The organism is Pseudomarimonas salicorniae, from assembly GCF_023156535.1.
GTDB classification, from domain to species: Bacteria; Pseudomonadota; Gammaproteobacteria; order Xanthomonadales; family Xanthomonadaceae; genus Pseudomarimonas; species Pseudomarimonas salicorniae.
In genome coordinates, this window is sequence record NZ_JALNMH010000001.1 from 1 (window position 1) to 113,834 (window position 113,834).

A 113,834-nucleotide genomic window follows, 5' to 3' on the forward strand; every position below is an offset into this window, starting at 1 on the left:
TCGGCGGCGTTGGCAATGCCGTCGCCGTCCGCCACCAGCTCGGCGGTGGTGGCGTTCTTCATGGTGAAGTCGTAGATGCGCTGCGGGAACGAGGCCGAACGCCGCGTCGGGTACACCGGCATCCTGTACTCGGGGTAGCGCTCGAACATCGCCTGCTGGCCGACGCTGAGCTTGTCGGCATGCTGCTTGTAGTTCGCTGCGGTGATCGTCAGCGTCGGCTTGTCCGCCGCGAACGGATCAGGATGATGCCCGCCCTTGGTGAACCCGGCGGGCGGCTTGGTGATGCCGCCCTCCCAGGCCGGGATCGTGCTGCCGTTCCCGGCTTTCTCGGCCCCGACCGGGGTCAGCTCCTTGCCCAGCTTGGCCGCCTCGGCCGCGCTGACCTTGGCCTCGGCGGCCAGGGGCAGGCAGAGGACGATGGCCATCGCCAGTCGCCCTGCGTGATCTCGCTTCATTGCTCGATATCTCCCATCTACAAGTTAAGTGCGGAGCCTGCGCGCCGGCTCAGAAGGCGTATTTCAGGGCCAGGCTGGCGAAGTCGCGGTCGGCGATCTGGTTGAGGGTGCCGGCGCCGGAGAACCGGGTGTAGGCAAGCTCCAGGCTCCAGCTGTCGAGGTAGACCGCTTCGACGCCGAGGGTCAGCGCCTTGCGGCCCTCGAGGAAATTGCCGCCCGGGCCCGGGGTGATGCCGCTGACGTCGTGGTTGAAGGCCAGCCGCGGCAGCAGGCTGACCGGCGAGCCGCCGACCGAGTTGTAGGTGGCGCGCAGCAGGGCGCGATAGCCCCAGCTGGTGGCATCGGGAAAGCCGTCGACCTGGGTCAGCGGATTGCGCAGCGCGCCGTCGAGGATGTCCGGCCCGCCGCCGGTGTCGGTGCCCTCGCCCTCGTAGCGCAGGGTGGCGGCATCCGGCAGGCCGCCGACGCGGGTCACCCCGGCCTCGATGGCGAAGGCCAGCTGGTCGGCGCCGGGCAGCAGGTCGGGCCCGAACAGCTTGCTGAGGGTGACCTGCAGCTGGCTGACCCGGTGACGACGCCAGCCGCGGATCTCCTCACCGAAGCCGAAGCTGCCAAGCTGGCTGTTGAAGCGCAGCGGCGGCGGCAGGCCGGCGTTGAGCGGGCTGAGCCCGGCGAACAGCAGCTCGACGTCGTCGACCTGCAGCGGCTGGTTGCGTCGGTGGCTGATCTCGCCCTGCATGGCCCAGCCGCCGGGCAGGGCGCTGTTCCAGCTCAGTCCGAACAGGTCGATATCCTCGGGGTACTCGAGGAAGTAGCGTCCGCTGGACAGCGCCGCCGAGGTCACCGCGCGGCCGGAGAGGACCGGCAGCCGGCTGTGATGGCGCAGGTAGTAGGCGCCCCACTCGGTGCTGAAGCGGTCGTCGCTGAAGTAGCGCGCGGCGAGCCCGAACTGCCCGTGGTCCGAGGCCGAGCGGGTCTCGGCGCGGGGGAAGGAGGCGCCACAGCCGGCGGCGATCAGCCCGGCCGCGGTGGCTTCGCCGAAACGGCTGGCGTAGTCGGCGAAGCGGTCGCTGGCCTGCGGCCGGGCCGCGGCGCCGAGGCAGGTGGCCGCGTACAGGCCGGGATCGATCACCGGCGAGGGCACGGTGCCGAAGCCGAGCATCACGTAGCGTCCGCCGGGCGTGCCGAAGTCATTGCTGCTGAAGTAGCTGCCGGCGGGCTCGGGCTCGACCTCCTCGAACTCCAGCAGCCAGGTCGCCTCCAGCGACCAGTGGTCGCCCCAGGACAGGCTGGCCCAGAGCGCATCCAGCGGCAGCAGGGCCTCCTTCACCTCGGAGCCGGCCACGCGCAGGGCGGCCAGGTCGAAGGCGTTGATCGCATTGATGCCGCCACGCAGGAAGCTGCTCTCGCCCCAGTTGATCACCTGCCGTCCAACGCGGAGCGAGCCCGACACCTGATCGCCCGCATCGAAGGACTGGTAGAGGAAGGCATCCAGCAGTCGGGCGCGCTCGCCGATCAGCCGGTCGGCCTCGCGGCTGGGCGCGCGGCGGCCCTGATTCTCGGCGTCGTGAAAGTAGCTGGCGCGCAGGAAGGCGCCGCCGCTGTCCCAGCGCAGCTGCGCCTCGCTGGTGATGCGGAAGGCGGTGGAGATCGGATCGCCACTGGCGAAGCGGCGGTTCCCGTCGTCGCGGTTGGCGGAGAAGGCCCCACGCGCGGCGACCTGCAGCGCCTGGGCGGCAGCGGGATCACGGGCCAGCAGTTCGCGTATGCGCAGCGAGAGCAGGGGATCGAACTCTGCCTTGCCGATCAGGCGATCGTCGGGGCTCTCGACGCGCCAGGCAGCGCCCAGCGACAGGCTGGTGTCGAGGCTGACGTCGAAGTCGCCCCAGCGCGTCTCGACGGCCTGGGCGGCAGACGCCGGCAGGCCGAGGGCCAGTGCGAGGGCGAGACTCAGACGGGCGGGCGAAGGCGGCGGCGCGCGCCGGGTCGGAGAGGCAGATCGGGGCATGGCTAAGGGTCCGGGGTCCAGTCAGGGGGAGGACCAGGCGGCCCGGGACGGAGGCAGCGTGCCCGCAGCCCTCCCGGCCGACGCGTTGGGAGCCGCGTCAGGACCGCCTGGTGGGGCCGACTGTGCCGCCCACCGGCGTCGCGCCTCAAGCTCGGGAGGCGCGCTATCTATCTGATTTGAAATGAAATGAAGAAACCTGAAAAGTGCTGAACCGGCGCCGCCGCGCTTCCACCCGGCGCGGAGCGGGAGAGGCTGTCGAAATCGGCCACGGCCGGCGTCGTTACCATGCCGCATCCCGCGGCGAGACGGAGAACGACATGAAGTACGCACTGCTGATCTATGGGGACGAGTCGACCTGGGCGGACATGGACGAGGCCGCCATGCGTGAGGTGTATGCCGCACACGAGGCCTACGGCAAGGCGATGACCGAGGCCGGGGTGCTGCGCGGCGGAGAGGAGTTGGCACCCAGCCACAGCGCCACCTCACTGCGCTTTGCCAACGGCAAGCCGACCCTGCACGACGGCCCCTTCGCCGAGGCCCGCGAGCAGCTCGGCGGCTTCTACCTGATCGAGGTCGATACGCTCGACGAGGCCCTCGACTGGGCGCGGAAGATGCCGGCCATGTCCTCCGGCACCGTCGAGGTCCGCCCGCTGGGCATGGCCTCGGCCGGCTGAACATGCTGCTGGGTCGGCTGCTCGAGCAGGTGCTGCGCCGCGAGGGCGCCGGCCTGCGGGCGGCCCTGATGCGCCTCGGCGGCGATCTCGACGCCGCCGAGGATGCGCTACAGGAGGCCTGCCTGCGCGCCCTGCAGCGCTGGCCCGACGAGGGCCTGCCCGAGCGCCCCGCGGCCTGGCTGCTGACCGTCGCCCGGCGCCTGCTGATCGACCGCATGCGCCGCCGTCGCGAGCTGCCGCTCGAGGACGACCACGCCGCGACCCTTCGTGACCCCGGGCCCTGCCCCGCCGGGGAGCTGGAGCAAGGGACCAGCCCCGGCGGCGCGGTCGATGACGATCGCCTGCGGCTGCTGTTCCAGGTCTGCCATCCGGCGCTGGCTCCTGAGGCCAGCATGGCGCTGGCGCTGAAGGTGGTCTGCGGGCTGAGCACGCGCGAGATCGGCCGCGCCTTCCTGCTCGGCGACACCGCCGCGGCGCAGCGCATCGTCCGCGCCAAGCAGAAGATCCGCCAGTCGGCGATTCCCTTCGCCCTGCCCAGGGCGGCCGACCTGCCGCTGCGGGTTGAGGCCGTCCTGAAAGTGATCTACCTGCTGTTCAACGAGGGCTACGCGGCGACCGAAGGCGAGGCGCTGATCCGCCCCGACCTCTGCCGCGAGGCGATCCGGCTTGCCGAGCTGGCCTGCGCCCTGCTGCCCGGCGTTGCCGAGGCCTGGGGGCTGCTGGCCCTGCTGCATCTGACCGACGCCCGCCGACCGGCGCGACTTGGCGCCGACGGCGCGCTGAAACTGCTGGATGAGCAGGATCGGAAGCAGTGGGACCGAGCGGCGATCACCGCAGGCGAGCAGGCGCTGCAGACCGCCCTCGCCCTGCACCAGCCCGGGCCCTACCAGGTGCAGGCCGCCATCGCCGCCCTGCACGCCGAGGCCGCCACGCCGGGCGACACCGACTGGGCACAGATCCTCGCCCTCTACCGCCGTCTGCTGCAGCTGCAGCCCGGTCCGGTGGTGGAACTCAATGCTGCGGTCGCCCTGGGCATGGCCCGGGGCCCGGCGGCCGGCCTTGCCTGGCTCGACCGGCTCGAGGCCGGCGGCCTGCTCGAGGGCTACCACCTGCTCCCCGCCAGCCGCTCCGCCCTGCTGCAGCGACTGGGCCGCGAGGACGAGGCACTCGCCGCCTGCGAAACCGCCCTCACCCAGGTCCGCAATGACGACGAGCGCCGCCTGCTGCAGGCACGCCGGGCGGAGCTGATGGCGAAGCGGCTGCAGACCGGATAGGGCGCGAAGTTCGTATTCGCCCCGATGCATCAATTGGGCCGATGTTCTGTGGGAGTGCCCTTGGGCGCGAACCGGACATTCATAGGGTGCGGCTGGCCGCACCGGGCGTACCGTCCGAACGCCCGTATCGGTGCGTCCAGGACGCACCCTATGGGGCTTCGCTGACGCCCAACGAAGCCCGACTGTAGGAGCGCACATGGGCGCGACCGCGGCGTGACGTGTTCTCCACAGACCGCGGCCAGAGCGAACCTCCGCGGTCGCGGCCATGTCCGCTTCTACGAAAAGCCCGCCGATCCGAAGCCCCGGCGAACGTCCGCTTCGCGCCCGATGCGGTCCCCGGCCCGGGCTTCAGAAGTCCTCGAAGCCGTTGGCGAACAGGCCCGGGTCGCCTTGAAGGCGCAGGAAGGCTGCGTCGTCGTCGCGGCCGGCGCCGGGGACGCGGTCGGCGTAGCCGGCCAGCAGCAGGCTGCCGTCACTCAGCACGGCCACCGCGCGGGCCTCGTCGGCGCCCTCGACCAGCGGATAGGTGGAGCGTCCGCTGCCGTCGCCATAACCGCTGTCGATGCGGCCATTGGCGAGCAGGCGAACGCTGGCGAAGTCGCTACCGGAGACGTTGCCGATGCGTCCGGTGGCGTAGCCCGCAGCCACCAGTTTGCCATCGCGCTGCAGGCGCAGCATCGCCGGTTCGTCGTGGTCGGTCGAACTGCTGAACTTCACCAGGGTGCGGCCATGGCTGCCGAAGTCGGTGTCCAGGCTGCCGTCGGCGTGCAGGCGCAGGAAGGCGAAGCCGCGGTCGCCGCCGCGGCCGAGCAGGACGATGCCGCCATCGGGCTGCAGCACGGCATCGTCGATGCGCGACAGGCCGCTGCGCACGCCGCCGCTGTTGGCATCGACCAACACCACCTGCCCCGCGCTGCCGAAGGACAGGTCCGGCTGACCGTCGGCCAGGTAGCGGCGGACGATCGCAGTGCTGCGGGCAAAGACGTAGCCGACCACGACGAAGCCGTCGTCGCCGGACAGCTGGCCGTCGGCATCGAGCGCGATGGCGGTGACGTACTCGCTGACCTGGGCCTGCGTCGGCGCTGCGATCACGCGACCGGCATTGCCGAAGCTGGCGTCCAGGCGACCGTCGGCGGTCAGCCGGGCGATGGCGAAGCGTGGGTAGGTGAAGTTGCCATCGACGGCAAAGCCGGTGCCGGCGACGATGATCCGGCCGTCAGACTGCAGGGCCACCGCGCGCGCCTCGTCGTTGCTGCTGTTGTTCGGTCCCATGTTGAAGTGGGTCAGGCCGCGGCGCAGGCCGGGGCGAGCCGGGTCGGCATCGCCGAAGGCCTCATCGAGGCGACCGGCCTCGTCGAAGCGGATCACTCCGAAGTCGGTGTTGGCAGAGGGCTCCAGGGCGCCGACCGCGACGATCCGCCCATCCGGCTGCCGGACCATGGCGGTGACATACTCGCTGTCGCCTCCCAGTCCTACCTGCAGCAGGCCGCCATTGGCGAAGGCCGGGTCGAGCTGGCCGTCGCCGAGCAGGCGCAGCACGCTCATGTCATCGCCGCTGCCGGCCCCGCCCGAGGGGATCTGCAGCGCGCCACCGGCGAACACCGCGCCATTCGCATCGGCCAGCAGGCTGTTGATCCGCTCGGCGGTTCCGCCGCGACCGACGTAGAGGATGCCGCCCTCACCGAAGCTGAGATCGAGATCGCCCGGAGCAGCCCCGGCATGCCCCACCGGCAGGCTGACCAGGGCGGCCAGCAAGCAGCCCAGCAGCGGGTAGCCACCGACCCGGCGCAGGCGGAAGCCGCGCCGCGGCCGTGGGCGCTCGGCCTCGGGCAGGCTCGGCGGCGCGGCATTGGCGGGTGACGCCGGCCTTGCGCGGTCCGGCTGGACCATCAAGGCAGCGGAGATCAGGGTCAGGCCCTGGGACAGGCCGGCCAGGGTCGGGGCGGAATCGCGGGTGGGGCGCATCGGAGAACCTTTCTCTTCCGGCACCGGGAAGGGCCGTTCCCCGCTGCTAACGCAGCTTTGCCGCGTCGCGTATCAGCACGCCTGAATCCGCCGTTCAGCGATGGCTTGGCCAGCAGCGACCAAGGCACCCGCCGGCGCCGTATTATCGCCGCCAGAGCGGGTGGAAGCAGGGTCATGACGGCAGAACAGGCGGTCGAGAAGCAACAGCTGACCCAGCTGCTGCGTGCCTGGAGCGCGGGCGATGGCAGCGCCGCGGACGCGGTGCTGTCGATGGTCTACCAGCGCATCCGCCAGCTCGCCGCGCAGCGCCTGCGCATGGATGGTCGCGGCGCCCTGCTGCAGCCCACCGAACTGGCCAACGAGCTGATCGTCAACCTGCTCGACGCGAGGGTCGGCTGGCAGGATCGCGTGCACTTCTTCCGCAGCGTCGCGGTGGCGCTGCGCAACCTGCTGCACGACGAGGGCCGGCGCCGGGCCAGTTTCAAGCGCGGCGGCGACCAGCTGCGAGTCAGCCTAGGCGCGGTCGAACATCTCGTTCCCGCGGAGGCCGACGACGCCGGCGCCCTGCACGAGGCGCTGGAGGCCCTGCGGGCGCAGGACCCGCGCAAGGCCGACGTGGTGGACCTGCACTGCCTGGTCGGACTCGAGCTGACCGAGGTCGCCGGGGTGCTGGGCATCTCGCTGGCCACGGTTAACCGCGACCTGCGTTTCGCCCGTGCCTGGCTGCGCCAGCGCCTCGACGCATGAACGCCGAGCGCTGGGCGCGCCTGCAGGCGCTGTTCGAGGAGGGCGTTGCCCTGCCCGCCGCCGGGCGCGCGGCCTGGATGGCGGCGCTGGACATCGATCCGGCGCTTCGCGAAGAACTGGCCGGGATGCTGGCTGCCGACCAGGAGGATGGCCAGCTGACCCGCAGGCTGCAGAGTGCCCTGGGCGCCGCCGGCGAGGTGCCGCCGCCCGGCACGCGGCTGGGCGCCTGGCGCCTGATCGAGCCACTGGGCAGCGGGGGCATGGGCCTTGTCTTCCTCGCCGAGCGCGCCGACGGCGACTTCCGGCAGCAGGTCGCGATCAAGCTGATCCACCGCTTCGGCACGCTCGATGCCGCACGCCAGCTGCGCCACGAGCGCCAGGTGCTGGCGGGGCTCGAACACCCGGGTATCGCGCGCCTCTACGATGGCGGCGAGACGCCGGGCGGCCAGCCCTATCTGGTGATGGAGTACATCCGCGGCGCGCCGATCACCGATGCCTGCGAGGCCCAGCGCCTGCCGCTGCGCCGGCGCATGGAACTGCTGCGCGACGTTGCCGAGGCGGTGCACTATGCCCACCAGCGGTTGATCGTCCACCGCGACATCAAGCCGGCGAATGTGCTGCTGCGCCAGGACGGTCGGCCGGTGCTGCTCGACTTCGGCATCGCCAAGCTGCTCGACGCCGACGCCGCACGCGGCGCCACCCAGCCCTGGTTCACGCCGGCCTATGCCAGCCCGGAGCAGCGCCACGGCCGCCCCGTGAGCACCGCGACCGATGTCCACGCACTGGGCCTGCTCGGCTACCAGCTGATGACCGGCCTCCCTCCCGAACCGGATGCCGAGGATCGCATCGCCCTGCCCAGCCGTCGCGCGCCGGCGGACCGCGCCCGCGCCCTGCGCGGTGACCTGGATACCCTGGTCCAGCGCGCCACCGCCGTTGAACCCGATCGGCGTTATCCCTCGGCCCAGGCCTTCGCCGACGACATCCGCCGCTGGCTGACCGGACGCCCCCTGCTGGCGGCCCCCGACCGAATCGGCTACCGCCTGAACAAGCTGCTTCGCCGACACCCGGTGGCGGCGGGCAGCCTGCTGGCGCTGGCGCTGGCCGTGACGCTGTTCGGCTGGCGCCTGGCCGATGAACGCAATCGCGCCCTGCGTGCCGAGGCGGTCGCAGAGCGCGAGGCCGCCAATGCGAGAAGCGTCTCCGACTTTCTGACCGCCCTGTTTCGGGAGGCCGACCCCGAGACCAGCGGCAGCGCCGCGCTCACCCCCGCGGAACTGCTGGCGCGCGGACGGGCGCAGCTGCGCGCCGATGCCTCGATGAGCGGCAGCCAACGCGCCCGTCTGAGCGCCGCCCTGGCTGCGCTCTATGTTCAGATCGGCCAGCCGGAGCAGGCCGTCGCCCTGGCCGACGAGGCACTGCGCCTGGGCAACCGGGCCTCGGCATCCGAGCGCGCCGACTGGCTGCGCACCCGCGCCCTGGCCCACGACCAGCGCCACCGGTTCGCCGACGCCGAGGCCGACTACCGCGCCGCGGTGGGCCTGCTGCGCATGGAATCCGACCCGGCTGCGCTGGCCGCTGCGCTGGCCAGCCACGGGCTGGTACTGACCCGCCTCGACCGCCACCGCGAGGCCGAGCCGGTGCTGCGCGAGGCGATCGCCCTGCAACGCGAGCTGGAGGGCTCGGAGTCCCTGGATGCCTGGCGCTACGAGGTCTACCTCGGCGAGATGCTCTACAACGCCAGCCGCGACGAGGAGGCGCTGAGCGTCACCCGGCGCGCCGTTGCCGGCCTCGGCACGGCACTTGGGGGCGACCATCCGGACTTCGTCTCCGCGCTCGGCTTCTACGGCAATCTGCTGCACAGCCTGGGCGACAACGCCGCCGCCGAGGAGGTCTTCCTGCGCATCCTCGCCCATCGCGAACGCCTGCTGCAGCGGGACAGCCAGAAGCTGGCCCTGATCCACAACGCCCTGGGCACCGTCTACTACAACACCGGTCGTTCGCTCGAAGCGATCGACCAGTTTCGCGCTGCGCTGGAGATCGGCGCACGCGAGGGCTCCCGCGACGACCCCTCGCACGCCATCGACCTGATGAACCTGGCCTCGCTCTACGAGCAGGTCGGCGACTATGCCCCGGCCCTGCCGTTGATGCGTCGCGCCAACGCAGTGTTCGAGACCGACCCGGACAACGCGCAGTCGCTGCTGCCGCAGTCAAGGCAGAACCTCGGGCGCCTGCTGATGCTGGCCGGCGAGGCCGAGGAGTCGCGGCGCTGGCTGGAGATGCCGATCGGGGAGCGCCCCGACCGCGGCTGGATCACCGAGCGCGGCCGCCAGCGCCTGCATCTGGCGGAGTGGGAACGCCGGTTCGGCACGCGGGACCAGGCGCTGCGCTGGATGCGCGAGGCCGAGGGACGGCTGGAGGACATCGGCGGAGCCGGGAGCCCGCGCGCAGCACAGCTGGCGCGTACGCGAGGACTGATCGCCTTTGCCGACGGCGAGGCCCAGCGGGCCCGCGCCGAGCTCGAGGGCGCACGGGCCCGGCTGCTGGCCGCCCGCGGCGAGCGCTTCGTCGGCCTTGGCGAGATCGATCTGGACCTCGCCGAAGTGGCCCTCTCGGAGGGCCGGCCGGTCGAGGCCCGTGAGCTGCTGGCCCGCGCCCGGCGGATCCTCGACCCGGTACTGGCGCCAGCCGCCCCGCAGCGCGTCCGCCTGCAGGCGCTTGAGGCCGCCGCGGCCACGTCGGGCACCCGGGCCTGACCCCCCACCGGCGGCGGGATGCCGTGGCCGGCTGGAGCGCAACCGCGGAAAGCCGGACAATAGGCGTTTTCCCGTTCCGGGCACCGTGCCCGATACAACCCGACAGGTGACCCCATGGGCCGAGGCCCCAGCATCGAAGGCCGCAAGAATGCCGAGGACGCCAAGCGCGCCAAGGTGTTCACCAAGCTGATCCGCGACATCACCCTGGCCGCCCGCAACGGCGCCGACCCGGCCGGCAATGCCAAGCTGCGCAGCGCGATGGACAAGGCGCTGTCGGCCAACATGCCCAAGGACAAGATCGAGAAGGCGATCCGCCGCGGCTCGGGCGCGGATGGCGGCGCCGACCTGCAGGAAATCCGCTATGAGGGCTACGGACCCGGCGGCGTCGCCATGCTCATCGACGCGCTGACCGACAACCCGGTGCGCACCGTCGCCGACGTGCGCCACGCGCTGTCCAAGCACGGCGGCAATCTGGGCACCTCGGGCTCGGTCGCCTTCCAATTCTCGCGCACCGGCCAGATCAGCCTGCCCGCCGAGGCGACCGACGAGGACACGGTGATGGAAGCCGCGCTCGACGCCGGCGCCGAGGACGTGTTCAGCGAGGACGGAGCGATCATCGTGCTCTGCCCGCCCGACGCCGTCGATGCCGTGGAGCAGGCACTCAAGGCCAAGGGCCTGCCGGTCGACCGCGCCGAGGTCGCCATGCGCCCGGCCAACCGCAGCGCGGTCAGCGGCGACACCGCCGAAACCCTGCAGGACCTGCTCGACTGGCTGGACGAACTGGACGACGTGCAGGACGTCTTCCATAACGCCTCGTTCGGCTGATCGATCAGCCGCGTTGCGGCGGCCGCTTCGGCGGCCCGCCGCCGGTCAGCCATCCGCCGACTGTGCGCAGCATCTGCGGGTGCTGCAGCAGGGCGATATGGCCACAGTCCGGAACCAGAGCCTGCCGCGCCGACTCCACACCCAGATCCCGCGCCGGATGGCGATGCCGGCCAAGCGCGCTGGCCACCGGCACCAGTCCGTCACTGCGTGGCCGCACGCCCCCTGCATTCTTCGACAGCGTTGCCGCCAGCGCGTGCATGGCCACGGTGGCCGGGAATGCGGCAGGTGGATCGGCCGCCGCGTCGACCACGCCATGGCGCAGGTCGGTGATCCCCGCGCTGCGCAGGCGCGCCAGCCGTGCGAACGGCGTCACCAGCGGCAGGGAGGCCAGCAGGCGTTCGACGCCGTGGCCGGCGCGCTCAAGCGGTGCGCCATGGTGCGGCGTGCCCAGGCTGATCAGCGTGAGCGGTTGATCGATCCAGGCAAGCCCTCGCCGCGCGGCGCTGTGGCAGGCGGCCCGCGCCACCAGCCCCCCCATGCTGTGCCCCACCAGCACCAGTGAATCGGCGGGGATGGGCAGGGCGTCCAGCACGCGCTGCAGCGAGGTGGCAAGCCGGGCACCGTTCTCCGCAATGTGCAGGCCACTGTTGTAGTGCAGCTGCAGCACCTCGTAGCCCTGTGCAGCGAGCAGGTCTGGCAGGTCCAACGCCGCCCCTGCCCGGCCCGAGACCGGGGCTTCGTGGTCCCTCCCATGTGCAGGTCGATTCCAATGCACCGGAGCCATGCACAGGCCATGGATCAGCAGGGCGATGCGTGGGCCTGCCGTCGCCAGCGCGTCGCCCAGGGCGGCGCTGTCCTCCAGCGGCAGGACCCGCCCCCGACATTGGATGCGCATCGGCAGGGCCAGCGGATTGCCGCTGCGCTGCAGGTGATCGCCCAGCACGCCGTTCAGCGCGGCGAGCAGCGCCTCCCGCTGGGCGCTCGATGACGCGGTCGTGGCGCCGGAGAGCGCGCTCGGCAGCGCCCGGTCCAGCACCCAGCCCACTGCGCCGCTGATGCCGCGCACGCCGGCATAGGCGAGCCGGGCGATCGGGTCCGGCCTGCCCGATGCTCCTAGCGCGCGCAGGGTGGCCACGCGCTGGATGCCACCGTGGACGGCCTCGACCAGGCTGGCCACTTCCTGCACCGCATCGACGCCGAGTCGCCCGATCCCACGGAGTTCGGCAGCGCTCAATCGGATCGGCATTCGGCGTGGACCTTTCTGGGTAGCGGCGCGGGGCCTGAGAGCAGGACAGGCCTACGATCCCACAGGGTACGCCCTCGAGGGCGCGCTGCGGCGACCCGCACATCGCTGCGGCCTGGGTTGACGGCCGGCGCGAGCCATGGACCGGGCGTACACTACATGCACTTTCGTCGAGAAGGGGATGCACCATGAGCACTACGACCGAGCCCACGGCCGCCAGCGATCTCGCCGGCGTCGGCAAGCGCATCGGCGGAGGACTGATCGACCTGTTCGTGTCCTTCGTGCTTATCATGATCCTTGGCGCGGCATCCGGCTTCGGCGCCGGCACCAGCACTGGCGAGGCCACCGTCGGCTATACGGTAAACGTCGACGGCATGCCTTTTCTCTACATGTCACTGATCGTGTTCGGACTGTTCACGCTGTTGGAGTGGAAGCTCGGCAAGACGCCGGGGAAGATGCTGCTGAAGATGCGCGTCGTTCTCGCCGACCGGCAGACGGCGACCTTCGGCGCTGCCCTGATACGCAACCTGTTCCGCGTCGTCGACGGCCTCGGCCTCTACCTGGTCGGCCTGATCATCATCGCCACCGACAGCGAGAACCGCCGGCTCGGCGACATGTTCGGCGGCACGCGGGTGGTCAACGACTAGTGTCCTGTCCCGGAAGTACGTTGCTGAAATCGCGACGCGGATGCGTCGGCGAGGCAAGGCGCGAGGAGGAGGCATAGCAGCGCTATGGCGAGGACGAGCAACGCAGCATCGGCGGCGCAGACCGAGCGAGTTTGGTGATGTATTTCCGGGACAGGACCCTGGCAGAGTCGCGAAGCCGGAAGCCCCACGCGAGGCTGGGCTTCTGCGAGTCGCCGCGTACAACGCTCCGGACTGACCGGAGTGGATCCGCCATCAGAAATCCCTGCAGCCCAAGCTGCAACCGTCGTGGTCGTGGTCGTGGCCGCCGGGCGCCTCCTTCCAAGGCAGCTCGGCCACCATCGATCCGGTGGTGATCGTCATGCCGGCGTTGTCGTGCCGTCCTCAGGACGCTGCAGAGACCTGGCGCCGGATCAGCTCCAGTGCGGTATCCAGCGCCTCGGGGCCGGGGCTCTCGACATCCGGCTGCACGCCCTTGCCCTCCCAGCCCGGGCCGCTGAGGTTCCTCCACTCCGAGATCAACAAGGCGAAGCCGAGACCCAGGTCATGCAGCATCGCGCCATTGCCGGCACCCCGGGTGGTCTCTCCGACCAGGGTGGCGCGGCCCAGGCGACGGGCGGAGTAGGCCGCCATCTCGGCCGCCGAGGCGCTTTTCTGGTCGATCAGGATGTAGAGCGGCACCTGCGACAGACCGGGCAGCGAGCGGTTCGGGTCGGTGATCAGCACGTCACGCAGGTTCTCGGCCCGATTCTCGGCGACATGCAGCTCGACCACCGGTGACGGCGGAAAGAAGGCACTCAGCAGGGCGGCGACGGCATCCGGTGCGCCGCCGATATTGCCGCGCAGATCCAGGATCACGCCCTTGGCCGTACCCAAGGCGGCCAAGGCCTGCTGCAGGCTGGCGGCGGACAGATCGGCGGGCACGAATCGGCTCAATGCCAGATAGCCGATCTCCCCTTCGAGCACGCGTGACCCGGTGATGCCGTAGTTGCTGGCGGCGAGCTCTTCCACGCTGCGCGGGTCGATGCGGCCGCTGCGGATCACCTGGCGCGTCGCACCCGCATCGTCGTCCCGTTGCACCCGGGCCTCGCCCTGCATACCCGGCGCGAACTGGTGGTCGGGCTGGTAACGCATCCGCAGATGCAGATCCGGCACGGTGGCGCGCAGCAGGGCGGTAATCTGATCGGCGAAGACGTCCGGATCCGCAACGTCCCGGAGTTCCCCGGCGCGCCCAGCGGCGCGCAGCCGCTCTGCCAGGCGCCGACCGAGTTCGGCATCGAGGTAGCGCTGTTCGAGCACGACGGCGGCGCGCTCGATAACGTCGGCGCGCCGAGTGGTCGCATCTTCGGCGGCGGCGAGGGGCAATACGATGAAGGAGAGGAGGAGAGCAAGGCCACGCAGGGAGCGGGGGGATCGCATGGAAGGGAACCGGTCAGACGGCGACATTGCCGTCCTCGCCCTCAGCAGAAGGCATGCCAGTTCGGATGACGTGACTGTTAAGTCGTCCCGGCGAGCAAGGCGTTCCACTCGGCGCAGCAGCGGCGACCGGCTCTCGGATGACGCTCCCCAATTGAGCATCGCGATCCCGATTTGGGCACTGCGGTCAGGCGATACGGGCCCGCCCGCACAGCGACCGGAGGGCAGTGTGCGCCGGTAAAGCGGGCGGACGCCACGACCCACCCCGATAGCACTCCCCTTACGCCATTCGGCGCAAGGGAAGGCTGGGAGGCGGTTTGCCCCGGGCCCGGGCGGCGGCCGCGCTGCGTGGTCTCGCGACCTCGGCGATCAGCGGGGCGGGGCGTGCGGTGCGTCAAGACGCACCCTATATGCGCCGTTCGGCGCAGGGAGAGGCTGGGAGGGGATTGCTGCGGCGATCGATGCGGCGCAGTCGATTCGGGATTCTTGCGCCTTCGTCGATCAGTCGTCCCGGTCCCCGCCCCGTCGATTCGCCGGGGTGGCGTGCGGTGCGTCAAGACGCACCCTATGTCCTCTTGCCCGACCCCGTCCTGCATGCGAACGTCCGCGCGAACCGTTGCTTCTGGGGAGACGCATGGCGCATGAATCCAGTCCCGCACCGCTGACCAGCGCGGAGCGCATCGACAGCCTTGACCTGCTGCGCGGGTTTGCCTTGCTCGGCATCCTGCTGATGAACATCCAGGTCTTCGCCATGCCCGGCCCGGCCTATACCAACCCGAGCAATTACGGCGACCTCGGCGGGGTCAATCTCTGGGTCTGGGTGCTCACTCACATCCTTGCCGACCAGAAGTTCATGTCGCTGTTCTCCATGCTGTTCGGCGCCGGGGTCTGCGTGTTCACCGAGCGGGCGATGGAGAAAACGGGGCACGCCGCCGCCCTGCACTACCGCCGCACCTTCTGGCTGCTGGTGTTCGGCCTGATCCATGCGCACCTGATCTGGTACGGCGACATCCTCTACAGCTACGCGCTGTGCGGCTTGCTGCTCTACCTGTTCCGCCGGCTCTCGCCGCGGGCGCTGCTGATCTGGAGCGCGGTCTTCCTGCTGGTCCCGGCGGTCTACAGCGGATTCATCCAATGGGCCATGCCCTACATCCCCGCCGAGGCCAAGGCGGGGATGATGCAGAGCTGGGCTCCCCCGGCCGAGAAGATCCAAGCCGAGGTCAGCGGCTATCAGGGCAGCTGGATCGAACAGCAGTCGCAGCGTCATCAGTCGGCACTGATGCTGGAAACCGTGGTGTTCGCGATCCATTTCTTCTGGCGCGCCATGGGCATGATGCTGCTCGGCATGGCCCTCTACAAACTCGGTGTATTGAGCGGCAGGCGCCCGCCGGCGTTCTACACGCGCATGCTGCTGATCGGCGCGATCCTCGGCATCAGCCTGTCGGCCTGGGGCGTGCACTGGAACTTCAGCCACGGCTGGAGCCTGGAAGCCTCGATGTTCGGTGGCTCGCTGTTCAACTATTTCGGCAGCATCGCGCTGGCGCTGGCCTATGTCGGGCTGGTGATCCGCCTGTACCAGGCGCAGGCCGCGGTCGGCCTGCAGCAGCGCCTGCGCGCGGTGGGCCGCATGGCGTTCAGCAACTACATCGCCCAGTCCCTGCTCTGCACCTTCGTCTTCTACGGCTTCGGCCTTGGCCTGTTCGGCCAGGTCGAGCGCTGGCAGCAGCTGCTCGTGGTGCTGGCGGTGTGGACGCTGCAGCTGATCTGGTCCCCGATCTGGATGCGCCACTTCCTCTTCGGACCGCTGGAGTGGCTGTGGCGCGCGTTGAGCTACATGCAGCGACCGCGGATGCGGCGGGTCTGACCCGACTGGACTGATCACGCGCCAATGGTTTTCGCCCTCTGCCGCGTGTCGGCCATAAGCGAGACATGCGAGGCGATCGGCGCCCGCGGGCAGCGCAAGGCGCGGTGAGTCGGGGAGCCGGGATGGCCGCGACCTCGGTGGGTCTGGGAGAATCCGGGCAGCTACCTGAAGAACGCCTCCGGCGCCGTCGGGGCAGACTGCGGCCTATGAACGATCCAACTCAGCCCACGCATCGGGACTCGGATGACTTCCGCGTGGGCGGGCGCGAGATGACCCGGATCGAAACATTCACCGATGCCGCCTTCGCGTTCGCGCTGACGCTGTTGGTCATCTCGCTCGATCCGCCGACCACCATGCAGTCGCTGAGTGACACGCTTGTTCACGTGCCGGGCTTCCTGCTCGGGGCCACCCTGCTGATGGTGTTCTGGAACGCGCATCGCCGCTGGAGCCGGCGCTTCGGGCTGGACGATAGCGCGACCACCCTGCTCAGCTGTCTGCTGGTGTTCACTGTCCTGCTCTTTGTCTATCCGCTCCGCTACATGACCAGTGCGCTTTCGGGCTTCATCGCCAGCCTCACCGGGCTGCCGGTGGGCCCCGACATCCATTCCCTCGGCCTCGCCGGGCAGGAGGACGTCAACCGGATGTTCGTCATCTATGGCGTGGGGTTCATGGCCATGTCGGTGAGCATCGTGCTGCTGAACGTGCACGCTGGCGGCGCCGTGAGAGCCTGGGCCTGAGCCACGCCGAACGGATCGAGACCAGGGTGGAGATCGGCACCTGGTGCATTCTCTTCGCGGCGGGCCTGCTGTCGACGGCGGTCGCCGCTGCGCTGCCGCACATCCAGCCCGTTGCCGGCTGGGTCTACGCGCCGCTTGGCATCGTGATTCCGTTCTTCGCCTGGCTTACGCGTCGGGCGTGCAAGAAAGCCTTGCCCCCTCCAGACGCCGCCTGAGCACTGGCAGCCGCCGAAGGCGGATCCCGCGCGGGTTTGCTCAGGGCCGCGCGAGGTCGCGCATCGCGCGATCCTGCTGCATGTCGGTGCGGCGCATCGAGCCGTCTCCGAGCAGGATGGCGAACAGCTTGCCGATCCTGCGCCAGAGGCTTTCCTCGACGTAGGGCACTCCGTGGCGTTCGCAGATCCTGCGCACTTCGGGCGCCGCCTCGCGGTACTTCAGCGCCGGCAGGTCGGGCCAGAGATGGTGCTCGATCTGGTAGTTGAGGTGGCACATGAGGAAATCCGAGACCGGGCCACGACTTGTGTAGTTGACCGATCCGCTGACCTGCTGCAGGTAGAACTCGGCGCGCCCGCGGGTGCCGCCATCGAAGCGGTGCAGGTCGTCCCCGGTGTGGTTGGGCGCGATGATCAGGAATGACCACAGGTTGGCCATGGCCTCGGCCATCAGCGAGGTCAGCAGCACCGAGAGCCAGGCCCAGGTGCCCAGCGGCAGGAACAGAGCGGGAACGAGGCCGAAGCGAAACAGCGTGTAGGGAAGAAGGCAGCCAAGATAGTAGGCAAGCCCGTCGCGGCTGCCGGGCCAGAGCAGACGCTCGCCGGGCACCACGATGCGCCAGGCCTCGCCCGGGGTTGCCAGCCGCGGCGCGCGGTCCCCGCGCCCTGCCGCGCGCAGGCGCTGGCTGCGACGCAGGGTCCAAAGGGTGTTGGGCGCGTAGTAGAGCGCCTTCCAGCTGAGCATGAAGACGCCGAGCATCAGCCACTTCAGCGGACGCGGCACGCGCTGTGCGCGGATCAGCCAGGCATTGCGCTCGACCAGGTCGGGATCCTCGCGCTGCCCGGTGTGGTAGTGGTGCAGCTGGTTGTGCTCGTGGCACCAGGCCTCGGGAATGATCCAGTCCGGCCAGTCGAGGAAGCGCCGCCAGCCCCGGGCGAACACGCCGCTGCGCCAGCGCGGCGGGCAGCCGGGAACGGCGTCGTAGCCGCGATGAAGGACATGGTGTGCCACGTTGCCCCAGCGCGCGGTGATGCCCTGGGCGATCAACAAGGCCGCCAGCGGATTGGGAAACAGCCAGGCGCTGGCGTAGCCGAGCAGCGTGCACAGCCTGCCCCAGCGCGCCATGCGGGCGAGATGGACCAGGTCCTCCACGCCCAGTTCCGCCTTCAGGCGGGCGTGCAGCGCATCCAGCTCGGCACCGAAGGATCTGAGGTCGACGGCGGCCAGTGAAGAATGCAGCGCGGGCGGTTCCTCGCGCCAGGGCTGACGCGAGGCGGGAGCAGGAGCGGGGGCGGTCATGCGCATACGATAGGCAATCCGCAGGGTGATGGCGATGGCGTGGTTCAGCGCACCGTTGAGGCCCGCGGCAATCTTCTTCATGGCCGTGGCAAGCATCAGGACGAGGCATCCCGGCCGGGCACCGTCCGAGCCAGCCTCGCCGTCCCCGCGGAGGCCGGGATCCACTGTTCTCGCATGCCTGCTCAGGAAGGCGCTGGATGACCGCCGTTGCAGGAATGAGGCTGCGCCCACCACCTGTTCAGAGCGTTCCCGGAAGGCGACGATTCCGTCGCGCTTGGCCGGGCCGACGCGGCGGGCAGCAGCAGGCAGCCGTGGTGGCGCTGCTCGCGGCCGTACCTATCCGGATGCCCCACGCGGAAGCTCCAGTCGGTTGTCCCGGCGGTCGGCCTCGATGCGCAATCCGTCCGGGTCCACCACCACCGCTGCCGGCTGGGTGTCGGAATCCAGCTCGATACGCGTGAGGTCCCGCTGAACGTGCAGCACATGCCGTTCCGGCTGCCTGCTGTCCGCAGCGCCCCCGGCGGGCAACACCTCGAACGTGAGCGGTTCATCGATAGCTATCCGCTGCGTGCCGCCGCGGCCGTCCGGGCGGCTGCGCTCCGCAGTCAGGTCGAAGCCGATGCTGTAACGGCCGTCCGCGCGCCGTACCACGTCGGGGTTGCCGAGCTGCATGCGGTACTCCACCACGTCGGCCAACCAGTCATCGACCAGGGGCCTCCAGCGCGGCGGTGCCGCCGCACGCAGGCTGCGATGCAGGTCGGCTCCTGTGGCAGTCAGGCCGTGCTGGTGGGCCTCCAGGAATTCCCGCAGCGCGGCGTTCAGTTGCGACTCGCCGATCAGGTCGGCCAGGGCGAGCAGCACCAGCGGTCCCTTGCCGTAGGTCAGATGGGCCGCCTCGGCCCGCGCCAGCGGGGTTTCGGGATGCTCGGCCTGCGCCCGTCCCGAGAAGTAGCGGCGGCGGTTGTAGTCGTTCAGGCGCTCACGCATCTCGGCCCCGCCGAGCTGCCCGAGCACCTGCGCCTCGATGTACTTGGCCAGCGACTCGGTTATGAACTTCTCGCCGGGTCCGATGCGTGGCATCAGGCGCTCGCCCCACCACTGGTGGGCGACCTCGTGGATGGTGTTGCGCAGCACATTGTTGATCCGGGCCGGTGCCGCCGCGTTCTCGACGAACAGTCGCTCGTTGAGGGCGATCACGCCTGCCGAGGCCCGGCCGCCGAAGCCCTGGACCCGGGGCACCTCGACGATGCGCAAGGACGCATAGGGATAGTCACCGAACCAGCGCTCGCAGTAGTCCAGCGTGGCACGCACGGCCGCCAGCATGGCCTCGACGTTGTGTCCATGATCCGGGTGCAGATGGAACTCGATCGGCAGCCCGCGATGCTCGAACTCGCGTAGCTGGTAGCGCGCGGAGAAGTAGCCGATCAGGGGATAGACCGGCGCTTCGGTCCGATAGCGCACGTAGCGGCGCTGGCCTTCGATCCACGCCGCTTCGCGCCGGCCGGAGCTCACCGGCCATTGCGTGCCCGTGGTGGACATGAGTACGTCCATCCGACGCTTCTCGGTGATCAGCGGCTGAGCGCCCTCTCCGTGCGGATCCTCGGCCGCCCCGCCGGGTCGCTCGGGCAGCCCGAGACGCTGCCGCTCGGTGGCGTCTTCGACCTCCAGGGCCTCGACGTAGCCCAGCGCCGGTTCGAAGCGTCCATGGTGGAAGTAGCTGCCGTTCGACACCAGGCCGGTGTCGATTGCGAAGGGCTGCGAGCGGAAGCGAACCGCGTAGGACAGGCGCGATTCGCCCCCGGCCTGCAGCGGCGTCGAAAAGCGGAACAGATAGACGTGCCAGCCCGTCCCGTGCCTCGCCTCCTGCAGCTCGGCCCCTTCGATGCGCACCGTCTCAAGACGCGCGGGCGAGGTCAGCATCAGCTGGCTCAGGGGCGCGTCGCTGCGATTGTGCAGCCGGCTGTCGGCGCTGAATGCCAACGCTCGCTGCTCGGGGTCGAGGTCGACGCGCACCTCGCTGGCGCTGAGCTGCGGCACCGGCGCGCCACGAAAGGCAGCGAACTCGCGCTCGTAGTCCGCACGTCCCTGGAGGCGCGCCTCGGGGCCGAGATAGTCGTGATGCTCGGGCATCCGGACCTGCAGCAAGCTTGCTGACGCGCCCCAGGCGAACACGCTCAGTGCGATGGCGCCAGAGAGGAACGGGCGTCTGCGAACCGCCTCGACCATCGCCAGGCCCTGCAATTCGCCGCGTGGCCAGGCGGCCACACCGAGCAGCGAGAAGGCCAGGGCCAGCAGGCAGGCGTGCCAGGCGAGACGGTCGAACCGGTCGGCCAGCGCGCCGTAGCCGTAAAGATCGGAGTGCGCCCGAAGCAACTCGGGAAAGGGGTCGAACTGCAGCCCCGGGTACTCGCCCAGCCAACGCGGCAGCAGCGCGTGCACGAGGATCATCCAGCCCGCGGCGAGCAGCAAGCCGGTGTAGCGGTTGGCCCGGGCCGTCCGCGACCAGCACGCCTGCAGGCCAAGCAGGGCCGCGGCCTGCAGCAGCAAGGGCAGGCCGAAGTAGTAGTAGAGCGCCAGGTAATGGGAAAGGTTGAGCGGGGCGAAGCCCACCGCGACCTGGTAGCACACCGACATCAGGATCAACACGCTGATGCAGATCAGCGGAATGGAGGCCAGCGCGATCCACTTGGCCATGAACACGCTTGCGTTCCCAACGGCAGACGCGTCGATGAGTGCATCGATGCGCCAACGCCGTTCGACCCAGGTCAGCTCACTGCTGTACAGCGCGAGCAGGGCGCTGACGAAGACGGCCAAGGGCTCGGCGGCGTGGGCGATGATCACCGAGGTCGTGGGATAGCGACCGGAGTATTCGCCCAGGCTGAACCCGCCCACCGCCAGGATGATGCCCGCCCCGACCAGCGCCACCCAGATCAGCAGGAAGACCGGCATCGACCAGCCCCGGTAGAGCAGGTCGAGCTGCTGGCGGGCGAGACGGAGGATCTGCGCGCCCGCGCGCAGCCGCGGTCGCGCCAGCATGGACAGCGCAGCGGGCGACAGGAACACGGCTGTCGGCACGCCAGGCGAACGCGCGTCGATCGCGCCAGCGGACCGCTTGGACGGACGATGCGTCCTTGCCGTCGGCCCCCATCGGGACTCCGCGCGAAGCTGCCGGCGCATTCGCCAACAGGCGCCGAGGCCGATCAGGCCCCACAGCCCGCGATTGAGCCACCATGCGGAGTCCGGCTGCAGCCCTGCGCCTTCCTTCTGCGCCGGCGTCCAGAACTGTGTCTGTTCGAAGAATCCGACCAGGGCGAAGGGATCGAGCAGCGCAAGCACGCCGAGCAGCTCGCCGCGCGCCATCACGCTGGGGCCGAAAAGCGGTGCGTGGCTGATGCCAAGGCACAGCCATGAGAGCAGCAGCAGGGAAAGGGCTGCCGCATAGGTGATCGGCGCGCGCCGCCAACGCAGGCCCACCCAGGAGAGCAGGACGCAGCTGATCCAGACATTGGGCACGACGAACATCAGCCACGGCCGCAGCACCCGGTCCCATACCGGAGGCTGGCCGGCGCCGTCATGGGCGAACTGGAAGCCCGTCCAGATGCCCAGACCGATCAGCGAGGTGAGCGACAACACCGAGGCCTGGGTCACCCAGGCCCTGCTGCGCCAGCGGACGAGGGGCTTGCGCAGCCCGATCAGATCAGCGAAGCGGTGCTCCTCGTCACGCAGGGCATCCTGGCTGCAGAACAGCATCGCCATCAGGCAGGACAGGCTGGAGCTGAGCGCGATGAAGTAGGCGATCCGGTAGGGCGCTGCCATCGACAGATTCGCCATGTGCTGGCCGATGTCGTCCTGAGTGAGCGTGATGCCGTAGCCCAAGCAGGCGACGGCGATCAGCCAGAGCGCAGGCTGGCGCGCGCGGACCGTGCTCTCGAATGCCAGTAGCGCACTAAACACGGGAGGCCGCCTCGCAGCTCCTTGAGCCATCCCTGTCGTCCACGCCCGATGGCCCCGAGCCGTCGACCTCCGCGTCGCCGCAAGCGAGGACATGGAAATAGCCGTCCTCCAGATCGGCTTGCGCGGTTTCAAAGCCTGCTCCGGGGCAGGCTTCGGCGCTGACCCGGATCCGGGCGGCGCCGCCGATGATGCGCGTCGACAGCAGGCGACACCCGGGCCCCGCGGCGCGTGCGGCCTCGGGCGAGGCGGTCCAGAGCCGGCCGCGCAGTCGCTGCACCAGGGCCTCGGGCGTCCCGCTGAAACGCAGGCGGCCGTGGTCCAGCACCGCCATCTGCCGACACAGGTTGCGCACGTCGTCGACGATGTGGGTGGAGAGCAGCACCACCATCTGTTCCGACAGCCCGCACAGCAGCTGGTGGAAGCGATTGCGCTCGCTTGGATCGAGCCCGGCGGTGGGCTCATCGACCACCAGCAGCCGCGGCTGTCCCAGAAGGGCCTGGGCGATGCCGAAGCGCTGGCGCATGCCGCCGGAGTACTCGGAGACCGCCGCATGCCGGTCAGCGAACAGGCCGGTTCGCTCAAGCAGCTGATCGATCTGCATGCGCCGCGGACGGGCGTCGGTGAAACCCTTGACGATGGCGAGGTAGTCGAGCAGCCGAACCGCGGACAGCCCCGGATACACACCGAAATCCTGCGGCAGATAGCCGAGCTGGGCGCGCAGGGGCCCGGGATCCTGCTGGGTGTCGATATCGTTGAAGCGGATGCTGCCGGTATCGATGCGCTGCAGCGTGGCCACGCTGCGCATCAGGGTCGACTTGCCTGCGCCATTCGGGCCCAGCAGCCCGAACAGGCCATTGCCGAGGCTCAGGGTGACGCTGTCGAGCGCCCGCCTGCCACGGCGGTAGGTCTTGCCGACGTTGTGAATGATCAGCCGGTTCTCGCCGCCAGCGGCTGCTCGACTGGCAGGCTGCGCTGCTCGGTCTGGGGTGGTCATGCCGTTCTCCGAATCACACTGCTGTGCGTCGGATACCCATATAGCCGCATAGCGGCCGCCTGTGGGGCCAGCGCGCCGCCTATCGTGCGAACTGCTCTCCGTCGGGGACGAAGGCTGCAACGGACGGGGTGAACCGCTTCGTCCGTGCGGCGAGGCCTTTGGCACTGCGGATCGCGGTGTTCGTCATGATCGGGTCGCCCATGCGCGGGCGTCCGCGTATCCTGCGCGCAATTCGACCAGCACGGCCGCGGCAGGGTGGGCGTGGCGCAGGCAGGACTTCGGAATTGAATCGGACAGGCGCGCACGGCAAGGCTGCACCGCACGCGGGCAAGGGCGAGCGTCCTCTTGTTGCCGAGTCCCGCTCAGCCCCGCCGGGCGGCCGCTTCCGATGGATGCGCAAGCACGGGCCTCCGATCGTCGCGGTTCTGGCCGTGCTCGGGTTGGGCCTTGAGCTGCTGGAACAGGTCGCGCGCTGCGAGTGCCCCGCCTGGCTCGACTTCCCGGGGCAGGGCCAGCCGGCGGGGTTGGCGACGATCTATCTGGGGCTGTGCTACCTGACCTTCCTGGCCATGCTGGTGTCGGCGTGGTGGCGGCGCGCAACGCCACGATCCGGACGCAGCGGCCTGCTCGCCACCGTGGCCCGCGCGATGGACCAGCACAACCTCGTGGTCAGCCTCGGTGTCGGTCTTCTCTTGCTCCCGGTCTTTGCCCATACGCACTCGATCCGCTGGGTCAACAACCTGTCGATAGCGCTGGCCTTTGCCTTGCTGATGTTTCGCGTCGTGCTCTGGGTGCAGCCGAGGATGGCCTCCGCCGGCTACGCGATCTCCAGCACCGGACAGCGCCTGTACATCGCCTACGCCGTGCTGATCCTGCTGCTGATCGGGCTCGCACCCACGGTCGATGATCGCGATCCGCTGGGCACGCGCTTCCAGCTGCACGTGCTGATCGCCCTGCTCGCCCTGCATCTGGCCTACACCTGGGTCAGCGGACAGCTGCGCCTGCTGCGCCAGCTGCGGAGCGAGCGTGCCCACGCGGAGCTGAGCCTGCTGAAGAGCCAGGTCGCCCCGCATTTCCTTTTCAACTCACTGAACAACCTGTATGGCCTGGCGCGGGAGAAGTCGGACCGGGCACCCGAGCTCATCCTTCGCCTGTCGGATCTGCTGCGCCACAGCGTCTATCAGGGCAGCAGGGCCAGAGTCCCGCTGGAGGACGAGATCGAGCACCTGGAGGGCTATGTCGCGCTGCAGGAGATCCGCCACGCCAGGCCGGTCCGCGTGGACCTCGATGTCCGTCTGGACGAGAGGCAAGGCGAAGGCGGGACGGAGGTGGCGGGTGCGGGGTATCTCATCGCACCGATGCTGCTCATCGTGCTGCTGGAGAACGCCTACAAGCACGGGGTGGACAGCGTGGCCGGGGATGCCTACATCGACCTGCAGCTGCATGTGCAGTCCGGCCGGCTGTGCCTGCGCATCCGCAACAACTTCGAGCCGGCGGGACAGCCGTCCGCTCATTCCGGACTCGGCCTTGCCAATCTGCGTCGGCGGCTGGAGCTGGAGTATCCGGGTCGTCATCGATTCGAGCAGCGCAGCGAAGCCGGGCACTTCGAGGTCTGGCTCGAGCTGCCGCTGGACACGGCCGTGGAGGACGAGGCCGCATGAGCCCGGCGCGTGGACCGTTTCGATGCCTGGTGGTCGACGATGAGCCGATCGCACACCGGATCATCGACGACTATTGCCGCGCCCTTCCGCACCTGCAGCCGGTGCGGCACGCATTCGATGCGATGCAGGCGATGGGCATGCTGGCCGAGGAGTCTTTCGACCTGCTTCTGCTCGACCTCAACATGCCGCGTCTGGGGGGCTTCGATTTCCTGCGCAGTGTGCAGCTCAGCTGCCCGGTGATCGTCACCACGGCGCACGCCGAGCATGCGCTCGAGGGATTCGAGCTGCATGTCTGCGACTACCTGCTCAAGCCGGTCTCGTTCGAGCGATTCGTCAAGGCGGTGAACCGGGCGCTGCCGCCAGTCGCGCCTGCTGCGTGTGAGGCAGCCCCGGCGCCGGGCGCAGCGGGCGATGCCCTGCCACGCAGCCTCTTCATCAAGGGCGACCGGAAACATCATCAGCTTGCGCTGGCCGACATCCGCTACGTCGAAGCCTGCGGCAACTACTGCGTGGTTCGAGCCAACGATGGCAGCATCATCACCCCGCAGAGCCTGTCGGGCATGGAGCGAAGCCTGCCTGCCGAGCAGTTCCTGCGCGTGCACAAGTCCTATCTTGTGGCGATCGCGCGGATCCGGTCGGTCAGCGCGACCTCGCTGCAGGTCGGCGACGACACGGTGCCGATCGGTCCGTCCTACCGCAAGCAGGTCTTTGCACGTCTGCAGATCGACGGGGCGAACGGCTGAGCTGCGGGTAGCGTCGATCCAAGCTGACGATCGACAAAGCCAGGCGCGCATCGGATTTCCAGCGGCTCTGCCCATGCGCAGCAACCGACCACGATGCGCCGGGCCAGCATCGGGCCCTGGTCATGCGAGTCCATACTTGCGCCCTGGCAGCCGGATCGGCACTCGCTGAAGAATCGCCGAGCCTGTCCGAGGTGGCGCCCGAGCTGCTACGGCGCCGGCGCGGCGAGAAACCGCCCGGCGCGGCGTGGACGGCAAGGGATGCGAGATCCATGCGCGATCCGGCGAACGCCTGACCGGGTGGACTGGCCCGCGATCCTCCTAGCGTTCATCGACATCTCGAACTCGACCGACCAGCCAACCGCTGAATGCCAGGATCGCGCCGACAGCGAGAAAGGCGACCAAAGCCAATCCGTAGTATCCGAATCCCAGAGCCAGCCCTATGCCCCCGGCGGACCAGATGCTGGCACCGGTCGCCGTGCCGACGACATCGCCTTCGCCGCGATGGATGATGGCGCCGGCCCCCAGAAAACCGATGCCGGTCAGGACGCCGGCGATGATCTTGGCGAGGTCCACGCTTACGACGGGGTCGGCGTTGGAGAACTCCGAGTAGAGCTCCTGACCGAGCACGGCGATGATGCAGGTGGTCACCGCGACGATCATGTAGGCTCTGAAATCGATGGGCTTGTTCTTCGAAGCCCGATCAAGGCCAAGCAGCAACCCGAACAGCATGGCGAGCCCGACTCGAAGGAACAGCTCCGGCCAGCTCACGTAGGTCAACGACAGTTCGGAGTAGAGACGCTCCATCCCGAGGCAGGTCTTTCCTATCGCGTGTCGAATGGCGTCAGGAGAGTCGGACGCCCTTTGCAGCCAGTCTGCCGAGTAGCCGGCAGTGCCGCAAGCTGAGCTGTGCGGGGCAGAGCGTTGTTCGGAGCATGGGATCATGGCGTCGCGGGGCCGCGTAGCGACGCGTACAGAAGCGTAAGCCCAGCCCAGCCCAGCCCAACCCAGCCCCGTCGCGCGCGTAGCGGCCGGCACGGTGGACAGCCAGCCGTGGACAGCATCCTGTCACCCGTCAGCCATCAGCGCGCTCGCCAGCCCCGCTGACCAGGCCCGCAGGCACCTGTGACCAGGACCGGCAGCAGACCAACCGACAGGAACCGGCCAGGTGTGCGTGTTCGCGGAGCCAGGCGCAAAGCGGATATTCATAGGGTGCGGCTGGCCGCACCGGGCGTACCGTCCGAACGCCCGTGTCGGTGCGCCCAAGGCACATCCTGTGGGGCTTCGCCGACGCCCAACGCAGCCCGACTGTAGGAGTGCACATGGGCGCGACCGCGGCGTGACGTACTCACCACAGACCGAGGCCAGAGCGAAGCTCCGCGGTCGCGGCCATGTCCGCTCCTACGAAAAGCCCGCCCGATCGGGGTCGGTGGCGAATTTCCGATTTGTGCCCACAGCACACATTGCCAGACGCTTACTCCGGGTTGGTTGCAGCCGCTCAGCGCCTCGCCGGAACCGGGCAGCAGGCCTGGTGTCCTGTCCCGGAAGTACGTTGTTGGATTCGCGAAGTGGATGCGTCGCCGAGGCGAGGCGCGAGAAGGAGGCATAGCAGCGCTATGGCGACGCCGACCGAGCGCAGCGAAGGCGTAGCGGGCAAAGCCCGAGCTGGTGCGCGGCGGCCGAACGACGCAGCATCGGGGGCGCAGACCCAGCGAGTTCTGCGATGTGTTCGCGGGACAGGAAACTGACAGTGGGCGGGTCGCACCGGCAAATCCGGTCGGGCAGTTTGGCAACGAGCGGTCAACTCGCTGATTCTGCGCAGCATCCCGTGGTCTGCGACAGAAGGCCCCGAGGCGCGGCATGCAGGGCTCGGGGCAGGGACGTCTGCGCGGGCTTGCCCCTGCAGTCACGCGTGTCTACCAGCCTTTGCTGTGCTTCTCATCGGATGTTTCCGCCGCGCAGGAAGCAGGTTCTGCGGCCCGGGTGCCAGAAAGCACAAAGCCCGGCGCAAGGCCGGGCTTTGTGGTGGAGCTTGATGTGTAGCGGGACTTAGAAGTCCATGCCACCCATGCCGCCCATGCCGCCACCGCCGTGGTCGTGGCCGCCGGCCGCTTCCTTCTTCGGCAGCTCGGCCACCATGGCTTCGGTGGTGATCATCAGGCCGGCGATCGAGGCGGCGTTCTGCAGGGCAGAACGGGTCACCTTGGTCGGGTCCAGGATGCCCATCTCGATCATGTCGCCGAACTCGCCGGTAGCCGCGTTGTAGCCGAAGTTGTCCTTGCCTTCGGCGACCTTGTTCAGCACCACGGAGGGCTCTTCACCGCAGTTGGTGACGATCTCGCGCAGCGGGGCTTCCATGGCGCGCAGGGCGATGGCGATGCCGTGGTTCTGGTCTTCGTTGATGCCCTTGACCTTCTTCACAGCAGCCAGCGCACGGATCAAGGCGACGCCGCCGCCCGGCACCACGCCTTCTTCCACCGCCGCACGGGTCGCGTGCAGGGCGTCTTCGACGCGCGCCTTCTTCTCCTTCATCTCGACCTCGGTCGCAGCGCCGACCTTGATCACCGCCACGCCGCCGGCCAGCTTGGCCACGCGCTCCTGCAGCTTCTCGCGGTCGTAGTCGGAGGAGGTCTCCTCGATCTGCGCCTTGATCTGCTTGATGCGGGCCTGGATGGCCTCGCCTTCGCCGGCGCCGTCGATGATGGTGGTGTTCTCCTTGGAGATCTGCACCTTCTTCGCGCGGCCGAGGTCCTTGATGGTGGCCTTCTCGAGCTGCAGGCCGACTTCCTCGGAGATCACGGTGCCGCCGGTCAGGATGGCCATGTCTTCCAGCATCGCCTTGCGACGGTCGCCGAAGCCCGGGGCCTTGACGGCGCAGACCTTGACGATGCCGCGGATGGTGTTGACGACCAGGGTCGCCAGCGCCTCACCCTCGACTTCCTCGGCCACGATCAGCAGCGGCTTGCCGGCCTTGGCAACGCCTTCCAGCACCGGCAGCAGCTCGCGGACGTTGGAGATCTTCTTGTCGTGGAGCAGGATGAACGGGTCGTCCAGCTCGGCCTGCATCGACTGCTGGTTGTTGATGAAGTACGGCGACAGGTAGCCGCGGTCGAACTGCATGCCCTCGACGACGTCGAGCTCGTTCTCGAGACCCGAGCCTTCCTCGACAGTGATCACGCCTTCCTTGCCGACCTTCTTCATGGCGTCGGCGATGATGGTGCCGATCGACTCGTCGGAGTTGGCGGAGATGGTGCCGACCTGGGCGATGGCCTTGTCGTCAGCGGTCGGCTTGGAGAGCTTCTTCAGCTCTTCGACCGCGGCAATCACCGCCTTGTCAATGCCGCGCTTGAGGTCCATCGGGTTCATGCCGGCGGCCACGCCCTTCATGCCCTCGCGGATCAGCGCCTGGGCCAGGACGGTGGCGGTGGTGGTGCCGTCACCGGCGTTGTCGGAGGTCTTGGAAGCGACTTCCTTGACCATCTGCGCGCCCATGTTCTCGAACTTGTCGGACAGTTCGATTTCCTTGGCGACGGAGACGCCGTCCTTAGTGATGGTCGGGGCGCCGAAGCTCTTCTCGAGCACGACGTTGCGGCCCTTCGGGCCGAGGGTGACCTTGACCGCATTGGCCAGGACGTTCACGCCCTTGACCATGCGCGCACGGGCGTCTTCGGAGAAACGGACTTCTTTGGCTGCCATTGTTCTATTCCTCAGGATTCTTGATCGGACCCGGCCAAGGGCTCAGATGAAAGCCAGGGCTCAGGGAAAGCGGGCGAGGCGCGAGCGGCGGGGCTATTGGCTCTTCTGAGCCCTGAGCCCTCGCTGTTTTCTCGCAGCTATCTCGCTCAGTTGATGATCGCGAAGATGTCGTCTTCGCGGACGACCAGGTACTCGGTGCCGTCCACCTTGACCTCGGTGCCGCTGTACTTGCCGAACAGCACCTTGTCGCCCTTCTTGACCTTCAGCGAGCGGGTGCTGCCGTTATCCAGGGGCTTGCCCTCGCCGACGGCAACCACTTCGCCCTTGATCGGCTTCTCGGTCGCGGAGTCGGGGATGACGATGCCGCCAGCGGACATGCGCTCCTCTTCCATACGCTTGATGACCACGCGGTCGTTCAACGGCTGCAGATTCATGGGTGTCCCTCGTAACAGGTTGATTTTTCGTGACTTCGACGGTCTTTGTTAGCACTCACCGTCGGTGAGTGCTAATGCTATCGCGCAGCGATTCGGCTGTGAACCCCTGCTGCGGGCCACTTCATGGGGGCGGCGGCGCGGGTTTCAAGGGCGCGGGGGCCCGGGAGAGGCGCTTTGCGAGGGGCACGGGACCGGGCCGCGGGCACGCAGCGCAGTTCGGCAGCGATCGCGAGAAGCGGGCCCGGGTCTGCGAGCAATTCCCTATGGGCGCGCCCTGTCACCGGGGTTAGATTGGACGGGAAGTCCAGGGGAGGGATGGCATGCGCGTTCACCAGTTCATCGACCAGCTTCCGGAAGCACCCGACCCCGAAGTCGGGCTGGTACTCGTCTTTGCCCCGCCCGATGGATTCTCCGGGCGGGCCGCGGCGCTGCGCAGGGCCTTTCCTTCCGCGGCGATCGCCGGGTGCAGCGATGCCGGGATCATTGCCGGCGAGCGGGTCGATGACTTCGGTCTGGTGGCGACGGCGATCCGCTTCGATCGCACCCGTGCCCGGCTCGCGCGCGGCGAGGTCGGCGCCCAGCCGGGCGGCAGCGAGCAGGCCGGGCGGGCGATCGCCGAGGAGCTTGCAGGCGAGGGGCTGCGTCACGTCCTGGTCTTTGCCGACGGCCTGTGCGTCAACGGCTCGGCGCTTGCCGCCGGCATGCAGGCACGCCTGCCGCCAGGGGTCGCGGTGACCGGGGGCCTGGCCGGAGACGGCCCGCGCTTCACCCGCACCCGGGTCTACCACGACACCGACGTGCTCGATCGATCGGTGGTGGCCGTGGGCCTGTACGGCGATTCGCTGCGCGTCGGGTTCGGCTCGCAGGGCGGCTGGGAACCATTCGGCCCCGAGCGGCTGATCACGGCCAGCCGGGGAAACGTTCTGCTAAGCCTCGATGGCCAGCCGGCTCTCGAACTCTACAAGCGCTACCTTGGCGAACTCGCCGACCAGCTTCCCGCCGCCGGGCTCAAGTTTCCGCTTGCGCTGCGCGGAAGCGGCGAGCAGCGCGACGAGGGCATCGTCCGGACCATCCTCTCGGTCGACGAGCGCGACGGCAGCATGACCTTTGCCGGTGACATGCCGGAAGGCGCGTACGCGCGGCTGATGCGCGCCGACTTCGAGGCCCTGATCGACGGCGCCGAGGGCGCTGCCGGTCGAAGCAGTCTGAAGGATCAGGAAGCCGAACTGGCCCTGCTGATCTCCTGCGTCGGCCGCCGCCTGGTACTTGGCCAGATTGTCGAGGAAGAGGTGGACGCGGTACGCCAGACGCTGGGCCCGAAGCCTACCCTGTGCGGCTTCTACTCGTATGGCGAGATCGCTCCGCACCACGGCGGCGGCCCCTGCCGCCTGCATAACCAGACCATGACGATCACCACGCTGAGCGAAGCATGACCCTGCACCGCCTCCTGCTGCGCCAGCTCCGTCGGCATGCAGTCGACGAGACACGACAGCGGGAGCTGGCCGGCTTCCTTCACGCGGTGAGCCAGGCCTACGAGCAGGCCGACACCGACCGCAATCTTCTCGACCGCTCCCTGCAGCTGACCTCACGCGAACTGGTCGAACGCTACGAGCAGCTGCAGGCCCAGCTGCGCAGGCTCGAGTCCTCCGAAGAGGAGCTCAGGCACTCGCTGTCCCTGCTGCACGCGACGCTGGATGCCTCGGGCGAGGGCATGGCGGTGTTCGCACTCGATGGCAAGCTGGTCCAGCAGAACAAGCGCCTGCAGGCAGTCTTCCAGCTCACCGCGCCGCTAGCCGCAGACGCCACCCCGTCCCGACTGATACATACCCTGGCCCGGCGCGTGGCCCAGCCCGCTGCCCTGCTCGGCTTCATGCGCCGGGTGGCCGCCTCGCCCGAGGGCCGCCTGCAGGCCCAGTTCGGCCTCGCCGACGGCCGCCAGCTCTCGGTTTTCACCCAGCCGCAGCTGATGGAGGACCGGGTTGCCGGAAGAGTCTGGTGCTTCCGCGACATCACCGAGCAGCATCGGCAGGAGCAGCGGATCCGCCACCAGGCCGAGCATGACAGCCTCACCGGCCTGCCCAACCGCGCCCGCTTCGAGCAGGGGCTCGCGCTGGCCCTGGAACGCGCGTCGGCGCAGCACACCCAGCTGGCGGTGATGTTCATCGACCTCGATCATTTCAAGCGCATCAACGACAGCCACGGCCATCAGGTCGGCGATCAGGTGCTGGCCAAGGTGGCGGCCATGCTGCACGCCATCCTCCGCGACGACGACCTGCTCGCGCGCATGGGCGGTGACGAGTTCATCCTCCTCCTCGACCGCATCGACGGGCCGGCCCAGACCGAGGCCATCGCACGCCGGATCACCGATACGCTGTCGGCGCCGCTTGAGCTGGACGAGCGGCGCCTGCAGGTCCAGGCCAGCGTCGGCATCGCGCTCTACCCGCAGGATGGGGCCCACCCTGCCGAGCTGATCAGCCGGGCCGACATGGCGATGTACGAGGCCAAGCTGCGGGGCCGCAGCGCGATCCGCTACTTCGCCCCGGGAATCGAGCGCCAGCGCCGTCGAGAGACCGAGCTCCACGAACAGCTGGCGGGTGCTCTGGAGCGCGGCGAGTTCAGACTGGTGTTCCAGCCCCAGGTGCTGCTCGCCGACGGCGCCCTGATCGGTGCCGAGGCCCTGCTGCGATGGACCGATCCCATGGGCCGGCCGGTGAGCCCGACCGTGTTCGTGCCGGCTGCCGAACGATCCGGCCTGATCCGTCCACTGGGAGACTGGGTGCTCGGCCAGGCGCTGGACTGGCTGTGCCGCACCCCGCGGCCTGACCGGATGCGCGTGGCGGTTAATCTCTCGGCCCGGCAGCTGGACGATCCGCAGCTCGCCGAGCGGATCCTCGACCAGGTTCAGCGCCGGGGGCTGGGTGCCGAGCGGCTCGAGCTCGAGGTCACCGAGAGCATGCTGATGGAGAACCGCGAGGCCTGTATCGACAGCCTGCGCCAGCTCCGCGCAGCGGGGGTCCGCATCGCGGTCGACGACTTCGGCACCGGCTACTCATCGCTGAACTACCTGCGCTTCCTGCCGATCGACGTGCTCAAGATCGATCGCAGCTTCGTCAAGGACATGGCCGATGCCGAGGATGCGCGGGCGATCGTCCGCAGCATCATCGACCTCGCTCGCAACCTCGGCCTGGAGGTCGTCGCCGAGGGCATCGAGGACGCGCTCACCGCCTCGCTGCTGCTGGAGATGGGCTGCCCACTGGGTCAGGGCTATCACTTCGGCCGACCCGCGGATGCGCTGCCGGCAGCCTTGGCCGCCACCGACACCGCCGGCCGCCGATCGAAACCTCTTGGCGCTTGAATGCCGGCAGTCCCGGCGCTCCGGCCGGGCGCGCGGCGCGCCAGAGCCGGCTGCCGCTACCCCATGGCGAGCTCCGGAGAACCTCCGGGGCTCGGGCATTTTCCGGCTGCGTTCTGCATGCCGCCGGGCGCCCTGCACGGCGCTTTCGCGCCAAGCTTTCCGCCAGCCATACGGCGGTTTGCGCCCTGCTGCCAAGCGCCGGCGTTCGCGCTAGCCTCGCCCCACCCCTGTTACCCGGAGCTCCCGATGAGCGCATCCCGATTGCTGGCAGCCCTCGGCCTTGCGGCCGCGGTGGCCGCCTGTACCAACACTCCCAGCGGCCGCAGCCAGCTTCTGCTGGTGTCCGACAGCCAGATGAACCAGATGGGCGCGACGGCCTTTGCCCAGATGAAGGCCAACGACAAGCTCAGCGTGGTGCCGGAGAAGTCCGTCTACGCCCAGTGCATCGTCAACGCCCTGGTGGCGGAACTGCCTGATGAGTGGCGCCGCCTGCAGTGGGAGGCCCAGGCCTTCGCCATTGCCGAGCCGAACGCCTTCGCCCTGCCGGGCGGCAAGGTCGGCATCAACACCGGCCTGCTGCGCGTGGCGACCGACCAGGACCAGCTGGCCGCGGTACTCGCCCATGAAGTCGCCCACGTGACCTACCGCCACGCCGGCGAGCGCGTCTCGCAGCAGCAGCTGGCGCAGACCGGCATGGCCCTGGCCAATGCCTACGCCGGCCGCAATGCCTCGCCGAACGAGACCAAGCTGCTGATGGCGGCGATGGGCGCCGGCGTGCAGGTGGGCGTGCTGCTGCCTTTCTCCCGCGCCCACGAGAGCGAGGCCGACATCGCCGGCCAGGCGCTGATGGCCCGGGCCGGTTTCGATCCCGCGGCGGCGGTGACGCTGTGGCAGAACATGCGCGAGGCCAGCGGCAAGCAGGGCCGTCCGCCGCAGATCCTCTCCACCCATCCGGACCCGGGTCGCCGCATCGAGGCCCTGCAGGCCAATGTCTCGAAGCTGCAGCCGGTGGTGCAGCAGGCCCGCGCCGCAGGCAAGCGACCCAGCTGCCGCGGCTGATCCTGCGCGGAGGCATTCCGGGGCCGCCGGGGACCGGCGACCCCGACCGTATCGGTTGAATCCGCTGCCAAGGCGCCTCCCGCGGAGCATGCTCCGCGGGAGGCCGATGCTCTGGGTTCAGGCGCCGGCGATATCGCTGCGGATCTGCGCCTCGACCGCGGCCAGGGCGGTCATGTTGACCACCCGGCGCACGGTGGCGGCGGGGGTCAGCACATGCGCCGGCTTGGCGACGCCCATCAGGATCGGGCCCAGCGCCACGCCGTCGGTCATCGCCCTGACCATGTTGTAGGCGATGTTGGCGGCGTCGAGGTTGGGCATGACGAACAGGTTCGCCGGACCCTTCAGCGCCGAGCCGGGCAGCAGGCGGTCGCGGATGGTCGAGCTCAGAGCCGAGTCGGCCTGCATCTCGCCGTCGACCTCGAGGTTGGGGTCGCGGCCGCGGATGATCGCCAGCGCGTCGCGCATCTTCAGGGCACCCGGGGTGTCGTGGCTGCCGAAATTGGAGAACGAGAGCAGGGCCACACGCGGGGTGATGCCGAACAGGCGCAGTCGCAGCGCCGCCTGCAGGGTCGCCTCGGCGATCTGCTCGGCGGTCGGATCGGTCTGCACGTGGGTATCGACGAAGAAGAACACGCCGCGGTCATTGAGTACGGCCGAAAGGGCCGAGGTCGACTTCACCCCGACATCGCGGCCAAGCACGTTGACCACGTAGGCAAGCTTCTTGTGGTAACGGCCGACGACGCCGCAGAGCATCGCGTCGGCCTCGCCGCGGCGCAGCATGATCGAGGCGATCACCGTCGAGCGCGTGCGCACCACCGACTTGGCGGCCGCCGGCGGCACGCCGCGGCGCTGCATGATCTCGTGGTAGGTCTGCCAGTACTCAGGGAAGCGCGGGTCGTCATCGACATTGGTCAGCTCGAAGTTCTCGCCGGCCTTGAGGCGCAGGCCCAGACGCTGGATGCGCGACTCGATCACCGCCGGGCGGCCGATCAGGATCGGCTTGGCCAGCCCCTCGTCGACCACGGTCTGCACGGCGCGCAGGACGGTCTCCTCCTCGCCCTCGGCATAGACCACCCGCTTGAGGTCGGAGCGGGCGCGCTCGAAGACCGGCTTCATCAGCAGGCCGGTTCGGAAGACGAACTGGTTGAGCTTGTCGATATAGGCCTGCATGTCCTCGATCGGACGCGTGGCCACCCCCGAGTCCATGGCCGCCTGCGCCACCGCCGGCGCAAGTGAGACCAGCAGGCGCGGGTCGAACGGCCGCGGGATCAGGTACTCGGGGCCAAAGCTCGGCACCTCGCCGGCGTAGGCTGAGCCGAGGTCGGAGGCCTCCTTGCGCGCCAGTGCCGCAATGGCGCGCACGCAGGCCAGCTTCATTTCCTCGTTGATGGTGGTCGCGCCGACGTCCAGCGCGCCGCGGAAGATGTACGGGAAACACAGCGCGTTGTTGACCTGGTTCGGATAGTCCGACCGGCCGGTGCCGATGATGCAGTCGGGCCGCGCGGCCTTGGCGACCTCGGGCACGATCTCGGGGTTGGGATTGGCCAGGGCCATGATGATCGGCCGATCGGCCATCGTCTTGACCATCTCCGGCTTGAGCACGTTGGCCGCCGACAGGCCGAGGAAGACATCGGCGCCGTCGACCGCCTCGGCCAGGGTGCGGGCCTTGGTCTCGCGGGCGTAGCGGGCCTTGTCGGGATCCATCTCCTCGGCGCGCCCGGCATAGACCACGCCCTGCCGGTCGACGACGGTGATGTGCTCCTGCTTCATGCCCAGCGCCACCAGCATGTTCAGGCAGGCGATGCCGGCGGCACCGGCGCCCGAGCAGGCCAGTTTCACCTCCTCGATCTTCTTGCCGGCGATCTCCAGCGCATTGAGGACGGCTGCACCGACGATGATCGCAGTGCCGTGCTGGTCGTCGTGGAAGACCGGGATGCCCATCCGCTCGCGCAGCTTCTTCTCGACGATGAAGCACTCGGGGGCCTTGATGTCCTCGAGGTTGATGCCGCCGAAGGTTGGCTCCAGCGAGGCGATGATGTCGACCAGCTTGTCCGGGTCGCGCTCCTCGACCTCGATGTCGAAGACGTCGATGCCGGCGAACTTCTGGAACAGCACGCCCTTGCCTTCCATCACCGGCTTGGAGGCCAGCGGGCCGATGTCGCCGAGGCCAAGCACGGCGGTGCCGTTGGAGATCACCGCGACCAGGTTGCCGCGGGCGGTGACCGTGCTGGCCTCGTTGGGGTCCTCGACGATGGCCTCGCAGGCGGCGGCGACGCCCGGCGAATAGGCCAGCGACAGGTCGCGCTGGGTGACCATCGCCTTGGTGGCGACGACCTTGATCTTTCCCGGGGGATGCTGGCGGTGGTAGTCGAGGGCGGCTTGCTTCAGGTCTTTGTTCGGCTGGTCGCTCATGATCCCCGGCGTCGCGTGCGGACAAGCCCCGATGTTAACCCGCTGCGCCGGGGCCTGCTTGGCATGCCGCGGCTCCTTCGCAAAGCGCGGCTTCCAGCGCGGCGCCATCGACCGGCTTGCGCAGCAGGGCCTGCATGCCGGCCTCGCGCACCGCCGCCTCGGTGTCGGCGGCGCTGCGTGCACTGACCGCGAGCAGAGGCAGACCCGGATGACGCGCCCGGATCAGGGCCGCGAGCTGCAGCCCGTCCATGCCGGGCAGGTCGAGGTCGAGCAGGGCGAGGTCGGGCAGTTCCTGCTCCAGCTCGGCCAGGGCTTCCAGCGCATGCGCCGCGCGTCGCGTCCGGTGTCCCTGCGCTGCCAGGAGGCCCTGGATCGCCTCGGCGGCGAGAGCGTCGTCCTCGACCAGCAGGATGCCGAGCCCTGAACTCCTATCGCGGGCGGGCGGCAAGGGCCGCCGGGCGCCAGCGGGCGGCTCGGCAGCAGGCAGCGGCAGACGTACCCGCACGCAGGTGCCCCCGCCGGGGGCGGCGTCGAGCGTCAGCGAGCCGCCCATGGCGCGGGCCAGCTCGCTGCTGATCGCCAACCCCAGGCCGGCGCCGCCGTGGCGCCGCGCGGTGTCCTCGCCCTCGACCTGCTCGAAGCGGCGCAGCAGGCGTTCGCGCTGGGCCGGGTCGATACCCGGCCCGCTGTCGATGACCTCGAAGGCGATCCAGGGCGGCTCGGCGGCCGTGACGCAGAGGCGGATTCCGCCAGCCTCGGTGAACTTCAGGGCGTTGGAGAGAAGATTGAGCAGGATCTGCTGCAGGCGCTCGGGGTCGGCCTCGACCCATTCCGGCAGGTCGGGCCCCAGCTCGCAGCCGGCCTTCAAGCCCTTGCCGCGGAGTTGGGTGTCGAGGGTGTCGAGGGCCTGCTGGCAGGCCGTGCGCAACGGCATCGGCCGTGGCCGGATCTCCAGCCGACCGGCCTCGATCCGGGCCAGATCCAGGGCGTCGTCGACCAGCCGCCGAAGCAGGTCGCCGGAACGACGCACGGCTTCCAGCTGGCGGCGCTGGGCCGGATCCAGATCGCTGCCGGCCAGCAGCTCGGCCATGCCCAGCAGGCCGGTCATCGGGGTACGGATCTCGTGGGCCAGGGTGGCGAGGAACTGCGATTTCTGCTCGCTGGCCTGCAGCGCCCAGAGGCGCTGCGACTCGCCGAGGGCGGCGGCGGCCCGGGCCTCGCCGCGTCGGCGGTAGGCGCGCAGCAGGAGGGCCAGCGCCAGCAGCCCGAGCAGGACCTGGCCGGCCCGGGCGATGGGCAGCTGCCACCAGGGTGGCTGCACCTCGATCGCCAGCGGCGGGTGCGCGTGCCACTCGCCGTCGGGGCCGGCAGCCTGCACCTGCAGGCGGTAGTCGCCCGGCGCAAGCAGGGGAAAGACGCGCCGGCTGCTGCCACCCAGCTCGACCCATTCCGGGTCGAAGGGGGCAAGTCGCATGCGGTAGCGCCAGGCATCGGGCTCGACAAAGCTGCTGACCCGCGCTGCCAGGGCGATCTCGCGATCATCGTAGCGCAGTGAAACCACCGGTTCAGAAGCGAGGTCCAGGGCCTGGCCGGCGCGGCGCAGGGACACCGGCTCCAGACGCAGGCGCGGCTCGCGGACGGCGCCGGAGAACAGGGCGCTGTCGACCTGCACCACGGCCTGCGGCAGGACCGCGGCCAGCCGCGCGCGATCAGCCGATTCGACCAGCGGTCGGTCGCTGAACTCCTGCCCCGGCAACCCGTCGCGCACGCCGAAGCGCCGCGCTGTTCCGCGCTGTGGATCGATCCGCCACAGGCCACGCGTGCTGTTGGCCCAGAGCCGGCCGACGGCGTCGGCGGCCAGGCCGCCGACCTCGATGCCGGAGAGCAGGTCCAGCTGGCCGCCGAGTTTCCAGCCCGTCGGGCTCTGGACCATCCAGACCAGGCCGTCGCGCCGCGCCGCCCAGAGCCGGCCCGCGCCGTCGAAGGCGAAGCCGAACACGCGCTCGCCGGCCAGGGCATCGAGGCGGTCGAAACGCCCGCTGTCGGGATCCAGCTGCTGCAGACCGTCGCCGCCGGCGATCCACAGCGACCCGTCCGGGCCCCAGCGCAGCTGTTCGCTGTCCAGACCGGCCAGGCCCTCGGCCTCGGTGAAACGGCGCAGCAGGCGTCCGGCCCGATCGCGCTGCTCGATGCCGCCGCCGTAGACCGACATCCAGAGCGAGCCGTCGCGGGCCGCCAGCAGATGATCGATGGCGCCGAGCGTGGGCGCGTCCGGATCGTCCTTGGCGGCGGCGGTAAAGACCCGCGTCGCGGCCTGGCCATCGAGTGACCGGCGGACCAGGCCTCGGCGGGTCCCAACGAAAAGGACGTCGCCCAGCGGCAGCAGGGCGGTCACCCGCTTGTCGGGCCAGTCGGGGCCGCTCTCGAGCACCGTGCTGCTGGCACCGGTGGCGGGATCGATCCGCTCGACGCGACCATCGTTGCCGCCGGTCCAGAGCCTGCCATCGGCGTCGAAGGCAGCGGCCGAGGGTTCGGCGGTCTGCAGCCCCTCGTCCTCGGCCTGCCAGCTGCGGAAGCGGCGCCACTGTGGCGGCAGGTGCAGCAGCCCGCCGCCCTCGCTGGCCACCCAGAGTCCGTTCTCGTGGTCGCGCAGCAGCTCCATGACTGTGCGCCGCCCGCTACGCCGTGCAGCCGACAGCGCGGGCCGCGCGGCGCCCTCGGCGGGCACCAGGTCAAGGCCGGCCAGCCTGCCGACCCAGAGTGCGCCCTCGGCGTCGGCGGCGACCGAGAGCACGCCGCCCTCGGGCACCGAATCGACCCGCTCGAAGCGACCCTCGGCGTGGCGATAGACGCCATCGCGGTTGCCGATCAGCAGCACGCCCTGATCAAGGGTGAGGCTGAACACCGGGCCCGGCGGCGGAGCGCCCTGTTCGGGCTGCGGTGTCTCCAGCACGCCGTCGCGCAGCCGCTGCAGCCCACCGTAGCTGGCGACCCACAGGCCGTGCTGCGGGTCGACCACCAGCCCGAGGATGTGGTCGGAGAGCAGGCCCTGCTCGCTGCCCCAGTGCCGGCGCTCGCCGGTCTCGGGATCGATGCGCACAAGGCCGGTGCCGAACCCGCCGAAGTAGATCTCGCCGGGCTCGCCCGAGGCGATCGCCCAGACGTCGGCATCGACATCGAGGCCCTCGGCGTCACGCCAGCGCCGCAGCTGCTGGCCGTGTCCGTGGACCTCGGCCAGCCCACCGCCCTCGAAGCCGGCCCAGAGCCGGCCCTCGCCGTCCAGGTGCAGGGCCTGGACGATGTTGGAGGGCAGCGAGCCCTCGCGGCGCGGATCGTGGTGGAACACCTCGAAGCGGCTGCCGTCGAAGCGGGCGAGGCCGTCGGCGGTACCCACCCACAGGCAGCCGTGCAGGTCCTGGGCCAGCGTGTAGACGCGCTCCGAGGGCAGTCCCTCGGCCGCGCCGAGCTGCCGGAACAGCGGCGTGTCGGCAAACGCCGCCGTGGTCCATAGCCCGAGCAGCATCGTCGCGACACAGCGTTGCAGTGCGTGCACTCGCCTTTCGCCCCCCGGCGCGGATAATCCCCGGGGTAGAGCTTTGCTGCCACCGAACGGGGATGCAAGTGCCGTGACCCTGATCCGAGCGATCCTTATGTTAAGCCTTGTCGCGCCGGCCACCCTTCCGGCGGCCGAGCGCGACTACCGCATCGACCCGGTGCATACCCGGGTCGCCTTCAGCGTCGGCCACCTCGGGCTGTCGCGGGCGATCGGTACCTTTTCGGGGCCGCGCGGCTGGCTGAACTTCGACCCCGACGACTTCTCCACCGCCCGCGGCGAGATCGAGGTCGACCTGACCACCCTCGACCTGGGTGACGAAGACTGGAACCGGCGCATGGCCCGCAGCGACAGCTTCGACAGCGAGCGCCACCCGATCGCGCGCTGGAGCGTGCGCCGGGTCGAGCCAACCGGAGAGCACAGCTTCAATGCCGAGGGCGTACTGGCCCTGCGCGGCGGCGAGTATCCGCTGACCCTGGCGGTGACCTTCAACGGGGTCAGGCGGCACCCGCTGACCTTCCGCCGCACGGCCGGCTTCTCGGCGCGGGCGACCCTGTCGCGCGCCGCCCTGGGCATGGACAAATGGAAGACCATGGTCGGCGACGCGGTGGAACTGCAGGTCGAGGTCGAAGCGCGCCGCGGGAAGCGGCGGGCCGACGGCGGCTTCGACGAGGACCCGGCCGACCGAGGGGAGAACGAGCATGCAATGGCGCAATAGCGAAGCCCGCTGGGGTCTGGTCGCGCAGTCCCTGCACTGGCTGGTGGCGCTCGGCGTGATCGGGCTGGCGGTGGTCGGCCTGCTGATGCAGGAGCTGTCGATCTCACCGACCAAGGTGAAGATCTATGCCCTGCACAAGTCGGTCGGGCTGACCGTGCTGGCCTTGGTCGTGTTGCGGCTTGCCTGGCGCCTGTTCGATGCGCGCCCGCCCTACCCGGCCGGCATGCCGGCCTGGCAACGCCGGCTCGCCAGCCTCACCCACGGACTGCTCTACGGGCTGCTGCTGGCCATGCCGATCACCGGCTGGCTCTACAACTCGGCCTCGAACTTCGCCTTGCGCTGGTTCGGTCTGTTCAGCGTGCCCTCCATCAGCGCGCCCGATCCTGAGCTCAAGGCCCTGGCCCAGGACCTCCACACCTGGGGCTTCTACCTGCTCGCCGCCCTGTTCGCCGTCCACCTCGGCGCCGCGCTCAAGCACCATCTGGTCGATCGCGACGCCACCCTGACCCGCATGCTGCCCTTTGCCGGCCGCAAGGAGACCCCATGAGCCTTCGTCCCCTGCTGCTCTGCCTGTTCCTGCCTGCCTCGCTGCAGGCGGCCAGCTGGCAGTCCGTCGAGCCCTCCACGCTGCGCTTCGAGGGCGCAGCGCAGGGCGAGTCCTTCGAGGGCGGCTTCGGGCAGTTCGAGGCGCAGGTCGATTTCGATCCCGAGAACCTCGCTGCCACCCGCTTCGAGGTCAGCATCGACCTCGGCTCGGCGGACAGCCGGAACAGCGAGCGCGACGAGCTCCTGCAGAGCGCGGAGTTCTTCGACGTCGGCAACCAGCAGCGGGCCCGCTTCGAGGCGCTCGGCGCCCAGGCCGAAGACGGCGGCTATGTGAGCCGCGGCACGCTCACGCTGAAAGGCCAGCAGCGCGCCGTGAACCTCCGCTTCCGCTTCACCCCGACCGCGGAAGGCGCCCGCCTCGAGGGCGAGGCCCTGCTCGACCGGACCGACTTCGGCATCGGCAGCGGTGACTGGGAGGACGCCGAAATGATCGACCACCAGGTCCGGGTGCGGACCGAACTCACACTGCGCCCGGCGGGTTGATGCGCTGGCGAAGCTGGCCGGCATCGAAGGGCCAGTCCAGCTCGCCGCCGTCCGCGAGGCCCGAGAGCACCGGCACCCGCGTGCCATAGCGCGCCTCGAGGGCGGGATCGTCGTCGATGAAGACGCTGTCGAAGTCGTTGAGTCCGGCCCGGGCCAGCTCGAGCAGGGCGAGGTCGCACAGGTGGCATTCGTCGCGCTGGTAGAGGATCAGCGGCATGCAGCCGCCCCCCGGCTTGCGGAGCCCGGCCGCGCTGTCGACACTGCTGACTTTTCCTTCCACGGGCGTTTCCGCATGGACGACTCCGGCAATCCCCTGTTGGCCTATTTCGAACGCAATCCCGGGCGCCTGATGCGCAAGTGGATGCACTACTTCGACGTCTACCACCGGCATTTTGCCCGCTTTCGCGGCCGCCCCTGCACGGTGGTCGAGATCGGCGTCTACCACGGCGGCTCGCTGCAGATGTGGCGCGAGTACTTCGGCGAGCAGGCGCGGATCATCGGTGTCGACGTCAATCCGCGGCTGAAGCAGCTCGACACGCCGGGCGTCGAGATCCTCATCGGCGACCAGGCCAACCCGCAGTTCCTGCAGCAGCTGGCGCAGAAGGCCGGCCCGATTGATGTTCTGATCGACGATGGCGGGCACACCATGCAGCAGCAGCTGGTCACCCTGCAGACGCTCTATCCGGCGCTGGCCAGCGATGGCGTAATGCTGGTCGAGGACACCCATACCAGTTACTGGCGCGACTACGGCGGCGGCCTGCGCAATCCGAACACCTTCATGGAGTTCTGCAAGCGCCTGATCGACGAACTGAACGCCTGGCACTCGCGCGACCCGAACAGCCTGGCGCCCTCGCCGTTCACCCGGATGACCCGCTCCCTGCACTTCTACGACAGCGTGGTGGTGATCGAGCGCGGCGAACATCCGCAGCCCATTGAGAAGGAGACCGGCACTCCAAGCTTCGATCCAGCGCGGCCTGTGAACGAGTAGCCACAGCGCGCGGCGCATGAACGGCAGCCGGGCTCCGTACCCCGGCGCACTGCACCCGGCGGCGGGCTTTGCCCCAGAATGCCGGGTACGGCGACGGGAGGGACGTCGCAGGAAACCCAAGACATGGCAGTCAGCATCTTCGACCTGTTCAAGATCGGCATCGGGCCGTCGTCCTCGCACACCGTGGGGCCGATGCGCGCCGGCGTGCGCTTCGTCTCGCGCTGGCTGGAGCAGCCCGGGCGGCTGGATGACTGCGTCCGCGTGCGCTGCGAGCTGTACGGTTCACTGGCCCTGACCGGCCGCGGCCACGGCACCGACAAGGCCGTGCTGCTGGGCCTGGAAGGCGAATGGCCGGACAAGGTCGACCCGGATCGCATCGAGCCGACCCTGGCGCGGATCCGCAAGGAAAAGAAGCTGCAGCTGCTTGGCAAGCGCAGCATCGCCTTCGACGAGAAGCGCGACCTGGTCTTCAACAAGCGGCAGAAGCTGCCCTTCCACACCAATGGCATGCGCTTTGCCGCCTTCGACGCCCAGGACGAGCTGATCGCCACCCGCGACTACTACTCGGTCGGCGGCGGCTTCGTGGTCAACGAGGATGAGGCCGCCGAGGACCGCATCGTCGCCGACACCACCGAGCAGCCCTATTCCTTCGCCAGCTGCGACGAGCTGCTGCGCCACTGCCAGCAGCGCCGGCAGAGCATTGCCGAGCTGATGCGCGCCAACGAACGTGTCTGGCGCAGCGACGAGGCCATCGACGCCGGACTCTCGCAGCTGTGGGACGCGATGCAGAGCTGCGTGACGCGCGGCATCCGCAGCGAGGGCACCCTGCCCGGCGGCCTGCACGTGACACGTCGTGCGCCGGCGCTGTCCAAGGAGCTGTCCTCCCGCCCCGAAGCGGGGATGAAGGATCCTCTGACCGTGCTTGACTGGGTGAATCTCTACGCCCTTGCAGTCAACGAGGAGAACGCCGCCGGCGGCCGGGTGGTCACCGCACCGACCAATGGCGCGGCCGGGATCATCCCAGCGGTCCTGCACTACTACGACCGCTTCTGTGCGAGCAGTCGGAAGGGCGTGTTCGACTTCCTGCTGACCGCGGGGGCCATCGGCATCCTCTACAAGGAGAATGCCAGCATCTCCGGCGCCGAGGTCGGCTGCCAGGGCGAGGTCGGCGTGGCCTGCTCGATGGCCGCGGCCGGCCTCACCGCCGCGCTGGGCGGCAGCCCCAGCCAGATCGAGAACGCGGCCGAGATCGGCATGGAGCACAACCTCGGCCTGACCTGCGATCCGATCGGAGGCCTGGTCCAGATCCCCTGCATCGAGCGCAACGCGATGGGCGCGGTCAAGGCCATCAACGCCTCGCGCATGGCCCTGCGCGGCGACGGCAAGCACAAGGTCAGCCTCGACAAGGTGATCAAGACCATGCGCGACACCGGCCGCGACATGCAGGACAAGTACAAGGAAACCTCCCGCGGCGGCCTGGCGGTCAACGTCATCGAGTGTTAGTCGGCCGGCAGGTTCGGGCGCGAAGTTCGCATTCGCCCCGGCCCCGCTGTAGGAGCCAGCTTGCTGGCGATAGGCGCCCCGGACGGAACGATCGCCAGCGAGCTGGCTCCTACATTCGGGTGTTGTGGAAGGTCTTCTTTGCGCCCTGAGCAGGCCCTCGTGACCGGCCACCTTGTCCGGTCGGCTGGCGCGCAGGGCAAGTCACGCCCGTTGCTCCGCCCGGTCCGATCGGGGTGCGCGGATCCTTTGCCTAGTTGCTGCCGGCAAAGAAGCGACCGCCCCCTCCCCCGCGCAGGGGCCAGGCGTAGCCGATCTCGATCTCGGTATTGACCAGCCAGGTCAGCCTGATGCGCAGGCCGAGGCCGACACTGGCGTGCGGGCCGCGTGGAGAGTCGGGCTCCAGGCTGGCCCCCGCGCCACCGAGCTCGGCCACGGCCAGTAGGCGCAGCCAGCGCCAGCGCAGTGGCCGCAGGTACTCCACGCCGACCAGCCAGTAATCCTCGCCGGCAAAGGTGTCGGAGTCGTAGCCGCGCAGGGTACTGGAGCCGCCGAGGAAGAAGGCGCTGCGGCTGTCGGGGCCGCCGCGACGCAGACCGCCCTCGCCGAGCAGGTGCAGGGTCTGGTGTTCCAGCTCGCCGAGCGGCAGGTAGCGTGCGTAGCGCAGCTGCAGCTGCTGGTAGTCGTAGTCCGAGCCGGGCCCGGCCCACTCGGCCCGGGCGCGGAAGCGCTGGCCGGTTTCGCTGTACAGGTGGAAGCGCAGATCGCTGTAGTCGGCCTCACCGACCAGGGCCAGGGCCCGGCCATCGTCGGGCGGGGCGCCTGGGCCATCGGCCTGCTGGCGCTGGTGAAACAGGCCGCCGCCGACCGTCCAGCCGTGTCGCGGCACGCCGGTGCGCAGATCGCGCAGCACCAGCAGCTGGGCGCGGTCGAGGGTCTCGTCGAAGCCGCCATCCTCGGGTGGTCGGCGGCGCTCGATCCGCTCGACGCCGGTGTCCAGGCGGTAGCGGGTGCCGAACACGTAGGGCGCCGAGTAGCTGATCCGGGCGCTGCGCTCGCTTTCCCGCAGGCGGTCCTCCGGGAAGTCGCCGCGCTCCACATACAGGTTCATCGAATGGTTCCGGCCGCCGATATTGCTCCAGCGCAGCTGCAGGCCGTAGCTCAGGTCGCGGTCGGAACTGGTGTCCAGACGGGGAATGGGCAGGATGTAGAACTTCTCGCGCACCCGGACGATCAGGGCCACACCGCGGCCGGACTGCTCCTCGATCAGCTCGACCTCCCGGAACAGGCCGAGATCCTGGATCGCCTGCCGGCTGGCCTCGAGCAGGTTCGGATCGGCGGGATCGCCTACGCCCAGAGCCAACTCGCGGCGTATCACCTCCTCGCGGGTGACCTCATTGCCCTCGAAGCGGATCTCGACCACGGTGGGCCAGGCCAGCGCCGGCGCGGCGCAGCACAAAAGGGCAAGTCCCAGCAGCAGACGGCTCATGGCAGGAACCCCATGCGCAGGTCACGCCAGGCCCAGGCCCAGACGACGAACATCGCGGTCAGCCACAGGCCGAGCTGCCATTCGAGCAGGTTCTCCCAGCGATCCTTGACTGCCGGCGCCTCGATGAGGGCGCCCGTCGCCACCGAGCCGAGCCCCAGGGCGAGCATGGACAGGGCCACCCAGAGCCAGTGCCGGCGCAGCCCGAACGCCTCCGGGGGCAGGGCGCGGAGCGAGACCAGCAGGGCGAGGTAGGTGCAGGCGAAGTAGACGGTGACACCGTAGCGGCGCAGGGTCCGGTAGATCTCGCCCTCGCTGCCCAGGTACACCGCGTAGAGACCGAGGAAGGCGGCGGCGATAAGGCCCAGCCCGGCCACCGCGCCAACCCCGCTCGCGCCGAGGCCACGCAGCCAGCGCTGCAGCAGCAACCAGCTCAGCGCCTGCAGCGCCGCGCAGGGCAACATCAGCATCTTGAACAGGTCGTTCCCCCAGCCATGACGCGCAGCCCGGCTGATCGAGAACCCGCCGTCGAGATAGGGCACGCCCGCCGGCACGTGACCGTCCCGGGCCGAGAGCCACCAGGCCAGGTGCACGGCGATCACCGGCAGCAGTGCGCACAGCGCCGGCAAGGGCCAGAGCGGAAGCTGGGCGGCGGTTCCCGTACTGGAGGGCAAGACGGCGCTCCGCGGCAGTGGGATCTGGCCATGATGCTTGCGCACTCTGCGGGGCGAAGCCAAGCCCGCTGCCGATATCCGGCCGTGGTTTGGTTCAGCTTTCGGGGCGCCCTGACGGAGCGCTCGGTCGAGGCGACCCCCTCCCAACCTCCCCTACGGCGCAAAGCGCCGCAAGGGGAGGAGCAAAGCCGGCCCTAGGCCCTAGGCCCTAGGCCCTAGGCCCTAGGCCCTAGGCCCTAGGCCCTGAGCCCTAGGCCCTGAGCCCTACCCCATGAATTTCCGATGCGCGTGGATCGACATCACTACCCCGAAGCCGAGCAGGAGGGTCACCGCCGAGGTGCCGCCGAAGCTGAGCAGGGGCATGGGGACGCCGACCACCGGCAGCAGGCCGGCGACCATGCCGCCGTTGACCAGCACGTAGACCGAGAAGGCGAGGCCAATGGTGCCGGCCACCAGCCGGGACCAGGTGTCGCGGGCCATGGCGGCGATCCACAGGCAGCGGCCGACAATGAACAGGCACAGGGCCAGCAGCAGGACGATGCCGATCCAGCCGAACTCCTCGGCAAATACGGCTAGGATGAAGTCGGTGGTGTGCTCGGGCAGGAACTCCAGTCGTGACTGGGTGCCCTGCCCCCAGCCCTTGCCGTCGAGGCCGCCGGAACCGACCGCGATCTTTGACTGGATGATGTTCCAGCCCGCGCCCAGCGGGTCGCCTTCGGGGTCGAGGAAGGTGCGCAGCCGGTCGCGCTGGTAGTCGCGCAGGAACAGCCAGCCAAGGGGTGCGCTGGCCGCGGCGAGGACGCTGGCGAGGACGATCTTCCACCAGGCGATGCCGGCCAGGAACAGCACGAAGGCGCCACTGACCGCGACCAGCAGGGCGGTGCCAAGGTCGGGCTGGAGCAGGATCAGCCCGGTCGGCATGCCGATCAGCAGGGCGCTGCCGCCGATCTCGATCCAGCGCGGCGGCAGCGCCCGATGGTGCAGCAGGGCTGCCACCACCATGGGCACCAGCAGCTTCAGGAATTCCGAGGGCTGCACGTAGACCACGCCGAGATTGAGCCAGTGGCGGCCGCTGCGCCCGGTGCCGAAGAGCGGAACGAGGGCGAGCAGCAGCAGGGCGCCGGCGAACAGCCAGGGCGTCCATTGGCGCAGCGTCCGCGGCGGGATGCGCGAGACCACCCACATGCCGGCCAGGCCGACCGCGAATCGGGCGGCCTGACTGAGCACCAGGTTTAGGTTTCCCGCTGCGGCGGAATGCAGGTTGGCGAGCGCGATGCCCATCAGCAGGATCAGGGCGACCGCCAGCGGCAGGTCGACGCGCGGCGTCGCGTAGTGGCGCAGCAGCGCCCACCATCGCCCCCCGTTCACTGCCCGCCTCCGCGCGCCAGCCAGGCATCGAAGATGCGCCGCGCCACCGGCGCCGCGGCGCGTGAGCCCGACCCGCCGCTCTCGACGACGACGGCAAGCGCGATGGTCGGTGCCTGCGCCGGTGCGTAGCCGATGAACAGGGCGCGATGGCGCAGGTGAAACGGCAGGCTGTCGAGGTCGATGGCCTCGTCGGTTCGCCGGCTGACCCGCTGTGCGGTGCCGGTCTTGCCGGCGATCAGATAGCCGGCATCCCTGGCTGCCTCGCGTGCAGTGCCGGTCGGCGAGTGCATCACCGCGACCAGGCCATCGCGCACCGCTTCGAGATGCTCTGCATGGAGCTGCAGATCGACTGGATCGGGGCGCGCTTCGACGATGCGCTCGCCGGAATAGACGCGCTGGGTCTCGCGGAGCAGGCGCGGCGTGCGCAGGCGCCCGTCATCGGCCAGGGCCGCGGTGGCGCGGACCAGCTGCAGCGGCGTGGTCACCCAGAAGCCCTGCCCGATCCCTGCGATCACCGTCTCACCGAGGTACCAGGGTTCGTTGCGTGCGGCCTGCTTCCAGCCGCGGGTGGGCAGGATGCCCGAGGCCTCGCCGATCAGGTCGATGCCGCTCGGGCTGCCGAAGCCGAAGCGCGACAGGTAGCCGCTCATCCGGTCGATACCCAGCTCCACCGCGGCCTGAAAGAAGTAGGTGTTCACCGACTGCGCCAGTGCCTCGCGAAGATCGACCCGGCCGTGCCCGCCGCGGCGCCAGTCGCGGTACTCGCGCTGCAGGCCGGGCAGCTTGTAGGCGCCGACCGAAAGCACGGTCTGCTCCGGACGCATTACACCGAGTTCCATCGCGGCGAGGCCGACGAAGGGTTTCAGGGTCGATCCGGGCTCGTAGCCGCCGAGCAGCGCTCGGTTGTACAGCGGCCGCGAGGGCACCTGCAGGGCAGCGTAGTCGCCGCGGCTGATGCCATTGACGAACAGGTTGGGGTCATAGCTCGGCAGGCTGACCAGGGCCAGCACCTCGCCGGTGCGTGGATCGATGGCCACGGCGGCGCCGTGCTGCCCTTCGAATGCGGCCACCGTGGCCGCCTGCAGCGCGGCGTCGATGCTGAGATAGAGGGTCTCGCCGCTTTCCGCCGGCTCTGCGCGCAGCACGCGAAGCACCCGCCCCTCGGCGTTCACCTCGACCTGCTCGAAGCCGACCTCGCCATGCAGGCGTGATTCGTAGAAGCGCTCGATGCCGGCCTTTCCGATATGGGTGGCCCCGGCATAGCGGTCGGGATCCAGCTCGGCGGCGTCCTGGCGGTCGATGCGCCCGACGTAGCCAAGCACGTGAGCGAAATCCGGCCCCTGCAGGTAGCGGCGGGTCAGGTAGGGCGCCACGTCGACGCCGGGGAAGCGGTGCCGGTTGACCGCAAAGGCGGCGACCTCGGCCTCGGACAGGCGCAGCTTGACCGGAATCGGATGGAAGCGGCGCTGGCCGCGACGGGCATCGTGGAAGCGCTCCAGCTCGTCCGCGCTCAGCGGGATCACCTCGCCGAGTCCGGCCAGCGTGGCCTCCAGGTCCTCGACCTGCTCGGGCACCAGCTCCAGCCTGTAGGCGGGCACGTTGTCGGCCAGCAGCACGCCATTGCGGTCGTAGATGCGGCCGCGCGCCGGCACCAATGGGCGCAGCTTGATCCGGTTCTGGTCGGCGCGGGCGCTGAGCGCCTCGTGCTGGAGGATCTGCAGGGTGAAGTAGCGTCCGCCGAGCACGATCATCCCCAGCGTCACCAGCAACAGGCCGACCAGGGCACGCCGCTGGAACAGCGCCGTCTCGGCGAGTGGGTTCTTCATTCGCCGCTGCCGCATCGGTCAGACGTCGCGGTGGCGGGCGCGCAGGCGCAGCTGGTCGAGTAGCAGGAATACCCAGGGCCAGAGCAGCATGCCGACGACCGGTGAGATCCAGAAGTCGGCCCTGGGCACCCCCTCGCCGCTGGCCACCCGCACCGCAAGCACCACAACGCGGTCGTTGGCCAGCAGGACCAGCACCGCCAGCGCCTGCTGCGAGAGCGGGAAGAAGCGCAGTCGGGCTCGGAAGCGCAGCACGAGAAAGGCCAGGATGCACAGGCGCAGGGCCTGTTCGCCGAGCAGGGTGCCGTAGACGATGTCGGCGGCCAGCCCGACCAGGAAGGCCACGCCGAGCCCGAGTCGCTCCGGCGCCTCGAGCGCCATGTAGATCACCAGCAGGCCGATCCAGTAGGGCTTGAAGCCGTCCAGCGGATCGGGAAACGGCACAAGCCCCAGCAGCAGGGCAGCGATGAGTGCACCGAGGAACAGCAGCGGACCGCTTCGCGGCCGGCTCATCGGCGGTCTCCCGAGGTGGGCGTCGCATCGCCGGCCGCAGCCGCAGCCGCAGGCTGCGCGGGCTCGGGATCCGGCAGCTCGGCCAGGCTGCGCGGGGGACCGACGTCCAGGGCATCGCTGGCCGGCCGGGTGCGAACCAGCAGCAGCTCGCGGCCGCGCGCCAGCAGGGCCGCCGGACGCGCCTCGGCGACCACGAACAATCGGGTCTGGTCCTGCTCCAGCCGGGTGACCGTGCCCACCGGCAGCCCGGCCGGGAAACGGCCGCCGAGCCCCGAGGTGATCAGCAGGTCGCCTTCGCGGATGTCCGCGCTCTGCGGGATGTTCGGGATGCGCAGGCGGTCCGACTCGCCGGTGCCGTAGGCAATCGTCCGCACGCCACTGCGTCGCACCTGCACCGGCACCGCATGGGCAGGGTCGGAGACCAGCATCACCGTCGCCCGCAGCGGGCCCGACTCGATCACCTGGCCGAAGACTCCGCCGGCGTCGATCAGTGCAGCGCCGGGCTCGATCCCGTCGCGCAGCCCCTCGTCGAGGAGGGCACGGTGACGGAAGGGATCGAGGTCGACGTCGGCCAGGCTGACCAGACGCGCCTCCAGCTGCAGGCCGCGGGTCCCGCCGAGCAGCCCGCGAAGGCGCCGATTCTGGTTCTGCACGGCCTCAAGGCGGGCCAGCTGGGCCCGGGCCACCAGCAGCTCCTCGCGCAGCGTCTCGCGCTCCGCGTGCAGCTGCTGGCGATCGGCGGCGGCGCTGTAGACGTAGCGGGCCAGCGCCACCGGCGACTGGGCGATCCAGTACAGCGGTTCGGCCATCACCCCGAGCAGCTGCCGGGTGCGATCAAGGTAGCCGCCACGAAAATCGGTGACCATCAGCACCACCGCCAGCAGCAGGTACACCAGAAGGCGGAGAGTGCCCGCGCCACCGTCCGAAAACAGCGGTGCGGAGGGCGCGGTGGCATACCTCACGCGATGGGCTCCCGGGTGGCGTTACTCCGGCGAGAAGAAATCGTTTCCGTGCATGTCGATCAGCTCCAGTGCCCTGCCGCCGCCGCGGGCGACGCAGGTCAGCGGATCATCGGCGACGTGCACGTGCAGGCCGGTTTCCTCGGAGATCAGCCGGTCGAGGTCGCGCAGCAGGGCGCCGCCTCCGGTGAGCACGATCCCGCGCTCGTAGACGTCGGCGCAGAGCTCGGGCGGGGTCTGCTCGAGCGCCGCGCGCACCGCGCTGACGATGCCTGACAGCGGCTCATGCAGCGCTTCGAGCACTTCGTTGGAGTTGATCGAGAAGTTGCGCGGCACGCCTTCGGCCAGGTTGCGGCCGGAGACCTCGATCTCGCGCACCTCGGCCTGCGGGAAGGCGCAGCCGGCTTCGATCTTGATCCGCTCGGCGGTGGTCTCGCCGATCAGGGTGCCGTGGTTCCGACGCACGTAGTTGATGATCGACTCGTCGAAGCGGTCGCCGCCGATGCGCACCGACTGCGAGTAGACGATGCCGTTGAGCGAGATCACGGCCACTTCGGAGGTGCCACCGCCGATGTCCAGCACCATCGAGCCGCGGGCCTCGTGGATCGGGATGCCGGCGCCGATCGCGGCGGCCATGGGCTCCTCGATCAGGAACACCTCCCGGGCCCCGGCTTCCTCGGCCGACTCCTTGATCGCGCGGCGCTCGACCGAGGTCGAGCCGCAGGGCACGCAGATCAGCACGCGCGGGCTCGGGCGCAGGATGCGCGCCCGGTGCACCTTGCGGATGAAGTGCTTGAGCATTTCCTCGGTGGTGGTGAAGTCGGCGATGACGCCATCCTTCATCGGCCGGATCGTGCTGATGTTGCCGGGCGTGCGGCCGAGCATGCGCTTGGCCTCGGCGCCGACCGCGGCCACCGACTTGGGCGAACCCGGCCCGCGGTCCTGGCGGATCGCGACCACCGACGGTTCATTGAGGACGATGCCCTGGCCACGGACATAGATCAGGGTATTGGCCGTTCCCAGATCGATCGACAGATCGTTGGAGAACAGGCCGCGCAGGCTCTTGAGCATGGGAGATCTTCGAACGGTGGGCGTTGCCGCGCAGCGGGGTGCGCGAAACGTGAAAGGGCGGAGATGGTAACAGCGGCGGGAAAACGGCGGCAAACGGGCGTTTGCACGGGCCCCTGCCCGGCTGCCCGACCGTCCGGCGCGGAGCGGGGGTTAGAATAGCGGGCTTGGCCCGGCGTCGGGGCCGTCAATATGAATCGGGAGTAAGGATGTCTGCACTGATCTGCGGCTCGCTGGCCTTCGACACCATCATGGTGTTTCAGGACCAGTTCAAGAACCACATCCTCCCGGACAAGGTGCACATCCTCAACGTCAGTTTCCTGGTGCCGCGGATGCGCCGCGAATTCGGCGGCTGCGCCGGGAACATCGCCTACAACCTGAAGCTGCTCGGCGGCGACCCGATCCCGATGGCCACGGTGGGCCAGGATTTCGGCCCCTACCGCGAGCACTTCGAGGCCTGCGGCATCCCCCTCGACCACGTCAAGGAGATCGAGGGCCTGTACACCGCCCAGGCCTTCATCACCACCGACCTCGACGACAACCAGATCACCGCCTTCCACCCCGGCGCGATGATGCGCTCCTACGAGAACCACGTCCGTGACGTGGCCGGGGTGAAGTTCGGCATCGTCGGCCCGGACGGCTACGAGGCCATGCTGCAGAACTCGCGCGAGTTCGCCGAGGCCGGCACCCCGTTCATCTTCGACCCCGGCCAGGCCATGCCGCTGTTCAAGGGCGAGGAACTGCGCACGATGATCGAGCAGGCCACCTACGTCACCGTCAACGACTACGAGTCCAACCTGCTGCAGGAGCGTACCGGCTGGGACGAGAAGGCCATCGCAGAGCGGGTCCGCGCCTACATCATCACCCGCGGCCCGCAGGGCTCGGAGATCCACGTCCAGGGCAAGGAACTGCTCAAGGTTCCGGCGGCCAGCGCGCTGCGCGTGGTCGACCCGACCGGCTGCGGCGACGCCTACCGCGCCGGGCTGATCTTCGGCCTGATGCGCGACATGGACCTGGCCACCACCGGGCGCATCGCCTCGCTGATGGGCGCGCTGAAGATCGAGCACCTCGGCCCACAGAACCAGCGCTTCGACTTCGACGAGTTCAGCTCGCAGTTCCGCCAGCAGTTCGGCTACGCGCTGCGCTGAGCCCGGCGACCCGGCATGGAAATCTTCAAGGCCTTCACCCTCGAAGCGGCGCACCGCCTGCCCAACGTGCCGCCCGGGCACAAGTGCGCGCGCCTGCACGGGCACTCCTTCCGGGTCGAATTGAAGGTGGCGGGGCCGATCGACCCCGCCACCGGCTGGGTGATGGACTTCGCCGACATCAAGCGCGCCTTCCAGCCACTCTACGACCAGCTGGATCACCACTACCTCAATGACATCGAGGGCCTGGAGAACCCCACCAGCGAACAGCTGGCGATCTGGATCTGGGAGCGGCTACGTCCCGCCCTGCCCCTGCTCGCCGAGGTGGTGGTCCACGAAACCTGCACCTCCGGCTGCCGCTACCGCGGCGAGGACGCGGCAACCGACTGAAACTGAACGGAAATCGGATTTATGTTGCAGTGCAACATAGGCGCTGCTAGAGTGCACCTCCAGACAAACCGAAAGCCGTGGAGGGCATCATGATGTTCGAGCAGTTCAACCAGCCGTTCGTTTCCTATTCGAAGCAGTTCGCCGAGTCGGCCCTGAAGGCGCAGCAGATCGCCCTGGGCAACCTCGAGGACCTCGCCAAGCTGCAGATGAAGGCGATGGAAGACCGCGTGAACGCGACCTTCGAGTTCATCGGCGAAGCCTCCGAAGTGCGCGACTTCGACGGCGTCAAGGCGATCTGGCCGAAGGGCTTCAATCTGGTCAAGGAATCCGGCGAGCAGCTGTTCTCGCTCGGTCAGGAAGCCATGACCCGCAACGTCAAGACCGGTGAGGCCATCAGCCAGCTGGTGAAGACCCAGGTCGAGGCCGCCGGCGAGACCGTGGCCAAGGCCGCCCCGAACAAGGCCGCCCGCGGCAAGTAATCGGAAACCAGCGCCGGATTCGAACGCGGCCCGCCTCGGCGGGCCGTTTTCGTTTGCGGCGGCGCGAACTTCCGCGTCGGGTTCCACCCTGCGATCCGGCACCTGCCGCCGGACCCATGCAACTTGGCCCGCGACCACGCGGCCCGCACAATGACGCGCCCTGCCTTCCGCAGGCTGCCAGGCCATGCCATGAATCAATCCAGCACCGATCGCCCTGGCCTGCTTGCCTGGTGCCGACCCGGCTTCGAGGGCGAGATGGCCGCGGAGCTCGGCGAGCGCGCCACCGCGGCTGGGGTGGCCGGGTATGCGCGCGCGCAGCGCGGGGACGGCTATGCCCTGTTCCTGCTGCATGAGGACGACGATGGCGCGGCCGCCCGTGCCCTGACCTGGCGACAGATGATCTTTGCCCGCCAGCTGCTGCGCCTGCGCGCCGAGCTGCGTGGGTTGGATACCACCGACCGGGTGACGCCCGTCGTTGAGACGCTGTCGCGCATCGCGCCGCGCAGCGGCTGGGGCGATCTCCTCGTCGAGCACCCGGACAGCGACTCCGGCCGACAGCTCGCCGGCCTCGCCCGCGCCTTCGGCAATGCGCTGCGCGCGGCACTGCGCAAGCAGGGCCTGCTGAGCCCGCAGCCGGTCAGTACGCGGGCCCGGCTGCACGTGGGTCTGCTCGCCGGCGACCACCTGCTGCTGGCCCAGGGTGACCCGGCCCACTGCCCCGACTGGCCGGGTGGCGTGCCCCGGCTGCGCATGCTTCGCGACGCGCCCTCGCGCTCCGCACTGAAGCTGGAGGAAGCACTGATGGTGCTGCTGACCACCGGCGAGCGCGAGCGCTGGATGCAGCCGGGCATGCGCGCGGCCGACCTGGGCGCCGCGCCCGGAGGCTGGAGCTGGGTCCTTGCCCGCGAGCACCTGCGAGTGAGCGCTGTCGACAACGGCCCGATGGCGGAGAGCGCGATGGCCACCGGTCTCATCGACCACCTGCGTGCCGACGGCTTCACCTGGCAGCCCCCGAAGCCCCTCGACTGGATGGTCTGCGACATGGTCGAGCAGCCCATCCGCGTCGCCGCAAGAATGGCCACCTGGCTGCGCGAAGGCTGGTGCCGGCAGGCGATCTTCAACCTCAAGCTGCCGATGAAGAAGCGCTGGGAGGAAACCCGCCGCTGCCTCGACCTGCTCGAGAACGAATCAGGCGGCCCGCTGGAACTGCGTGCCAAGCAGCTCTACCACGACCGCGAGGAGATCACCGTCTTCGCGCGGCGGAGCTGAGTCCATCGCCACCGGCATCGGGTCGGCCGGCGCTCACCTCTCGCGCCAGTTCTTCTCCATCTCAAGGTAGGTGAAAGAAGCCGACCAGGTGAGCAGCACGAAACCTACCAGGGCCTCGGTGCCGATCAGGAAGCGGATCGGCCCGAGCGGCGCGACGTCACCGAAGCCGACCGTGGTGTAGGTCACCGCCGAGAGGTAGACGGAGTCGAGGACCCGGGCGCTGCTGATGCCAACCATCGAACCCGCCTCGGGCAGGTGCAGCAGGCCCCAGATCCCCAGGCCGAACAGCCAGATCTCGGCAATGTGCAGGGAGATCGCTCCGAGCACCGCGTAGAGCACTCGCGGCCGCCGCGGGCCCTGCTTGCGGGACAGGCCGCGGGCCAGCCAGCTGAGGCCCTCGTAGTGGCCGACCACGCAGGCCAGCACCAGCACGACGGTGGCGGCGACGACGAGGCCGTTGACCAGCCAGTTGGCGTATTCCATGACATGACGATGGCGTGGCCGCCGGGGGCTTGTCCAGCCTCCGCGGTGGACGGCCAACCGCGCCGGCCGGACCGGGCCGGCGCGGCGCGGTGATGCCCGCCCCTACTTGCGCTTGTCCAGCGGCACGAAGGCGCGATCCTCGGGACCGGTGTAGTTCGCGCTCGGCCGGATGATCTTGCCGTCGACGCGCTGCTCCATCACGTGCGCGGTCCAGCCCGAGGTGCGGGCGATGACGAACAGCGGGGTGAACATGGCGGTGGGCACGCCCATCATGTGGTAGCTCGATGCGCTGTACCAGTCGAGGTTGGGGAACATCTTCTTCATGTCCCACATCAGCGTCTCGATGCGCTCGCTGACCTCGAACAGGGTCTTGTTGCCGCCCTCGGTGCACAGCTTGCGCGAAATCTCCTTGATGATCGGATTGCGCGGGTCGCCGATGGTGTACACCGGATGGCCGAAGCCGATGATGATCTCCTTGCGCTCGACGCGCGCGCGGATGTCGGCCTCGGCCTCGTCGGCGCTGGCGTAGCGGGCGATGATCTCCATCGCCACCTCGTTGGCACCGCCGTGCTTGGGGCCGCGCAGGGCGCCGATGGCGCCGGTGATGCAGCTGTGCATGTCCGAGCCGGTGCCGGCGATCACCCGGGCGGTGAAGGTGCTGGCGTTGAACTCGTGCTCGGCATAGAGGATCAACGACTGGTCCAGGGCCTTGGCGTGTAGCTCGCTCGGCGGCTCGCCGTGCAGCAGGTGCAGGAAGTGCGCGGCGATCGAATCGTCCTCGGTCTCGACGTCGATGCGTCGGCCGTTGCGGGTGAAGTGCCACCAGTACAGCAGCATCGAACCGAAGCTGGCCATCAGCTGGTCGGCGATATCGCGGGCCTCGTGCATCGGGAAGCCATCGCGCTCCGGCAGGACGTTGCCGAGCACCGAGCAGCCGGTGCGCATCACGTCCATCGGATGGGCATTGGCCGGGATCAGCTCCAGCGCCTCGGTCACGATCGCCGGCAGGCCACGCAGGCGCTTGAGCTTGGTCTTGTAGGCGCGCAGCTGGTCAGCGGTGGGCAGGCTGCCGTGGACCAGCAGGTGGGCGACTTCCTCGAAGCAGGCGCCCTCGGCGAGATCCTTGATGTCGTAGCCGCGATAGGCCAGGTCATTGCCGGTGCGGCCGACGGTGCACAGGGCGGTGTTGCCGGCGGCGGTGCCGGAGAGGGCCACCGATTTCTTCGGCTTGGGCAGGACGGAGGCGGCTTCGCTCATCGTGCGGATTCCTTGGGTTCGACAAAGTTGCCCATGATACCGCCGCGCCTCCATCGACGCCCCGCTGCGCTGCGTCGGGCAGTACCACTCTCCGCCTTGCAATGCATGCGACAGATGTCGCATGCTTGCGACACGCTACCCGGACCGCGCCCCATGCAGCGACCCTCCAACGCCGAACTCGAACTGCTCAAGTGCCTGTGGCGCGAGGGCACGCTCAGCGCCCGCGAGCTGCACGACCTTGCCGAGCCGGCGCTGGGCTGGTCCTACTCCTCGACGCGCAAGACGCTGGAGCGGATGCGCGACAAGGGCCTGGTCAGCGAGCGCCCGCGCCACGGCCTGAACCTCTATCGCGCCGCGGTCAGCAAGCTGGCAACGCTGGCAGCCCTGTCCGAGGATTTCGCCCGGCGGGTGCTGGAGCTGGATGGCCCGCTGCCGGTGCAGGCCTTCGCCGAGAGCCGGCTGCTCAGCGAGGACGAGATGGGCGAGCTGGAGGCTCTGCTGCGCAAGCCTGAGGGCGCGGCGGAGGACGAGGCATGAGCGGCCCGCTGCCGGCCGAGGCCGTGGCCCTGCTATGGCAGCTCGGCCTTTCCCTGGGTGCCGGCCTTGGTATTGCCCTGCTCGCCTGCCGGCTGCAGCGCCGACTGCCCTGGAGCGCGGCGCTGCCCGGTTTCTGGTGGATGATGCTGGCCATGGTGGTGCTGCCCACCGCCCTCGCCCGATTCCTGCCGGGGGGCTGGACCGCGCCGGTCGAGGCCTGGGAATGGGGCGACGCGGGAGCGACCGGGGAAGCGCTGCCGCTGCTCCCGGGCGATGCGCCGCTGCCCACGCCCACCCCGGACTGGGGCCTCGTCGAGGCGCTGCTGGCCTGCTGGCTGGGCGGACTTGCCTTCTCTGCGCTGCGCCGCGTCAGCGGTCACCTTCGGCTGCGGCGGCTGCTGGCCGAATGCAACGCCCTGCCGGCCGCCCACCTGCCCGGCCCGCGTTCGCAGCGCCTGGCCCGCGCCCTCGTCCGCCGCCGCATCACCTTGCTGGCCTGCCCGGCGCCGGTCTCGCCGTTCGCCTGCCGCGGCCGGATCGTTCTGCCGACGCCGCTGTTGGGCCGCCTTGATGACGACCAGTGCTGGCTGCTGCTGCGCCATGAGGCGACCCACCTGCGCCTGCGCGACCCGTTCTGGCACGCGCTGCTGGCGGCGGTGGTCGCCACGCACTGGTTCCATCCCGGCGTCCGCCTGATCGCGGATCGCCTGCGACTGGCCACCGAACTGCGCTGCGATGCGCGCGCCCTGGGCCGGCGAAAGTACATGCGGAGAGCCTACGCAGAGGCTTATCTGGAGGCCCTCCGCATGTCGGCGACACGGGCACTGCCATGCCCGGCCGCCGCCTTCTCACCCCAGGATCAAGGACACCACAAGATGAGAATTGGCCACATTCTTTCCTCCCCGGCCCCAGCCGGCAAGCATCGCATCACCGCGCTGACCGCGCTGGCCCTGACGGCCGCCGCGGCACTGACCGCCGCGCAGGCAGCCGGCGTCGGCCCGGCGACCCCGACCGATGCCGCCTCGCCCGAATTCCGCGGGCCGGTCATCCCCGGCAAGATCAGCTCGCAGTTCGGTGTCTCCCGACCCCAGCTCAGCACCCAGCCACATCGCGGCGTCGATCTGATCGCCCCGCGCGGCACCCCCGTGCACGCCGCCGCCGACGGCGTCGTGCTGACCGCCGAAGCGCCCTTCAGCGAAGCGCCGCGCTATGGCAGCGTGGTGATCGTCGACCACGGTGGCGGCTGGCGCACGCTGTATGCCCACCTCGACACCATCGACGTCCGCCGCGGCGAGAGCGTTCGCGCCGGCCAGTCGATCGGCGGCCTTGGCAGCACCGGGCAAGCTACCGGCCCGCACGTCCACCTCGAGGTCCACCGTGACGGCGAACGCGTCGACCCGGCCAAAGTCATTCCGCAGCTGGTCGGAGCGCGCTAGTCGCTAGGCGCTTCACCTTCGGGTCGCTGGCCGGTCTTGCGGACCGGTCAGCGGCCTAGTGGAGCGGCAGGAAATAAAGCCGCACCGCACAGGCGATGGCGGCGAGCCAGACCAGGCTGCGCAGGGTCGCCCAACCGAGCAGGTAGCAGACCCCGAAGCCCAGGCGCAGGGCGACGAAGGCGATCGCCCAGGGCAGCACGGTGGCCGCGGGGATCTGCTGCTGCAGGCAGAACAGCACCCCGACCGCGAACAGCGGGAAGGCCTCGAAACTGTTGAGGTGCGCGGCATGCGCGCGCTGCGGGAATCCGCTGAGTCCGGCCTGCCAGGCGCGTGGATCGCGATTGTCGAAGCGCTTGCCGCTGGCCTTCGCGATCGCGGTGAACAGGTAGGGCATGAGGCCCGCGACGAGCAGGCAGGCGACGATCCCGCCCATCAGCCCTTGATCCCGAACAGACGCTTCCACCACGGGAGCTTCTTGGCAGGCGCGGCGGCGCGCTGCGCAGGCGCGGGCTGCGCCTTGCCGGCTGCGGCGGCATCAGCCGGGGTGATCCGGCGCATGACCTGGGTGCCCTGCGCGATGGCCTTGGCGGCCCGGTTGTGGTGCTGCTGCCCGGTAAGCAGGTCGAAAGCCAGCTCGGTCAGCTTGACGATCTTCTTGTCGGTCTCGCCGACCGGTTCGGGCTGGACACCCAGGATCGCCAGCACATGCTTGCCCAGCGAATCGCCCTGCGCGGCCGGATGGTCGGCCAGCGCGGCCTCGCGGCTGGCGCGCAGATCGAGCAGGATGCTGACCCCCGCCGCGTCGAGGATCTGACGCACATTGGGCTGGACCCCCGCCACGCGCAGACTGGTGGTCGGTGTGCCCATCGATTTCGACAGCGTGGCCAGCACGCGCGCGCCAGCGTTGCTGATGTAGCCGAGCTGGGACAGGTCAAGGATCAGATGGCGCTCGCCGCCGGCGACGGTCTCCTGGGCGAACAGCTCAAAGTCGGCGGCGCTTTCATTGTCCAGGCGGCCGCTGATGCTGGCGACGGAGACGCCGCCCACCCGTTCCCGCTGGATATCGACCGCCATGCTCAGCCCTCCCGGAAGGTGAAGCGGGCGGGGCCGATCTCCAGCACGTCGTCGTGGCGTAGCAGATGCTGCTCGATCGCCACGCCATTGATCCTGACGCCACCGCCGAGGTCACTCACCGTGTAGCCCGCCATCGACACGCGGATCTCGGCATGGTGGGGCATGCTGCCGGCGATACGGATGTCGCACTGGTCGCCCGAACCGAGCATCACCGGCTTCAGGCCCACGGTATGGGTGATCTTGCCCGCCTCTGGATTCTGCGGCACCAGACGCGCGCCACGAATCACCACCGTCTGATCGGCGCGCGGCGCGGCATTGCCATTGCCATTGCCTTTCAGCGTGCGCATCGTCTGGGTCGCACCCGGATCGACCACCTTGTTGGTCGGCGGGGTGGCCGCGCCCTCGGCTCCGGAGAGGCCAGCGGCTGCGAGCTGCTCGGGGGTGAGCGGCTTCATCCGCACGGTCTCCTCGACGGCTGCGGCAGGCGGCGGCGCGGGAGGGGCAGACGCGGGCGGAGGCTGGGTGGCTTCGGCGGCAGGCGGCGGGGTGACCACGGTCTGCTTGGCCACCGCCTGCCTCAGCTCGTCCTCGGATTTGAAGGCGGCGACGAAGCGGTCGCGCATCTCCAGTGCCTGCTCCCGGGCCTCGCTCTTGGCCTTGAGCTGGTCGTCGATTTCCTCGATGCGCTTCTTGTACTCGTCGTCATCGTACTCGCCCAGCGCGTGGCGGAAGTCGGCCTCCTCGCGGTCGAGACGCGCGGCTTCGTGGTCGGCCTCCGAACGCGACAGCAAGGCGAAGAGTTTGACGTACTCCTCGCGGGCCGCCGCCTTGAGCGGTGCGGACTCCTGTTCGAGCGTGCGGCGGCGCGCCTCGTAGTCGGCGCGGACGCGCTTGTAGACCGCCTCGGCGACCTGATCCTTGCGCTCTTCCATGGCCTCCAGGCGCTGATCGAGGGTCTCCACCTCGGACTTGAGCCGGGTGAGCTTCTCGAGCGCGCTGGTGTCGATGGCTGCCAGCTCGTCCCGCATCGCGGTATCGCCCATGGTCAGGGTCCCTTGAGACGCACTTCGATGGCGCCGAAGCGCAGGGTGTCGCCCGGCTTCACCGGGACTTCCTGCTCCGGCTGGAGCTTGCTGCCGTTGACCCAGGTACCGTTGCCGACGCCGGGCTCCTCGCGCAGGGCGAAGCTGCCGCCGCCCTTGACCAGCAGGCGCGCGTGCCGGCGGCTGAGGGTACGTGCACTGTCCAGCGGCCCGAGGTTGATCTCGGGCACGGCGCCGGTCGCGGGGTCGGGGCGCCCGACCAGCAGCTCCGGCTTGCCACCGGGCAGCGGAATGCTGCCTTCGGCATGTTCGATCGAGAATGGCATGGCCGCCGGCTGCACGCTGGTGCCCTGCACCGGTGGCGGCGGCGCGGCCGGCGCGGCGGCCGGACGGCTGGCGGGCGCGGCCTTGCCGTTCCCGGTCATGGCCTCGAGCTGGACGCGGCGGGCCTCGGAGGCCTTCAGCCTGAGCACCAGGCGGCGCATCAGCTGAACACCGACTTCCGCGTTCTCGCGGAGCACGGCGTGGAAGGCGGCGACCTCGATGCGCAGGGCGCGCACCGCGGTCTTGGCCACCACCGAGGCGGTGTGCGGCTGCTCCTGCAGGATCGACATCTCGCCGCAGAAGTCGCCGGGCCCCAGCTCGGCAAGGACCACGCCGGGTGCGTCGGCACGCTCCACCACGGCCTTGCCGGACTCGATGATGAACAGCGCACTCGCGGCGGAGCCCTCGCTGAGAAGCGGGGTGCCGGCGGGAAAATCGACAAACGGGTTATCGCTCATGACTCCACGGCTCGCAACGGGCCCGGGGGCGCAACCACCGGGATTATGCGCACCGCGCAGAAATACAGGCAAGCCGCGGCGGAACGGTCGTCATTCATTGCGCGGCTTCTTCTGCGGGCGCTTCCAGCCGGGAACGCTGGTCTGCCGGGCCCGTGCCACGCTCAACGTGTCGGCCGGCGCCTCGCGGCTGATCACCGAGCCGGCACCGATCGTGGCGCCATGGCCGATGCGCACCGGGGCCACCAGCGAGCTGTTCGAACCGATAAAGGCCCCGTCGCCGATCTCGGTGCGCGACTTGTTCACCCCGTCGTAGTTGCAGGTGATGGTGCCGGCACCGATGTTGACGCCCGAGCCGACCTCGGCGTCGCCGATGTAACTCAGGTGATTGGCCTTGCTGCCGCGGCCAAGCCGGGTTTTCTTGGTCTCGACGAAGTTCCCGACGTGGACCTCGTCGGCCAGCTCGGTGCCCGGACGCAGCCGTGCGTAGGGGCCGATGCGCGTGCCGGCGCCAGCGCGAGCACCCTCCAGATCGCAGTGGGCATGGACGATGCTGCCGGCGCCCAGCTCGACATCGCGCAGCCGGCAGAACGGCCCGATGCGCACGCCGTCGCCCAGCACCACGCGGCCCTCGAGAATGACGTTGGCATCGATCTCTACATCGGCGCCGACGCTGACCTCGCCGCGGACGTCGAGGCGGGCCGGATCGGCCAGGCGGGCGCCCAGGCGGCACAGCTCGCGCGCCTGGCGCAGCTGGAAGCGGCGCTCCAGCTGGGCCAGCTGCCAGCGGTCGTTCGCGCCCTCGGCTTCGCCGGCCTCACGGCAGGCCACGGCGAGCGCCGGAGCGCCCTCGGCCGCGGCCATGGCGAAGACATCGGTCAGGTAGTACTCGCCCTGCGCGTTGTCGCAGCGCAGCGCTTCCAGCCAGCGCCGAAGCGAAGCGGCCGGGGCGCAGAGCACGCCGGTGTTGATGGTCCGGATGCGTCTTTGCTCGTCCGAGGCGTCGCGCTCCTCGACGATGCCCTCGACCCGGCCCTGCGCATCGAGCAGCACCCGACCATAGCCGGTGGGATCGTCAAGGGTGTCGACCAGGACGCTGCTGCCCTCCTGGCCCGCCGCGTCGACCAAGGCAAGCAGGGTGTCCGGGCGAATCAACGGCACGTCACCGTAGAGCACCAGGACCCTGGCGCCGTCGGGCAGCCCGGGCATCGCCTGCTGCACCGCATGCCCGGTGCCGAGCCGCTCGCGCTGTTCAGCCCAGCACAGGTCGGACGAAGCGGAAAAGGCCGTACGCACCTGATCGCCGCCATGGCCGTACACGACATGCAGCTTCGCCGCGCCGGCGGCGCGCGCCTGGTCCAGCACGTGAGCCAGCATCGGCCGTCCGGCCACCGGCTGCAGCACCTTGGGCAGGCTGGAGCGCATCCGCTTGCCCTCACCGGCGGCAAGAACGATGGCGTGCAGGTCGGTGGTCATGGTTGTCCCTCCTGGGCTGGGCGACCCGGTCCGCGTGGTCGCGATTGGAGATGGGCAGGCCGGCACTTACCCGGGCGACTTGTCGAGCCCGACACGCGGCCGGCCATCGACCTGGGTGAACCGGAAGCGGAAACGAAGCGTATAGGGATGCACGGCGACCACGGCGCGGGCCACGGTGTCGGGCTCACCATCGCCATCGGTGTCCGGGCCGTCGACCCAGTCGAGCACCTCGAGCGGGGCAAAGCGCCAGCCGGAGAGCGCCCGACGCGCGGCCTCGGCGAAGGCCGTCCGACAGTCCTCAGCGCAGCCGGCCGGGGCATCCGGCACCTCGACCCGTGCCATGCCGGGTGCGCCCTCGTCGTCGATCTCGAGACTGGCCTCGACCCGCACCTCGTCGAGGCGCTGCGCCAGCCAGATCGCGGGATAATCGGGCAGGCGGGCATGCTCGGGATCCGGCAGCCCGCCGCGCGCGGTCTGACCCTGGCGCAGCGCAAGGCGCCCTTCCGAGCCGGCCGGAATGGTTTCCACTGCCACCGTACCGTCGCTCACCGATCGCGGCGGCGGCCCCCCTGCGCAGGCGGCGAGCAGACCGGACAACACGCCCAGGACGAGGTGATTGCGCCATGCTTGACCGATCCCGGTGCGCTCGCCACGCTGGCAGCATTCCCGGGCCGGGAGGCGGGTGGTGGAGAACGGGGTGAAATCCCTGGCGGCACAGTTCGATTCGCGCCGCGGGCGCATGCTGGCCAGTGCAGATCCGGCTCCGCTCCTCTGGGTGGCATTCGGCGTCGTGCTGTTCAATCTGTGGGACCGCTGGCTGGATGCATCGGTGGCGCAGTCTACCCTGTGGGTTCGCCTCGCATGCGGGGCCATCTTCGCGACCTGCTACGCCCTGCTGCGGCGGCGCTCGATTGCGGCCCGCTGGTCGATCGTGATCTACGCCATCGCCTTTCTGGCCGGCCAGTGGGGCATTGCCCTGGCCGTCCTCCAGCTACCCCGTGGCTTCGAGTTCGGCATGCCGAGCGTGCTGCTGTTCCCGCTGGCCCTGGCGTTCTATCCGGTGGCGCCGCAGCGGTTCATCCTGATCGCGTTGAGCGGCGCGCTGGGCCTTGCTGCCCTGATGTTCGGCGCCGGCGTGGAGACCCGACCGGCAGCCAATTTCCTGCTGATGTACGGGCTGTCGACCTGGGTCGGCTCAATTGCCCTGCGTGTGCAGATGCGACTGCAGCTCAGACTGTTCCTGCTGGAGCAGCGCCATGCCGAAACAGCGCGGACCGATGTGCTCACCGGGCTGATGAACCGTCGCTCCCTGGAGGAGGCGGCAGGCCAGCGCCTGCGCGACGCGCGCAATCAGCAGCGCCCACTGTCGGTACTGCTGATGGACCTGGATCATTTCAAGTCGATCAACGACCTGCACGGACACGATATCGGTGACCAGGCGTTGTGCCACGCCGCCGCCTGCTTCGCCTCGACGATCCGCCAGGGCGATGCAGTCGGCAGATGGGGCGGCGAGGAGTTCCTGGCCATCCTCGTGGATACCCGGCTGGACAGCGCCGCACAGGTGGGCGAGCGCTGCATCGAGGCGCTGGCCGCCTCGCCCCTGCCTCTGGACCGTGGAGAATCACTGCGCATGGGCGTCAGCGTAGGCGCGGCCGAGTGGCAGTCGGGGGAGTCGCTGGACGACCTGCTGCGCCGCGCCGATGTCGCCTTGTATCGTGCCAAGCAGGATGGCCGCGGCATACTGCGGCGGGCAGAAGCTGTCGCCTGAGGCCGGATACGACAACGGCGCCCGAAGGCGCCGCCGCGTGAGCCCTGTCTTGCTCGAACCGTGGGCCGGCGCGGGGCCGGCGCCGAACTCAGTGCTTCAGCGTCTTGCGCAGGCGCTCAAGGGCCTGCAGCTGGGCCATCGCCTCGGCCAGCTTGGTCTGCGCCTCGGCGATATCCATCGCCTCGCTGCGACCGGCCAGCGCGCGCTCGGCCTCTTCCTTGGCCTTCTTCGCCGCCGCCTCGTCGAGGTCGTCGGCGCGCACGGCGGTATCAGTCAGGATCGACACCACCTGCGGCTGCACCTCGAGGATGCCGCCGGAGACATAGAAAAACTGCTCTTCGCCGCCAGGCAGCACAACCCGCACCTGGCCCGGCTTGAGGCGGGTGATCAGGGGCGCATGCCGCGGGGCGATGCCCAGCTCACCCATCTCGCCGGTGGCGATGACCATCTCGACCACGCCGTGGAAGATTTCCTGCTCGGCACTGACGATGTCGCAACGAATGGTGCTCATGGTATTTCCGTCCTGGTGAGGGCTCAGGGCTCAGGGCTCAGTGCTCAGTAAAGAGCCGGTTCGCCCCGTGCCTCCTGGACCCGCTTGTCTGAGCCCTGGACCCTAGTCTCTGAGCCCTGCCGCCGTTAAGCTGCGGCGCTCATCTTCTTGGCCTTCTCGAAGGCCTCGTCGATGCCGCCGACCATGTAGAAGGCCTGCTCGGGCAGGTGGTCGCACTCGCCGTCGCAGATCATCTTGAAGCCGCGGATCGTCTCCTTCAGCGTCACGTACTTGCCCTTGGCGCCGGTGAAGACCTCGGCCACGGTGAACGGCTGCGAGAAGAAGCGCTCGATCTTGCGCGCGCGGGACACCGCCTGCTTGTCCTCTTCGGACAGCTCGTCCATGCCGAGGATGGCGATGATGTCCTTCAGCTCCTTGTACTTCTGCAGGGTGGCCTGCACCTTGCGCGCGGTGTCGTAGTGCTCGTGGCCGATCACGTTCGGATCCAGCTGGCGCGAGGTCGAGTCGAGCGGGTCCACGGCGGGGTAGATACCCAGCGACGCGATGTTGCGGCTCAGCACGACGGTGGCGTCGAGATGGGCGAAGGTGGTCGCCGGCGACGGGTCGGTCAGGTCGTCCGCAGGCACGTACACGGCCTGGATTGAGGTGATCGAGCCGGTCTTGGTCGAGGTGATGCGCTCCTGCAGTACGCCCATTTCCTCGGCCAGGGTCGGCTGGTAGCCCACCGCCGACGGCATGCGGCCGAGCAGCGCGGACACCTCGGTACCGGCCAGGGTGTAGCGGTAGATGTTGTCGACGAACAGCAGCACGTCGCGACCCTCGTCGCGGAAGTACTCGGCCATGGTCAGACCGGTCAGGGCGACGCGCAGGCGGTTGCCCGGCGGCTCGTTCATCTGGCCGTAGACCATCGCCACCTTGGACTTCTCGGGCTCCTTGACGTTGACGACGCCCGACTCCTGCATCTCGTGGTAGAAGTCGTTGCCCTCGCGGGTACGCTCACCCACGCCGGCGAACACCGAAAGACCGCTGTGCTCGGTCGCGATGTTGTTGATCAGCTCCATCATGTTGACGGTCTTGCCGACGCCGGCGCCGCCGAACAGGCCGACCTTGCCGCCCTTGGCGAACGGGCACATCAGGTCGATGACCTTGATGCCGGTCTCGAGCAGCTCGGTGGTCGAGCTCTGGTCCTCGTAGCTCGGCGCGGCGCGATGGATTTCCCAGTCGACGTCGGACTTGACCGGGCCGGCCTCGTCGATCGGGCGACCCAGCACGTCCATGATGCGGCCGAGGGTGCCAAGGCCGACCGGGACCGAGATGGCCTTGCCGGTGTTCTGCGCGATCAGGTTGCGCTTCAGGCCGTCGGTCGAGCCGAGCGCGATGGTGCGCACGATGCCGTCGCCGAGCTGCTGCTGGACTTCCAGCGTGATCTCGGTGCCGTCGACCTTCAGTGCGTCATAGATCTTCGGCACGTCGTCGCGGGCGAACTCTACGTCAACGACCGCACCGATGATTTGAACGATCTTGCCCTGGCTCATTGTTGTGCTCCGTAAGTCGAACTTTGTTGGAACGAAGTGATCTTCGCTCTTTTAACCGTTATGTGATTCGTGATTCGTGATTCGAAGGAGCAGCAACTAGCGCGCTTTGACGAATCACCAATCACAAATCACGGCTCTCAATCAAACCGCCGCTGCACCACCCACGATCTCCGAGATCTCCTGGGTGATCGCGGCCTGGCGGGCCTTGTTGTAGACGAGGTTCAGCGTGCCGATCAGCTTGGTCGCGTTGTCCGAGGCGGCCTTCATGGCAACCATGCGGGCGGCGTGCTCGCTGGCCTGGTTCTCCAGCACCGCCTGGTAGACCAGCGACTCGACGTAGCGGGTCAGCACGTTGTCCAGCACGGTCTGCGCGTCCGGCTCGTAGATGTAGTCCCAGTCGTGCTTGGACTCGATGTCATCCGACGGCGGCAGCGGCAGCAGCTGGTCCTGGCGCGGCTTCTGCGCCATGGTGTTGATGAAGTCGTTGTAGCAGAGGAACACGCGGTCGCAGTTCCCCTGGCTGTAGGCATCGAGCATAACCTTGATCACGCCGACCAGCTGGTCCACGTGGACCTGCTCGCCAAGGTGGCTGACCGAGGCCAGCATGTTGACCTTGAGGCGACGGAAGAAGGCGGTGCCCTTCTGGCCGATGCAGACGACGTCGACCTCGACGCCCTTCTGCTGCCACTCGCGCATCTCGGCAAGGATCCGCCGGAACATGCTGGAGTTCAGGCCGCCGCACAGGCCGCGGTCGGTGGAGACGATGACATAGCCGACGCGCTTGACCTCATCGCGGGTCTGCAGGAACGGATGCACGTACTCGGAGTTGGCCTTGGCGATGTGGCCGATCATCTGCCGCATCAGGCGCGCGTACGGGCGCGAGGCCTTCATGCGGTCCTGCGCCTTGCGGATCTTCGACGCCGAGACCATCTCCAGTGCACGGGTCACCTTGCGGGTGTTCTGCACCGACTTGATCTTGGTTTTGATTTCGCGGCCACCGGCCATAATTTCGCTCGCTCTGCTCGCTCAGCGTGATTCGCTATGAGTGATCGGTGATTCGTTTGATTGGTGATCCGTGTCCGCTTCGAGCATCTGGCTCCGGCGAATCACGAATCACCGATCACGAATCACGTGGTCACCAACTCTGCTTGAACTCGCTGATGATCTTCTTGAACTGACCTTCGATCTCGTCGTTCCAGTTGCCGGAATCGACGATCTGCTGCTCCAGCGCACCGTAGCTGTTGGTCAGGTGGGCATGCAGGCCGGACTCGAAGTCACCGATCTTGTTGACCGGCACGTCGTCCAGGTAGCCCTCGTTGACCGCGTAGATCGAAAGGGCCATCTGCGCGATGTTCATCGGCGCATACTGCTTCTGCTTCATCAGCTCGGTGACGCGCTGGCCGCGCTCGAGCTGCTTGCGGGTGGTCTCGTCGAGGTCCGAGGCGAACTGCGCGAAGGCCGCCAGCTCGCGGTACTGCGCGAGGGCAATACGGATGCCGCCGGACAGCTTCTTCATGATCTTGGTCTGCGCCGCACCACCGACGCGCGACACCGAGATACCGGCGTTCACGGCCGGGCGGATGCCGGCGTTGAACAGGTCGGTCTCGAGGAAGATCTGGCCGTCGGTGATCGAGATCACGTTGGTCGGGACGAAGGCCGAGACGTCACCGGCCTGGGTCTCGATGATCGGCAGCGCGGTCAACGAGCCGGTCTTGCCCTTCACCGAGCCCTCGGTGAACTTCTCCACGTAGTCCTCGGAAACGCGCGCGGCACGCTCGAGCAGGCGGGAGTGGAGATAGAAAACGTCGCCCGGATACGCCTCGCGGCCCGGCGGACGGCGCAGCAGCAGGGAGATCTGGCGATAGGCCACGGCCTGCTTGGAGAGGTCGTCGTAGATGATCAGCGCATCTTCGCCGCGGTCGCGGAAGTACTCGCCCATGGTGCAGCCGGAGTACGCGGAGATGTACTGCATCGCGGCCGACTCGGAGGCAGAGGCGGCGACGATGATGGTGTGGGCCAGGGCGCCGTTCTGCTCGAGGCGGCGCACGACGTTGGCGATCGAGCTGTTCTTCTGCCCGATGGCGACGTAGATGCACTTAACGCCGGTGCCCTTCTGGTTGATGATCGCGTCAACGGCCATCGCGGTCTTGCCGGTCTGGCGGTCGCCGATGATCAGCTCGCGCTGGCCGCGGCCGATCGGGATCATGCTGTCGACCGACTTGTAGCCGGTCTGCACCGGCTGGTCGACCGACTTGCGCCAGATCACGCCCGGCGCGACCTTCTCCACCGGGGCGGTCAGCTTGGCCTCGATCGCACCCTTTCCGTCGATCGGCTCGCCCAGCGCATTGACCACGCGACCGAGCAGCTCGGGACCGACCGGCACCTCGAGGATGCGGCCGGTGGTCTTGGCGGTGTCGCCTTCGCGCAGGTGCTCGTAGTCACCCAGGACCACCGCGCCGACCGAGTCGCGCTCGAGGTTCAGCGCCAGCGCGAAGGTGTTCTCCGGCAGTTCGATCATTTCGCCCTGCATCACATCGGCCAGGCCGTAGATGCGCACGATGCCGTCCGACACCGAGGTCACCACGCCTTCATTGCGCGCTTCGGCGGCAAGCGTGACCTTCTCGATGCGGGTCCTGATCAGTTCGCTGATTTCAGACGGGTTGAGCTGGGTGGTAGCCATTGTGTTTTCCTTGGTCGTTTCCCGCGGAGCGGGTCACTTCAACTTTTCGGGTTTCGGACCGGAGCGCCGGTTCCTAGTGCGCCAGAGCGGACTGCAGGCGCGAGAGCTTGGTGCGCAGCGAGCCGTCGATCACCACGTCGCCGGCGTCGATCACGGCGCCGCCGAGCAGCTCCGGATCGACCTCGCGGGTCAGCGCGACCTCGCGGCCGAAGCGCTTCTTCAGCGACTCGGTGATCCGCGCGACTTCCGATTCGTCCAGCTCGGTTGCCGAGGTCACGGTGGCGCGCAGTACGCGCTCCTCGTCGGCGCGCAGCTGTTCGAACAGGGCGTGGATCTCGGGCAGCAGCCGCAGCCGGCCGTTCTCGGCCAGCAGGGTCAGGTACTGGCGGAAGTTCGGATCGCTCTCGCCGGGCGGCAGCAGCAAGTCGAGGACCTGCTTGGTCACCAGGCTCGGATGGCCCAGCAGGGCGCCGACGCGAGGGTCGGCGGCCATCTGGTGCGAGAAGCCGAGCAGCGAGGCCCACTGGCTCAGGCGACCGTGGTCGCGAGCCAGCGAGAAGGCCGCGCGGGCGTAGGGTCGGGCAAGCGTCAGGGCCTGGCTCATTTCGGACCTCAGATCTGCTGTGCCAGCTCGTCGAGCAGCGCCTTGTGGGAGCTGGCGTCGATCTCGCGACGGATCAGCTTCTCGGCACCGGCCACGGCCAGGGTCGCGACCTGCGCGCGCAGGGCCTCGCGGGCCTTGTTCGCAGCCAGATCGATCTCTGCCAGCGCGGCATCCTTCTGCCGGTTGGCTTCGACGACCGCATCTTCCTTGGCCTTGTCGACAATCTGGTTGGCGCGGGCGTGGGCCTGCTCGATGATCTCGTTGGCCTTGCCGCGCGCTTCCTTCAGAAGCTCGGCGACCTTGTCCTCGGCCTGGGCCAGGTCACGCTGGCTCTTGTCGGCCGCGGCGAGACCTTCGGCGATCTTCTTCTGGCGCTCCTCGATGGCGTTCATCAGGGGCGGCCAGATGAACTTCCAGGAGAACCAGATCAGGATGGCGAAAAAGATCGCCTGCCCCAGAAAGGTGGCATTGACGTTCATGTTCTTACTCCGCGAAGGGGAACCATCGCGGGACCGCCGGCGGCGGCCCCGCGGGCACTGCTACGGGATCAGAGCCCCGCGGCAGCCTTGGCGGCGCCGACCAGCGGGTTGGCGAAAGCAAAGAACAGCGCGATGGCCAGACCGATGATGAAGGCGGCGTCGATCAGGCCGGCGAGCAGGAACATGCGGCCGGACAGCATCGGAACCAGCTCCGGCTGACGCGCGGCGGCTTCGAGGAACTTCGAACCCATGATGCCGATACCGATACAGGCACCCAGCGCGCCCAGGCCGATGATGATGCCGATCGCGATCGCGGTGTTGCCCTGAACGGCGGCGATGAGAGCGGTCAGATCCATGGTGAAACTCCTTTCGGGAATGACAGTGTTGCGGTGGATGAGGAAGTGATGCGAAAGCGGTGAAACGGGGTAATCAGTGCGCCTCGGTCGACATCGACAGATAGACGACCGTCAGGATCATGAAGATGAAGGCCTGCAGGCTGACCACCAGGATGTGGAAGATCGACCAGGCTGCGCCGGCGATCACTGCGCCGAGGAAGGCTGCGACGCCACCGGCCTTGGTTCCGAGGCCTTCGGCGGCCATGAAGTCGCCGCCGGCCATGGCCAGCAGGGCGATCAGGATGAAGACCAGCTCGCCGGCGTACATGTTGCCGAACAGTCGCATGGCCAGAGACACCGGCTTGGACAGGTACTCGATGATGTTGAGCGCGAGGTTGGCCGGGGCCAGCACCAGCTTCATCACGCCGTGGCCGTGGAAGGGCGCGGTCAGCAGCTCGACGCCGAAGCCGCCCGGCCCCTTGGCCTTGATGGCGAAGGCGAACATCAGCAGCAGCACGGTGGTCGACATGGCCAGCGTGATATTGAGGTCGGTGGTCGGCACGGCGCGGAAGTATTCGGCGCCCATTGCCGCGGCGATCCCCGGCGGCAGATCCAGCGGGAGCAGCTTGATGGAGTTCATCAGCAGCACCCAGACGAAGATGGTCAACGCCAGCGGCGCGACGAAGCGGCGATCGCCGTGGAAGACATCGCGCACCTGGGTGTCGATGAACTCGACGGCCATCTCGATGAAGGCCTGGAACTTGCCGGGCACCCCCGCGGTGGCGCGGCGGCCGACCATGAAGAAGATGCCAAGGCCGACCAGGCCGATCAGGGCCGACATGATCAGGCTGTCGACGTGGATGACCCAGAAGTCACCCTCGCCGATCGGCATGGTCCAATGCTGGAGATGGTGCTCGACGTATGCTGCCGAGCCGCTCTTTCCGGATTCCGACGCCACAGGAACCACCCTTTACGATTTGAATATGAGTGCGGAGAGGTTGATGCCCAAGGCCGCCAGGACCCCGCCGAGCACGGCCAGCGGTTCCAGCGCCAACGGGACGAGTGCCAGATAGAGCAGCACCACGATCACCATCCATTTCAGGGCCAGCCCACCGGCCATGCGCGTCAGCGTGGGTCCCGCGCCGGCCACAGGACCGGAAAAGAGACGCCAAGCCATCAGCGCACTGCCCACCGCGACTGCCATCCCGCCCATCAGGGCTCCCAGCGCAGCGCGGCCGCTCATCGTGGTCAGGGCGAGGGCGATGAGGCCGATCACGCCGATCTGTACGATCAGGAGGCGCCTGGCCAGTCGCCTGCCCGCGGCTACGGTGTTGAGCACGCGGCAGATCCGGGACTGGGGATTGCGGTCGGGCGTCGCAGTACCGCCCTGCCAAGTCGCGGAATGTTAACAGTCCGTGGAACGCACAGGCAAGTGGAAAACGGCGCCCCGTTGCTTCATCCGACGTGTGGCGCTCAGCCCTCGGCGGCGGGAATCCGCATCACCACGCGCAGTCCACCGCCCTCGCGGTGGGACAGCGCCAGCTGTCCGCCGTGGGCCTCGGCGATCTCGCGGACCAGCGCCAGGCCAAGCCCGGTGCCGGTGCGCTTGGTCGAATAGAAGGGAATCAGCGCCCGCGCCATGACCTCCTCGGTCATGCCGCTGCCGCGATCGGCCACCTCCAGCACCCAGCTCCGCCCCTCCCGGGCCACCCGGATCTCGATGTCCGCGGCGGGTGAACCGGCATCCAGGGCATTGGTGACCAGGTTGCTGAGCGCCTGGCTGATCTGCGCCGGGTCCAGCTCGACGCTGGCCTCGGGGTCCTCGATGCGGACCCGGGCGCCTGACTGCTCCGCGAGCGGCTCGAGCAGCGCGCCCCAGCGTTGCCGGCTGCGCCGCGGACTGGGCAGCTTGGCGAACTGGGCATAGCCGCGGAGGAACTGGTCTAGGTGGCGGGCGCGCTCCTCGATGGTGCCAAGCACCGTGGTCAGGCGCCCGGCCTCACCGCGACGCAGAAGTTCGCGGCCCGAGCGCGACAGCGAGGCGATCGGGCCCAGCGCGTTGTTCATCTCATGGCTCATCACGCGGATCACCTTCTTCCATGTCTGCACCTCCTGCCGGCGCAGCTCGTGGGTCAGGCGGCGGATCAGCAGCAGCAGGTGCGGCCGGCCGTTCAGGCGGAAGCTCTTGCGGGCGAGATGGAACACCTCCTCATCCTCGCCCTCGCCGACCGAGAAGACACCGTCGGCGCCGCGCTCGAAGGCAGCAGCCAGTTCGGGTCGCGAGCGGTTGAGCAGGGCGCCGAGGTCAAAGCCTTCGAGACGTCGACCGCTGTTGAGCAGCTTGCGGGCGGCGAGGTTGGCGTAGACCACCGGCCCGGACTCCACGGCCAACAGCATGGCAACCGGGGTCTGCTGGACCATGGTGTCGAGCAGCAGCTCGCGCTGGGTCAGCGCAAGGCGCTGCTCGCGCAGCACCTCGCCGAGCCGAAGGTGGGCGGTCACCAGTTCGCCCAACTCGTCGCGGCCGATCCAGCGCACCCCCGTGCTGAAGTCACCATCGCGGTAGCTGTCGACCAGTCCGGCGAGACCGCGGAACAGGGAGAGCACCGGAAGCAGGCGCTGGTGCAACACCCAGGCCAGGGCGGCCAGCGAAGGGGCCAGGCTGATCAGCCACGCCTCCAGCGAGGTCGCGCCCATCGCCTGCAGGGCGGCCACCGCCCCAAGCGCCAGGACCAGAACGCCGGCCAGCGGCCAGAACAGGCGGCCGGCCAGCGACTGGCGCCAGCGCCGCCGGCGCATCAGCGATCGATCCCCAGGCGCTCCATCCGCCGGTACAGGGCCTGCCGGCTGAGGCCCAGCGCCGCGGCGGCCTGGGCGACCACGCCGCCAGCCGCCGCCAGGGCCGCCTCGATGCCATCGCGATCGGGCTCTTCATCCGCGCGCGGAGCGGGCGCGGCCTCCAGGCCAAGCGCGGCGGGATCCAGCTCGTCGCCCTCGGAGAGCAGGCAGCCGCGGGTGATCGCGTTCTTCAGTTCGCGCACGTTGCCCGGCCAGGGATGCGCTTTCAGCGCGCGGCGAGCCGCCTCGCCCAGACGCTTGCCGCCGGAGAGGAAGGACTCGGCCAGCGGCAGGATGTCGAGTGGCCGCTCGGCCAGGGGCGGCAGGGCGAGGTTGATCACGTTGAGCCGGTAATAGAGGTCCTCGCGAAAGCTTCCGGCGCGGATCATCGCCGCCAGGTCGGCATTGGTCGCGCTGATCACCCGCACCTTGACCTCACGCTCCCGGTTGCTGCCGAGGCGCTCGAAGCGGCCGGTCTCCAGCACGCGCAGCAGCTTCATCTGCCCGGCCGGCGGCAGGTTGCCGATCTCATCAAGGAACAGGGTGCCGCCATCAGCGGCCTCGAACTTGCCCTCGCGGGCGCGACTGGCGCCGGTGTAGGCCCCGGCCTCGGCGCCGAACAGCTCGGCCTCGATCAGCTCACCGGGAATCGCCCCGCAGTTGAGGGTAACGAAAGGCCCGTCGCGCACCGCCGAATTGGCCTGGATGATCGCCGCGATGCGCTCCTTGCCGGCGCCGTTGGGGCCGGTGATCAACACCGGCACGTCGCTGCGCGCGACCTGGACGGCCAGGCCGACCAGGCGCTCCGTGGCCGGATCGGCAAAGACCAGGCCGCGCAGGTCGGCACCGCGCAGGCGTTCGCGCTCCTGCCGGCTGCCGCGCTGGTGGGCGCGCAGCTGCTGGCGCGTCTCGGCCAGCTCCAGCAGGTTGCGCACGCTGGCCAGCAGCTTGGCATCGTCCCAGGGCTTGGGCAGGTAGTCGGCCGCGCCCTGCTTGACCAGACGCACTGCGGCATCGAGATGGGTCCAGGCGGTGAGCAGGATCACCGGCAGGTCCGGCAGACGCTCGCGGATGGCGGCAAAGAGCTGCTCGCCCTCCTCGCCCGACGTCGTGTCGCGGGCGAAGTTCATATCCTGGATGACCAGGTCGACGCCCCCTTGATCGAGCCGCGCCAGTCCCGCCTCGGGTGTCGAGGCCTCCACGCAGTGGATGTCCTCAAGCTCGAGCAATACCGACAGAGCGGTCAGCACGGCTGGGTTGTCGTCGATGAGGAGGACGGTGGGCATGTTCAAGCCGTGATTGGTGATTCGTGATTGGTGATTCGTTGGGGCATTTCGCGACCGGAACCGGACGGCGCCCCCCCTCTTCGCAGGAAAGAATAGTGACGGATCGCCACAGTTGAATCATCCATTGATTGCACCAGCTATCCGGACCGGCTAACGCGCCCCGGAAGGCCCATCTCTTGCGAATCACCAATCACGAATCACCAATCACGCACGCACCGCTCAAGCGGTGCGTGTAGCCACTGCAGGCGGCACCGCGGCGGCGCGGATGGCCGGCGAAAGCACCGAGCCGAGACCCAGTATCCACATGAAGACCATCCCGCCCACCAGGTATTCGACCGGCATGCGCGGCAGGGACAGCTCGCGGACCAGCAGGTCGTTCAGCAGCAGAGCCAGAAGCAGGCCAGCGAGCACGCCGGCGCTGCTGATCAGGAGGTTCTCGACCAGGAAGTAGCGCAGGATGTCGACCCGCCGCGCGCCCAACGCCCGGCGCACGCCGATCTGCTTGCGCCGCTGGTTCACCCACAGCGAGGACATGCCGACGATGCCGCTCGCGGTGATCAGCAGCAGGAACGCGGTGACACCGATCAGCAGGCCGGCCATCAGACGCTCCCCGGCGTAACGCCGGTCGCGGACCTGATCCATGGTCCGGGTGAAGCGCAGGACGCGGTCGCTGCGCAGGGCAAGCAGGGTCTTCTCGGCCTCGCGCATGACCGCCGCCCGCTGACCCGGCTCGGTGCGCACGATGTACTGGCTGTAGTCATCGAGATAGCGCCGCGGCAGGAGCATCGACGACTCCGCGCGGAGCGGGTTGACCGGTGCCCACGGGGTCTGTAGCTGCTCGATGACCCCGACCACGGTGATCGGAGTCGCCTCCGGTCCGTTGCCGTTGTAGAACTGGCGGCCAGCGTAGCGACTCTCCTCCGGCCACAGCTGCTCAGCCAGGGCACGGGTGATGAGCGCATGGTGCAGGGGCGGCGCCTCCTTCTCCGGATCGTGCACGGTGATTTCCTCAGGCAGGAAGTCGCGACCCTCCACCAGCTTCAGGCCGAACGCGTCGATCAGCGAGTCTCCGGACATGTACTGGGCGGACTGGATGTCCGTGGGCTGGTTGGCGGTCGGGTCGGTGTTGATCCCGCCGGTATTCCAGCCGCTGCGGCCCAGCGGCACCTGGTTGGTCCAGGCAGCGGCCGCCACACCGGGAATGCCTCGCAGGGCTTCGAGGTCGCGGCGCTGCATCGACTCGATGTCCCCGATCGGACGCGCGGCGGAAAAGGCCATCACGAAACTGTTGGACTCGTCGGCACCGCTCGGGCGGCTTGAGGTCGCGAGACGATCCTTGATGATGTAGACCGCGTTGCAGACGATGGCCAGGGTCAGCGCCACCTGGGCGGCGATCAGCAGCGGCGCGGTCTTTGAGCGCAGCAGGGTGGACAGGATGGGACGGATTTCCATGTGGGTCTCCTGGTTCGCCTACTGGCTCTTGAGCTGGATGGCAGGGCGCACCTGGCAGGCGCGCCAGCTGGGAAGCAGGCCCGCCACCATGGCGGCGCCCAGCGAGATCAGCAGCGCCGCGCTGAACATCCCCGTGTCGAGGCGAGCCACCAGGTCAAGCGAGGGATCGTGGCGGCGGATGAAGGCCAGGGCGCCAAAGGTCAGCAGCACGCCGACCGCGGCGCCGACCCCGCCGATCACCAGGGCCTCGACCACGTACTGCCTGAAGATGTCGATGCGGGCGGCGCCCAGCGCCCGGCGTACGCCGATCTCGGCGGGACGGGCACTGAATTTGGCCAGCAGCAGGCTCACGGTGTTCACCAGACATACGAGGAGAAATCCGAGTGAAAGCCACACCGCGGTGCGGGCGTCGTCCGCGACGACGCGGTTGAACACCATCCACTCGGGCACGTCGAAGAGGCGGTTGTTGAGCTCGCGTGGGAAGCGGCCCAGTGCCTTCTGTTCGCGGACATAGTTGTCGAGGTACTCACGGTAGGCGGCGCGCTCGGACTCGCCGCCCACCTCGACCCAGTACTGGATCATCTGGCACTCCGACTTCAGCAGGCCGGCAAGGCCCGGCTCCGGGGGCGCCGAGCTGCAGCTGACGTTGCCATTGAATCCGAAGTTGAGGGCAATCGCGGTTCGGATCGGCAGGAAGACCTCTTCGCTGGTCTCGAAGCGATTACCGGCAACCAGCCGGTAGTACTTGGGCAGAGGCGCCCAGTCATCCAGCACGCCGATCACCCGGAAGTCGACGCCGTTGAGGGTGAGGGTCTTGCCCATCGCCTCCGCCGGCGTGCCGTGCAGGCGCTCGGCGAGCGACCGCGCGATCACCGCGACCCGGGCCCCGTCGCGCTCCTGTTCAGCACTCCAGGTCGCCCCTTCCAGCCAGGGCACATCGAACATGGCGAAGAAGTCGCGGCCGGTGGCGATGCCTTCGGCAAAGAAGGGCGGCAGGTCAGGTCGGCCGCTGTCGACCGAGGGGTTGGTGCCCCAGATCGGCACCTGGCGCAGGCCGCGGGCGGCGGTCCACAGCGCCTCGGCGTCCATCCAGGTCAGCTGGTTGGGCGGATCGTCGCCGGACGGACCGCTGTCGACCGGCTCGTTGTCCATCAGCGGGACCAGCAACAGGCCATCCTTGTGCGGGATCGGGTTGCCGGACATCCCGGTCAGGATGGTGAGGGTGGTGACGCTGGCTGCCACGCCGGCGGCGAGGGTCATGACCATCAGGGTGGTCAGTACCGGCGCGCGGCGCAGGCTGAGGAATCCGAGGCGGAGGTAATAGGTCCACATGACGGCTACTCCACCACCACGCCGTCGGCCACCGCCGCCAGCGAAACGCGGGTTTCCTGCAGCAGGTCGGTGACCTGGCCGTCGACGATATGGACATTGCGCTGGGCCCGCGCTGCAAGCTCAGGGTCGTGGGTGACCATGATCACCGTGGTGCCCTCGGCATTGATCTCCTCCAGAAGTTCCATCACTCCCCGCGCCATCTGCGAGTCGAGATTGCCGGTGGGCTCGTCGGCCAGCAGCAGGCGCGGCGTACCGGCCAGGGCGCGGGCGATGGCTACACGCTGCTGCTGGCCGCCGGACAGCTCGGCGGGGTGGTGCTTCATCCTCGAGGCCAGGCCGACGCGCTCCAGGGCGTGCTCGATGCGGCGGCGGCGCTCGGCAGCGGGGAACCCGCGATAGCGCAGCGGCACGTCGACGTTGTCGAACAGGTCCAGATCGGGGATCAGGTTGAAACCCTGGAAGATGAATCCGATCTTCTCGTTGCGCAGTCGCGAGCGGCCGTTGTCGTTCAAGCCGCGGACGTCGACGCCATCCAGGAAGAACTCGCCGCCGCTGAACTCCTCGAGCAGGCCAGCGATGTTCAGGAAGGTCGTCTTGCCAGAACCCGAGGGCCCGGTGACGGCGACGAACTCGCCCTCCTTCACCTCGATGTCGAATCCACGCAGGGCATGGGTCTCGATCAGGTGGGTGCGATAGACCTTGCTCAGGTTGTTCATGCGCAACATGCGGATCTCCTTTGGGTTGCCCGTTCTTTCGGGGGCTGACGCATGGGTTTGATGACCGGGGTCGGGCAGGCAGCTTGTCGCCTGGCGGGCCGCTGGAGGCGACCTCCTGCCGATCGGAACGGAACTCTGGACGCGTTCAGGGCTGGACCTGACTAAGGCGTAAGGGTGATGCGGTCGGAGGAGGCGAACTGGTCGGTACCGGAGATAACGATGCGGTCACCGGCCTGCAGTCCCTCGACGATCTCGACCGCATCGATGCTGGTGGCGCCGATGCGGATCGGCACGCGTTCAGCGCTGTCCTCGACGACGCGGTAGGCAAATCGGCCGCCTTCGGCGTCGAGGAAGGGGCCACGGGCCACGGTCAGCACGGCCTCCCGGCGCTCGAACAGAATCCTGCCGGTGACCCGCTGGTTCTGCCGCAGCCCGGCCGGTGCAGCCTCCGCGAAGCGGATCCGCGCCAGGACCTGGCTGCCGACCACTTCGGGAGAGATCGCCGAGATGGTGCCAGCGCTGTGCGCGCCGGCCACACGCAGCTCAACCGGCATGCCGATGGCGAGCTCGTCGGCATAGCTCTCGGGCACCTCGGCCTCGATCTCGAGGTGACTGAGGTCAACCACGGTCAGCAGGGGGGTGTTGGCCATCACCGCCGCGCGGTCGGCCACTGCCAGGGTGCCGATCACTCCATCGACCGGGGCACGCACGCGCAGCTGCTCGACTCGACGACCCAGCTCGGCGACAAGCAGACGCTGTTGCTCGAGGGCCTGCTGACGGGTACGCAGGTCGAAATCCACCGAGCGGGCCTCCAGCTCGGCATCGGCCTGGGCGTGACGGCTCAGGATCTCGGCGCTCTCGACGGCATCCTGATAGCGCAGCCAGTCGACTTCAGACAGCGCGCCCCGCTCATAGGCCCGTTCGCTGCGTTCGGCTTCCCGACGCGCTGCGGTAAGGGCAAGCGCCTGCTCATCGGCGGTGCGCTGGGCCAGCAGTTTCTGCTTGGCGGCGAGGATCTTCTGCCGCTCGACCTCGACGTCGAGCTGCTGCAGGCGACTGGACTCCTGATCGAACTGGCTGTTCAGCTCGGGCGAATCGATCACCGCGAGCACCTGACCCTCATCCACCGCCTCGCCTGCCGCCACGCGCAGGCTGACCGTGCCGGAATAGCTGGCGAACAGGGTCGGACTGTTGGCCGCCACCACCCGGCCATTGACCATCACGTCACGGACCAGGTCTCCGCGCTGCACGGTGGCGAAGCGCAGCCGCTCACTGCTGACCGCACCGGCGCTGCCAAACCAGCTGCCCACCGCGTAGACGCCGAGTCCCAGCAGGGCGGCCGCGGCCAGCCACCAGCGTAGTCGGCCGCGCTCAGGCGAAGCTGCGGCGGATATCGGGCGGTCCTGGGCGGAAGTGTCGCGGATCATGGCGGTCCGGGAGAACGGGTTCGCAGCAGCAATTGCAGGCATCGTGCCAACGTTCAGACAGACTCCAGAGCTCTGATTTTGCGATTCTTTTTCTGTTCTGGGTCGCGACGGACGGTCCGGCGGACAGACCAGCGGACGCCCGCGGACGCCGTTGGCAGCCGCATGCGGCGAGTGCTGACTTCAAATCCCGGCGTGCCGGTCGATATGGTCCACATGGGGGCCGGAAGCCAGCAGGAGGAACCCATGGACAAGGTCATGACCGACAGCGCCACCGCCCTGTGGCAGGGGCTGATCCGCGAAGCCGAGCAACGCCGGCACCTGTCTCTCGGCGAGGACCTGGAGGCCTATCTGGTGTTCGCCCTGATGCGCCACCTCGGCGACGGCCAGCTGATCCGGCGGACCATGGCCGAGGAGTACCTCGAAGCCCACGAGCGCCCCCTGCGTCCTGACCGCCTTCGCGACGTGGGCGATCGCTGCCTGCTGATCGCCGGCCTGTTTCCGCGTCTGGCCCAACGCCGGCGGGTCAATACCGACTACTACATCGACCTGGGTCGCGGCGCTTACACCGGGGTCGCCCTGCGCGCGCCACACATCGAGCGCTCGCTGTTCGATCGCCTCTGCGAGGCCTTTTGCTCCCTGGTCGCCGTGCTCCAGGCGATCCGCCCCGAGGCCGCCCTGGAGCCGCTACCGGTGACGGACCAGCGCCTCGTGCGGCGGCGCGGGCTGCATTGAGGTCGGAGTCGCAGCGGGCATCTCAGGGCGCGAAGCGGACGTTCGCCACCGCCCCCGATCGGGCGGGCTCTTCGTAGGAGCGGACATGGCCGCGACCGCGGAGATTCGCTCTGGCCGCGGTCTGTGGTGAATACGCCACGCCGCGGTCGCGCCCATGTGCGCTCCTACAGTCGGGCTTCGTTGGGCGTCGGCGAAGCCCCATAGGGTGCGTCCTGGACGCACCGATACGGGCGTTCGGACGCTACGCCCGGTGCGGCCAGCCGCACCCTATGAATGTCTGCTTCCCGCCCCTACCCGCCGGTCAGGCCGCCACCGCGGTGCCGTGCTCGACCCGGGCCGCACGGCGCAGGGCGGCGCGCAAGTCGTCGACCAGGTCCTCGACCGCCTCGATGCCGACCGACAGGCGCAGCAGGCCATCGGAGATGCCGGCCTTGGCGCGGACCTCGGGGGTCATCGCCGCATGGGTCATCGAGGCGGGATGGGCGACCAGGCTCTCGACGCCGCCGAGTGACTCGGCAAGGGTGAAGCAGCGCAGGCCGTCGAGGAAGGCCTTGACCGCCGGCACACCGCCAGCCAGCTCGAAGCTGAGCATGGCGCCGAAGCCCTTCTGCTGGCGCGCGGCAAGGGCGTGGCCGGGGTGCGAGGTCAGGCCGGGGAAGTAGACCCTGGCGACGCCGGCTTCGGCGTCGAGCAACTCGGCGATGGCCAGCGCATTTTCCTGGTGCACCCGCAGTCGGGCCTCCAGCGTGCGCAGGCCGCGCAGGGTCAGGAAGCTGTCGAACGGGCTGCCGGTGAGGCCCAGGCAGTTCGCCCACCAGACCAGCTGCTGGTGCAGCTCCGCGGTTGCGGCAACCACGGCGCCGCCGACCACGTCGCTGTGGCCATTGATGTACTTGGTGGTCGAATGCAGGACAAGGTCCGCGCCAAAGGCCAGCGGCGTCTGCAGGGCCGGCGAGAGGAAGGTGTTGTCGACCAGGGCCAGGGCGCCGGCGGCATGCGCGGCGTCGATCACCGCCTGCAGGTCGGTGATCCTCAGCAGCGGGTTGCTCGGCGTCTCGATCCAGACCAGGCGCGCCGGCTCGGCGAGGACGCGCCGGACCTCGTCGGCATCGCTGAGGTTGGCCACGACCAGCTCGAACTGGCCCTTGCGTGCCAGCGCATCGAACAGCCGCCAGCTACCACCGTAGCAGTCGTGCGGCACCACCAGTCGTTCCCCCGGTTTGAGCAGCTGCAGTGCAAGCGTGATCGCGGCCATCCCCGAGGCGGTGACCACGGCCCCTGCCCCGCCCTCCAGGCTGGCCAGGGCTTCGCCGAGCTGGTCACGGGTGGGATTGCCGCTGCGCGTGTAGTCGTAGGCGCGCTTGCCGCCAAAGCCGTCGAAGCTGAAGTTGGTAGACAGCACCAGGGGCGGAACCACCGCGCCGTAGGCGGGATCGCGGTCGATGGAGGCGCGCACGGCGCGGGTGGCAGCTTGCAGCTCGGACATGGTGGCGTCTCCGTTCAACAGGGGGCGAGGGTGTGGCGCAGCAGGGCATCGATGGCCTGCGGCTCCTTGAGGAAGGCGTCATGGCCGTAGGCCGAGGTGATCGTCTGCAGGCGCGCCGCGCCGGCCAGCCGACCAGCCAGGGCCTCGAGCTGCTCGGGCGGCGCAAGCCAGTCGCCCTCGACCGCGAGCAGCGAGGTCGGTGCATGGACGGCCGCGGGGTCGACGTGGTGCAGGTCGATGGACTCGGACAGGCGCAGGAAGGCAGTGGCGCTCCATCGGGCCACGTACTTCTGGCCGCAGGCCTGCAGGTAGTCCTCGGCGGCGCAGCAGGCCCGCCCGCCCTCGATCCGCGCCGGCGCGTCGAAGCGCTGGCCGAACTCTCGTGGCGAGCGATAGCTGAGCATGGCCAGCTGGCGGGCCAGCGAAAGCCCGAGCTCGTCGGCGCACTGCAGCTGACCCAGCGCCACCACCTGCCGCTGCAGGGCGCGGAAGGCACTGGCGAAGGGGTGCGGCCGATCCGCCGCGCTGATCACCGCCAGGCGGGCTACCCGAAGTGGATGGCGGGCCGCGAACTGCAAGGCGACCATGCCGCCATAGGAGGCGCCTACGAAGGCGTGCAGGCGGGCGATCCCGAGCGCATCGAGTGCAAGGGCGATGGCGTCGGCCTGGTCCGCGGTATCGATCGGGGCATCAAGGTCGCCGTCGGCACCGACCCAGTCGAAGCTCAGCAGGCGGTGGCGGCGCGGATCCAGGGCATGGCCAGGCCCCGCACAGCCCTGCCACCAGCCATCGAAACCGTCGAGGGCGTTGGCCAGAACATGCCGGTTCGCCGAAATGCCGCCGGCCACCCAGACGGCCGGGGCATGCGCCGGTCCGACGCACTCGACCCGCAGGCTGACCCGGCGCAGTCCGGCATGGCGCATCGGCAGGTCGATCGCCAGCAGGTAGCGCTCGGCCTGGATCGGCGCCGGAATCTCCGGCGTGGCGGGCGAACATTCCTCGATGCGGGCGGCTTGGTCGGTCAGGCTCATGGCGCGGTCCTCGTGGCGGGAACCATCGAGCAAGCCGCGGAGCGCTGGAGAGGAGGAGCGAAGGCCCATCGCGGGCGCCACGCCAACCATCTTCCGGCCGACCGCCCGATGCGGTCACCGCAGGACTTGGCACCGTCACGTCGCCTTGCGGCGCCGCAGGTTGCCCCGGCTTCAAAGGGCCTGTCCCTCTGCCGGTCTTGATGGATGGGCGCAGATTATCCCTGGCCCGGAGGCTTGTCAATCGCTTCATCCGCATGAAGCGATATAGTTTCTCCCGCAAGGTTCGGTATTGGGCCGCATCGGGTCGCCACGACGCCTTGCGGTAGAATCCGCGCCCCGCTTCACGCCGGCCGCTTCAGCGGCCCCATGCCCATGTCCGAACACCTGCGCGAAACGCGGCGTCGCCGCACCTTCGCCATCGTCTCCCATCCCGATGCCGGCAAGACCACGCTGACCGAGAAGCTGCTGCTGTTCGGGGGCGCGATCCAGATGGCCGGTTCGGTGAAAGGCCGCAAGGCGGCGCGCCACGCGACCTCTGACTGGATGGCGCTGGAAAAGGAGCGTGGCATTTCGGTGACCAGCTCGGTGATGCAGTTCCCCTACGAGGGCCGCATCGTCAACCTGCTCGACACCCCCGGCCACGCCGACTTCGGCGAGGACACCTATCGCGTGCTGACCGCGGTGGACAGCGCCCTGATGGTGATCGACGTCGCCAAGGGCGTCGAGGAGCGAACCATCAAGCTGATGGAGGTCTGCCGCCTGCGCGATACGCCGATCATGAGCTTCATCAACAAGCTCGATCGCGAGGGCAAGGAGCCGATCGACCTGCTCGACGAGGTCGAGCGCGTGCTCGGCATCCAGTGCGCACCGGTGACCTGGCCGATCGGCATGGGCTCGCGCCTGAAGGGCGTCGTTCACCTGATCACCGGCGAGGTGCATCTCTACGAGCCGGGGCGCAATTTCACCCGCCAGGACAGCACCATCTTCGCCTCGATCGACGACCCCGGCCTCGAGGCGCGGATCGGCGCGAATATGCTGGCCGACCTGCGCGACGAGCTGGAACTGGTGCAGGGCGCCTCGCACCCGTTCGACAAGGACGCCTACCTCGCCGGCCGGCAGACGCCGGTGTTCTTCGGCTCGGCGGTGAACAACTTCGGCGTCCAGCTGCTGCTGGATTTCTTCGTTGAACATGCCCCTTCACCGAAACCGCGGGCGACGACCACGCGCGAGGTGTCGCCCGACGAAGAGACATTCTCCGGCTTCGTGTTCAAGATCCAGGCCAATATGGACCCGCAGCACCGCGACCGCGTCGCCTTCCTGCGCGTGTGCTCGGGCCGTTTCGACGCCGGGATGAAGGCGCTGCAGACGCGCATCGGCAAGGAGGTCAAGCTCGCCAACGCGCTGACCTTCATGGCCTCGGACCGCGAGATCGTCGAGACCGCCTATCCGGGCGACGTCATCGGCATCCACAACCACGGCACGATCTCGATCGGCGACAGCTTCAGCGTCGGCGAGGCGCTGAACTTCACCGGCATCCCGAACTTCGCTCCCGAGCTGTTCCGGCGAGCCCGGCTGCGCGATCCGCTGAAGCTCAAGCAGCTGCAGAAGGGCCTTGCCCAGCTCAGCGAGGAGGGCGCCACGCAGTTCTTCCGCCCGCTGATGAGCAATGACCTGATCCTCGGCGCGGTCGGCACCCTGCAGTTCGACGTGGTCGCCTACCGGCTCAAGGACGAGTACGGCGTCGACGCCAGCTTCGACCAGGTGCAGATCGCCACCGCGCGCTGGGTGCACTGCGATGACGCGAAGAAGCTGGAGGAGTTCCGCGAGAAGAACGCCATGAACCTCGCCCTCGATGCTGCCGGCGAGCTGGTCTATCTCGCCCCTTCTCGGGTCAACCTGCAGTTGGCCCAGGAGCGCGCCCCGGCGGTGCGCTTCTCGGCCACCCGCGAGCACGCCAGCGCGGTGGCGGTGGGCTGAGCTGAGCCGCTATCGCGGCAGCAGGCCGCGAAGCAGCCAGACCGCGATGCGGGCCGCACCGAAGTAGAGCCCTGCCGCGCACAGCAGGGCGCCGGGAACGAAGATCCGGTCATCAACCTTGGGCGCGTGATCCTGCGCAACAAAACTGAGGGTGAAGTCGTTCCAGCTGTTGAGGTACAACCCGGCCCCGGGCAGGAAGAGGGCCGCCAGGCCGCAGGCGGCCAAGGCCAGCGCGAACAGCATGGCCAGGCCGCAGCCCATCAGCAGGATCGAGCCCAGCAGGCCTCTTCCACCGCGCGCGCTGGCCAGTCGGATCAGCGAGCGCGGTGAGCCGCCCGCGGCCTGACGCTGCAGCATGATCTCCTCGACCAGCTCGGGCAGGAAGTCCTCTGCCGGACCGAGCGAACCGATGGCCTCGTCGAGGCGTTCGTCGACACTCCCGCTCAGGCGCGCCGCCGCCTCGAGCACATGCGACTGCAGTTCGCGCTGCAGTTCGGAACGTTCGCTGGCCCGCAGGGCGGTCAGCATCGGCGCCAGCTGCCCGGCAAACCGCTCCAGCCGATGCCGCACCTGCGGATGATCCGCATTGAGCCTTTCGATGCTCACTTCAGCAGCTCCTTGCGTGCGCGGTGGATGCGCTCGAGCTCGGCGCGCATGCGCCGCAGAACATCCCGCCCCTCGGGCGTGATCGCGTAGTACTTCCGCGGGGCACCGCCCGCCTCGGTGATCCATTCGTTGGTCACCATCAGATCCCTGGATAGTCGCTTCAGCAGCGGGTAAAGGGTGCCTTCGGCGATTTCTGCCTCCAGCACGCCGCGCAGGCGCTGGGCAATCTCGTAGCCATAGCTGGTGCGCTGATCAAGCAGTTCCAGGATCAGCATCTCCAGCAGACCCTTGCGGACCTGGGGCAACCAGCGATCGATCAGCGTCTGCGCGTCGGACATGCACTCGGGCACCGTGACTTCCGGCCCGGACTGTACCGGCAGGAGCCTTGCTAGGCTATGTACCTCGCTTAGCGATGTATTCAACAAAACGAGGTACTCAATGAACGGATCACCCCTGTCGCTCAACGTCTTCCCCACCGCGGGAAACCGGAATCTGGGGCGCGGAGCCCTGTGGATCGCCCCCTTGCTGTGGGCTGCCGGAGCCGTGGCAGGCAACCTGCCCGAAACCCGGGAGTGGCGCGGGGACCTCTCGCTACCGAACGGGGCCACCCTGCCTATCGAGGTGGAGCTGTTCCTCAACGCCGCGGGTGAACCGGACGGCAACCTGATCAGCCCGGCCCAGGACCAGCGATATGCGCGGCTGGTCGAGGTCGAGTTCGCCGACGACCGGCTCCGGGTGCTCGGCCGCGCCCCCGATGTCGAGATCGCCGGACCGATCGATAACGGCACCTGGCAGGCGACCTTCAGCCAGGGCGGGTTCCAGGCCGAGCTGAGTCTCGCGCCGACGGCGCAGGTCACCGAGGTCGAGCGCCCCCAGTCGGCGGCTGCCCTGCGCGACTGGCCCGGCGAGGCGCGCAGGATTCCCGCCAAGGGCGCGGTGCTCGCCGGCACGCACGTCCGGCCCAGCGAGGGCACGCGCGCTGCGGCGCTGCTGCTGGGCGGCTCCGGGGCTACGGAGCGTGATGGCTATTTCGCGGGACACCGCCCGCTGGCTGTTCTGGCCGCGCAGCTGGCCGAGCGCGGAATCGCCTCGCTGCGCTATGACAAGCGGGGCGTCAACCGCAGCAGCGGGGAGCACGACCCCACCGATATCGACACGCTCACCCGGGATGCCGAGGCGGCCCTGCGTTTCCTGCGCGCCAGGCACCCGGGACTGCCGCTGCTGGTGATCGGTCACAGCGAAGGCGGACTGATCGCCGCCCGCTTGGGCGCCGGCGCAGCGCCGCCGGATGGCGTGGTGTCGCTGATGGGCCCGGTGCTGCCGCTGGCCGAACTGTTCGCGCTCCAGGACCGGACCGAGGCGCGCGCGGCGGGCGCCAGCGAATCCGAAGCCGACGCGCTGGTCTCGCTGAGCCGGCAGATCTACGAAGCAGCGGCGAAGCATTCGGATCCGGCCTCGCGCATGCCAGCGGTGATGGCCGTGCTTGAATCCGCCAGCGACGCGCAGCGGCAAGCCTTTGAACGCTTCAACGGCGGCACCGGAACCCTCGGCCCGGGCATGCTGGGCGGCCGGCACTATCACACCCTGTTGGCCGTGGCGCCGAAGGAGAGCTGGGGCGCGCTCGACGTGCCCGGACTCCTTCTGTTCGGGGAACTCGATTCCCAGGTCCCGGCAGCGGCCAACATCGAAGTGCTGCCCAAGCGTGACGGTCTGAGCATCGTCACCCTGCCTGGCATCAATCACGTGATGCAGCGCAGTGATTCTGCCGCCACCCAGCGTTACGCCGAGATTGACCACGTGGTGGCTGCCGAAGTGGAGTCAGCCCTCGCGCAGTGGATCGAGCAGTGGCTGCAGGCCGCCGGCCATAACAGCACGCACTGAATCCCCTGCGCCCTTGCGGCAAACGGTTCCGCGAGCGTGGGCGTGGTGGCAGAGCGCCCGACCGTCATCGGGCCGACCGGCGCGAACGGCGGTCGCGGGCGCATGTTTGCCGATCGCCTTACCGTCCCAAGCCCCCGCACGTGGAGCTTGCTCGACTAACCGCCGCGGTATGGCGACCTCATTGAGTCGCAATCGAGCAAGCTCTTCGGTGCTTCGTTGGCAGGATTCGAACGCGAATTTTGCGCGCTCTGTTGCCGCTCCGCCATCCGGCCCTGCGGCCAGGGCTCAGGAGTCGAAACCGCCGCGGAACAGCAGGTCGGGCTCGGCGGGATGTTGTGACTTGGTTTCGGGCTGGGGGGCCGCGCTGTCGAGTTCGAAGGAGGACGCGGCGATCAGGCTGTCGGACTGCGCGGGAGGGGCAACGGAACCGGTTTCGCCGCGCCACTGCGGAACGGTGATCACCGCAGCCAGGGCCAGCATGGCCGCCATGGCCATGGCGACACGCTGCCGGCTGATGGTCTCGCGCGGCCGGCGCAGGGCGATGAACTCGCGCTCGAGCGCCCGGGCGTCGTCGCCGATGGCCAGCAGGGCGCGGCCGAGGTCGGCGGCGCGGGCGTCTTCGGCCATCAGCCGGACCGCCTGCTCGCGGCGACCGGCATCGGCGCCCTCTTCCAGGCCGTACAGTGCCTCGGTCGAGGCCGCACGCGCAGCCGACTCGGCGGTGTGCCGCCGCCAGGCGTCTCGCAGTCGGTCTTCAATCATCACGCTTCTCCCAGCCTTCCGCACGCAAGCGTGCCTTCAGTTCGTCCAGTCCGCGGTAGACCAGCTTGCGCCCGGCATCGAAGCTCAGTCCGCACAGCTCGGCCACCTCGGGGACGGTGAACCCCTGCAGGTACAGCTGCAGCGGGCGTCGGCGCCGCTCCGGCAGGGCCGCGATCGCCGTCGCCACCGCATCGGCCAGCTGCCGGTCCTCGGCCTCCGCCTCCGGCGCCTGCGGCGCCTGGCCAAGCGGCTCGGCGTCCAGCAGGTCGGGCTCCTCCGGCAGGGCCTCGGCCGGTCGCGCCTCGGCGCGCCGCACCGCATCGACCAGCACGCTGGTCACCGTCCTTTGTACATAAGACGCAGGAAGCAGCGCTTTCGGGTCACGCTGCAGCGTGTTCCAGAGCCGGATGCGCACTTCCTGCTCGATATCGTCGACGTCGATGCCGTGGCGGTCGAGCCGGTGACGGACGATCTGCGCCCGGACGCGCGCGCCGAAGCGGGCGATCAGAGCCTGCAGGGCGTGGTCGGCGGACGCGCCCATTCAGGACCCGGCGCCTGCGCGCCGGGCTGCCGCGACGACCATCGGCCGGACTCAGCCCGCGATGTAGGACTGAAGCTGGGCGATTTCGGCCTGCTGGTCCTCGATCACCGCCTTGACCAGGTCGCCGATCGAGACCACCCCCACCACCCCCTCACCGTCGACCACCGGCAGATGGCGGATGCGGTGGTCGGTCATCAGCTTCATGCAGCCGTGGACGGTGCGGTCGGGCGCCACGGTGATCAGGTCGCGGGTCATCACTTCGGAGACCCGGGTCTCGGCCGAGGAGCGCCCCTTGAGGATCACCTTTCGCGCATAGTCACGCTCGGAGATGATTCCGGCGAGCTGCTCGCCCTGCAGGACCAGAAGGGCGCCGACCTCGCGTTCGGCCATCATCCTGATGGCATCGAGGACCGGTGCGTCGGGGCGGATCGAGAAGATCGCGCCCCCCTTGCCGTCGATCAACTGCTGCACTGTGCGCATGGCAACCTCCGGGATTCAGGCCTTCGATGATAGTCCCGACCGGGCTCCGGGCGCATCCGTGGCGGGCGGCGCCAGGGTCTCGCTGACGAGATAGAGCGGTCGCGCCTTGGCCTCCATGTACAAGCGGCCAAGGTACTCGCCAAGGATGCCGAGGGCGACCAGTTGCACGCCCCCGAGCAGGAGGATCACCACCATCAGGCTCGGATACCCGGCCACCGGATCGCCCCAAAGCAGGGTCTTGAGCACCACCCAGACGCCGGCGGAAAACGCCACCAGGGCCGTCGCGAGGCCTAAATACGTGGCCACGCGCAGCGGCGCCGTGCTGAACGAGGTGATGCCCTCCAGGGCCAGGTTCCACAGGCGCCAGTAGTTGAACTTGCTGCGCCCGGCGAGCCGCGCATCGCGCCGGTAGTCGAGCGCGCACTGACGGAAGCCGACCCAGGCAAACAGGCCCTTCATGAACCTCTGCCGCTCGCGCAGGCCGCGCAGGCCATCGAGGGCGCGCCGCGAGAGCAGCCGGAAGTCGCCGGTATCGGCGGGGATGGCGGTCTGCGAGAGGCGACGCATCACCCGGTAGAAGGCGCTTGCCGTCGCCCGTTTCAGCCAGCTCTCGCCGGCGCGCTCGAGGCGGCGTCCGTAGACCACGTCGAAGCCCTGGCGCCAGCGCTCGACGAACTCGGGGATCAGCTCGGGCGGGTCCTGCAGGTCGGCGTCGATCACCACCAGCGCGTCGGCCTCGACGGCGTCCAGCCCGGCGGTCAGCGCAAGCTCCTTGCCGAAATTGCGGCTAAGGCGCAGGCCATCGACCCTTGGGTCCTGTCCTCGCAACCGACCGATCAGCGCCCAGCTGTCATCGGCACTGCCGTCGTCCACGTACAGCACGCGGCAGGACAGCGGCAGCCCGTCGAACACCGCGGCGAGGCGGCGATGAAAGGTTTCCAGCACCTGAGATTCATTGAACACCGGCACCAGCACGACCAGCCGATCCATCTCTACTCCTGTTTGCCCGGGTCCGCGCCATCCAGGCGCTCCAGCGCCCGGGCCCCGCCCAGCTGTCGCGCCTGGCGCTCGACCCAGGCGATCCGCTGGCGCAGGTAGGGCCCGGGCGCCTCGACCGAATAGCGTCGCGGACTGGGCAGCACCACCGCAAGCTGCGCTGCCTCGCGCAGGCCGAGCTGCGCCGCCGGCTTGCCGAAGTACGCCTGGGCCGCGGCCTCGGCACCGTACAGGCCGTGGCCGAACTCGGCGATGTTGAGATAGACCTCGAGGATCCGCCGCTTCGGCCACAGCGTCTCGATGCAGACCGTCCAGCCCGCCTCCAGCCCCTTGCGCAGCCAGCTGCGCCCGGGCCAGAGGAACAGGTTCTTGGCCACCTGCTGGCTGATCGTGCTGGCGCCGCGGCCGCTTTCCTCCTGCAGCGCATCGCGGATCGCCTCGAGGTCGAAGCCGGAGTGGCGGGCGAAGTTCTGGTCCTCGGAGGCGATCACCGCGATCTGCAGCTGCGGCGAGATGGCCTCCAGCGGCCGCCATGTCTGGCGCAGCGGCGGGTCTCCGTCGGCGCGGGACAGGCGGTAGTCGAGCATGAAGGCGCTGGTCGGTGGGTCAACGAAACGCAGCGCGCCGACCACCAGCCAGGGCAGCACCAGCATCAGCGCGGCCAGCCAGAGCAGCCAGCGAAGACCACGGCGCCAGCCGCCGCGGCGCGCCTTCGACGGCCCACGCTTGCGCATCTCGGACCTCCGGGTGGAAATCATCACAGTGTAGACGGGACCCGGCCGCCGCCGCGGCTACAATGCCGGGCCTGCGAGTTCCCGCCGAGGCCCAGCGTTCCATGTCCGACTCCCCCCGTTCAACCGACGTACTTCTGCGCTTCCTGCTCGGGCGCACCGGCGTGCGCGGAGTCATGGTCTCCCTCGACGAAGCCTGGCAGGAGATCCGCCGGCGCGAGTCCTATCCCGATCCGTTGGCCGCCCTGCTCGGCGAGACCGCAGCCGCCGCGGCGCTGTTCACCGGCCACGTCAAGGTCGAGGGCCGGCTGTCGATCCAGCTCAAGGGCGGCGGGGCGCTGCGCACGCTGTTCGCCGAGTGCACCCACCGCGGCACCGTACGCGGCCTTGCACTGTGGGAGGGCGAGCTGCCCTCCCCGCTCGACCTCGGCCACCTGGGCGAGGGATCGCTGCTGGCGATCACCATCGAGAAGCCTCCGCTGCCGAGCGGGGAGTCGGTGCGCTACCAGGGCCTGGTCGCACTCGAACACGACTCACTGAGCCGGGCCTTCGAGTCGTACTTCTCCCAGTCCGAACAGCTGCCGACCCGCCTGCTGCTGGCCGCCGACGGCCAGCGCGCCCGCGGTCTGATGCTGCAGGTCCTGCCCGGTGCGCAGGAGGACGAGGATGCCTGGCCGCGTACCCAGGCCCTTTTCGAGACCCTCGGCGCCCGCGAGATGCTGGACACGGCGCCCGCCGAACTCCTGCACCGACTCTTCCACGAGGAGCTTCCCGAGCTGCTCTCGCAGCGCGAACTGGCCTTCGGCTGCAGCTGTTCACGGGAGCGCGTGGGCGGCATGCTGCTGGCGCTCGGCCACGAGCAGGCGATGGAGGCGATCGACCCCGATCTCGGCGCGGTGGGCGTGCAATGCGAGTTCTGCGGCCAACGCTACCGATTCGACCCGGTCGACCTCGAGCAGCTGTTCGCCGGCGGCGGCATCGACCCCGCCGCGCCGACCTCGCACTGAGCTTCGTCGCTCAGTGCGGCGCGGCCTCGTGCAGGGGCGCACCGTCGCGCTGCTGGAGCAGGCTGTGCAGCGGCTGCGGATGCGCGAACAGGAACCCCTGGCCAAGCGTGCAGCCCATCTGCTGGACCAGCTCGAGCTGCGCATGCGTCTCGATGCCCTCTGCGATCACCTCCATGCCGAGTGACTGACCGAGACTGCACACCGCGCGAAGCACCGCCTGCGCACTGCTTCGCGAGTCGTCGTCAAGTGCGGAGATGAAGCTGCGGTCCACCTTCAGCGTGTGCAGCGGGAACTGGTGCAGGTAGCTCAACGATGAGTAGCCGGTGCCGAAATCATCGAGCGCGAGCCGTACGCCGGCGTGGCGCAGGGCGAGCATCATGCTGCGCACCTTCTCGGGCTCTTCAATCAGGATCCGCTCGGTCACCTCAAGGCGCAGGTGATCAGCCTGGAACTCGTAACGCTGCAGCAAACGCAGCAGCTGGTCGACGAAACCCGGATTCCTGAAGTGCCGGCCGCCGACGTTGATCGTTACATAACCTCCGGTTTCGACAAGAACCCAGGCCTGGGCCAGCACCAGCTCGAAGACCTGCCAGTCCATCGCTTCCGACAGCCCCGACTCCTCGGCAATCGAGAGAAACTCGCCCGGCGCCATCAGACCCTGCTGCGGGTGGCGCCAGCGCATCAGGGCCTCGTAGCCGACCACCTCGCCGGTGGCCAGCTGGACGATCGGCTGGAACACGGGCTCGAACTCGTTGCGCACCAGGGCCCGGCGCAGGTTGCCTTCCAGCTCGAGCTGGTGCAGTGCCTCCCGGCGCAGGGCGTCGTCGAACAGCTCGCAGCGCCGCCTACCGCGCGCCTTGGCCCGGTAGAGGGCGACATCGGCATCCCGGAGCAGCTCCTCGGGGCTGGAATAGAGCGGTCGTGACACAGCGATGCCCACGCTGGTCGAGGTGAACAGCTCCTTGCCCATGACCCGGACCGGCTCGTCGAGCACGGAGATGATCCGCACGGCGAGGCGCTCGGCCTCGGCTTCATCCTCGATCGCGTCCATCAGCACGGCGAACTCGTCGCCGCCGAGTCGTGCCACGAGACCGCTGCCACCGACCACCTGGGACAGTCGCAGGGCAACCTCCTTGAGCAGCTCGTCACCGACCAGGTGTCCGACCGAGTCATTGATCACCTTGAACCGGTCGAGGTCGAGGAACAGCAGCGCGAAACGGTCACGGCGACGCCTCTGGTAGCGCGCCAGGGCTTCGGCCATGCGCCCTACGAAGGTCACCCGGTTGGGCAGGCCGGTCAACGGATCGTGGGTCGCCGCATACTGCAGCTCACGCTCGAAGCGCTCGCGCTCGGCAATCTCCTGGCGCAGGTCGCGGTTGGCGGCGAACAGCGCCTCGGTGCGTTCGGCCACGCGTCTTTCGAGGTCGACATTGGCCACGCGCAGGCTTTCGGCGGCGCGCATGCGCTGCAGGGCGTTGGCGATGTGGAAGCCGACGAAGGTGAGGATCTCCTGGTCGCGTCGCTGGTAGCGGTGGAGGGTGTCGTAGCTCTGCACGGCAAGCACGCCGACGGTGCCCGAGTCGCAGACCAGGGGCACGCCCAGCCACATGGTGGCGCGCGGCCCGAAACTGCTGATCTCGCCCTGTTCGCTGAGCCGGTCGATGGTCGCCCGGTCGGCGAGCAGGGCCTGCCCCGTGCGCAGCACGTACTCGGTCAGGCCGCGGCCCAGCGGACGCCGCTGGCGAACCATGTCACGCTCGTCCACCGAGTAGGGAAACTCCAGCGCGTTGCCGTCATCGACCAGGGTGGCGATGTAGAAGTTGGCGGCGTAGAGAAGCCGCCCGATGACCCGGTGGGTGGCGGAGTAGAAGTCGGCCAGCGAGGCTTCCGAAGCGCCCAGCTCTGCGATGCGGAACAGCGCGGCCTGCAGGGTTTCACCGCGCTGCCGCTCCTCGACCTCGGCCCGCAGCGCGCGATTGGCCTCGCGCAGCTCGTTGGTGCGGTCCATCACGCGTCGCTCAAGCTCGACCTGGGCCCAGCGCCGCTGCAGAGCCGCGCCGAGATGCTGGGCGACAAAGGTAAGCAGGGCGCGATCCTGGTCGCCATAGGTGTGCTGCGGTTCGTAGCTCTGCACGACGACGGCGCCGAACACCTCGCCCGCGAAGACCAATGGCACGCCCAGCCAGTCGACGCTCGGCGGACCGAAGCCGGCAGTATCGACACCGATCTGCAGGCTGAGGATCTCCGACGGCCCCATCAGCGTTTCGCCGGTGGTGACGACATGCGCGGCAAGCGAACCCTTCAGGCTGGACAGCGGAAAAACCTGATCGGGCGTCGGCGGATCGTCGTCGTCGAGGACGTCGCGGAAGTAGGGAAAGCTGACGTCCCCGCTTTGACGGTCGCGCAGGACGATGAAGAAGTTCTCCGCGTACATCAGCCCGGCGATGATGCCGTGGATGATCGCGAGCACTTCGCCCAGCTCGCGATTGGACGAGGCGAGGTCGGCGATGGCGAACAGTGAGCGCTGCAGTTTCTCGGCATGGGCCAGCTGCTGAACCGCGCCGTTCAGTCGTTCCAGCTCAAGCGCCGCGGGCAGGCGATGGGAGAGCAGATCGGCGGCCCGCTGCAGGGCACTTTCGCTCAACCTGCCCGGGTCGGCCAGCACCAGCAGCACGCCGACATGCTGGTCGAGCAGGAAGATTGGCTGGGCGAACCGCCCCTCCCGCGCAAGCGGCCGTCGTTCGATCGCGGTCTCGCGGGCCAGCTGGCGGTCCTCTTCCGAGGAGGCGCGACCGTGTTCGGCCAGCAGGGAGAACCCGCGCGCCTCGGTCACCCAGAGCTGGATCCCGCGCGCCGCAAACCGACGCCGGGCCCAGCCCCAGACCGAATCCGCCAGCTCGGCCGCGCTGCTGCCGGAAAGCAGCAGGTCTGACCGGCCGAGATCGGCCGGTGGCGGATTCAGCGGGCGTTTGGCGTCATTCACGACCAGGAATCGGATGCGGGTTCCGGCAAAGCGGCAGTCTAGCCTCAATACCCGGACCGGTGCCCTTCGCGGCCCGTCGGTCGCACCGCTCCGCCCGTCGCCAGGCTCCCCGGCAAGCGGGCAACCCGGATGTTAACCAGACGTAAAAAGCGCTACGCTATTGGTCCGGAATGCAGGAACCATCGGCGCCCCGCGCCGGTCCCAGCTACCGATGACGAGGATTTTCGCGCCATGACCGCCCGCCGCCTTGCTCCGCTTGCCTGGTTGCTGCTTGCAGCGTGCGGCCTGGCGGGTGCCCAGGCGGGCGGCGCCGGGGCGCTGCTGTTGCCGGAGCAGCCGGTGCTGGTCAACGAGGGCCCGCTGCAGCGCCTCATCGTGCGACCGCTCGGCGAAGGCCGAACTCCGCCCGCCGACGGCCGCAGCAACAGCTTCCTCACCCTCGAAGCCGGATCGGGCATGAGCCTGCTCTGCGACACCTCGTATGGCATCGGCGTCGCCCTCGGCGACCTCGATCGCCACTGTCTGCTGGCCCACCTGGGTGATTCCGGCTGGAAGCTCGGCCAGGTCGACCAGGTGTCGGTCGGCGCCACGCTCGACCTCGACGAGTTGGACCTGCCCTTCGACATCGACTTCGGTCTGTCCTGGCTTCAGAGCGACCTCGACGACGGCTCCGACCTCGAGTTCGGCCTGATCGATCCGCGCTACGCGCCCAGCGCCGGCATCGCTTCCGACCTCGCCGGCGAGTCCCTGCACATCGGCGCCACCCACTGGATCAGCGAGCGGAGCTGGGTGCGGGTCACCGGTCGGGGCAGCCGCTTCCGTATCGATCGCCTGCTGCCGAGCGGCCCGCTCAGCTGGAACACGCGCTCGCTGCGTCTCGACGCGGGCCTCGGTGACTTCGCCGGCAGCCTGACCGGCCGCGAAACCCGCATCCCCCGCCTGGACCAGAGCAGGTTCGATCTCGACGTCGGCGTCAGCTGGCGCACGCCCTGGTCCGGTCGATTCACCGTCGGGGCCCGCAACCTCCTTTCACCTGCCGACGCCATGAGCCCGGAAATCGCCCGCGGCAACGAGCCGCTGGTCGAGGCGCGCACGCCCTACGTGCGCTACCAGCAGGATCTCTGAGTCCGACGAGCTGAGCGCCGGGCCTGTCAGCCCGGTCGGCCGCCTACCACCACGGCCCAACCCGCCAGCTCGCCGTTGGCGAAGCTGATCGGGCGCACCTCGCGGTCCTTGCCCGCCATCGGCTCCAGCCAGGTCTCCAGCGCTTCCCGGTCCCGGGCATGCTCGATCAACTCACGCTGTCGCAGCAGGGAGCGTGCGTGCTCCTGGCGCCAGTGCCCGAGCGCGTTGTCGGCGGCTTCAACGCCGGCCAGCCGGGCGCGCTGAAGCACTGCCATCAGTCCATCCCGGGTTTCCGCCAGCAGGTCGGGAAACAGTGCGCCCTCGATGCGCTGCTGCATCTGCTCAAGGATGCCATTGAAGCGGGCCCGCAGGTCGTTGGCTGCGGCATCCCGGCGCAACGCCTGCTGGCCTTCAGCGGTGGCCGACCGGGCCATCGGCTCGATCAGCCGGGCCACGATCTCCGGCAGACCCTGCGCTTCGATCCATTCCGCATGGGTCAGTTCCTCGCGGGCGATGCGCACCGGCAGTGCATCAATGTGGTGGACCAGGGCGGCGAATACACCCTCGGGCCGAAGCACCCGGCGCAGCTCCGCCAGCGCAGCCGCACCGGCGTACTCGACCCCGAACTGGCTCATGCAGAAGTCGAAACTGCCCTCGTCGAAGGGCAGGAGCTCGACGTCGACCCTCGCATGGACCTGCAAACGCCCGCGCTCGCCGGCCGGCATAGCCGCGATCCAAGGCGGTGCGATCTCGGCCAGATCGACGGCGTCGATCTGCGCGCCACGCTCGCGGAATGCCTCGTGGGCACAGAGCAGCTGGCTGAGCGGAGCATTCCCACAGCAGGCATCCAGCACGCGGGCTGCGTCGGGCAGTTGGGCGAATCGCGCCTCCCAGAACTCGCGCAGACTTCCGGCGTAGTTGCCGGAGAAGCTGCCCGCGCAGGAATGCAGCGCACCGCCTCGCCAATAGCTGCTCCAACTGTCGACCCGCGCCTCGCGGGCGCTGGGCAAGGTCGGGCCTGGGGGCGGGATCGTGGACATCGAAGGTACCGGGCGGCGGGAGCACCAGACTAACCGAGCCGCCGATCCGCCGGAATGCTGGCCGGGCCTCAAGTAAACTGCCGCCCATGAATAGCTCCCCCAGCGTGAACCCGGCCGGCCTGCCGCCGGCCCTGCAGCAGTTCCTGCAGATCGAGCAGCTGATCCAGAGCGGACAGCTCGCCACTGCCAATCAGCAGGTCGAAGGCCTGCTGCGAAGCCAGCCCGGCCTGGTACCGGCGCTGCTCTACAAGGCCGAGATCGAGCTGGCCTCGGGCCGGAATGGCGCCGCGCGGCAGTACATCGGCAAGGCCCTGGCTGGCCACATGGACAGCCCGCGGACCGCCATCCAGCTGGTGCGCATGCTCGCCGTACTGTCCGAGTCCACCACCATCCTCGAGATCGTCGGACAGCTGCCGCCGCCGATGTGGGATTCGGCGAAATCGCTGACCGAGATCGCCCAGGAGCTGAGCGTGCAGGGCGCCTACGTGCAGGCCCGCCAGTTCGCCGAGGCAGCGGTGCAGCGCGATCCTGACCACCCTCCCAGCCTGTACATGCTGGCGACGATCGAGGTCTTCTACGGCAACATGGCCCGCGCCGCCGAGCTGTGCGAACGGGTGCTGCGCTTCGTCCCCGGCGATCCCGGCACCCACTGGCTGCTGTCACGCCTGCGCCAGCCGGACCCCGGCCCGCGCATCGATCGCATCCGCAGCCTGCTCAGCCGGACCACGGATGCCGAAACGGTCTCCTGGCTGGCCTACGCCCTGCACAACGAATTGCATGACAGCAAACAGCATGCCGAGGCGTGGACGGCCCTGGAGCAAGGCTGCCGCGCCAAGCGCTCACTGCTCGACTACACCCAGTCGGGTGCAGACGCCCTGTTCGACGGGCTGTGCCAGTGGCGCGCCGAAGAGCTCGAACGCGGCGACGGATTCAGCGCAGGTGCCCTGCGACCGATCTTCGTGATTGGCCTGCATCGCTCCGGCACGACCCTCGCCGAGCGCGTGCTCGGCGGGCACTCGCAGGTTGCCGCGGGCGGCGAGACCTACGATATCCGCGCCAAGCTGCGTCGGGCCAGCGGCCTGCACTTCCCCAGCGAGATCGACTTGCGCGTGGTGCAGCATCGCGATCAGCTCAATTACCGCGCGATCGGCGAGGGTTACCTGTCGGGCATGGCCTGGCGCGCCCAGGGCAAGCCCATCATCACCGACAAGCTGCCCTCCAACTACTTCAACGTCGGCTTCATCGCCCGCGCCCTGCCCGAGGCCCGCTTCATCCACCTCAACCGCGACCCGATCGATGTCGGCCTGTCCAGCCTGCGCACCCTGTTCTCGCATGCCTGCCCGTACTCCTACGACCAGCAGGAGTACGTCGCCCATTACCGCCAGTACCAACGCCTGATGGACCATTGGCGCGCCCTGCTGCCCGAGCGCATCCTCGACGTGCGCTACGACGACCTGGTCAACGAGCCGGAACGCACTGCCTCGGAGATGGCGCGCTTCGTCGGACTCGATTTCGAACCGGCGATGCTGGATGTCGGCCGCAAGGGCGAGGCGGTTGCCACGGCCAGCAGCGTCATGATGCGCGACGGCATCCGCCGCGACCGCGGCAAGGTCTGGAAGGCCTACGAGTCGCAGCTGGCTCCGATGATCGAGGCGCTGCGGGCGGGCTGAGCGGGTGCCCATACTTGCCGCGCGAACGGCCAGTCTGGGCACAAAGTTCGCATTCGCCCCGGTGCATAAATTGGGCCGATGGTCTGTGGGAGTGCCCTTGGGCGCGACCGGGGAGTTCCACTCGGGCCGCGGTCTGTGATGAATCCGAAACGCCGCGGTCGCGCCCAAGGGCGCTCCCACAGTCGGGCTTCGTTGGGCGTCAGTGAGCCTCATAGGGTGTGCATGGGCGCACCGATACGGGCGCTCGGTCGGTACGCCCGGTGCGGCCAGCCGCACCCTATGAATGTCTTCTCTGCATCCTGAACACCCCTACCCCAGCGGCACGTTCGCCGGCTGTGCGCCTTCGTACTTGAAGCGTACGTTGAAGGCGACGGTGATGCGCATGTCGTCTCCGTCGTAGGGAAGCACCTCGTGCAGCAGCCAGGACGGAAAGATCAACAGCTCGCCCGGGTTGAAGCGGATCAACCTCGGACCCATGCCGTAGTGGTCACGCATGTGGGCATTGCCGTAGTCGAGGTACATGGTGTTCATGGCGAACGGGTTCAGCATCGCCAGCTTGCCGCTGTCGGTGTCCGGGTCATCGCCCTCATGACAGACGCAGTACACCCCGGACCAGGAATGCATCGGGTGGTTGTGCGCGCCGAAATAGCCGCCGCGGCGGGTAACGTGGAACCAGGCCTCATTGGCCGAGTGCAGTCGCTGCAGCGTGGCGTCGTCGTAACCGTTGAGTTCCTTGACGGTGCGGTAGACCGCAGCGAGGCAGAAGTCGCGCAGCTTCTGCACGCAGGGTTGCGGCCAGTCGAACAGCCTGAAGTTGCTCTCGAACAGGGCCTCGTTGCGCATCACGAAGGGCTCGGGATTGCTGTAGCGCTTGCCTTCCCGGGACTTGGCGATGAACAGCTCGCGAAGCTCCCGGTTGAGATGACCGCAGTCCGGCATCCGGGTCACGATCATGGGCACGGAAAAGGCGTTGGTCACCTGGAACATCGATCAGGGTCCTCTGTCATCATCATCGGATGCCGCGGCCGGGGCGGGGGCAGCGGCGCTCAGGGCCGCACAGGGTACCCCAGGGCGCTGGCCTCGTCGGCCAGCGGGGCCAGATGCGGTCCGAGCTGGGCGGCGTAGTCCTTCCAGCGGCCGATGGCCCGCCGGTACACCGGCTCGGCGACCTGCTGGTAGCTGTTGGTGGCAATCCGTCCACGCCCGGCCAGGCGCCGCGCAGGATCGAGGGCGCCGATATCCAGCACCACGTCGAGCCAACCCCCGAGCGCCTCCAGGGCCTGCGCCGGAGACTCCACCAGATGCTCATAGTCGAGGCGGTGATGCGGTGCGCGGAAATCGCTGGCCATGCGCCGCCATCGGGCCAGCAGGGCGGCGCAGGTCCGCGCCGAGGCATCCAGCGAGTCGAAATGGATGAAGGCCTCGGTCGGTACGTACTGCTGCATGAAGTTGCTCAGCATGACGTCGAAGGGATGACGGGCCACGAACAGGATGCCGGCCTCGGGGAACAACCAGCGCAGCGCTGGCAGGTCCAGGAAGCGGAGCGGGAGTTTGTCGACCACGACGCGCGGCGTGGCGCCCGGGATGAAGCGCTGGGCGAGATCGACATACTGGCCTCGCAGACGGGCAATCTCCGGGGCACCAAGATCGAGCAGCCCGTCCAGCCAAGGCTGCGGCAGCGCCTGCAGGACGCTCTCCACGGTCGGCTTCTCTTCGATGGCGGCGAAGCCCGGTTGGGCGTCGAGCACGGTGTCGAGCAGAGTGGTTCCCGAGCGCGGCAATCCGACCAGAAACACCAGGGAAAAGGGCAGCGGCGGAAGCGGTTCGTCGAATCCGCGCCGCAGCATCGCTCCGTTCTCGTCGAGCCAGGTGTCCAGCGCCGCAAGACGACGGTCGAAAGCGCCGGAATCGATCCCTCGGCGGCGCGGGCTCCGCGCAGCCAATCGATGGCCATTGTTGAAGGCCGAGATGGCCGCCTCGCACTCGCCGGCGCGATCATGCAGCAGCCCACGCTCGAACCAGTAGACCTGCGCATCGCGCGGCATCAGCCGCTGCGGCTGGATCTGCGCCAGGGCGCGGCGGGCCTGTTCAAGATCGGCGGCACGGCGGGAGATCTTGGCCGCCTCGATAAGCAGTCGCGGGTGGCCCGGGGCCGCGGCCAGCGCTTCGGGAAGCAGCGACCGGGCCTCGTCCACCCGGTTCGCCTGCTCAAGCAGGCCGATCAGTTCGGCCGCGGTATCCGGATCGCGCGGATCGAGCTCCCGTGCGCGGCGCAGATGATGTTCGGCCTCAGCATCACGCAACTGCTCGTTAAGCAGGCTGCCCAGATAGTAGTGTCCGGTGGGGCTGTCCGGGCTGAGCGCAATGACCCTTCGATAGCTGGCCTGCGCCTCTGCCGCCGCGCCCGCCATGTGCTGGCTGAGGCCCCGGTTTAGCCAGGCCTCTGGATCATCGGGACGCAACGACAGGCATTGGTCGAAGGCGGCCAGGGCCGCCTCGGGGCGCTCGCGAAGCAGTTCGGTGACGCCAAGATTGAACTGCGCGGCGTGCAAACCTGGCGCGGCGCGCACAACCGCCTGGTACTGGCTGGCCGCCTCATCGAAGCGGGCCAGCGCACGCAACACGTGGGCCAGGCTGCAGCGCGCCTCGAGAAAGTCCGGAGCAAGGCCGATCACCTGCTGGAGCATGCCCAGCGCCTGCTCCTGGCGACCGAGGTTGAACAGGGCCCGGGCCATGTGGTGCTGGGCCGTGACCGAGCCCGGATCGAGCTGCAGCGCAGCCTTGAACAGGGGGAGTGCCGCGGGAACCTCACCGGCCAGCATCTCGGCAACTCCCGCGGCGACCTTGGCCTCGGCCGGCGAGGCGGTTGCACTGGCCGCGAGCCAGCGACGGGCCCGTTCAACGTCGCGCGCAAGCACGGCCCGCTCCCTCAGCCGGATGGCGCAGGAAGGGTCGGTCGCCTCGGCCTCCCAGAGCGCGAGCGCACGATCCTCGTCGCCGGCGGCCACGGCTTCGTTCCCGGCCTGGAGCGTCGTTCGCGCCGGCCCTTGATCAGCGTGACTGTGCATGGCGCGGATTATCGCGGATCTTCGGCACCTGCTGCAGATCGCGCGGCCGAAAACCGCTGGCGGACCGCATCCTCGGCGCGGCCCCCACGGGCTACCTGAGGCCCAGAAAAAGAAAGGGCCCCGAGGGGCCCTTTCCGGTACAGCACTTCAACCGAACTTGATTAGAAGTTCTGGGTGTAGCGGACGTACGGCACGCGGCCGTAACCGTCATACAGGTTGAAGTTGAAGCCACGACCACCCGGATCCAGCGGGTCGAGCACCGGATCCTTGTCGGCGATGTTGTTCACGCCAACGGTGACCTTGCCGTTCCACGGCGCGCTCCAGGTCGCCTGCAGGTCGTGGGTGGTCCACGACGGCAGGGTGCGGCTGTAACCGTAGTCGCTGCCACCGCCACGCACGTTCAGGCCGGCGTTGGAGATGGTGCTGTCGACGTGGTTCAGGTTCCAGGCGAAGTTGAAGTCGCCGAAGGTCCACTGGGTAGCCAGGGTGGCGCGGAACTCGGGGTAGCCCGGGTCGTTGACCAGATTGCGGCCGCCGTCGAACGAGTAGTCATCGACATAGCCGAGCTGCAGCTGGTTGGCCAGCTGGCCCCAGTCAGCCAGGTCGAAGGTGGTGCGGATGTTGAAGTCCAGACCACTGGTCTCGAGCGTACCGCGGTTGGCGAAGCCACGCTGGATGTACAGGATGGCGCCGGTGCCCGGATCACGCGCGATACCGAGGCCGTTCGACGGCACCGGCGGGTTCACGTTGATCGGCAGGGTGCCCACGCCAGCCGGGCAGGGCTGCGCGCCGCTGGTGCAGCTGATGATCAGGGCCGAGGAGATCGCCGAGATGCGGTTCTCGATCTCGATGTTGTAGTAGTCAACCGACATGTTCAGCCAGTCGGTGGCATCCCACACCAGACCGAACGAGTACTGATCGGACTGCTCCGAGTTCAGGTTCGGGTTGGCGATCACGTAGGCGCTGATCTGGGTCTGGCAGCCCGGCGGCTGGCCGAAGGACACGCAGGTCTGCGGATCGTTGACGCCATCGGCCGAGAAGGTGGCCTGCTGGGTCAGGATGTCCAGGGTCGGAGCGCGGAAGCCCTGACCGTACGAACCACGCAGGGTGACCGTGTCCAGCGGCTGGAAGCGGACCGAAACCTTCGGCGAGGTGTCGGAGCCGTAGTCGCTGTAGTCGTCGCGGCGGGCCGCGATGGAGACCTCGAGGTTCGACATGATCGGCAGCAGCAGCTCGCCGAACAGGGCGTTGACGTCACGGTCGCCGGCAGCGGTGTTGCCCGCCGAACCCACGATCTGGCCCGAGGAGGACAGGGTGTCGTAGATGTCGAAGAACTCTTCCTTGCGGTACTCGACGCCGACCGCCAGGCCGGCGGTGCCGCCGCCCATCTCGAACAGGTCCATGTTGGCGATCGCGAACAGCTCTTCGAACTTGGTGCCCGAATCGCGGTTGATGGTGGCGATCATCGAATCAAGGACCGAACGCGGATTGCCGAACGGATCGTAGATGTTGTACCGGCCGCTGGCGATGAACTGCTGGGCCAGGCCGCCGACCACGTAGTTGCGACCCAGGTCGAGGTACTTGACCTCGGAGCTGCGCGCGCCGACGTCGAGGTAGACGTCGCCGATGCGGCCCTGGAAGCCAGCCTGGTAGTCGTAGGCCACTTCTTCGGTGAAGGTGTCACGGTTGCCGAGGGCGGCGAAGCGGTGACGGAAGAAGTACGGCACGGTGGCGTCGTAGCCGGCGTTCGGGAAGCGAACGGCCGGGTGGTTCGGCGAGCCGACCGGCAGGAACGGCTGGCCGCCCGGGAACGGCGAGGACGGAACCGGCGCGTAGCGGCCGAAGGTCTTCAGGCGGCTGACGGTCGCATTCAGGTAGGTCGACCAGTCGTCGTTGATCTGGTACTGGCCACGGGCGAAGGTCGACTCGTTGCGGACCTCGGCCTCGTCGGCGGCGACGAAGGTGAAGTCGTAGAAGCAGCGGCTGGTCGAGCCCGAACCGCCACGGAAGAAGCCGTTGCTGTTACAGGCGAAGCCCGGCAGCGCGGAACCGTTGGTCGGATGAGCGACGAAGGAGCCCGGGGAGAACCCGTACAGGGTGCCCGGAGCCGGACGCGCGTTGATCAGGTTGGCGCCGAAGGTGGACACGCCACCCGACGACCAGGGACGGTCGCGCTGGAAGATGATGCCGCGGTTGTTGTAGGAGATACCGGCCAGCATGGTGCCACGGTCGCCCGAGGCGCCGAAGATGATCGAGCCCTCTTCGGTCTCGCCGCCTTCACGCTTCGGGTTGCCCGCGCCGATGGTCATCTCGACGCCGTTGAAGTCCTTGCGGGTGATGATGTTCACCACGCCGCCGATGGCGTCGGTACCGTAGATGGCGGACGCGCCGTCGGACAGGATTTCAATGCGCTCGACCGCGGCCAGCGGGATCGAGTTCAGGTTCTGGCCCTGGCCCGCGGACGGGGCGATCGGGGCGCGACGGCCGTCGATCAGGATCAGGGTGCGCGCCGAGCCCAGGCCACGCAGGCTGAGGGCGGCGAAGCTCTGGGCCGAGCTGCCCGACTGCGGGCGGAACGAGCCGAAGCTGTTGAAGGTGGTGTTGCGGAGGAAGTCGGCAACGGAGATGTCGCCGGACACTTCCAGCTGCTGACGGTCGATCACGGTGACCGGCAGGGCACCTTCGACGTCGGCACGCTTGATGCGCGAACCGGTGACTTCGATGCGGTCCAGGGTGGCCGCGTCGTCATCCTGCGCGATGGCAGGAGCGGCAGTGAGGCCGAGGAGGCCCACGGCACCAGCCGCGAGGCCATAGCGCACGGCGTCGCTCAGCAGATTACGGTTGAAATTCATTCGTTCTCTCCAACGTCAGAGGATCAAACACAGTTCGGGACAAAGACCTTCCATTCCTTGGAAGTGCCGGGCGCACAGGGCATGACCTAGAGCAAAGACTCGGCAGCGCCGGAGTCTATCAACAAATATTTAACGGTGGAATCCCTGCAACGAGCCGTTGCTTTTGCGCAACAGTTTTCCCCGGAAACGAAAAGACCCGCTTTCGCGGGCCTTTTCAAAGCCATTGAAGGGAAAACTATTTCAAGCGAAACCGCACGTTGCCGGAAAACGACTCGAGGCGCAGGTCGGCTTCGCCAGCCCCCAGCCGGTGGTTCAAGCGGGCCCCGGGACCGTACTCCTCCTTCTCTACCTTGCCGACCGCGCTGTCGATGCGGCCGCTGAAGGTTTCGATGCGCAGGGCCGCCGAGGCGTCGCTGGGCAGGCTGACCACGACGTCCCCGCTGAGGCTGTTGATGACCGCGCGGGCGGCGCCATCGAGCGCGGCGTCGAGCAGCACATCGCCGGACACCACGCTGACCCGGGCGTCCTTGAGCCGGCCCTGCGGCTGCAGGTCGAGGTCGCCGGAGACCGACTCCGCCTTGAGCCGGCCGTTGACGATGCCGCGCAGCTCGATGTCGCCGCTGACGCTCTCCAGGTCCAGCTCGGTGGCCGCGCCAAGGTCCAGGGTGATGTCGCCGCTGACCGAATCGGCCTCGACCTCGGGGCTGGCCGAGGTGGCACGGACGCGGCCGCTGACCGTTTCCAACGACAGTCGCGGGCCATCGACGTTGTCGACCTCGATGCTGGCGCTGACCGTGGAGACGCTCAGGGAGACTCCGCGCGGCAGCTCGATCCGCAGATCGGAGTCGCCGACCGCGCCGCCGCCCCACCAGCTTCTCCAGCCCCCGCCCGACTCCGGGTAGTCGACCTTGATCTTCAGGCGGCGCTCATCCCCTTCCACCTCGAGCTTGCGCGCACCCTCGCCCAGCCGTCCGCGGATCACGATGCCATCGATGTCGCTGCCGGTGACGGTGATGCTGCCCTGCATGTTCTGGATCTCGACGCTGGCGTCGGCGTCCAGGCTCCGGCGTTCGTCGATGTCTTCCTGGGCGAGTGCCAGGGGGGCGTTGAGCGCCAGCAGGGCGAAGCAGGCCGCGGCGCGGGTCAGTGTGATGTTCATGGCGGGCTCCCGGTTGGACTCAGCCCAGCGCGACGCGCTGGCTCAAGCGAAGACGATGATCGTAGGTGCGGCGGAGCTGGTGCAGTAGCTCGACCGATTGCGGATGGCTTTCCAGCGCGATGTGCAGCTGCTCGGCCTGACGCTCCAGCTGGTCGGCGGCCCCGCGCAGCGCGTCCGGCAGCGGCAGGTGGCCGACCTCGGCCAGCGCCGCACGGTACTGCACCGACATCGCGTCTGCCTCGCGCACCACCTCGCTGGCAAACCGGGCCGGCCCGGCAGGCGCGACCGGTCGCATGAGCACGAGCAGGGCAGGCAGCGCGACCAGCAGGCTGGCGGCCATGGCCAGCGGCAGCCAGGGCGCGCGGCGGCGCACGGGCAGGCGCGGCGCAATCTGCTGCCAAAGATCGTGCGGCGGCTGGCGCTCGGTACGCAGGGCGCGAAGCGATTGGCGCAGGGTGAAGTCGTTCATGATCTGTGTCCTTCCAGTCTTTGCCTCAGCAGCTGGCGGGCGCGATGCAGCTGCGCCTTGGAACTGCCGACCGCCATGCCGAGCCCGCCGGCGATCTCATCGTGAGTCCAGCCCTCGATGTCGTAGAGCACCAGCACCGCGCGAGCCCGGGGCGGCAGGCTGGCCACCGCGCGATCCAGATCCAGGCCGACTCCGGGACTCGTCAGCGGGGCGGCGACCTGGGCAAGCGCGGCGTCGTCGGTCTCGCGGTCCTCGCCGGCGCTGCGTGAGCGCAGGTCCATCATCGCTGCGTTCACCGCCACACGGTATAGCCAGGTGCCGAACGCGGCCTCGCCGCGAAAGTCCGGCAGAGCCTGCCAGGCCTTGATGAAGGCCTCCTGGGTGAGCTCCTCGGCGCGTGCATGGTGGCCACCGACCAGGCGCCAGATGGCGCCGTAGACCCGGCCCACATGGCGCCGGTAAAGCTGTTCGAACGCGCGACGGTCCCCGCGCGCTGCGCGGCCGACAGCAGCGGCCTCGTCGAAGGCTTCCAGGGTGTCGGCGGGGGCGCTCACGACCAGCATGATCGCTTGGATGCCCGGAGCGGGGCGAGGGTTTAAACGGCCCGGGACCGCGCCGGGCGGATCCCGGCGGCAATGCCGACCGTGGCGAAGTGGATATCGACGATGTCCTCGACCTGTTCGGCATAGCCGCCGGCCATGGCCACGGCGACCGGAAGGCCCGCCGCGGCAAGGCGGCCGAGCACCAGGCGGTCGCGCTGGGCAAGCCCCGGCTTGCTCAGCGCAAGATGGCCCAGGCGATCACCGGCGAAGGGGTCGGCACCGGCGAGGTAGATCGCCGCTTCGGGCCGGGCGCGCTCGATCGCCTCGGGCAGCCAGCGGGCCAGCGCATCGAGATAGGCCGCATCACCCGTGCCGTCGGGCAGGGCCACGTCGAGATCCGATGGCGGTTTGACCGCCGGGTAGTTGCGCGCCGCATGCATGGAGAAAGTAAAGGTGTCGTCGTCGCCCGCGCAGAGCGCCGCGCTGCCGTCACCCTGGTGCACGTCGAGATCGACGATCAGCACCCGCGTGGCCAGCCCGTGGTGGCGGACATGGCGGGCGGCGACCACGGCGTCGTTGAACACGCAATACCCGCCACCTCGCGCATGCGCCGCGTGGTGAGTGCCGCCGGCCAGGTTGACCGCCACGCCGTCGCCGGCGATCGCGGCGCGCAGGGCGGCGATGGTCCCGCCCACCGAGCGGCGGGAGCGCTCGACCATGGCCGCCGACCACGGAAAGCCGATCCGCCGCATCATCGCCGCCTCCACCTCGCCCGCCAGCATGGCCCGCACGTAGTCGGGACAATGCACCCGGAGCAGGTCCTCGACCCCGGCGGGGGCCGGTTCGCGGAGGACGATGCCGAGCCTTGCCGAGGCGTCCGCGACGCGCTCATGGAGCAGCCGGTACTTGCTCATCGGAAAGCGGTGGCCTTCCGGCAGCGGCAGCTCGAAGTGATGGCAGTAGAAGGCATCCATCGGCCAAGGATGCCGCAGCGATGGCGAAGGCCGCAGCAAGGCCGGCGGACTCCGCCGACCAGGCGGGAGCCCGGATCAGGCGTTGGCGGCCCGGGCGACCGGACGGGGCGCCATCACGGCCAGCGCCGAGGCCACGCGGGCCTGCTCCTGGCGCAGGGCGGCCGGCATCCGCGGACCGAAGCCATCGAGGTACTCGCCGATCGAGAGCAGCTCGTGCTGCCAGGCCTCGACATCGACCTCGAGTAGGGTCTTGAGCGCGCCAGGCGCCATCGCCAGACCTTCCACATTGAGGTCGACCGCGTCCGGGACGATGCCGATCGGCGTCTCGCGCGCCGGCAGGCGTCCCTCGATACGGCCGATCATCCACTCGAGTACGCGCAGGTTGTCGCCAAAGCCCGGCCAGAGGAACTTGCCATCGCTGCCCTTGCGGAACCAGTTGACGTGGAAAATCGTCGGCAGCTTGAGGTCGGCGCGGTCGAAGCTCAGCCAGTGGGCGAAATAGTCGGCGAAGTTGTAGCCGCAGAAGGGCTTCATCGCCATCGAGTCGCGGCGCATGACGCCCACCGCACCGGTGGCCGCGGCCGTGGTCTCCGAGCCCATCGATGCCCCGACGAGCACACCATGGCGCCAGTCGCGGGCCTCGAACACCAGCGGTACCAGCGACTCCCGGCGGCCGCCGAAGACGATCGCCGAGATCGGCACGCCCTGGGGATTCTCGGCCTCGGGCGAGTAGCTCGGACACTGTTTGGCACTGACTGTGAAGCGCGCATTCGGATGCGCCGCCGGACCGTTGGCGCGGTCGAACGGGCGGCCTTGCCAGTCGAGCGCCGGAACGCCGTCGAGGCCTTCCCACCAGGGCTGGTTGTCGGCGGTGGTGCCGACGTTGGTGAAGATGGCATCGCGATCGAGCATCGCCAGCGCGTTCGGGTTGGTCTTGGCGCTGGTGCCGGGCGCCACGCCGAAGTAGCCGGCCTCCGGATTGATCGCCCACAGGCGACCGTCCGGACCGGGCTGCATCCAGCAGATGTCGTCGCCCACGGTCCACACCTTCCAGCCCTTCTCGCGATAGGCGGCAGGCGGGATCAGCATGGCCAGATTGGTCTTGCCGCAGGCGCTGGGGAAGGCAGCGGCAACGTAGTGGGTTTTGCCTTCCGGGTTCTCGATGCCGACGATCAGCATGTGCTCGGCCAGCCAGCCCTCCTGGCGCGCCTGGTACGACGCGATGCGCAGGGCGTGGCACTTCTTGCCGAGCAGCGCGTTGCCACCGTAGCCGGAGCCGAACGACTTGATCGTCAGCTCCTCCGGGAAGTGCATGATGAATCGACGGTCGGGATCCAGCTCGCCGGTCGAGTGCAGGCCTTTCACGAAGCGGCCTTCGCGCTCGATGCGCGCCAGCGCGGCCGCGCCCATGCGCGTCATCATGCGCATGTTGGCGACCACGTAGGGGCTGTCGGTGATCTCGACGCCGCAGCGCGCCAGCGGGGAATCGACTGGCCCCATGCAGTAGGGCACCACGTACAGGGTGCGGCCCTTCATGCAACCGGCGAACAGCGCGTCGATCTTCTCGTGGGCGGCTTCCGGCGCCATCCAGTGGTTGTTCGGGCCGGCGTCGTCACGGTCCTTGGTGCAGACGAAGGTCAGGTGCTCGACGCGGGCCACGTCGCCCGGGTCCGAACGATGCAGGAAGCAGTTCGGATGGGTATCGGGATTGAGCGGCAGAAGGATCCCCGCCTCGAGCATGCCCCGCTGCAGCTGCTGCAGCTCGGCGTCCGATCCGTCGCACCAGTGGATGGCGTCCGGCGTGGTGAGTCGGGCTACCTGCTCAACCCACTGGTTGAGCGCTGCGAGCTGGCTGGCCATGGATGGGCTACTCCTCGACCGATGGGTCGGCTGGACAGAAAACGGGGGAGGCTGGCGCGGTGGCAGCCGGCGGCGAGGCCGCGGATTCTACCATGCATACGTATGCAGATCGGGGCGTCGCAAGGCCGTCAGGGACACGCGGCAGGCACCGTCAGGCAGCGGGAATCAGGGTGGTCATGACATGCTCCACGTAGGTCTCGAACTCCTCGTGGTGGAGCCGGGGCTGACGCAGCTGCAGGGACAGCTGGAGGAAGCCGACATAGGCGGAATAGGTCAGCCGGGCTCGGTGGATGGCCTCGGCGCGCCCCATGCCGATCTGGCGGAAGGCCAGCTGCAGGTAGTCGAGACGGCGCTTGGAGACGCGCTCCATCACCGGCTGCACCACCGGGTGGTCGAGCGCCTTAAGCAACTCGCTATAAATAATGTGCGACTTGGCTTCGTGCGCGACCCGCCGGAACAGCTCACGCAGGCGATCCCGGGGGTCGGCGATGCCCTCGAGGCGGGCAAACACCTCTTCCAGCTCGGACTGCTCCCAGCGCTCCAGCGAAGCCCTGAGCAGCGCGTCCCGCGAGGGGAAGTGCCAGTAGAAGCTGCCCTTGGTCACCCCAAGGCGCCTTGCCAGCGGCTCGACCGCGAGTCCGGAGACGCCGCTTTCGGAAATCATGTCGAGACCACCCTGGGCCCAGTCATCGGCGGACAGGCGGCTATTGCGTTCGATCTTGCGTGCTGCGTCGGGCATGGGTGCGAAGTCTAACTGGCGGCAGGGGGCGCGGCGCGCCGCTCGGCGGACGGGTCTGTCACCGGACCGTCCCCGGACCTTCACGAAACTACCATACTCTGGCGTATTGACAAGCGCGGGACGGCTTTCCATACTTTGGCGTATGGCCGCATGTCCCGACCAGCTCGACCCCTGCCCCACGCCCGTACGCGTCGACGCGGCGGACGGCGTCGCATTGCGGCTGGACCGCTGGTCCGAGCGCGGCCAGCCGGTCCTGCTCACGCACGGGTTCGGCCAGACCCGCGGCGCCTGGTCGGCCAGCGCGCGGCGCCTGGCAGAGCTGGGTTATGCGCCCTGGACCCTGGACGCGCGCGGCCATGGCGACAGCGGCCGCAACCCGCCCGGACGCGGATACGCCTTCGAGCAGTTCATCGAGGACGCCCGCGAGGTTTCGGCCCGCCTGCCCGCCCGTCCGGTCCTGGTCGGGGCCTCGATGGGCGGACTGATCGGCATCATGGCCCAGGCACGCTACGCCAGCTTTTCTGCGCTGGTCCTGGTCGACATCACGCCGCGCTGGGATTCACGCGGCGTCGAGCGCATCCTTGGTTTCATGGGAGCGCATCCTGACGGATTCGAAAGCCTGGAGGCTGCCGCGGACGCGGTGGCGGGCTACCTGCCACACCGCCCGCGCAAGACGCCGGACGCGATGCGCGCCGTGCTTCGCAGACGTGCCGATGGCCGCTGGTGCTGGCACTGGGATCCGCGTCTGCTCGAGGACATCGGGCGCGCCGGGGAAAGCGCCCAGCACGCGCTCAGCGAGGCGGCGCGCGAGATTTCGGTACCTACCCTGCTTGTGAGCGGCGGTCGCAGCGACCTGATCGGCGCCCAGCATGTGGAAGAGTTCATGCGGCTGGTGCCGCACGCGCAGCATCGGCGCATCGATGACGCCACCCACATGGTGGCGGGCGATCGGAACGATGCCTTCACAGACGCCATCGTGGCGTTTCTCGACGCCGCGGCCCCCGCCGCGGCAGCAACCGGAGCGTAGTCATGAGTGTCATCACGCCCTTCCTCGCCCTGCTGCTCGCCGGAATGGCCGCAGCCTACTTCCGGGTCTCCCTGAAGACCTGGGCCATCCTCAGCGCAGGCGCGCTGGTCATTGCCGCACTGGCTGGCGCCAGCATCGTGGCAACGGTCATCGCAGCCGTGCTGTTCGCCCTGGTGTCGGTGCCCCTCCTGCATGCGCCGACCCGGCGCAGCAAGCTGACCGCGCCCCTGCTGAAGATCTATACCAAGATGCTTCCGCAGCTCTCCGACACCGAACGCACCGCACTTGAAGCGGGCACCGTCGGCTTCGAGGGCGAACTGTTCTCGGGCATGCCGAAGTGGAAGGACCTGCTCTCGCAGCCCAAGCCCGAGCTGACCCCGGAAGAGCGCGCCTTCCTCGACGGTCCGGTCGAAGAGGTCTGCAAGATGACCAACGACTGGGAGATCACCCACGACCGCGCCGACCTTCCGCCCGAGGTCTGGGAGTACATCAAGAAGAACAAGTTCTTCGGCATGATCATTCCCAAGCAGTACGGCGGCCTCGGCTTTTCGGCGCTGGCCCACCACAAGGTGATCCAGAAGCTGGCCTCGATCTCCTCGACGCTCAGTTCCACCGTCGGCGTACCGAACTCGCTCGGACCGGCCGAACTGCTCCTGCACTACGGCACCGAGGAGCAGAAGAACCACTACCTGCCGCGACTGGCCGATGGCCGCGAGGTGCCCTGCTTCGCGCTGACCGGGCCCACCGCCGGCTCCGATGCGACCTCGATCCCCGACCACGGCATCGTCTGCGAAGGCGAGTGGAACGGCGCCAAGGTGATCGGCGTGCGGCTCAACTTCGACAAGCGCTACATCACCCTCGCCCCGGTGGCGACGGTGATCGGTCTCGCCTTCCGCCTGTACGACCCGGACGGCCTGCTCTCCGACCAGCAGGACCGCGGCATCACCCTGGCCCTGGTTCCGCGCAATACCCCGAAGCTGGAAATCGGCCGCCGCCACTTCCCGCTGAACTGCGCGTTCCAGAACGGACCGGTGCGCGGACAGGACGTGTTCCTGCCGCTCTCGCAGCTGATCGGCGGTGAGGACTTCATCGGCCAGGGCTGGCGCATGCTGGTCGAGTGCCTCTCCGTGGGCCGCGCCATCACCCTGCCCTCGTCGGCCAGCGGCGGCTCCAAGATCGCTGCCGTGGTCACCGGCGCCTATTCGCGCATCCGCAAGCAGTTCGGCCTGTCGATCGGCCGCTTCGAGGGCGTCGAGGAGGCGCTGGCGCGCATCGCCGGCAACGCCTACGCGACCAGTGCCCTCGCTGAAATGACCGCCTCGGCGGTCGATCGCGGCGAGAAGCCGGCCGTGCCTTCGGCGATCGCCAAGTACCACTGCACCGAGATGGCCCGCGAAGCCGCGCAGGACGCGATGGACATCCACGGCGGCAAGGGCGTCATCCTCGGCCCGAAGAACTACCTCGGCCGCGGCTGGCAGGCGGCACCGATCGCCATCACCGTGGAAGGCGCGAACATCATGACCCGGTCGCTGATGATCTTCGGCCAGGGTGCGATCCGCTGCCATCCCTGGGTGCTGAAGGAGATGCAGGCGGCCACGCATCCG

Annotated in this window: 98 protein-coding genes and 1 riboswitch (1 of these 99 running past the window's edge); of the genes, 34 read left to right on the forward strand and 64 right to left on the reverse strand. The window is 68.9% G+C overall.

Features of this window, described 5'->3' with window-relative positions:
* Together M0G41_RS00005 and M0G41_RS00010 are read right to left on the reverse strand one after the other, a co-directional pair.
* Positions 1-455 (reverse strand): DUF1329 domain-containing protein (locus M0G41_RS00005; RefSeq protein WP_248203946.1); only part of this gene is annotated, 455 nt, incomplete at its 3' end.
* Positions 456-504: 49 nt separating this feature from the next.
* Complete coding sequence (locus tag M0G41_RS00010; RefSeq protein ID WP_248203947.1) at positions 505-2,463, reverse strand: DUF1302 domain-containing protein; 1,959 nt, start codon at positions 2,461-2,463, stop codon at positions 505-507.
* A 317-nt stretch (positions 2,464-2,780) separates the two neighbouring features.
* Between M0G41_RS00010 and M0G41_RS00015 the strand changes: the two genes are divergently transcribed.
* The gene (locus tag M0G41_RS00015; RefSeq protein WP_248203948.1) at positions 2,781-3,137 is read left to right on the forward strand and encodes a YciI family protein; all 357 of its coding nucleotides are present in this window, start codon (positions 2,781-2,783) and stop codon (positions 3,135-3,137) included.
* A 2-nt stretch (positions 3,138-3,139) separates the two neighbouring features.
* Complete coding sequence (locus M0G41_RS00020) at positions 3,140-4,411, forward strand: RNA polymerase sigma factor (RefSeq protein WP_248203949.1); 1,272 nt, start codon at positions 3,140-3,142, stop codon at positions 4,409-4,411.
* Between the two features lie 348 nt (positions 4,412-4,759).
* On the opposite strand, the gene M0G41_RS00025 is transcribed toward M0G41_RS00020, so the two are convergent.
* A complete protein-coding gene (locus M0G41_RS00025; protein WP_248203950.1) occupies positions 4,760-6,376 on the reverse strand; it encodes an NHL repeat-containing protein in 1,617 nt (538 codons plus the stop codon).
* A gap of 174 nt (positions 6,377-6,550) precedes the next feature.
* Between M0G41_RS00025 and M0G41_RS00030 the strand changes: the two genes are divergently transcribed.
* The 3 genes from M0G41_RS00030 to M0G41_RS00040 all read left to right on the forward strand — a co-directional run bounded on the left by M0G41_RS00030 (position 6,551) and on the right by M0G41_RS00040 (position 10,701).
* Positions 6,551-7,123, forward strand: coding sequence for an ECF-type sigma factor (locus M0G41_RS00030; RefSeq protein ID WP_248203951.1), 573 nt, complete (start codon positions 6,551-6,553; stop codon positions 7,121-7,123).
* A complete protein-coding gene (locus M0G41_RS00035) occupies positions 7,120-9,876 on the forward strand; it encodes a protein kinase domain-containing protein (RefSeq protein ID WP_248203952.1) in 2,757 nt (918 codons plus the stop codon). Before M0G41_RS00030 ends, M0G41_RS00035 begins: the two co-directional genes overlap by 4 nt.
* Positions 9,877-9,990: 114 nt before the next feature.
* Positions 9,991-10,701, forward strand: coding sequence for a YebC/PmpR family DNA-binding transcriptional regulator (locus M0G41_RS00040; protein ID WP_248203953.1), 711 nt, complete (start codon positions 9,991-9,993; stop codon positions 10,699-10,701).
* Positions 10,702-10,705: 4 nt separating this feature from the next.
* Here the strand turns inward: M0G41_RS00040 and M0G41_RS00045 are convergent, their stop codons facing one another.
* The gene (locus M0G41_RS00045; RefSeq protein ID WP_248203954.1) at positions 10,706-11,947 is read right to left on the reverse strand and encodes a PGAP1-like alpha/beta domain-containing protein; all 1,242 of its coding nucleotides are present in this window, start codon (positions 11,945-11,947) and stop codon (positions 10,706-10,708) included.
* Positions 11,948-12,132: 185 nt separating this feature from the next.
* Here M0G41_RS00045 and M0G41_RS00050 point away from each other — a divergent pair, with 185 nt between their 5' ends.
* On the forward strand, positions 12,133-12,591 hold the full coding sequence (locus M0G41_RS00050; protein ID WP_248203956.1) for an RDD family protein: 459 nt from the start codon (positions 12,133-12,135) through the stop codon (positions 12,589-12,591).
* Positions 12,592-12,972: 381 nt separating this feature from the next.
* Here the strand turns inward: M0G41_RS00050 and M0G41_RS00055 are convergent, their stop codons facing one another.
* Positions 12,973-14,007 (reverse strand): S41 family peptidase, encoded by a 1,035-nt coding sequence (locus M0G41_RS00055; RefSeq protein WP_248203957.1) that lies wholly within the window; start codon positions 14,005-14,007, stop codon positions 12,973-12,975.
* Between the two features lie 631 nt (positions 14,008-14,638).
* Here M0G41_RS00055 and M0G41_RS00060 point away from each other — a divergent pair.
* The 3 genes from M0G41_RS00060 to M0G41_RS00070 all read left to right on the forward strand — a co-directional run bounded on the left by M0G41_RS00060 (position 14,639) and on the right by M0G41_RS00070 (position 16,820).
* A complete protein-coding gene (locus M0G41_RS00060) occupies positions 14,639-15,868 on the forward strand; it encodes a DUF418 domain-containing protein (protein ID WP_248203959.1) in 1,230 nt (409 codons plus the stop codon).
* A gap of 254 nt (positions 15,869-16,122) precedes the next feature.
* Positions 16,123-16,605 (forward strand): TMEM175 family protein, encoded by a 483-nt coding sequence (locus M0G41_RS00065; RefSeq protein ID WP_248203960.1) that lies wholly within the window; start codon positions 16,123-16,125, stop codon positions 16,603-16,605.
* A 26-nt stretch (positions 16,606-16,631) separates the two neighbouring features.
* Entirely contained in the window at positions 16,632-16,820 is a 189-nt protein-coding gene (locus M0G41_RS00070; protein WP_248203962.1) for a hypothetical protein, read from the forward strand.
* 40 nt (positions 16,821-16,860) lie between these two features.
* Here the strand turns inward: M0G41_RS00070 and M0G41_RS00075 are convergent, their stop codons facing one another.
* From M0G41_RS00075 to M0G41_RS00085, 3 genes are all read right to left on the reverse strand, one after another.
* Complete coding sequence (locus M0G41_RS00075) at positions 16,861-18,213, reverse strand: fatty acid desaturase family protein (protein ID WP_248203965.1); 1,353 nt, start codon at positions 18,211-18,213, stop codon at positions 16,861-16,863.
* A gap of 240 nt (positions 18,214-18,453) precedes the next feature.
* Complete coding sequence (locus M0G41_RS18740) at positions 18,454-22,071, reverse strand: M1 family aminopeptidase (RefSeq protein WP_248203967.1); 3,618 nt, start codon at positions 22,069-22,071, stop codon at positions 18,454-18,456.
* Positions 22,064-23,065 carry an ATP-binding cassette domain-containing protein gene (locus tag M0G41_RS00085; protein ID WP_248203968.1) on the reverse strand — a complete coding sequence of 334 codons (1,002 nt, stop codon included), beginning with the start codon at positions 23,063-23,065 and terminating at the stop codon, positions 22,064-22,066. Before M0G41_RS00085 ends, M0G41_RS18740 begins: the two co-directional genes overlap by 8 nt.
* 392 nt (positions 23,066-23,457) lie before the next feature.
* Here M0G41_RS00085 and M0G41_RS00090 point away from each other — a divergent pair, with 392 nt between their 5' ends.
* Positions 23,458-24,726: a sensor histidine kinase gene (locus M0G41_RS00090; protein ID WP_248203970.1), complete on the forward strand. Its 1,269-nt coding sequence runs from the start codon at positions 23,458-23,460 to the stop codon at positions 24,724-24,726.
* Positions 24,723-25,469 carry a LytR/AlgR family response regulator transcription factor gene (locus M0G41_RS00095; protein ID WP_248203972.1) on the forward strand — a complete coding sequence of 249 codons (747 nt, stop codon included), beginning with the start codon at positions 24,723-24,725 and terminating at the stop codon, positions 25,467-25,469. The genes M0G41_RS00090 and M0G41_RS00095 overlap by 4 nt, the downstream gene beginning before the upstream one ends.
* A 318-nt stretch (positions 25,470-25,787) precedes the next feature.
* Here the strand turns inward: M0G41_RS00095 and M0G41_RS00100 are convergent, their stop codons facing one another.
* The 3 genes from M0G41_RS00100 to groES form a co-directional block, all read right to left on the reverse strand.
* Positions 25,788-26,273 carry an MgtC/SapB family protein gene (locus M0G41_RS00100; protein WP_248203974.1) on the reverse strand — a complete coding sequence of 162 codons (486 nt, stop codon included), beginning with the start codon at positions 26,271-26,273 and terminating at the stop codon, positions 25,788-25,790.
* 1,242 nt (positions 26,274-27,515) lie between these two features.
* Positions 27,516-29,162 (reverse strand): chaperonin GroEL, encoded by a 1,647-nt coding sequence (gene groL, locus M0G41_RS00105; RefSeq protein WP_248203976.1) that lies wholly within the window; start codon positions 29,160-29,162, stop codon positions 27,516-27,518.
* Between the two features lie 146 nt (positions 29,163-29,308).
* Entirely contained in the window at positions 29,309-29,596 is a 288-nt protein-coding gene (gene groES, locus M0G41_RS00110) for a co-chaperone GroES (protein ID WP_248203978.1), read from the reverse strand.
* Between the two features lie 320 nt (positions 29,597-29,916).
* Here groES and M0G41_RS00115 point away from each other — a divergent pair, with 320 nt between their 5' ends.
* The 3 genes from M0G41_RS00115 to M0G41_RS00125 all read left to right on the forward strand — a co-directional run bounded on the left by M0G41_RS00115 (position 29,917) and on the right by M0G41_RS00125 (position 34,010).
* Complete coding sequence (locus tag M0G41_RS00115) at positions 29,917-31,029, forward strand: FIST signal transduction protein (RefSeq protein WP_248203981.1); 1,113 nt, start codon at positions 29,917-29,919, stop codon at positions 31,027-31,029.
* Positions 31,026-32,951 carry a putative bifunctional diguanylate cyclase/phosphodiesterase gene (locus M0G41_RS00120; RefSeq protein ID WP_248203982.1) on the forward strand — a complete coding sequence of 642 codons (1,926 nt, stop codon included), beginning with the start codon at positions 31,026-31,028 and terminating at the stop codon, positions 32,949-32,951. The genes M0G41_RS00115 and M0G41_RS00120 overlap by 4 nt, the downstream gene beginning before the upstream one ends.
* Before the next feature lie 246 nt (positions 32,952-33,197).
* Positions 33,198-34,010, forward strand: a complete 813-nt coding sequence (locus tag M0G41_RS00125) for a M48 family metallopeptidase (RefSeq protein ID WP_248203983.1) — start codon at positions 33,198-33,200, stop codon at positions 34,008-34,010.
* Between the two features lie 117 nt (positions 34,011-34,127).
* Here M0G41_RS00125 and M0G41_RS00130 read toward each other — a convergent pair whose 3' ends face one another.
* Both M0G41_RS00130 and M0G41_RS00135 read right to left on the reverse strand, forming a co-directional pair.
* Positions 34,128-36,422: an NADP-dependent malic enzyme gene (locus M0G41_RS00130; protein ID WP_248203985.1), complete on the reverse strand. Its 2,295-nt coding sequence runs from the start codon at positions 36,420-36,422 to the stop codon at positions 34,128-34,130.
* 34 nt (positions 36,423-36,456) lie between these two features.
* Positions 36,457-39,975: an ATP-binding protein gene (locus M0G41_RS00135; protein ID WP_248203986.1), complete on the reverse strand. Its 3,519-nt coding sequence runs from the start codon at positions 39,973-39,975 to the stop codon at positions 36,457-36,459.
* 97 nt (positions 39,976-40,072) lie between these two features.
* On the opposite strand from M0G41_RS00135, the gene M0G41_RS00140 reads away from it, so the two are divergent.
* From M0G41_RS00140 to M0G41_RS00150, 3 genes are read left to right on the forward strand one after another with little or no spacing between them, the layout of a single operon-like run.
* Positions 40,073-40,693: a YceI family protein gene (locus M0G41_RS00140; protein ID WP_248203987.1), complete on the forward strand. Its 621-nt coding sequence runs from the start codon at positions 40,073-40,075 to the stop codon at positions 40,691-40,693.
* Positions 40,677-41,240, forward strand: coding sequence for a cytochrome b (locus tag M0G41_RS00145; RefSeq protein ID WP_248203988.1), 564 nt, complete (start codon positions 40,677-40,679; stop codon positions 41,238-41,240). Before M0G41_RS00140 ends, M0G41_RS00145 begins: the two co-directional genes overlap by 17 nt.
* On the forward strand, positions 41,237-41,782 hold the full coding sequence (locus tag M0G41_RS00150) for a YceI family protein (protein WP_248203989.1): 546 nt from the start codon (positions 41,237-41,239) through the stop codon (positions 41,780-41,782). Before M0G41_RS00145 ends, M0G41_RS00150 begins: the two co-directional genes overlap by 4 nt.
* Here M0G41_RS00150 and M0G41_RS00155 read toward each other — a convergent pair.
* A complete protein-coding gene (locus M0G41_RS00155; protein ID WP_248204739.1) occupies positions 41,760-41,999 on the reverse strand; it encodes a glutaredoxin family protein in 240 nt (79 codons plus the stop codon). The genes M0G41_RS00150 and M0G41_RS00155 overlap by 23 nt on opposite strands.
* Positions 42,000-42,074: 75 nt before the next feature.
* Between M0G41_RS00155 and M0G41_RS00160 the strand changes: the two genes are divergently transcribed.
* Together M0G41_RS00160 and M0G41_RS00165 are read left to right on the forward strand one after the other, a co-directional pair.
* Positions 42,075-42,770 carry a class I SAM-dependent methyltransferase gene (locus M0G41_RS00160; RefSeq protein WP_248203991.1) on the forward strand — a complete coding sequence of 232 codons (696 nt, stop codon included), beginning with the start codon at positions 42,075-42,077 and terminating at the stop codon, positions 42,768-42,770.
* A gap of 123 nt (positions 42,771-42,893) precedes the next feature.
* Positions 42,894-44,273 carry an L-serine ammonia-lyase gene (locus M0G41_RS00165; RefSeq protein WP_248203993.1) on the forward strand — a complete coding sequence of 460 codons (1,380 nt, stop codon included), beginning with the start codon at positions 42,894-42,896 and terminating at the stop codon, positions 44,271-44,273.
* Positions 44,274-44,523: 250 nt separating this feature from the next.
* On the opposite strand, the gene M0G41_RS00170 is transcribed toward M0G41_RS00165, so the two are convergent.
* From M0G41_RS00170 to M0G41_RS00200, 7 genes are all read right to left on the reverse strand, one after another.
* Complete coding sequence (locus M0G41_RS00170) at positions 44,524-45,759, reverse strand: BamA/TamA family outer membrane protein (RefSeq protein ID WP_248203995.1); 1,236 nt, start codon at positions 45,757-45,759, stop codon at positions 44,524-44,526.
* Entirely contained in the window at positions 45,756-46,430 is a 675-nt protein-coding gene (locus tag M0G41_RS00175; RefSeq protein WP_248203997.1) for a hypothetical protein, read from the reverse strand. The genes M0G41_RS00170 and M0G41_RS00175 overlap by 4 nt, the downstream gene beginning before the upstream one ends.
* A gap of 264 nt (positions 46,431-46,694) precedes the next feature.
* The gene (gene rodA, locus M0G41_RS00180; RefSeq protein WP_248204011.1) at positions 46,695-47,798 is read right to left on the reverse strand and encodes a rod shape-determining protein RodA; all 1,104 of its coding nucleotides are present in this window, start codon (positions 47,796-47,798) and stop codon (positions 46,695-46,697) included.
* A complete protein-coding gene (gene mrdA, locus M0G41_RS00185) occupies positions 47,795-49,624 on the reverse strand; it encodes a penicillin-binding protein 2 (RefSeq protein ID WP_248204013.1) in 1,830 nt (609 codons plus the stop codon). Before mrdA ends, rodA begins: the two co-directional genes overlap by 4 nt.
* 18 nt (positions 49,625-49,642) lie before the next feature.
* Complete coding sequence (mreD, locus tag M0G41_RS00190) at positions 49,643-50,134, reverse strand: rod shape-determining protein MreD (protein WP_248204015.1); 492 nt, start codon at positions 50,132-50,134, stop codon at positions 49,643-49,645.
* The gene (gene mreC / locus M0G41_RS00195) at positions 50,131-51,096 is read right to left on the reverse strand and encodes a rod shape-determining protein MreC (protein WP_248204017.1); all 966 of its coding nucleotides are present in this window, start codon (positions 51,094-51,096) and stop codon (positions 50,131-50,133) included. The genes mreD and mreC overlap by 4 nt, the downstream gene beginning before the upstream one ends.
* A gap of 21 nt (positions 51,097-51,117) precedes the next feature.
* Positions 51,118-52,164, reverse strand: a complete 1,047-nt coding sequence (locus tag M0G41_RS00200) for a rod shape-determining protein (RefSeq protein ID WP_248204019.1) — start codon at positions 52,162-52,164, stop codon at positions 51,118-51,120.
* A 206-nt stretch (positions 52,165-52,370) separates the two neighbouring features.
* On the opposite strand from M0G41_RS00200, the gene M0G41_RS00205 reads away from it, so the two are divergent.
* The 4 genes from M0G41_RS00205 (at position 52,371) to rlmM (ending at position 55,444) form a co-directional block, all read left to right on the forward strand.
* Positions 52,371-53,309, forward strand: a complete 939-nt coding sequence (locus tag M0G41_RS00205; RefSeq protein WP_248204021.1) for a carbohydrate kinase family protein — start codon at positions 52,371-52,373, stop codon at positions 53,307-53,309.
* 15 nt (positions 53,310-53,324) lie between these two features.
* The gene (gene queD, locus M0G41_RS00210) at positions 53,325-53,696 is read left to right on the forward strand and encodes a 6-carboxytetrahydropterin synthase QueD (protein WP_248204022.1); all 372 of its coding nucleotides are present in this window, start codon (positions 53,325-53,327) and stop codon (positions 53,694-53,696) included.
* Between the two features lie 89 nt (positions 53,697-53,785).
* On the forward strand, positions 53,786-54,175 hold the full coding sequence (locus M0G41_RS00215; RefSeq protein WP_248204023.1) for a phasin family protein: 390 nt from the start codon (positions 53,786-53,788) through the stop codon (positions 54,173-54,175).
* 189 nt (positions 54,176-54,364) lie between these two features.
* A complete protein-coding gene (rlmM, locus tag M0G41_RS00220) occupies positions 54,365-55,444 on the forward strand; it encodes a 23S rRNA (cytidine(2498)-2'-O)-methyltransferase RlmM (protein ID WP_248204025.1) in 1,080 nt (359 codons plus the stop codon).
* Between the two features lie 33 nt (positions 55,445-55,477).
* Here the strand turns inward: rlmM and M0G41_RS00225 are convergent, their stop codons facing one another.
* Both M0G41_RS00225 and prpC read right to left on the reverse strand, forming a co-directional pair.
* Positions 55,478-55,927, reverse strand: coding sequence for a potassium channel family protein (locus M0G41_RS00225; RefSeq protein ID WP_248204026.1), 450 nt, complete (start codon positions 55,925-55,927; stop codon positions 55,478-55,480).
* Between the two features lie 102 nt (positions 55,928-56,029).
* Positions 56,030-57,184, reverse strand: a complete 1,155-nt coding sequence (gene prpC, locus M0G41_RS00230) for a bifunctional 2-methylcitrate synthase/citrate synthase (RefSeq protein ID WP_248204027.1) — start codon at positions 57,182-57,184, stop codon at positions 56,030-56,032.
* A 153-nt stretch (positions 57,185-57,337) separates the two neighbouring features.
* Between prpC and M0G41_RS00235 the strand changes: the two genes are divergently transcribed.
* Both M0G41_RS00235 and M0G41_RS00240 read left to right on the forward strand, forming a co-directional pair.
* Entirely contained in the window at positions 57,338-57,721 is a 384-nt protein-coding gene (locus M0G41_RS00235) for a BlaI/MecI/CopY family transcriptional regulator (RefSeq protein WP_248204029.1), read from the forward strand.
* Entirely contained in the window at positions 57,718-59,157 is a 1,440-nt protein-coding gene (locus M0G41_RS00240; protein WP_248204030.1) for a M23/M56 family metallopeptidase, read from the forward strand. Before M0G41_RS00235 ends, M0G41_RS00240 begins: the two co-directional genes overlap by 4 nt.
* 55 nt (positions 59,158-59,212) lie before the next feature.
* Here the strand turns inward: M0G41_RS00240 and M0G41_RS00245 are convergent, their stop codons facing one another.
* From M0G41_RS00245 to M0G41_RS00270, 6 genes are all read right to left on the reverse strand, one after another.
* On the reverse strand, positions 59,213-59,590 hold the full coding sequence (locus M0G41_RS00245) for an MAPEG family protein (RefSeq protein ID WP_248204033.1): 378 nt from the start codon (positions 59,588-59,590) through the stop codon (positions 59,213-59,215).
* Positions 59,590-60,231: an STAS domain-containing protein gene (locus M0G41_RS00250; protein ID WP_248204036.1), complete on the reverse strand. Its 642-nt coding sequence runs from the start codon at positions 60,229-60,231 to the stop codon at positions 59,590-59,592. The genes M0G41_RS00245 and M0G41_RS00250 overlap by 1 nt, the downstream gene beginning before the upstream one ends.
* Before the next feature lie 2 nt (positions 60,232-60,233).
* The gene (locus M0G41_RS00255) at positions 60,234-61,274 is read right to left on the reverse strand and encodes an FHA domain-containing protein (RefSeq protein WP_248204038.1); all 1,041 of its coding nucleotides are present in this window, start codon (positions 61,272-61,274) and stop codon (positions 60,234-60,236) included.
* A 2-nt stretch (positions 61,275-61,276) separates the two neighbouring features.
* The gene (locus M0G41_RS00260) at positions 61,277-62,056 is read right to left on the reverse strand and encodes a cyclic nucleotide-binding domain-containing protein (protein WP_248204039.1); all 780 of its coding nucleotides are present in this window, start codon (positions 62,054-62,056) and stop codon (positions 61,277-61,279) included.
* 90 nt (positions 62,057-62,146) lie between these two features.
* A complete protein-coding gene (gene glmU, locus M0G41_RS00265) occupies positions 62,147-63,529 on the reverse strand; it encodes a bifunctional UDP-N-acetylglucosamine diphosphorylase/glucosamine-1-phosphate N-acetyltransferase GlmU (protein ID WP_248204042.1) in 1,383 nt (460 codons plus the stop codon).
* Positions 63,530-63,595: 66 nt separating this feature from the next.
* Entirely contained in the window at positions 63,596-64,078 is a 483-nt protein-coding gene (locus tag M0G41_RS00270) for a hypothetical protein (protein WP_248204044.1), read from the reverse strand.
* 148 nt (positions 64,079-64,226) lie between these two features.
* Between M0G41_RS00270 and M0G41_RS00275 the strand changes: the two genes are divergently transcribed.
* Positions 64,227-65,297: a GGDEF domain-containing protein gene (locus M0G41_RS00275; RefSeq protein WP_248204046.1), complete on the forward strand. Its 1,071-nt coding sequence runs from the start codon at positions 64,227-64,229 to the stop codon at positions 65,295-65,297.
* A gap of 88 nt (positions 65,298-65,385) precedes the next feature.
* Here M0G41_RS00275 and M0G41_RS00280 read toward each other — a convergent pair whose 3' ends face one another.
* The 15 genes from M0G41_RS00280 to M0G41_RS00350 all read right to left on the reverse strand — a co-directional run bounded on the left by M0G41_RS00280 (position 65,386) and on the right by M0G41_RS00350 (position 80,492).
* Positions 65,386-65,808, reverse strand: a complete 423-nt coding sequence (locus M0G41_RS00280; protein ID WP_248204047.1) for a F0F1 ATP synthase subunit epsilon — start codon at positions 65,806-65,808, stop codon at positions 65,386-65,388.
* Between the two features lie 125 nt (positions 65,809-65,933).
* Positions 65,934-67,343 (reverse strand): F0F1 ATP synthase subunit beta, encoded by a 1,410-nt coding sequence (gene atpD / locus M0G41_RS00285; protein WP_248204049.1) that lies wholly within the window; start codon positions 67,341-67,343, stop codon positions 65,934-65,936.
* 141 nt (positions 67,344-67,484) lie between these two features.
* Positions 67,485-68,348: a F0F1 ATP synthase subunit gamma gene (gene atpG / locus M0G41_RS00290; protein ID WP_248204051.1), complete on the reverse strand. Its 864-nt coding sequence runs from the start codon at positions 68,346-68,348 to the stop codon at positions 67,485-67,487.
* A 130-nt stretch (positions 68,349-68,478) separates the two neighbouring features.
* Positions 68,479-70,023: a F0F1 ATP synthase subunit alpha gene (gene atpA, locus M0G41_RS00295; RefSeq protein WP_248204053.1), complete on the reverse strand. Its 1,545-nt coding sequence runs from the start codon at positions 70,021-70,023 to the stop codon at positions 68,479-68,481.
* A 73-nt stretch (positions 70,024-70,096) separates the two neighbouring features.
* Complete coding sequence (locus M0G41_RS00300; protein WP_248204056.1) at positions 70,097-70,627, reverse strand: F0F1 ATP synthase subunit delta; 531 nt, start codon at positions 70,625-70,627, stop codon at positions 70,097-70,099.
* A gap of 8 nt (positions 70,628-70,635) precedes the next feature.
* Positions 70,636-71,106, reverse strand: coding sequence for a F0F1 ATP synthase subunit B (locus tag M0G41_RS00305; RefSeq protein WP_248204058.1), 471 nt, complete (start codon positions 71,104-71,106; stop codon positions 70,636-70,638).
* A 68-nt stretch (positions 71,107-71,174) separates the two neighbouring features.
* The gene (gene atpE / locus M0G41_RS00310) at positions 71,175-71,462 is read right to left on the reverse strand and encodes a F0F1 ATP synthase subunit C (protein WP_343226453.1); all 288 of its coding nucleotides are present in this window, start codon (positions 71,460-71,462) and stop codon (positions 71,175-71,177) included.
* 73 nt (positions 71,463-71,535) lie between these two features.
* Complete coding sequence (gene atpB / locus M0G41_RS00315; protein ID WP_343226454.1) at positions 71,536-72,399, reverse strand: F0F1 ATP synthase subunit A; 864 nt, start codon at positions 72,397-72,399, stop codon at positions 71,536-71,538.
* Positions 72,400-72,411: 12 nt separating this feature from the next.
* Positions 72,412-72,780 (reverse strand): ATP synthase subunit I, encoded by a 369-nt coding sequence (locus M0G41_RS00320; protein ID WP_248204062.1) that lies wholly within the window; start codon positions 72,778-72,780, stop codon positions 72,412-72,414.
* A 134-nt stretch (positions 72,781-72,914) separates the two neighbouring features.
* Positions 72,915-74,240, reverse strand: coding sequence for a sensor histidine kinase (locus tag M0G41_RS00325; RefSeq protein ID WP_425511212.1), 1,326 nt, complete (start codon positions 74,238-74,240; stop codon positions 72,915-72,917).
* Positions 74,240-75,565, reverse strand: coding sequence for a sigma-54-dependent transcriptional regulator (locus M0G41_RS00330; RefSeq protein WP_248204064.1), 1,326 nt, complete (start codon positions 75,563-75,565; stop codon positions 74,240-74,242). The genes M0G41_RS00325 and M0G41_RS00330 overlap by 1 nt, the downstream gene beginning before the upstream one ends.
* Positions 75,566-75,784: 219 nt before the next feature.
* Positions 75,785-77,017: an ABC transporter permease gene (locus M0G41_RS00335; RefSeq protein ID WP_248204065.1), complete on the reverse strand. Its 1,233-nt coding sequence runs from the start codon at positions 77,015-77,017 to the stop codon at positions 75,785-75,787.
* A gap of 18 nt (positions 77,018-77,035) precedes the next feature.
* A complete protein-coding gene (locus M0G41_RS00340) occupies positions 77,036-78,349 on the reverse strand; it encodes an ABC transporter permease (RefSeq protein ID WP_248204067.1) in 1,314 nt (437 codons plus the stop codon).
* 5 nt (positions 78,350-78,354) lie between these two features.
* Entirely contained in the window at positions 78,355-79,074 is a 720-nt protein-coding gene (locus tag M0G41_RS00345) for an ABC transporter ATP-binding protein (RefSeq protein WP_248204069.1), read from the reverse strand.
* A gap of 152 nt (positions 79,075-79,226) precedes the next feature.
* A complete protein-coding gene (locus tag M0G41_RS00350; protein WP_248204071.1) occupies positions 79,227-80,492 on the reverse strand; it encodes an efflux RND transporter periplasmic adaptor subunit in 1,266 nt (421 codons plus the stop codon).
* A gap of 243 nt (positions 80,493-80,735) precedes the next feature.
* Between M0G41_RS00350 and M0G41_RS00355 the strand changes: the two genes are divergently transcribed.
* Entirely contained in the window at positions 80,736-81,224 is a 489-nt protein-coding gene (locus tag M0G41_RS00355; protein ID WP_248204073.1) for a hypothetical protein, read from the forward strand.
* Between the two features lie 301 nt (positions 81,225-81,525).
* Here M0G41_RS00355 and metB read toward each other — a convergent pair whose 3' ends face one another.
* The gene (metB, locus tag M0G41_RS00360) at positions 81,526-82,710 is read right to left on the reverse strand and encodes a cystathionine gamma-synthase (protein WP_248204076.1); all 1,185 of its coding nucleotides are present in this window, start codon (positions 82,708-82,710) and stop codon (positions 81,526-81,528) included.
* Between the two features lie 14 nt (positions 82,711-82,724).
* Positions 82,725-83,741: a homoserine O-succinyltransferase MetX gene (gene metX / locus M0G41_RS00365; protein ID WP_425511213.1), complete on the reverse strand. Its 1,017-nt coding sequence runs from the start codon at positions 83,739-83,741 to the stop codon at positions 82,725-82,727.
* Between the two features lie 83 nt (positions 83,742-83,824).
* A riboswitch (SAM riboswitch) is annotated at positions 83,825-83,948 on the reverse strand.
* 165 nt (positions 83,949-84,113) lie between these two features.
* Between metX and M0G41_RS00370 the strand changes: the two genes are divergently transcribed.
* Positions 84,114-85,718, forward strand: coding sequence for a peptide chain release factor 3 (locus tag M0G41_RS00370; protein ID WP_248204741.1), 1,605 nt, complete (start codon positions 84,114-84,116; stop codon positions 85,716-85,718).
* 9 nt (positions 85,719-85,727) lie between these two features.
* On the opposite strand, the gene M0G41_RS00375 is transcribed toward M0G41_RS00370, so the two are convergent.
* Both M0G41_RS00375 and M0G41_RS00380 read right to left on the reverse strand, forming a co-directional pair.
* Positions 85,728-86,324 (reverse strand): hypothetical protein, encoded by a 597-nt coding sequence (locus M0G41_RS00375; protein ID WP_248204080.1) that lies wholly within the window; start codon positions 86,322-86,324, stop codon positions 85,728-85,730.
* A complete protein-coding gene (locus M0G41_RS00380) occupies positions 86,321-86,662 on the reverse strand; it encodes a PadR family transcriptional regulator (RefSeq protein ID WP_248204082.1) in 342 nt (113 codons plus the stop codon). Before M0G41_RS00380 ends, M0G41_RS00375 begins: the two co-directional genes overlap by 4 nt.
* A 100-nt stretch (positions 86,663-86,762) precedes the next feature.
* Between M0G41_RS00380 and M0G41_RS00385 the strand changes: the two genes are divergently transcribed.
* The gene (locus tag M0G41_RS00385) at positions 86,763-88,205 is read left to right on the forward strand and encodes an alpha/beta hydrolase (protein ID WP_248204084.1); all 1,443 of its coding nucleotides are present in this window, start codon (positions 86,763-86,765) and stop codon (positions 88,203-88,205) included.
* Between the two features lie 285 nt (positions 88,206-88,490).
* On the opposite strand, the gene M0G41_RS00390 is transcribed toward M0G41_RS00385, so the two are convergent.
* The 5 genes from M0G41_RS00390 to mtgA are packed head-to-tail and all read right to left on the reverse strand — an operon-like array spanning position 88,491 to position 91,742.
* On the reverse strand, positions 88,491-88,967 hold the full coding sequence (locus tag M0G41_RS00390) for a hypothetical protein (RefSeq protein WP_248204086.1): 477 nt from the start codon (positions 88,965-88,967) through the stop codon (positions 88,491-88,493).
* Positions 88,960-89,508 (reverse strand): RNA polymerase sigma factor, encoded by a 549-nt coding sequence (locus M0G41_RS00395; protein ID WP_248204087.1) that lies wholly within the window; start codon positions 89,506-89,508, stop codon positions 88,960-88,962. The genes M0G41_RS00390 and M0G41_RS00395 overlap by 8 nt, the downstream gene beginning before the upstream one ends.
* Before the next feature lie 51 nt (positions 89,509-89,559).
* Positions 89,560-89,988: a CBS domain-containing protein gene (locus M0G41_RS00400; RefSeq protein ID WP_248204089.1), complete on the reverse strand. Its 429-nt coding sequence runs from the start codon at positions 89,986-89,988 to the stop codon at positions 89,560-89,562.
* A 15-nt stretch (positions 89,989-90,003) separates the two neighbouring features.
* On the reverse strand, positions 90,004-90,978 hold the full coding sequence (locus M0G41_RS00405) for a glycosyltransferase family 2 protein (RefSeq protein ID WP_248204090.1): 975 nt from the start codon (positions 90,976-90,978) through the stop codon (positions 90,004-90,006).
* Between the two features lie 2 nt (positions 90,979-90,980).
* The gene (gene mtgA / locus M0G41_RS00410; protein WP_425511214.1) at positions 90,981-91,742 is read right to left on the reverse strand and encodes a monofunctional biosynthetic peptidoglycan transglycosylase; all 762 of its coding nucleotides are present in this window, start codon (positions 91,740-91,742) and stop codon (positions 90,981-90,983) included.
* Positions 91,743-91,819: 77 nt separating this feature from the next.
* Here mtgA and hslO point away from each other — a divergent pair, with 77 nt between their 5' ends.
* Positions 91,820-92,722, forward strand: coding sequence for an Hsp33 family molecular chaperone HslO (gene hslO, locus M0G41_RS00415; RefSeq protein WP_248204094.1), 903 nt, complete (start codon positions 91,820-91,822; stop codon positions 92,720-92,722).
* A 10-nt stretch (positions 92,723-92,732) separates the two neighbouring features.
* Here hslO and M0G41_RS00420 read toward each other — a convergent pair whose 3' ends face one another.
* Positions 92,733-95,705: a bifunctional diguanylate cyclase/phosphodiesterase gene (locus tag M0G41_RS00420; protein ID WP_248204096.1), complete on the reverse strand. Its 2,973-nt coding sequence runs from the start codon at positions 95,703-95,705 to the stop codon at positions 92,733-92,735.
* 231 nt (positions 95,706-95,936) lie between these two features.
* On the opposite strand from M0G41_RS00420, the gene M0G41_RS00425 reads away from it, so the two are divergent.
* Positions 95,937-96,830 (forward strand): hypothetical protein, encoded by an 894-nt coding sequence (locus tag M0G41_RS00425; protein ID WP_248204098.1) that lies wholly within the window; start codon positions 95,937-95,939, stop codon positions 96,828-96,830.
* 26 nt (positions 96,831-96,856) lie between these two features.
* Here the strand turns inward: M0G41_RS00425 and M0G41_RS00430 are convergent, their stop codons facing one another.
* Positions 96,857-97,870, reverse strand: coding sequence for a class I SAM-dependent methyltransferase (locus tag M0G41_RS00430; RefSeq protein WP_248204100.1), 1,014 nt, complete (start codon positions 97,868-97,870; stop codon positions 96,857-96,859).
* An 86-nt stretch (positions 97,871-97,956) separates the two neighbouring features.
* Between M0G41_RS00430 and M0G41_RS00435 the strand changes: the two genes are divergently transcribed.
* A complete protein-coding gene (locus M0G41_RS00435) occupies positions 97,957-99,540 on the forward strand; it encodes a tetratricopeptide repeat-containing sulfotransferase family protein (RefSeq protein WP_248204102.1) in 1,584 nt (527 codons plus the stop codon).
* 309 nt (positions 99,541-99,849) lie between these two features.
* Here M0G41_RS00435 and M0G41_RS00440 read toward each other — a convergent pair whose 3' ends face one another.
* From M0G41_RS00440 to M0G41_RS00480, 9 genes are all read right to left on the reverse strand, one after another.
* The gene (locus M0G41_RS00440) at positions 99,850-100,527 is read right to left on the reverse strand and encodes a putative 2OG-Fe(II) oxygenase (RefSeq protein WP_248204104.1); all 678 of its coding nucleotides are present in this window, start codon (positions 100,525-100,527) and stop codon (positions 99,850-99,852) included.
* A 59-nt stretch (positions 100,528-100,586) separates the two neighbouring features.
* Positions 100,587-102,548: a tetratricopeptide repeat-containing sulfotransferase family protein gene (locus M0G41_RS00445; protein WP_248204105.1), complete on the reverse strand. Its 1,962-nt coding sequence runs from the start codon at positions 102,546-102,548 to the stop codon at positions 100,587-100,589.
* A 221-nt stretch (positions 102,549-102,769) separates the two neighbouring features.
* Positions 102,770-105,460 (reverse strand): TonB-dependent receptor plug domain-containing protein, encoded by a 2,691-nt coding sequence (locus M0G41_RS00450; RefSeq protein ID WP_248204107.1) that lies wholly within the window; start codon positions 105,458-105,460, stop codon positions 102,770-102,772.
* 235 nt (positions 105,461-105,695) lie between these two features.
* The gene (locus tag M0G41_RS00455; RefSeq protein WP_248204108.1) at positions 105,696-106,619 is read right to left on the reverse strand and encodes a DUF4097 family beta strand repeat-containing protein; all 924 of its coding nucleotides are present in this window, start codon (positions 106,617-106,619) and stop codon (positions 105,696-105,698) included.
* A 19-nt stretch (positions 106,620-106,638) separates the two neighbouring features.
* Positions 106,639-107,088: a hypothetical protein gene (locus M0G41_RS00460; RefSeq protein ID WP_248204110.1), complete on the reverse strand. Its 450-nt coding sequence runs from the start codon at positions 107,086-107,088 to the stop codon at positions 106,639-106,641.
* A complete protein-coding gene (locus tag M0G41_RS00465; RefSeq protein WP_425511215.1) occupies positions 107,085-107,651 on the reverse strand; it encodes an RNA polymerase sigma factor in 567 nt (188 codons plus the stop codon). Before M0G41_RS00465 ends, M0G41_RS00460 begins: the two co-directional genes overlap by 4 nt.
* Before the next feature lie 32 nt (positions 107,652-107,683).
* The gene (locus tag M0G41_RS00470) at positions 107,684-108,604 is read right to left on the reverse strand and encodes a histone deacetylase family protein (RefSeq protein ID WP_248204114.1); all 921 of its coding nucleotides are present in this window, start codon (positions 108,602-108,604) and stop codon (positions 107,684-107,686) included.
* Between the two features lie 75 nt (positions 108,605-108,679).
* Positions 108,680-110,464, reverse strand: a complete 1,785-nt coding sequence (locus M0G41_RS00475; RefSeq protein WP_248204116.1) for a phosphoenolpyruvate carboxykinase (GTP) — start codon at positions 110,462-110,464, stop codon at positions 108,680-108,682.
* A gap of 151 nt (positions 110,465-110,615) precedes the next feature.
* Positions 110,616-111,203: a TetR/AcrR family transcriptional regulator gene (locus M0G41_RS00480; RefSeq protein WP_248204117.1), complete on the reverse strand. Its 588-nt coding sequence runs from the start codon at positions 111,201-111,203 to the stop codon at positions 110,616-110,618.
* Between the two features lie 142 nt (positions 111,204-111,345).
* On the opposite strand from M0G41_RS00480, the gene M0G41_RS00485 reads away from it, so the two are divergent.
* Positions 111,346-112,230 (forward strand): alpha/beta fold hydrolase, encoded by an 885-nt coding sequence (locus M0G41_RS00485; protein ID WP_248204120.1) that lies wholly within the window; start codon positions 111,346-111,348, stop codon positions 112,228-112,230.
* 2 nt (positions 112,231-112,232) lie between these two features.
* Positions 112,233-113,834: the 5' portion of an acyl-CoA dehydrogenase gene (locus M0G41_RS00490; protein WP_248204122.1), read on the forward strand. It continues 864 nt past the right edge of the window; 1,602 of the gene's 2,466 nt are visible here — the first part of the coding sequence; its start codon is at positions 112,233-112,235; its stop codon lies off the right edge, out of view.

Coding starts and splice junctions, on each gene's coding strand:
- M0G41_RS00010 (WP_248203947.1), bottom strand. CDS start 2,463: ATGCCCCGATCTGCCTCTCCGACCCGGCGCGCGCCGCCGCCTTCGCCC.
- M0G41_RS00015 (WP_248203948.1), top strand. CDS start 2,781: ATGAAGTACGCACTGCTGATCTATGGGGACGAGTCGACCTGGGCGGAC.
- M0G41_RS00020 (WP_248203949.1), top strand. CDS start 3,140: ATGCTGCTGGGTCGGCTGCTCGAGCAGGTGCTGCGCCGCGAGGGCGCC.
- M0G41_RS00025 (WP_248203950.1), bottom strand. CDS start 6,376: ATGCGCCCCACCCGCGATTCCGCCCCGACCCTGGCCGGCCTGTCCCAG.
- M0G41_RS00030 (WP_248203951.1), top strand. CDS start 6,551: ATGACGGCAGAACAGGCGGTCGAGAAGCAACAGCTGACCCAGCTGCTG.
- M0G41_RS00035 (WP_248203952.1), top strand. CDS start 7,120: ATGAACGCCGAGCGCTGGGCGCGCCTGCAGGCGCTGTTCGAGGAGGGC.
- M0G41_RS00040 (WP_248203953.1), top strand. CDS start 9,991: ATGGGCCGAGGCCCCAGCATCGAAGGCCGCAAGAATGCCGAGGACGCC.
- M0G41_RS00045 (WP_248203954.1), bottom strand. CDS start 11,947: ATGCCGATCCGATTGAGCGCTGCCGAACTCCGTGGGATCGGGCGACTC.
- M0G41_RS00050 (WP_248203956.1), top strand. CDS start 12,133: ATGAGCACTACGACCGAGCCCACGGCCGCCAGCGATCTCGCCGGCGTC.
- M0G41_RS00055 (WP_248203957.1), bottom strand. CDS start 14,007: ATGCGATCCCCCCGCTCCCTGCGTGGCCTTGCTCTCCTCCTCTCCTTC.
- M0G41_RS00060 (WP_248203959.1), top strand. CDS start 14,639: ATGGCGCATGAATCCAGTCCCGCACCGCTGACCAGCGCGGAGCGCATC.
- M0G41_RS00075 (WP_248203965.1), bottom strand. CDS start 18,213: ATGCTTGCCACGGCCATGAAGAAGATTGCCGCGGGCCTCAACGGTGCG.
- M0G41_RS00085 (WP_248203968.1), bottom strand. CDS start 23,065: ATGACCACCCCAGACCGAGCAGCGCAGCCTGCCAGTCGAGCAGCCGCT.
- M0G41_RS00090 (WP_248203970.1), top strand. CDS start 23,458: ATGCGCAAGCACGGGCCTCCGATCGTCGCGGTTCTGGCCGTGCTCGGG.
- M0G41_RS00095 (WP_248203972.1), top strand. CDS start 24,723: ATGAGCCCGGCGCGTGGACCGTTTCGATGCCTGGTGGTCGACGATGAG.
- M0G41_RS00100 (WP_248203974.1), bottom strand. CDS start 26,273: ATGGAGCGTCTCTACTCCGAACTGTCGTTGACCTACGTGAGCTGGCCG.
- groL (WP_248203976.1), bottom strand. CDS start 29,162: ATGGCAGCCAAAGAAGTCCGTTTCTCCGAAGACGCCCGTGCGCGCATG.
- groES (WP_248203978.1), bottom strand. CDS start 29,596: ATGAATCTGCAGCCGTTGAACGACCGCGTGGTCATCAAGCGTATGGAA.
- M0G41_RS00115 (WP_248203981.1), top strand. CDS start 29,917: ATGCGCGTTCACCAGTTCATCGACCAGCTTCCGGAAGCACCCGACCCC.
- M0G41_RS00120 (WP_248203982.1), top strand. CDS start 31,026: ATGACCCTGCACCGCCTCCTGCTGCGCCAGCTCCGTCGGCATGCAGTC.
- M0G41_RS00125 (WP_248203983.1), top strand. CDS start 33,198: ATGAGCGCATCCCGATTGCTGGCAGCCCTCGGCCTTGCGGCCGCGGTG.
- M0G41_RS00130 (WP_248203985.1), bottom strand. CDS start 36,422: ATGAGCGACCAGCCGAACAAAGACCTGAAGCAAGCCGCCCTCGACTAC.
- M0G41_RS00140 (WP_248203987.1), top strand. CDS start 40,073: ATGTTAAGCCTTGTCGCGCCGGCCACCCTTCCGGCGGCCGAGCGCGAC.
- M0G41_RS00145 (WP_248203988.1), top strand. CDS start 40,677: ATGCAATGGCGCAATAGCGAAGCCCGCTGGGGTCTGGTCGCGCAGTCC.
- M0G41_RS00150 (WP_248203989.1), top strand. CDS start 41,237: ATGAGCCTTCGTCCCCTGCTGCTCTGCCTGTTCCTGCCTGCCTCGCTG.
- M0G41_RS00155 (WP_248204739.1), bottom strand. CDS start 41,999: ATGCCGCTGATCCTCTACCAGCGCGACGAATGCCACCTGTGCGACCTC.
- M0G41_RS00160 (WP_248203991.1), top strand. CDS start 42,075: ATGGACGACTCCGGCAATCCCCTGTTGGCCTATTTCGAACGCAATCCC.
- M0G41_RS00165 (WP_248203993.1), top strand. CDS start 42,894: ATGGCAGTCAGCATCTTCGACCTGTTCAAGATCGGCATCGGGCCGTCG.
- M0G41_RS00170 (WP_248203995.1), bottom strand. CDS start 45,759: ATGAGCCGTCTGCTGCTGGGACTTGCCCTTTTGTGCTGCGCCGCGCCG.
- mrdA (WP_248204013.1), bottom strand. CDS start 49,624: ATGAAGAACCCACTCGCCGAGACGGCGCTGTTCCAGCGGCGTGCCCTG.
- mreD (WP_248204015.1), bottom strand. CDS start 50,134: ATGAGCCGGCCGCGAAGCGGTCCGCTGCTGTTCCTCGGTGCACTCATC.
- M0G41_RS00200 (WP_248204019.1), bottom strand. CDS start 52,164: ATGCTCAAGAGCCTGCGCGGCCTGTTCTCCAACGATCTGTCGATCGAT.
- M0G41_RS00205 (WP_248204021.1), top strand. CDS start 52,371: ATGTCTGCACTGATCTGCGGCTCGCTGGCCTTCGACACCATCATGGTG.
- queD (WP_248204022.1), top strand. CDS start 53,325: ATGGAAATCTTCAAGGCCTTCACCCTCGAAGCGGCGCACCGCCTGCCC.
- M0G41_RS00215 (WP_248204023.1), top strand. CDS start 53,786: ATGATGTTCGAGCAGTTCAACCAGCCGTTCGTTTCCTATTCGAAGCAG.
- rlmM (WP_248204025.1), top strand. CDS start 54,365: ATGAATCAATCCAGCACCGATCGCCCTGGCCTGCTTGCCTGGTGCCGA.
- M0G41_RS00225 (WP_248204026.1), bottom strand. CDS start 55,927: ATGGAATACGCCAACTGGCTGGTCAACGGCCTCGTCGTCGCCGCCACC.
- prpC (WP_248204027.1), bottom strand. CDS start 57,184: ATGAGCGAAGCCGCCTCCGTCCTGCCCAAGCCGAAGAAATCGGTGGCC.
- M0G41_RS00235 (WP_248204029.1), top strand. CDS start 57,338: ATGCAGCGACCCTCCAACGCCGAACTCGAACTGCTCAAGTGCCTGTGG.
- M0G41_RS00240 (WP_248204030.1), top strand. CDS start 57,718: ATGAGCGGCCCGCTGCCGGCCGAGGCCGTGGCCCTGCTATGGCAGCTC.
- M0G41_RS00245 (WP_248204033.1), bottom strand. CDS start 59,590: ATGGGCGGGATCGTCGCCTGCCTGCTCGTCGCGGGCCTCATGCCCTAC.
- M0G41_RS00250 (WP_248204036.1), bottom strand. CDS start 60,231: ATGGCGGTCGATATCCAGCGGGAACGGGTGGGCGGCGTCTCCGTCGCC.
- M0G41_RS00255 (WP_248204038.1), bottom strand. CDS start 61,274: ATGGGCGATACCGCGATGCGGGACGAGCTGGCAGCCATCGACACCAGC.
- M0G41_RS00260 (WP_248204039.1), bottom strand. CDS start 62,056: ATGAGCGATAACCCGTTTGTCGATTTTCCCGCCGGCACCCCGCTTCTC.
- glmU (WP_248204042.1), bottom strand. CDS start 63,529: ATGACCACCGACCTGCACGCCATCGTTCTTGCCGCCGGTGAGGGCAAG.
- M0G41_RS00280 (WP_248204047.1), bottom strand. CDS start 65,808: ATGAGCACCATTCGTTGCGACATCGTCAGTGCCGAGCAGGAAATCTTC.
- atpD (WP_248204049.1), bottom strand. CDS start 67,343: ATGAGCCAGGGCAAGATCGTTCAAATCATCGGTGCGGTCGTTGACGTA.
- atpG (WP_248204051.1), bottom strand. CDS start 68,348: ATGGCCGGTGGCCGCGAAATCAAAACCAAGATCAAGTCGGTGCAGAAC.
- atpA (WP_248204053.1), bottom strand. CDS start 70,023: ATGGCTACCACCCAGCTCAACCCGTCTGAAATCAGCGAACTGATCAGG.
- M0G41_RS00300 (WP_248204056.1), bottom strand. CDS start 70,627: ATGAGCCAGGCCCTGACGCTTGCCCGACCCTACGCCCGCGCGGCCTTC.
- M0G41_RS00305 (WP_248204058.1), bottom strand. CDS start 71,106: ATGAACGTCAATGCCACCTTTCTGGGGCAGGCGATCTTTTTCGCCATC.
- atpE (WP_343226453.1), bottom strand. CDS start 71,462: ATGGATCTGACCGCTCTCATCGCCGCCGTTCAGGGCAACACCGCGATC.
- M0G41_RS00325 (WP_425511212.1), bottom strand. CDS start 74,240: ATGCGCCGGCGGCGCTGGCGCCAGTCGCTGGCCGGCCGCCTGTTCTGG.
- M0G41_RS00330 (WP_248204064.1), bottom strand. CDS start 75,565: ATGCCCACCGTCCTCCTCATCGACGACAACCCAGCCGTGCTGACCGCT.
- M0G41_RS00335 (WP_248204065.1), bottom strand. CDS start 77,017: ATGGAAATCCGTCCCATCCTGTCCACCCTGCTGCGCTCAAAGACCGCG.
- M0G41_RS00340 (WP_248204067.1), bottom strand. CDS start 78,349: ATGTGGACCTATTACCTCCGCCTCGGATTCCTCAGCCTGCGCCGCGCG.
- M0G41_RS00345 (WP_248204069.1), bottom strand. CDS start 79,074: ATGTTGCGCATGAACAACCTGAGCAAGGTCTATCGCACCCACCTGATC.
- M0G41_RS00350 (WP_248204071.1), bottom strand. CDS start 80,492: ATGATCCGCGACACTTCCGCCCAGGACCGCCCGATATCCGCCGCAGCT.
- M0G41_RS00355 (WP_248204073.1), top strand. CDS start 80,736: ATGGACAAGGTCATGACCGACAGCGCCACCGCCCTGTGGCAGGGGCTG.
- metB (WP_248204076.1), bottom strand. CDS start 82,710: ATGTCCGAGCTGCAAGCTGCCACCCGCGCCGTGCGCGCCTCCATCGAC.
- metX (WP_425511213.1), bottom strand. CDS start 83,741: ATGAGCCTGACCGACCAAGCCGCCCGCATCGAGGAATGTTCGCCCGCC.
- M0G41_RS00370 (WP_248204741.1), top strand. CDS start 84,114: ATGTCCGAACACCTGCGCGAAACGCGGCGTCGCCGCACCTTCGCCATC.
- M0G41_RS00380 (WP_248204082.1), bottom strand. CDS start 86,662: ATGTCCGACGCGCAGACGCTGATCGATCGCTGGTTGCCCCAGGTCCGC.
- M0G41_RS00385 (WP_248204084.1), top strand. CDS start 86,763: ATGAACGGATCACCCCTGTCGCTCAACGTCTTCCCCACCGCGGGAAAC.
- M0G41_RS00390 (WP_248204086.1), bottom strand. CDS start 88,967: ATGATTGAAGACCGACTGCGAGACGCCTGGCGGCGGCACACCGCCGAG.
- M0G41_RS00395 (WP_248204087.1), bottom strand. CDS start 89,508: ATGGGCGCGTCCGCCGACCACGCCCTGCAGGCTCTGATCGCCCGCTTC.
- M0G41_RS00400 (WP_248204089.1), bottom strand. CDS start 89,988: ATGCGCACAGTGCAGCAGTTGATCGACGGCAAGGGGGGCGCGATCTTC.
- M0G41_RS00405 (WP_248204090.1), bottom strand. CDS start 90,978: ATGGATCGGCTGGTCGTGCTGGTGCCGGTGTTCAATGAATCTCAGGTG.
- mtgA (WP_425511214.1), bottom strand. CDS start 91,742: ATGATTTCCACCCGGAGGTCCGAGATGCGCAAGCGTGGGCCGTCGAAG.
- hslO (WP_248204094.1), top strand. CDS start 91,820: ATGTCCGACTCCCCCCGTTCAACCGACGTACTTCTGCGCTTCCTGCTC.
- M0G41_RS00425 (WP_248204098.1), top strand. CDS start 95,937: ATGACCGCCCGCCGCCTTGCTCCGCTTGCCTGGTTGCTGCTTGCAGCG.
- M0G41_RS00430 (WP_248204100.1), bottom strand. CDS start 97,870: ATGTCCACGATCCCGCCCCCAGGCCCGACCTTGCCCAGCGCCCGCGAG.
- M0G41_RS00435 (WP_248204102.1), top strand. CDS start 97,957: ATGAATAGCTCCCCCAGCGTGAACCCGGCCGGCCTGCCGCCGGCCCTG.
- M0G41_RS00440 (WP_248204104.1), bottom strand. CDS start 100,527: ATGTTCCAGGTGACCAACGCCTTTTCCGTGCCCATGATCGTGACCCGG.
- M0G41_RS00450 (WP_248204107.1), bottom strand. CDS start 105,460: ATGAATTTCAACCGTAATCTGCTGAGCGACGCCGTGCGCTATGGCCTC.
- M0G41_RS00455 (WP_248204108.1), bottom strand. CDS start 106,619: ATGAACATCACACTGACCCGCGCCGCGGCCTGCTTCGCCCTGCTGGCG.
- M0G41_RS00460 (WP_248204110.1), bottom strand. CDS start 107,088: ATGAACGACTTCACCCTGCGCCAATCGCTTCGCGCCCTGCGTACCGAG.
- M0G41_RS00465 (WP_425511215.1), bottom strand. CDS start 107,651: ATGCTGGTCGTGAGCGCCCCCGCCGACACCCTGGAAGCCTTCGACGAG.
- M0G41_RS00470 (WP_248204114.1), bottom strand. CDS start 108,604: ATGGATGCCTTCTACTGCCATCACTTCGAGCTGCCGCTGCCGGAAGGC.
- M0G41_RS00475 (WP_248204116.1), bottom strand. CDS start 110,464: ATGGCCAGCCAGCTCGCAGCGCTCAACCAGTGGGTTGAGCAGGTAGCC.
- M0G41_RS00480 (WP_248204117.1), bottom strand. CDS start 111,203: ATGCCCGACGCAGCACGCAAGATCGAACGCAATAGCCGCCTGTCCGCC.
- M0G41_RS00485 (WP_248204120.1), top strand. CDS start 111,346: ATGGCCGCATGTCCCGACCAGCTCGACCCCTGCCCCACGCCCGTACGC.